At 56.6% G+C, this 112,525-nt stretch carries 108 protein-coding genes (2 of these 108 running past the window's edge); 63 read left to right on the top strand and 45 right to left on the bottom strand.

Annotated features, from left to right (window positions below; genetic code table 11):
• The 3 genes from manD to AC236I_RS11815 all read right to left on the bottom strand — a co-directional run.
• On the bottom strand, nt 1–144 hold the 5' end (the start) of the coding sequence (gene manD, locus AC236I_RS11825; protein ID WP_004862427.1) for a D-mannonate dehydratase ManD. Its footprint begins 1,071 nt before the window's first position; the window shows 144 of its 1,215 coding nt (coding positions 1–144); it begins with the start codon at nt 142–144; the stop codon falls past the left edge of the window.
• A 142-nt stretch (nt 145–286) separates the two neighbouring features.
• On the bottom strand, nt 287–1,570 hold the full coding sequence (locus AC236I_RS11820) for an MFS transporter (protein ID WP_015584247.1): 1,284 nt from the start codon (nt 1,568–1,570) through the stop codon (nt 287–289).
• 111 nt (nt 1,571–1,681) lie between these two features.
• Nucleotides 1,682–2,008, bottom strand: coding sequence for a YnfA family protein (locus tag AC236I_RS11815; RefSeq protein ID WP_004862432.1), 327 nt, complete (start codon nt 2,006–2,008; stop codon nt 1,682–1,684).
• A gap of 154 nt (nt 2,009–2,162) precedes the next feature.
• On the opposite strand from AC236I_RS11815, the gene AC236I_RS11810 reads away from it, so the two are divergent.
• Together AC236I_RS11810 and speG are read left to right on the top strand one after the other, a co-directional pair.
• Complete coding sequence (locus AC236I_RS11810) at nt 2,163–2,504, top strand: DUF1283 family protein (protein ID WP_048023678.1); 342 nt, start codon at nt 2,163–2,165, stop codon at nt 2,502–2,504.
• Between the two features lie 61 nt (nt 2,505–2,565).
• On the top strand, nt 2,566–3,126 hold the full coding sequence (speG, locus tag AC236I_RS11805; protein WP_004862437.1) for a spermidine N1-acetyltransferase: 561 nt from the start codon (nt 2,566–2,568) through the stop codon (nt 3,124–3,126).
• Here speG and AC236I_RS11800 read toward each other — a convergent pair.
• Nucleotides 3,120–3,797: a YnfC family lipoprotein gene (locus AC236I_RS11800; RefSeq protein ID WP_054829311.1), complete on the bottom strand. Its 678-nt coding sequence runs from the start codon at nt 3,795–3,797 to the stop codon at nt 3,120–3,122. The two genes, speG and AC236I_RS11800, sit on opposite strands and share 7 nt — an antisense overlap.
• Before the next feature lie 135 nt (nt 3,798–3,932).
• Here AC236I_RS11800 and AC236I_RS11795 point away from each other — a divergent pair, with 135 nt between their 5' ends.
• The 5 genes from AC236I_RS11795 to clcB all read left to right on the top strand — a co-directional run bounded on the left by AC236I_RS11795 (nt 3,933) and on the right by clcB (nt 9,829).
• Nucleotides 3,933–4,196, top strand: a complete 264-nt coding sequence (locus AC236I_RS11795) for a DUF1161 domain-containing protein (RefSeq protein WP_004862440.1) — start codon at nt 3,933–3,935, stop codon at nt 4,194–4,196.
• 144 nt (nt 4,197–4,340) lie between these two features.
• Nucleotides 4,341–6,791 (top strand): selenate/tellurate reductase subunit YnfE, encoded by a 2,451-nt coding sequence (gene ynfE / locus AC236I_RS11790; protein ID WP_487608814.1) that lies wholly within the window; start codon nt 4,341–4,343, stop codon nt 6,789–6,791.
• A gap of 54 nt (nt 6,792–6,845) precedes the next feature.
• A complete protein-coding gene (locus AC236I_RS11785) occupies nt 6,846–7,703 on the top strand; it encodes a DmsC/YnfH family molybdoenzyme membrane anchor subunit (protein ID WP_192226139.1) in 858 nt (285 codons plus the stop codon).
• Between the two features lie 42 nt (nt 7,704–7,745).
• Nucleotides 7,746–8,354, top strand: a complete 609-nt coding sequence (gene dmsD, locus AC236I_RS11780) for a Tat proofreading chaperone DmsD (protein WP_015584242.1) — start codon at nt 7,746–7,748, stop codon at nt 8,352–8,354.
• A 179-nt stretch (nt 8,355–8,533) separates the two neighbouring features.
• On the top strand, nt 8,534–9,829 hold the full coding sequence (clcB, locus tag AC236I_RS11775; protein ID WP_004862444.1) for a voltage-gated ClC-type chloride channel ClcB: 1,296 nt from the start codon (nt 8,534–8,536) through the stop codon (nt 9,827–9,829).
• On the opposite strand, the gene bioD is transcribed toward clcB, so the two are convergent.
• From bioD to AC236I_RS11760, 3 genes are all read right to left on the bottom strand, one after another.
• Complete coding sequence (gene bioD / locus AC236I_RS11770; RefSeq protein WP_015584240.1) at nt 9,782–10,477, bottom strand: dethiobiotin synthase; 696 nt, start codon at nt 10,475–10,477, stop codon at nt 9,782–9,784. The genes clcB and bioD overlap by 48 nt on opposite strands.
• Before the next feature lie 127 nt (nt 10,478–10,604).
• Nucleotides 10,605–11,825, bottom strand: coding sequence for a sugar metabolism global transcriptional regulator Mlc (mlc, locus tag AC236I_RS11765; protein ID WP_099144826.1), 1,221 nt, complete (start codon nt 11,823–11,825; stop codon nt 10,605–10,607).
• Nucleotides 11,826–11,949: 124 nt separating this feature from the next.
• The gene (locus AC236I_RS11760) at nt 11,950–12,852 is read right to left on the bottom strand and encodes a LysR family transcriptional regulator (protein WP_004862447.1); all 903 of its coding nucleotides are present in this window, start codon (nt 12,850–12,852) and stop codon (nt 11,950–11,952) included.
• Nucleotides 12,853–12,969: 117 nt separating this feature from the next.
• On the opposite strand from AC236I_RS11760, the gene AC236I_RS11755 reads away from it, so the two are divergent.
• Nucleotides 12,970–14,220 carry an MFS transporter gene (locus AC236I_RS11755; RefSeq protein ID WP_004862448.1) on the top strand — a complete coding sequence of 417 codons (1,251 nt, stop codon included), beginning with the start codon at nt 12,970–12,972 and terminating at the stop codon, nt 14,218–14,220.
• Between the two features lie 34 nt (nt 14,221–14,254).
• Here the strand turns inward: AC236I_RS11755 and AC236I_RS11750 are convergent, their stop codons facing one another.
• Nucleotides 14,255–14,347, bottom strand: coding sequence for a KPN_01571 family protein (locus tag AC236I_RS11750; protein ID WP_004862449.1), 93 nt, complete (start codon nt 14,345–14,347; stop codon nt 14,255–14,257).
• A gap of 266 nt (nt 14,348–14,613) precedes the next feature.
• Between AC236I_RS11750 and AC236I_RS11745 the strand changes: the two genes are divergently transcribed.
• The 3 genes from AC236I_RS11745 (at nt 14,614) to ydgU (ending at nt 16,914) form a co-directional block, all read left to right on the top strand.
• On the top strand, nt 14,614–16,101 hold the full coding sequence (locus AC236I_RS11745; protein WP_004862454.1) for a carboxypeptidase M32: 1,488 nt from the start codon (nt 14,614–14,616) through the stop codon (nt 16,099–16,101).
• A 183-nt stretch (nt 16,102–16,284) separates the two neighbouring features.
• Complete coding sequence (asr, locus tag AC236I_RS11740) at nt 16,285–16,761, top strand: acid resistance repetitive basic protein Asr (protein ID WP_015584237.1); 477 nt, start codon at nt 16,285–16,287, stop codon at nt 16,759–16,761.
• A gap of 69 nt (nt 16,762–16,830) precedes the next feature.
• A complete protein-coding gene (gene ydgU / locus AC236I_RS11735; RefSeq protein WP_099130682.1) occupies nt 16,831–16,914 on the top strand; it encodes a small membrane protein YdgU in 84 nt (27 codons plus the stop codon).
• A gap of 184 nt (nt 16,915–17,098) precedes the next feature.
• On the opposite strand, the gene AC236I_RS11730 is transcribed toward ydgU, so the two are convergent.
• On the bottom strand, nt 17,099–17,707 hold the full coding sequence (locus tag AC236I_RS11730) for a LysE family translocator (protein ID WP_015584236.1): 609 nt from the start codon (nt 17,705–17,707) through the stop codon (nt 17,099–17,101).
• A 118-nt stretch (nt 17,708–17,825) separates the two neighbouring features.
• Between AC236I_RS11730 and AC236I_RS11725 the strand changes: the two genes are divergently transcribed.
• Both AC236I_RS11725 and AC236I_RS11720 read left to right on the top strand, forming a co-directional pair.
• Nucleotides 17,826–18,743, top strand: coding sequence for a LysR substrate-binding domain-containing protein (locus AC236I_RS11725; RefSeq protein ID WP_032724363.1), 918 nt, complete (start codon nt 17,826–17,828; stop codon nt 18,741–18,743).
• A 661-nt stretch (nt 18,744–19,404) separates the two neighbouring features.
• A complete protein-coding gene (locus AC236I_RS11720) occupies nt 19,405–20,217 on the top strand; it encodes a trypsin-like serine peptidase (protein WP_004862464.1) in 813 nt (270 codons plus the stop codon).
• Between the two features lie 4 nt (nt 20,218–20,221).
• Here AC236I_RS11720 and AC236I_RS11715 read toward each other — a convergent pair whose 3' ends face one another.
• The 4 genes from AC236I_RS11715 to AC236I_RS11700 form a co-directional block, all read right to left on the bottom strand.
• The gene (locus AC236I_RS11715; RefSeq protein ID WP_004862467.1) at nt 20,222–22,378 is read right to left on the bottom strand and encodes a putative bifunctional diguanylate cyclase/phosphodiesterase; all 2,157 of its coding nucleotides are present in this window, start codon (nt 22,376–22,378) and stop codon (nt 20,222–20,224) included.
• A gap of 105 nt (nt 22,379–22,483) precedes the next feature.
• Entirely contained in the window at nt 22,484–22,813 is a 330-nt protein-coding gene (mdtI, locus tag AC236I_RS11710) for a multidrug/spermidine efflux SMR transporter subunit MdtI (RefSeq protein ID WP_004862469.1), read from the bottom strand.
• A complete protein-coding gene (gene mdtJ / locus AC236I_RS11705; protein ID WP_487608813.1) occupies nt 22,800–23,162 on the bottom strand; it encodes a multidrug/spermidine efflux SMR transporter subunit MdtJ in 363 nt (120 codons plus the stop codon). The genes mdtI and mdtJ overlap by 14 nt, the downstream gene beginning before the upstream one ends.
• Before the next feature lie 115 nt (nt 23,163–23,277).
• The gene (locus AC236I_RS11700; protein WP_463732742.1) at nt 23,278–23,358 is read right to left on the bottom strand and encodes a hypothetical protein; all 81 of its coding nucleotides are present in this window, start codon (nt 23,356–23,358) and stop codon (nt 23,278–23,280) included.
• 353 nt (nt 23,359–23,711) lie between these two features.
• On the opposite strand from AC236I_RS11700, the gene AC236I_RS11695 reads away from it, so the two are divergent.
• The 9 genes from AC236I_RS11695 to mdcH all read left to right on the top strand — a co-directional run bounded on the left by AC236I_RS11695 (nt 23,712) and on the right by mdcH (nt 32,456).
• On the top strand, nt 23,712–24,743 hold the full coding sequence (locus AC236I_RS11695) for an AI-2E family transporter (RefSeq protein ID WP_004862473.1): 1,032 nt from the start codon (nt 23,712–23,714) through the stop codon (nt 24,741–24,743).
• Between the two features lie 511 nt (nt 24,744–25,254).
• The gene (gene mdcA / locus AC236I_RS11690; RefSeq protein ID WP_487608812.1) at nt 25,255–26,910 is read left to right on the top strand and encodes a malonate decarboxylase subunit alpha; all 1,656 of its coding nucleotides are present in this window, start codon (nt 25,255–25,257) and stop codon (nt 26,908–26,910) included.
• Nucleotides 26,910–27,770 carry a triphosphoribosyl-dephospho-CoA synthase gene (locus AC236I_RS11685; RefSeq protein ID WP_134936442.1) on the top strand — a complete coding sequence of 287 codons (861 nt, stop codon included), beginning with the start codon at nt 26,910–26,912 and terminating at the stop codon, nt 27,768–27,770. The genes mdcA and AC236I_RS11685 overlap by 1 nt, the downstream gene beginning before the upstream one ends.
• A gap of 10 nt (nt 27,771–27,780) precedes the next feature.
• Nucleotides 27,781–28,080: a malonate decarboxylase acyl carrier protein gene (gene mdcC / locus AC236I_RS11680; protein WP_004862481.1), complete on the top strand. Its 300-nt coding sequence runs from the start codon at nt 27,781–27,783 to the stop codon at nt 28,078–28,080.
• On the top strand, nt 28,073–28,906 hold the full coding sequence (locus AC236I_RS11675) for a biotin-independent malonate decarboxylase subunit beta (protein WP_032717519.1): 834 nt from the start codon (nt 28,073–28,075) through the stop codon (nt 28,904–28,906). Before mdcC ends, AC236I_RS11675 begins: the two co-directional genes overlap by 8 nt.
• A complete protein-coding gene (gene mdcE / locus AC236I_RS11670) occupies nt 28,906–29,706 on the top strand; it encodes a biotin-independent malonate decarboxylase subunit gamma (protein ID WP_064359421.1) in 801 nt (266 codons plus the stop codon). The genes AC236I_RS11675 and mdcE overlap by 1 nt, the downstream gene beginning before the upstream one ends.
• A gap of 269 nt (nt 29,707–29,975) precedes the next feature.
• Complete coding sequence (locus tag AC236I_RS11665) at nt 29,976–30,935, top strand: AEC family transporter (RefSeq protein ID WP_004862487.1); 960 nt, start codon at nt 29,976–29,978, stop codon at nt 30,933–30,935.
• A 1-nt stretch (nt 30,936) separates the two neighbouring features.
• On the top strand, nt 30,937–31,557 hold the full coding sequence (locus AC236I_RS11660; RefSeq protein ID WP_004862489.1) for a malonate decarboxylase holo-ACP synthase: 621 nt from the start codon (nt 30,937–30,939) through the stop codon (nt 31,555–31,557).
• Nucleotides 31,554–32,456 carry a malonate decarboxylase subunit epsilon gene (mdcH, locus tag AC236I_RS11655; protein WP_099843702.1) on the top strand — a complete coding sequence of 301 codons (903 nt, stop codon included), beginning with the start codon at nt 31,554–31,556 and terminating at the stop codon, nt 32,454–32,456. Before AC236I_RS11660 ends, mdcH begins: the two co-directional genes overlap by 4 nt.
• Here the strand turns inward: mdcH and AC236I_RS11650 are convergent.
• The 4 genes from AC236I_RS11650 to AC236I_RS11635 form a co-directional block, all read right to left on the bottom strand.
• Nucleotides 32,446–33,372, bottom strand: a complete 927-nt coding sequence (locus AC236I_RS11650; RefSeq protein ID WP_004862492.1) for a LysR substrate-binding domain-containing protein — start codon at nt 33,370–33,372, stop codon at nt 32,446–32,448. The genes mdcH and AC236I_RS11650 overlap by 11 nt on opposite strands.
• Nucleotides 33,373–33,532: 160 nt before the next feature.
• Entirely contained in the window at nt 33,533–34,735 is a 1,203-nt protein-coding gene (locus tag AC236I_RS11645; RefSeq protein WP_487608811.1) for a multidrug effflux MFS transporter, read from the bottom strand.
• A gap of 212 nt (nt 34,736–34,947) precedes the next feature.
• Nucleotides 34,948–36,606, bottom strand: coding sequence for a malate dehydrogenase (quinone) (mqo, locus tag AC236I_RS11640; RefSeq protein WP_015584232.1), 1,659 nt, complete (start codon nt 36,604–36,606; stop codon nt 34,948–34,950).
• Between the two features lie 271 nt (nt 36,607–36,877).
• Nucleotides 36,878–37,798, bottom strand: coding sequence for an N-acetylmuramic acid 6-phosphate etherase (locus tag AC236I_RS11635; protein WP_004862501.1), 921 nt, complete (start codon nt 37,796–37,798; stop codon nt 36,878–36,880).
• A gap of 173 nt (nt 37,799–37,971) precedes the next feature.
• Here AC236I_RS11635 and AC236I_RS11630 point away from each other — a divergent pair, with 173 nt between their 5' ends.
• Nucleotides 37,972–39,591 carry a sensor histidine kinase gene (locus AC236I_RS11630; protein WP_004862503.1) on the top strand — a complete coding sequence of 540 codons (1,620 nt, stop codon included), beginning with the start codon at nt 37,972–37,974 and terminating at the stop codon, nt 39,589–39,591.
• On the top strand, nt 39,588–40,307 hold the full coding sequence (dcuR, locus tag AC236I_RS11625) for a two-component system response regulator DcuR (protein ID WP_004862505.1): 720 nt from the start codon (nt 39,588–39,590) through the stop codon (nt 40,305–40,307). Before AC236I_RS11630 ends, dcuR begins: the two co-directional genes overlap by 4 nt.
• Here the strand turns inward: dcuR and AC236I_RS11620 are convergent.
• Together AC236I_RS11620 and AC236I_RS11615 are read right to left on the bottom strand one after the other, a co-directional pair.
• A complete protein-coding gene (locus tag AC236I_RS11620) occupies nt 40,288–41,250 on the bottom strand; it encodes an FAD:protein FMN transferase (protein ID WP_032717606.1) in 963 nt (320 codons plus the stop codon). The two genes, dcuR and AC236I_RS11620, sit on opposite strands and share 20 nt — an antisense overlap.
• 82 nt (nt 41,251–41,332) lie before the next feature.
• Nucleotides 41,333–44,110, bottom strand: coding sequence for a flavocytochrome c (locus AC236I_RS11615; RefSeq protein ID WP_487608810.1), 2,778 nt, complete (start codon nt 44,108–44,110; stop codon nt 41,333–41,335).
• Between the two features lie 636 nt (nt 44,111–44,746).
• Between AC236I_RS11615 and AC236I_RS11610 the strand changes: the two genes are divergently transcribed.
• Entirely contained in the window at nt 44,747–46,258 is a 1,512-nt protein-coding gene (locus AC236I_RS11610) for an anion permease (protein ID WP_004862511.1), read from the top strand.
• A 54-nt stretch (nt 46,259–46,312) separates the two neighbouring features.
• Nucleotides 46,313–47,962: a class I fumarate hydratase FumA gene (gene fumA / locus AC236I_RS11605; RefSeq protein WP_064357002.1), complete on the top strand. Its 1,650-nt coding sequence runs from the start codon at nt 46,313–46,315 to the stop codon at nt 47,960–47,962.
• A gap of 442 nt (nt 47,963–48,404) precedes the next feature.
• On the opposite strand, the gene AC236I_RS11600 is transcribed toward fumA (AC236I_RS11605), so the two are convergent.
• Genes AC236I_RS11600 through AC236I_RS11590 form a run of 3 tightly spaced genes read right to left on the bottom strand, consistent with a single transcriptional unit; the run spans nt 48,405 to nt 51,609 of the window.
• Nucleotides 48,405–49,940 carry a DHA2 family efflux MFS transporter permease subunit gene (locus tag AC236I_RS11600; RefSeq protein WP_004862517.1) on the bottom strand — a complete coding sequence of 512 codons (1,536 nt, stop codon included), beginning with the start codon at nt 49,938–49,940 and terminating at the stop codon, nt 48,405–48,407.
• A 10-nt stretch (nt 49,941–49,950) separates the two neighbouring features.
• Nucleotides 49,951–51,129, bottom strand: coding sequence for an HlyD/EmrA/EmrK family protein (locus AC236I_RS11595; RefSeq protein ID WP_069475907.1), 1,179 nt, complete (start codon nt 51,127–51,129; stop codon nt 49,951–49,953).
• A 24-nt stretch (nt 51,130–51,153) separates the two neighbouring features.
• Nucleotides 51,154–51,609 carry a MarR family transcriptional regulator gene (locus AC236I_RS11590; protein ID WP_015584227.1) on the bottom strand — a complete coding sequence of 152 codons (456 nt, stop codon included), beginning with the start codon at nt 51,607–51,609 and terminating at the stop codon, nt 51,154–51,156.
• On the opposite strand from AC236I_RS11590, the gene AC236I_RS11585 reads away from it, so the two are divergent.
• Both AC236I_RS11585 and AC236I_RS11580 read left to right on the top strand, forming a co-directional pair.
• Entirely contained in the window at nt 51,608–51,856 is a 249-nt protein-coding gene (locus tag AC236I_RS11585) for a hypothetical protein (RefSeq protein ID WP_325941093.1), read from the top strand. The two genes, AC236I_RS11590 and AC236I_RS11585, sit on opposite strands and share 2 nt — an antisense overlap.
• A 36-nt stretch (nt 51,857–51,892) precedes the next feature.
• On the top strand, nt 51,893–53,512 hold the full coding sequence (locus AC236I_RS11580) for a mechanosensitive ion channel family protein (RefSeq protein WP_487608809.1): 1,620 nt from the start codon (nt 51,893–51,895) through the stop codon (nt 53,510–53,512).
• Nucleotides 53,513–53,553: 41 nt separating this feature from the next.
• Here AC236I_RS11580 and pcaC read toward each other — a convergent pair whose 3' ends face one another.
• Genes pcaC through AC236I_RS11550 form a run of 6 tightly spaced genes read right to left on the bottom strand, consistent with a single transcriptional unit; the run spans nt 53,554 to nt 58,618 of the window.
• Nucleotides 53,554–53,943, bottom strand: coding sequence for a 4-carboxymuconolactone decarboxylase (gene pcaC, locus AC236I_RS11575; RefSeq protein WP_004862525.1), 390 nt, complete (start codon nt 53,941–53,943; stop codon nt 53,554–53,556).
• Complete coding sequence (gene pcaD, locus AC236I_RS11570) at nt 53,933–54,700, bottom strand: 3-oxoadipate enol-lactonase (protein WP_281011391.1); 768 nt, start codon at nt 54,698–54,700, stop codon at nt 53,933–53,935. Before pcaD ends, pcaC begins: the two co-directional genes overlap by 11 nt.
• Nucleotides 54,690–56,042 carry a 3-carboxy-cis,cis-muconate cycloisomerase gene (locus AC236I_RS11565; RefSeq protein WP_487608808.1) on the bottom strand — a complete coding sequence of 451 codons (1,353 nt, stop codon included), beginning with the start codon at nt 56,040–56,042 and terminating at the stop codon, nt 54,690–54,692. Before AC236I_RS11565 ends, pcaD begins: the two co-directional genes overlap by 11 nt.
• Nucleotides 56,043–56,051: 9 nt before the next feature.
• Entirely contained in the window at nt 56,052–57,254 is a 1,203-nt protein-coding gene (gene pcaF / locus AC236I_RS11560) for a 3-oxoadipyl-CoA thiolase (protein ID WP_015584222.1), read from the bottom strand.
• Between the two features lie 10 nt (nt 57,255–57,264).
• On the bottom strand, nt 57,265–57,921 hold the full coding sequence (locus AC236I_RS11555; protein ID WP_004862533.1) for a 3-oxoacid CoA-transferase subunit B: 657 nt from the start codon (nt 57,919–57,921) through the stop codon (nt 57,265–57,267).
• 10 nt (nt 57,922–57,931) lie between these two features.
• Nucleotides 57,932–58,618: a 3-oxoacid CoA-transferase subunit A gene (locus AC236I_RS11550; protein ID WP_100685065.1), complete on the bottom strand. Its 687-nt coding sequence runs from the start codon at nt 58,616–58,618 to the stop codon at nt 57,932–57,934.
• Nucleotides 58,619–58,785: 167 nt separating this feature from the next.
• On the opposite strand from AC236I_RS11550, the gene AC236I_RS11545 reads away from it, so the two are divergent.
• Nucleotides 58,786–59,592, top strand: coding sequence for an IclR family transcriptional regulator domain-containing protein (locus AC236I_RS11545; protein WP_004862537.1), 807 nt, complete (start codon nt 58,786–58,788; stop codon nt 59,590–59,592).
• Here the strand turns inward: AC236I_RS11545 and smrA are convergent.
• Together smrA and AC236I_RS11535 are read right to left on the bottom strand one after the other, a co-directional pair.
• Complete coding sequence (gene smrA, locus AC236I_RS11540; protein ID WP_004862539.1) at nt 59,589–60,152, bottom strand: DNA endonuclease SmrA; 564 nt, start codon at nt 60,150–60,152, stop codon at nt 59,589–59,591. The genes AC236I_RS11545 and smrA overlap by 4 nt on opposite strands.
• Before the next feature lie 97 nt (nt 60,153–60,249).
• A complete protein-coding gene (locus AC236I_RS11535; RefSeq protein WP_015584221.1) occupies nt 60,250–61,161 on the bottom strand; it encodes a LysR family transcriptional regulator in 912 nt (303 codons plus the stop codon).
• A 165-nt stretch (nt 61,162–61,326) separates the two neighbouring features.
• Between AC236I_RS11535 and AC236I_RS11530 the strand changes: the two genes are divergently transcribed.
• The 3 genes from AC236I_RS11530 to abgT are packed head-to-tail and all read left to right on the top strand — an operon-like array spanning nt 61,327 to nt 65,667.
• Nucleotides 61,327–62,637, top strand: a complete 1,311-nt coding sequence (locus AC236I_RS11530; RefSeq protein ID WP_044351834.1) for a M20 family metallo-hydrolase — start codon at nt 61,327–61,329, stop codon at nt 62,635–62,637.
• Complete coding sequence (locus AC236I_RS11525; RefSeq protein WP_316935353.1) at nt 62,637–64,082, top strand: M20 family metallopeptidase; 1,446 nt, start codon at nt 62,637–62,639, stop codon at nt 64,080–64,082. The genes AC236I_RS11530 and AC236I_RS11525 overlap by 1 nt, the downstream gene beginning before the upstream one ends.
• A 58-nt stretch (nt 64,083–64,140) precedes the next feature.
• Nucleotides 64,141–65,667, top strand: coding sequence for a p-aminobenzoyl-glutamate transporter (abgT, locus tag AC236I_RS11520; protein WP_266280404.1), 1,527 nt, complete (start codon nt 64,141–64,143; stop codon nt 65,665–65,667).
• 353 nt (nt 65,668–66,020) lie between these two features.
• Here abgT and AC236I_RS11515 read toward each other — a convergent pair whose 3' ends face one another.
• Complete coding sequence (locus AC236I_RS11515; protein WP_004862550.1) at nt 66,021–66,287, bottom strand: hypothetical protein; 267 nt, start codon at nt 66,285–66,287, stop codon at nt 66,021–66,023.
• A 137-nt stretch (nt 66,288–66,424) separates the two neighbouring features.
• Here AC236I_RS11515 and ogt point away from each other — a divergent pair, with 137 nt between their 5' ends.
• From ogt to uspE, 3 genes are all read left to right on the top strand, one after another.
• A complete protein-coding gene (gene ogt, locus AC236I_RS11510; RefSeq protein WP_004862553.1) occupies nt 66,425–66,940 on the top strand; it encodes a methylated-DNA--[protein]-cysteine S-methyltransferase in 516 nt (171 codons plus the stop codon).
• 195 nt (nt 66,941–67,135) lie between these two features.
• Complete coding sequence (gene fnr, locus AC236I_RS11505; protein ID WP_004862555.1) at nt 67,136–67,888, top strand: fumarate/nitrate reduction transcriptional regulator Fnr; 753 nt, start codon at nt 67,136–67,138, stop codon at nt 67,886–67,888.
• 138 nt (nt 67,889–68,026) lie between these two features.
• On the top strand, nt 68,027–68,977 hold the full coding sequence (uspE, locus tag AC236I_RS11500; RefSeq protein WP_004862557.1) for a universal stress protein UspE: 951 nt from the start codon (nt 68,027–68,029) through the stop codon (nt 68,975–68,977).
• A gap of 138 nt (nt 68,978–69,115) precedes the next feature.
• Here the strand turns inward: uspE and AC236I_RS11495 are convergent, their stop codons facing one another.
• The 3 genes from AC236I_RS11495 to pntA all read right to left on the bottom strand — a co-directional run bounded on the left by AC236I_RS11495 (nt 69,116) and on the right by pntA (nt 72,381).
• On the bottom strand, nt 69,116–69,304 hold the full coding sequence (locus AC236I_RS11495) for a YdiH family protein (RefSeq protein ID WP_004862559.1): 189 nt from the start codon (nt 69,302–69,304) through the stop codon (nt 69,116–69,118).
• Between the two features lie 148 nt (nt 69,305–69,452).
• Nucleotides 69,453–70,841 carry a Re/Si-specific NAD(P)(+) transhydrogenase subunit beta gene (gene pntB, locus AC236I_RS11490; RefSeq protein WP_004862561.1) on the bottom strand — a complete coding sequence of 463 codons (1,389 nt, stop codon included), beginning with the start codon at nt 70,839–70,841 and terminating at the stop codon, nt 69,453–69,455.
• Nucleotides 70,842–70,851: 10 nt separating this feature from the next.
• Nucleotides 70,852–72,381: a Re/Si-specific NAD(P)(+) transhydrogenase subunit alpha gene (gene pntA / locus AC236I_RS11485; RefSeq protein ID WP_004862565.1), complete on the bottom strand. Its 1,530-nt coding sequence runs from the start codon at nt 72,379–72,381 to the stop codon at nt 70,852–70,854.
• A 522-nt stretch (nt 72,382–72,903) separates the two neighbouring features.
• Here pntA and ydgH point away from each other — a divergent pair.
• From ydgH to folM, 3 genes are all read left to right on the top strand, one after another.
• A complete protein-coding gene (gene ydgH, locus AC236I_RS11480) occupies nt 72,904–73,854 on the top strand; it encodes a DUF1471 family protein YdgH (protein ID WP_004862568.1) in 951 nt (316 codons plus the stop codon).
• Nucleotides 73,855–74,032: 178 nt separating this feature from the next.
• Complete coding sequence (locus tag AC236I_RS11475; RefSeq protein WP_044348984.1) at nt 74,033–75,415, top strand: amino acid permease; 1,383 nt, start codon at nt 74,033–74,035, stop codon at nt 75,413–75,415.
• A 36-nt stretch (nt 75,416–75,451) separates the two neighbouring features.
• Complete coding sequence (folM, locus tag AC236I_RS11470; protein ID WP_487608807.1) at nt 75,452–76,177, top strand: dihydromonapterin reductase; 726 nt, start codon at nt 75,452–75,454, stop codon at nt 76,175–76,177.
• Here the strand turns inward: folM and AC236I_RS11465 are convergent.
• Nucleotides 76,174–76,509, bottom strand: a complete 336-nt coding sequence (locus AC236I_RS11465; RefSeq protein WP_004862575.1) for a GlpM family protein — start codon at nt 76,507–76,509, stop codon at nt 76,174–76,176. The genes folM and AC236I_RS11465 overlap by 4 nt on opposite strands.
• A 248-nt stretch (nt 76,510–76,757) precedes the next feature.
• Here AC236I_RS11465 and rstA point away from each other — a divergent pair, with 248 nt between their 5' ends.
• A complete protein-coding gene (gene rstA / locus AC236I_RS11460; protein ID WP_004862578.1) occupies nt 76,758–77,474 on the top strand; it encodes a two-component system response regulator RstA in 717 nt (238 codons plus the stop codon).
• A gap of 55 nt (nt 77,475–77,529) precedes the next feature.
• Here rstA and AC236I_RS11455 read toward each other — a convergent pair whose 3' ends face one another.
• The 3 genes from AC236I_RS11455 to AC236I_RS11445 are packed head-to-tail and all read right to left on the bottom strand — an operon-like array spanning nt 77,530 to nt 79,316.
• Nucleotides 77,530–78,432, bottom strand: a complete 903-nt coding sequence (locus AC236I_RS11455) for an MBL fold metallo-hydrolase (protein WP_071359503.1) — start codon at nt 78,430–78,432, stop codon at nt 77,530–77,532.
• A gap of 12 nt (nt 78,433–78,444) precedes the next feature.
• On the bottom strand, nt 78,445–78,771 hold the full coding sequence (locus tag AC236I_RS11450; RefSeq protein WP_004862582.1) for a hypothetical protein: 327 nt from the start codon (nt 78,769–78,771) through the stop codon (nt 78,445–78,447).
• Between the two features lie 20 nt (nt 78,772–78,791).
• Nucleotides 78,792–79,316 carry a DUF4286 family protein gene (locus AC236I_RS11445; RefSeq protein ID WP_071359504.1) on the bottom strand — a complete coding sequence of 175 codons (525 nt, stop codon included), beginning with the start codon at nt 79,314–79,316 and terminating at the stop codon, nt 78,792–78,794.
• Nucleotides 79,317–79,479: 163 nt separating this feature from the next.
• On the opposite strand from AC236I_RS11445, the gene AC236I_RS11440 reads away from it, so the two are divergent.
• The 4 genes from AC236I_RS11440 to tus all read left to right on the top strand — a co-directional run bounded on the left by AC236I_RS11440 (nt 79,480) and on the right by tus (nt 84,277).
• Nucleotides 79,480–80,370 carry a LysR substrate-binding domain-containing protein gene (locus AC236I_RS11440; protein ID WP_004862586.1) on the top strand — a complete coding sequence of 297 codons (891 nt, stop codon included), beginning with the start codon at nt 79,480–79,482 and terminating at the stop codon, nt 80,368–80,370.
• A gap of 94 nt (nt 80,371–80,464) precedes the next feature.
• Nucleotides 80,465–81,478, top strand: coding sequence for an alpha/beta hydrolase family protein (locus tag AC236I_RS11435; protein ID WP_487608806.1), 1,014 nt, complete (start codon nt 80,465–80,467; stop codon nt 81,476–81,478).
• A 481-nt stretch (nt 81,479–81,959) separates the two neighbouring features.
• Complete coding sequence (gene rstB / locus AC236I_RS11430) at nt 81,960–83,261, top strand: two-component system sensor histidine kinase RstB (RefSeq protein WP_487608805.1); 1,302 nt, start codon at nt 81,960–81,962, stop codon at nt 83,259–83,261.
• An 83-nt stretch (nt 83,262–83,344) separates the two neighbouring features.
• The gene (gene tus / locus AC236I_RS11425) at nt 83,345–84,277 is read left to right on the top strand and encodes a DNA replication terminus site-binding protein (RefSeq protein WP_004862589.1); all 933 of its coding nucleotides are present in this window, start codon (nt 83,345–83,347) and stop codon (nt 84,275–84,277) included.
• Here the strand turns inward: tus and fumC are convergent.
• Nucleotides 84,267–85,667, bottom strand: a complete 1,401-nt coding sequence (gene fumC / locus AC236I_RS11420; protein ID WP_015584215.1) for a class II fumarate hydratase — start codon at nt 85,665–85,667, stop codon at nt 84,267–84,269. The genes tus and fumC overlap by 11 nt on opposite strands.
• A 144-nt stretch (nt 85,668–85,811) precedes the next feature.
• Nucleotides 85,812–87,458: a class I fumarate hydratase FumA gene (fumA, locus tag AC236I_RS11415; RefSeq protein ID WP_004862594.1), complete on the bottom strand. Its 1,647-nt coding sequence runs from the start codon at nt 87,456–87,458 to the stop codon at nt 85,812–85,814.
• A gap of 196 nt (nt 87,459–87,654) precedes the next feature.
• On the opposite strand from fumA (AC236I_RS11415), the gene manA reads away from it, so the two are divergent.
• A complete protein-coding gene (gene manA / locus AC236I_RS11410) occupies nt 87,655–88,833 on the top strand; it encodes a mannose-6-phosphate isomerase (RefSeq protein ID WP_104897259.1) in 1,179 nt (392 codons plus the stop codon).
• A gap of 98 nt (nt 88,834–88,931) precedes the next feature.
• A complete protein-coding gene (locus AC236I_RS11405; RefSeq protein ID WP_004862598.1) occupies nt 88,932–90,476 on the top strand; it encodes a YdgA family protein in 1,545 nt (514 codons plus the stop codon).
• A gap of 178 nt (nt 90,477–90,654) precedes the next feature.
• Here the strand turns inward: AC236I_RS11405 and AC236I_RS11400 are convergent, their stop codons facing one another.
• Nucleotides 90,655–91,683, bottom strand: a complete 1,029-nt coding sequence (locus AC236I_RS11400) for a Mal regulon transcriptional regulator MalI (RefSeq protein ID WP_004862601.1) — start codon at nt 91,681–91,683, stop codon at nt 90,655–90,657.
• A 174-nt stretch (nt 91,684–91,857) separates the two neighbouring features.
• Here AC236I_RS11400 and malX point away from each other — a divergent pair, with 174 nt between their 5' ends.
• Together malX and AC236I_RS11390 are read left to right on the top strand one after the other, a co-directional pair.
• The gene (gene malX, locus AC236I_RS11395) at nt 91,858–93,450 is read left to right on the top strand and encodes a maltose/glucose-specific PTS transporter subunit IIBC (RefSeq protein ID WP_004862603.1); all 1,593 of its coding nucleotides are present in this window, start codon (nt 91,858–91,860) and stop codon (nt 93,448–93,450) included.
• Nucleotides 93,451–93,499: 49 nt separating this feature from the next.
• Entirely contained in the window at nt 93,500–94,672 is a 1,173-nt protein-coding gene (locus AC236I_RS11390) for a MalY/PatB family protein (RefSeq protein WP_044351032.1), read from the top strand.
• A gap of 70 nt (nt 94,673–94,742) precedes the next feature.
• Here AC236I_RS11390 and AC236I_RS11385 read toward each other — a convergent pair whose 3' ends face one another.
• Nucleotides 94,743–95,771 carry a CorA family divalent cation transporter gene (locus tag AC236I_RS11385; RefSeq protein ID WP_004862606.1) on the bottom strand — a complete coding sequence of 343 codons (1,029 nt, stop codon included), beginning with the start codon at nt 95,769–95,771 and terminating at the stop codon, nt 94,743–94,745.
• Nucleotides 95,772–95,958: 187 nt separating this feature from the next.
• Here AC236I_RS11385 and AC236I_RS11380 point away from each other — a divergent pair, with 187 nt between their 5' ends.
• From AC236I_RS11380 to yedF, 4 genes are all read left to right on the top strand, one after another.
• Complete coding sequence (locus tag AC236I_RS11380) at nt 95,959–97,581, top strand: inorganic phosphate transporter (protein ID WP_015584211.1); 1,623 nt, start codon at nt 95,959–95,961, stop codon at nt 97,579–97,581.
• Between the two features lie 164 nt (nt 97,582–97,745).
• Nucleotides 97,746–97,949: a putative selenium delivery protein YdfZ gene (gene ydfZ / locus AC236I_RS11375; protein WP_004862611.1), complete on the top strand. Its 204-nt coding sequence runs from the start codon at nt 97,746–97,748 to the stop codon at nt 97,947–97,949.
• Nucleotides 97,950–98,137: 188 nt separating this feature from the next.
• Nucleotides 98,138–99,349 (top strand): selenium metabolism membrane protein YedE/FdhT, encoded by a 1,212-nt coding sequence (yedE, locus tag AC236I_RS11370; protein ID WP_004862613.1) that lies wholly within the window; start codon nt 98,138–98,140, stop codon nt 99,347–99,349.
• The gene (gene yedF / locus AC236I_RS11365; RefSeq protein ID WP_004862615.1) at nt 99,346–99,579 is read left to right on the top strand and encodes a sulfurtransferase-like selenium metabolism protein YedF; all 234 of its coding nucleotides are present in this window, start codon (nt 99,346–99,348) and stop codon (nt 99,577–99,579) included. Before yedE ends, yedF begins: the two co-directional genes overlap by 4 nt.
• Nucleotides 99,580–99,634: 55 nt before the next feature.
• Here yedF and metQ read toward each other — a convergent pair whose 3' ends face one another.
• A complete protein-coding gene (gene metQ, locus AC236I_RS11360; protein WP_004862619.1) occupies nt 99,635–100,450 on the bottom strand; it encodes a methionine ABC transporter substrate-binding lipoprotein MetQ in 816 nt (271 codons plus the stop codon).
• A 254-nt stretch (nt 100,451–100,704) separates the two neighbouring features.
• Between metQ and AC236I_RS11355 the strand changes: the two genes are divergently transcribed.
• On the top strand, nt 100,705–100,875 hold the full coding sequence (locus tag AC236I_RS11355; protein ID WP_004862622.1) for a hypothetical protein: 171 nt from the start codon (nt 100,705–100,707) through the stop codon (nt 100,873–100,875).
• A gap of 93 nt (nt 100,876–100,968) precedes the next feature.
• Complete coding sequence (dgcJ, locus tag AC236I_RS11350) at nt 100,969–102,501, top strand: diguanylate cyclase DgcJ (protein WP_004862624.1); 1,533 nt, start codon at nt 100,969–100,971, stop codon at nt 102,499–102,501.
• Between the two features lie 13 nt (nt 102,502–102,514).
• On the opposite strand, the gene AC236I_RS11345 is transcribed toward dgcJ, so the two are convergent.
• The gene (locus AC236I_RS11345; protein ID WP_044351515.1) at nt 102,515–103,228 is read right to left on the bottom strand and encodes a hypothetical protein; all 714 of its coding nucleotides are present in this window, start codon (nt 103,226–103,228) and stop codon (nt 102,515–102,517) included.
• Between the two features lie 31 nt (nt 103,229–103,259).
• Here AC236I_RS11345 and AC236I_RS11340 point away from each other — a divergent pair, with 31 nt between their 5' ends.
• The gene (locus AC236I_RS11340; RefSeq protein ID WP_126509599.1) at nt 103,260–103,691 is read left to right on the top strand and encodes a hypothetical protein; all 432 of its coding nucleotides are present in this window, start codon (nt 103,260–103,262) and stop codon (nt 103,689–103,691) included.
• A gap of 49 nt (nt 103,692–103,740) precedes the next feature.
• Nucleotides 103,741–104,742 (top strand): adenosine deaminase, encoded by a 1,002-nt coding sequence (gene add / locus AC236I_RS11335; protein WP_487608804.1) that lies wholly within the window; start codon nt 103,741–103,743, stop codon nt 104,740–104,742.
• 36 nt (nt 104,743–104,778) lie between these two features.
• Here the strand turns inward: add and AC236I_RS11330 are convergent, their stop codons facing one another.
• Nucleotides 104,779–105,819 (bottom strand): oxidoreductase, encoded by a 1,041-nt coding sequence (locus AC236I_RS11330; protein WP_004862635.1) that lies wholly within the window; start codon nt 105,817–105,819, stop codon nt 104,779–104,781.
• 189 nt (nt 105,820–106,008) lie between these two features.
• Here AC236I_RS11330 and blr point away from each other — a divergent pair, with 189 nt between their 5' ends.
• The 8 genes from blr to rsxD form a co-directional block, all read left to right on the top strand.
• On the top strand, nt 106,009–106,158 hold the full coding sequence (gene blr / locus AC236I_RS11325; RefSeq protein WP_071824612.1) for a division septum protein Blr: 150 nt from the start codon (nt 106,009–106,011) through the stop codon (nt 106,156–106,158).
• A 126-nt stretch (nt 106,159–106,284) separates the two neighbouring features.
• Nucleotides 106,285–107,655, top strand: a complete 1,371-nt coding sequence (locus AC236I_RS11320; protein WP_004862640.1) for a GH1 family beta-glucosidase — start codon at nt 106,285–106,287, stop codon at nt 107,653–107,655.
• A 217-nt stretch (nt 107,656–107,872) separates the two neighbouring features.
• Nucleotides 107,873–108,088: a transcription modulator YdgT gene (gene ydgT, locus AC236I_RS11315; RefSeq protein WP_004862642.1), complete on the top strand. Its 216-nt coding sequence runs from the start codon at nt 107,873–107,875 to the stop codon at nt 108,086–108,088.
• A gap of 68 nt (nt 108,089–108,156) precedes the next feature.
• Nucleotides 108,157–108,597: a DUF2569 domain-containing protein gene (locus tag AC236I_RS11310; RefSeq protein ID WP_004862645.1), complete on the top strand. Its 441-nt coding sequence runs from the start codon at nt 108,157–108,159 to the stop codon at nt 108,595–108,597.
• Between the two features lie 79 nt (nt 108,598–108,676).
• Nucleotides 108,677–109,258, top strand: coding sequence for an electron transport complex subunit RsxA (gene rsxA / locus AC236I_RS11305; protein WP_004862649.1), 582 nt, complete (start codon nt 108,677–108,679; stop codon nt 109,256–109,258).
• A gap of 1 nt (nt 109,259) precedes the next feature.
• Complete coding sequence (rsxB, locus tag AC236I_RS11300) at nt 109,260–109,838, top strand: electron transport complex subunit RsxB (RefSeq protein ID WP_015584207.1); 579 nt, start codon at nt 109,260–109,262, stop codon at nt 109,836–109,838.
• Nucleotides 109,831–112,128 carry an electron transport complex subunit RsxC gene (gene rsxC / locus AC236I_RS11295; RefSeq protein ID WP_487608803.1) on the top strand — a complete coding sequence of 766 codons (2,298 nt, stop codon included), beginning with the start codon at nt 109,831–109,833 and terminating at the stop codon, nt 112,126–112,128. The genes rsxB and rsxC overlap by 8 nt, the downstream gene beginning before the upstream one ends.
• Nucleotides 112,129–112,525, top strand: the 5' end (the start) of a protein-coding gene (gene rsxD / locus AC236I_RS11290; RefSeq protein WP_004862657.1) for an electron transport complex subunit RsxD. It continues 656 nt past the right edge of the window; 397 of the gene's 1,053 nt are visible here — the first part of the coding sequence; the start codon lies at nt 112,129–112,131; its stop codon lies off the right edge, out of view.

Below are 112,525 nucleotides of genomic sequence, written 5' to 3'. Positions count from 1 at the left end.
CTGCAGATACGATGCCACGGAGAGCTCACGTCCGTTCAGCGTCGCATCCCCCAGCCCGACAACCCCGTCATCGGTGGTGATTTTAAGGGTGACAAAGTTACGTCCGGGGCAAGTGACGAAAACTTCAGCGGCAACGATCTTCATCTCTGTTTCCTTCCATCCTGACGACAAGTGATCAAAATTAAAGCATCAGACCTACTACCATACAAGTATGAAATTAGAAAAAGACGCGTTCGGTCACATTCTTCAGACGAGGTGAAGCGGCGCTGAGCGCCGCTTCTGTAGGCTAATGAATAGGGTCTTTTACAATGAAGAAGTAGCAAAGTGCGCCGGTAAAAGTCACACAGGCGGCAATGACCAGCGCAAGATTGAATGAGTGGGTGGTGTCGACGACCCAACCGGTAACGACCGGGGCAAAAGAGGCAAAAACGAAACTGCCGAAATTCTGAATCGCCGCCACCGAGGCAACTTTCTGCTCGCTGACCAGCACCTGTACCAGCCCCCACGCCGAGGTTCCGGCAAAATGAACGCAGAACAGCGCCATCGAGATAAAAGCCACGGCCTGAGCCGGCGATGAGGACTGCACCACCAGCAGCGTGCCCAGCGCGGAAAGCAGCAGACCAACAACAATCGCGGTTTTGCGTGTCTTCGCCAGATCATATCCCCGGCGCGCCAGGGCATCGACGACAATACCATTAACCCACATGCCAACGGCAGCGGCCAGGAAAGGAATGGCCGCCACCCACCCCGTTTTTGCAAGACTGAGTCCCTGCTGCGCCTGAAGGTATCCCGGCAGCCAGGCAATATACAGCCAGCCGGTATAGTTCACGCCCGAAAAACCCAGAATCATGCCCCAGGTCGTCCGGCGTTTAAACAGCCCCAGCCACTCGCTAAAATTCAGCGTCGGACGCGCCTGCACCGGCGCCGCAAGGTAGAGCCGCTCATCCTGCTGCAGATCAAACTGCGCCCGGTTGCGATACCAGGCATACCAGCACAGACCCACCACAATACCCGCCAGACCAATAACCACGAACATCGTCCGCCAGCCCCAGGCAATCTGCATCAGCACCAGCGCTGGCGGCGCAATCGCCTGCCCTAATACCGTCGATGAGTTAAAGATCCCCACGGCCGTTCCGCGCTCTTTCTGAACATACCAGTCGTTGATCGATTTAACGCCCGCGGGCATAAACGGGGCTTCGCCAATGCCAAGACCAATACGCAGGAGAATAAAATGGCTGAATGAGTTCACCATCCCGGTCAGTGCCTGCATTAATGACCAAAAGATGAGTCCGGCCCCGAGCACAATGCGCGGGCCAAAGCGGTCCAACAGCATGCCTGAAGGTAGTTGAGCGAAACCATAGGATAGTGAAAACGCCGACAGCAGCACACCGAACTCGGTCGCACTCAGCCCCAAATCACCGCGAATAGCCTCTCCCGCGACGCTTAACGACGAACGATCGAGGAAGTTGACGATGCCAGCGATAAACAGAAGCACCAGCGTCACATTCTGTACCCGGCGAATGCGAGCCGGTTTGGCGCCAGTCTGGCTGGCGAGAGTCTGGATAGCCATAGTTGTTCCTTACTGTAATTGACGATATGCATTTAACAGTAAGACAACAAGCCGACTACCATACAAGAATAAAGGTTAAAATTAGCGTGAACGATCACAGAAGAACGCGCGTTAAGCGCGTCCCCAGCCAGCGACAATAATCAACATGCCGCACAGCGCAATCAGCGCCCCTGCCCAGTCATAATGGCTAAGCTTAACGCCATCGACAAAACGCAGCCACAGCAGCGCGGTGCAGACATACACGCCGCCATAAGCGGCATAAACCCGCCCGCTTGCTGCTGGATGCAGCGTCAGCAACCAGACAAACATCATCAGCGCCAGACCTGCCGGAATTAACAGCAGCGGCGTTGCGCCGCGTTTTAACCATAGCCAGGGTAAATAACATCCGAGAATTTCACAGAGCGCGGTGGCGAAGAAAAGCAGCGTTGTTTTGAACATTAAAGACACGTAAAGAGAGCAGGTTGTTGGCCCATTTTACGCAATAATCTGCTTCTTCCACACTCTTTTGTCGGGTATGCCGGCGAAAAGAGATGTAGTAAACTGCCTGCAGATTGCAGGGGCTTCCCCTTTTTATCACTCAAAGGAAATCGTGATGAAAATGACACAGAACACACGTTACTGCCTGACGGCTATGCTGGCGCTGAGCGCCGTACTCTTTACCGCATCGTCTTTCGCGCAAACCAGCAAGCTGGTGATTGAATCCGGCGATAGCGCACAAAGCCGCCAGCAGGCCACCATGGAAAAAGAGCAGTGGAACGACACCCGCTCTTTGCGTCACAAGGTCAACACCCGCACCGAAAAAGAGTGGGACAAGGCTGACGTCGCTTTTGATGCGCAGGACAACTGCCAGAAAAGCACGAACGTCAACGCGTACTGGGAACCGAACACCCTGCGCTGCCTCGACCGCCGCACCGGTCGCGCTATTGCACCTTAATCCGTCACGCATCCATGGCGCCCACGGGCGCGATATTTAGCTTTTATCGACAGGAACAGCCATGACCGACGCATACTCAATCAAACTTCGTCCGCTCGAGCGTGAAGACTTACGTTTTGTCCACCAGCTCGATAACAATGCCAGCGTGATGCGCTACTGGTTCGAAGAGCCCTACGAAGCTTTTGTTGAGCTCTCCGACCTTTACGATAAACACATTCACGATCAGAGCGAACGCCGGTTTGTTATCGAATGTAATGGTGAAAAAGCCGGGCTGGTGGAACTGGTTGAGATCAACCACGTCCATCGCCGCGCCGAATTTCAAATCATTATTTCACCGGATTATCAGGGAAAAGGTCTGGCGACACGCGCCGCGAAGCTGGCGATGGACTACGGTTTTACCGTTCTCAATCTGTATAAACTGTATCTCATCGTCGACAGCGAAAATGAAAAAGCCATCCACATCTACCGCAAGCTTGGGTTTATGGTAGAGGGGGAGCTGATTCATGAATTTTTCATCAACGGCGAATACCGCAACACCATTCGTATGTGCCTGTTCCAGCACCAGTATATTAGCGAACATCGCACTCAGGGACAGTCGCTGCTGAAGCCCACGGCTCAGTAATATTCGATACTGTTTTTGATGGTATAACGACGGGTCAGCGGCGGCTGGACGCTTTCATCGACCACCTGCAGCTGGCAATCAACCGGATTATCGTGGCTATCGTAGTCACAGGTTTGACGCACGTTCCCCAACTGACGATCGTTGAAGGTGCTGGTCGCCGTGTAGTCCAGCTTTTTACGTGGATCCTTCGCCGGCGTGGAGATCACCGTAAAACGCTCATTTTTCGCCACGGTGGTTTTACCGGTCGGATAACCCTCGCTGTCATACTGATAGGTGGCAGTCGTCTCTTTGCCACGCGCGGCCACCACAAAGCCGTTATCATCCGTCTCCCAGATAATGCCGGCCGACGGCAGTTCCGCGAGCTGGCATTTTCCCTGCAGGCGCAGGCGTTTCTCACGGGTGCGGGCGTCAAGATAGAAGTTGGCATCCAGCATCAGCGTCGCGCCGGTATTATTTTCCCGGTCCTCCAGGTCCAGCAGATCAAAACAGCCCTCCCTCGAGAGGCTCGCGCTCACCCGTTTTACCACCTCATCGTGTTCGTCGAGCAGCGTCTGGCTAAAATCTTTCACCGGACCACGCAGCGGATCGAACTCGAACTCATTGGAAAAACTCGCCATTTCCGGCGTAAATGCTTCTGGCTTCTTCTGCGCATCGCAGGCGCTGAGCACCATCACCGCCGATATCAGCAATAACCGTTTTTTCACGCCGAATCCCTTTTGTATACATTGCAATCATATTAGCAAATACAATTGTTTACACCAGTTCTGCTATGCTTAAATCTGGATAACATTAATAAGGAGTCTATGATGAAACGCTCTTTCTGGCTATGCGCCGCGCTGCTGCTGGGTTCAACCTCAGCGCTCGCCGCGCCCGATTCCTGCGAACGCGTGAAGAACGATATTCAACAAAAGATCGTCAATAACGGCGTGCCGGCCTCAGGCTTTACTTTAGCGATCGTGCCCAACGATCAACCCGATCAGCCCGGTGCCCAGGTTGTCGGCCACTGTGCTAACGACACCTTCAAAATTACCTATACCCGCAGCGCCGATTCAGACAGCGACGCCCGTTAACCTCTTATTTTCATTCGAAGGATATTATCCCTGAGTTGACCAGGGATAATATCCTTCTACCCCACTTTGGGTATGATTGCTCCCCCATACACCGGAAAATGATACCGGCGATCTTTCTGCGGCAACACAACGATGGGGTGAGCCATGTCCAGTCAGGAACATTCTGGCGGCGTCAGCCGACGCACGTTAATCAAATCGTCTGCGATAGGCTCACTGGCGCTTGCCGCCGGTGGACTCTCGCTTCCTTTTAGTCTGCGCTCCGCTGCGGCGGCCGTTCAGCAGGCGACACAGAGTGAAGAACGTATCGTCTGGGGCGCCTGTTCGGTAAACTGCGGCAGTCGCTGCGCGCTGCGTCTGCACGTGCGCGATAATGAAGTCACCTGGGTAGAAACGGATAATACCGGGATGGACAATTATGGCGACCATCAGGTACGCGCCTGTCTACGCGGCCGCTCCATTCGCCGGCGAATCAACCACCCGGATCGCCTGAATTACCCGATGAAACGCATCGGCAAACGCGGCGAAGGCAAGTTTGCGCGCATCAGCTGGGAAGAGGCGCTGGAGACTATTGCCGGCAATCTGCAAAGAGTCGTCAAAGACTACGGCAACGAGGCGGTTTACATTAACTATTCGTCGGGAATTGTCGGCGGCAATATGACCCGTTCCTCGCCTTCGGCCTCGCCGGTCACCCGTCTGATGAACTGCTATGGCGGGTCGCTGAATCAGTACGGCACCTACAGTACCGCCCAGATTGCCTGCGCCATGCCCTACACCTACGGCAGCAACGAGGGTAACAGCACCTCGGATATCGAAAATAGCAAACTGGTGGTGATGTTCGGCAACAACCCGGCGGAAACCCGCATGAGCGGCGGCGGCATCACCTGGTATCTGGAGCAGGCCAGAGAACGCTCCAACGCGCGGATGATTGTCATTGACCCCCGCTATACCGATACTGCCGCCGGGCGGGAAGATGAATGGATCCCCATCCGTCCGGGCACCGATGCCGCGCTGGTGGCCGGTATCGCCTGGGTACTGATTAGTGAGAATCTGGTCGATCGGCCGTTCCTCGATAAATACTGCGTCGGCTATGACGAAAAAACCCTTCCCGCCAGCGCCCCGCCAGACAGCCACTACAAAGCCTACATTCTCGGTCACGGCGAGGACGGGACCGCCAAAACGCCGCAGTGGGCGTCGCGTATCACCGGGATCCCCGTCGACCGAATCATTAAGCTGGCCCGGGAAATTGGAACCACCCGACCCGCCTGTATTTGCCAGGGCTGGGGACCGCAGCGCCAGGCTAACGGGGAACTGGCTTCCCGGGCGATCGCCATGCTGCCGATTCTGACCGGCAATGTCGGCATTAACGGCGGCAACAGCGGCGCGCGCGAATCGACCTATACCCTGACCATTGAGCGCCTGCCGGTGCTGGTCAATCCGGTCAAAACCGCCATCTCCTGCTTTAGCTGGACCGACGCCATCGCGCGCGGCCCGGAGATGACCGCGCTGCGTGACGGCGTCAGAGGCAAAGATAAGCTGGATGTCCCGATTAAGTTTATCTGGAACTATGCCGGGAATACCCTCGTCAACCAGCATTCTGATATCAACAAAACCCACGAAATTCTCAAGGACGAGAAAAAATGCGAAATGATCGTGGTGATCGAGAACTTTATGACCTCTTCGGCGAAGTATGCCGACATTCTGCTGCCGGACCTGATGACCGTCGAACAGGAAGACATCATCCCTAACGACTACGCCGGGAACATGGGCTACCTGATTTTTATTCAGCCCGCAACCGCGCCGAAATTCGAACGCAAACCGATCTACTGGATTCTCAGCGAAGTGGCAAAACGCCTCGGCGACGATATTCATCAACGATTTACCGAAGGTCGCACCCAGGAGCAGTGGCTCCAGTATCTGTACGCCAAAATGCTGGCCAGAGATCCCGCGCTACCCACCTATGAAGCCCTGAAAGCAATGGGGATTTATAAGCGTAAAGATCCGGACGGCCATTTTGTCGCCTATCGCGATTTTCGCGCGGACCCGATCGCGCACCCCTTAAAAACGCCCTCCGGCAAAATTGAGATTTACTCCAGTCAACTGGCGGATATTGCTGCCCGTTGGCAGTTGCAGAAGGATGAAACAATCAGCCCGCTGCCGATCTACGCCTCCACTTTCGAAGGCTGGGATGACCCGCTGCGCGACCAGTTCCCGCTGCAGCTTTTCGGTTTTCACTACAAAGCCCGAACCCACTCCAGCTACGGCAACGTCGATGTGCTACAGGCTGCCTGCCGCCAGGAGGTGTGGATCAATCCGCTTGATGCCGGGAAGCGTGGAATTAAAAACGGCGATTTGGTGCGCGTCTTCAACCCGCGCGGCGAACTGCGTATTGCGGCGAAAGTCACGCCGCGTATCATGCCCGGCGTTGCTGCCATGGGCCAGGGAGCATGGCATGACGCCGACATGGACGGTGATCGCATCGATCGCGGCGCCTGCATTAATACCCTGACCACCCAGCGGCCCTCTCCGCTGGCAAAAGGAAATCCACAGCATACGAACCTCGTTGACATCGCCAGGGTCGAGGACACGGCGTCATGATCTCCTGGCTGCCAGGAGGCACAGACGAGCCAACAGCCAGCAAGGAGATCGCCCATGGGTAGTGGATGGCATGAATGGCCGCTGGTGCTGTTTACGGTACTCGGTCAATGCGTGGCGGGAGCGACTATCGTCAGCGGTCTGGGATGGATGTCGCTGACAGATAACTCCGAGGCCCGGCAGCGTCTGGTCAAACGCATGGTCTTTCTCTGGCTCATGATGGGGGTCGGTTTTCTGGCATCGGTTCTGCATCTGGGATCGCCGCTCCGGGCATTCAACTCTCTTCATCGCATTGGCACCTCGGCGCTGAGTAATGAAATCGCCAGCGGCGCCCTGTTCTTCGCCGTCGGCGGCCTCTGGTGGTGGCTGGCGAGGCTCGGCAAACTGCCTGCGGCCCTCGGCCGCCCCTGGCTGCTGCTGAGCATGCTGCTGGGCCTCATTTTTGTGCTGGCGATGACCCGGGTTTACCAGATTGAAACCGTCCCGACATGGTATAGTGGCGGCACGACAACATCCTTCTTTCTGACAATGGCGCTGACCGGGCCGCTGTTCGCCGCGCTGTTATTGCGGGCTGCGAATGTTGAGTTCAACGGGCGTTTTTTCGCCTCCTTGAGCGTGCTGGCGCTGTTTGCCAGCATTGCTCTGGTGATTATGCAGGGCGTTGAACTCAGCGACATTCAGAGCTCAGTGCAGCGCGCCGGCGCGCTGGTGCCGAATTATGCCGCGTTACAGATCTGGCGCATCGCGCTGCTGGCGCTTGGCCTCGGCTGCTGGATCTGCCCGCTTTGCCGGAACAAAACCCCGCGTCCGGCCAGTTTGTTCCTCGGACTGCTGCTGGTTCTGGCCGCAGAACTTATTGGCCGCGGTCTGTTTTATGCTCTGCATATGACCGTCGGCGTGGCGATTGCTGGTTAATATTCAGGCGTGGCACCGTCCCGCCGCAGTAAGGAAGAGTACATGATACAAGCTCACTACCGCGACGCCGTCGCGTTGAGCGCCCGCACCCTGGGCGCCCTGTTTTCATTTTCTCCGGAAAGCGCGCAGGCCGCGCCGCTGGTAGCGGCTCTGCAAGACGGCAGCTGGCAGGCTCAATGGCCTTATCCGCTAGCCGATTCGCTGGTGACCGGGTTCGCCGCCGCCAGCGATGAACCGCTCCCCCAGGCCTGGCAACGCCTGTTTATTGGTCCCTGGGCGCTGCCCGCCCCGCCGTGGGGTTCGGTCTGGCTGGATAAAGAGAATGTGCTGTTCGGCGACTCTACTCTGGCATTGCGGGAGTGGATGCGCGCGAACGGAATTGGTCACGCAACGCAAGGCCAGGAGCCGGAAGATCATTTTGGTACGCTCCTGCTGCTGGCCGCCTGGCTGTGCGAATCCGCGCAGGAGGAGGCGTTTTCGCAGCTTCTCGCCTGGCATCTGCTGCCCTGGTCCGGCCGGTTCCTCGAGGTGTTTATCGCCGGAGCCGAACACCCCTTTTACCATTCCCTCGGACAACTGGCGCAGGCGACGCTCGCCGAATGGCAACGCCAGCTCCCCATTGCCGTCGCCGACAAACCGCTTTATCGCTAAACGCACCGCCATGCCGGGAGGACTGGCATGGCGGTTTTTCAGTGACAACGTCACGCAGACAGATTTTTTAAGCCCCCTCATCCGCCCGCTGTTTCAGCGCAAGCGGCATTTATAGCTTTTGCGTCTAAGCTTATTTCCTATCACAATAAGTCTATGTTTCCCGCTCACCGTAACCTCTGATGCACCGTCTGCACAATTATCCTGATGTTCAGGTCATGTTTCGTCGCCTGCTGATTGCGACGCTAGTCGGTATACTGGCGGCGCTGGCCGTTGCGTTATTTCATTCGGCGATGGCGATCCTGGAAGGGCTTTTTCTCAACGATCATAGCGGGAGTCTGGTCAATGCCGCCGAAGGACTACCCGGCTGGCGACGTCTGCTCACGCCGGCGGCTGGCGGACTGGCTGCCGGCGCACTGCTCTGGTTCTGGCAATGTCGGACCCGCCAGCGCCCGCATGCGCCCACCGACTATATGGAGGCGCTCGATAGCGGAGACGGTCAGTTTGATACCCCCGCCAGCCTGGTTAAATCCCTGGCTTCCTTGTTGGTGGTGACTACCGGCAGCGCGATTGGTCGCGAAGGCGCGATGATTCTGCTGGCCGCACTGGCCGCGTCGCTGTTCGCCCGCCGCTTCACGCCAAAAGCAGAATGGAAGCTGTGGGTCGCCTGTGGGGCCGCCGCCGGGATGGCCAGCGCCTATCACGCGCCGCTGGCCGGAAGTCTGTTTATTGCCGAAATTTTATTTGGCACGCTGATGCTTGCGTCACTGGGTCCGGTGGTGATTTCCGCGGTTATCGCCCTGCTGCTCACGCAGTTGATCAACGGCGGCGCATCGCCGCTGTATCAGGTGGAGTTTCATGAGACGCTGACCGCTCTCCACTATGCGCTGATGCTGGCTACTGGACTGTTAGCCGGGCTTTGCGGACCGCTGTTTATCGCGATGATGAGCTACAGCCACCGCTGTTTTTTACGCATCAGGCTCTCGCCGCCGTGGCAGCTGGCGCTCGGCGGAATGATTGTCGGCCTGCTGTCGCTGATCACGCCTGCGGTGTGGGGCAATGGTTACAGCACGGTACAGCATTATCTGCAGTCGCCGCCGCTGTTTAGCGCCATCGCGGTGGTCTTTGTGTGCAAACTGATAGCGGTGCTGGCCAGCAGCGGATCCGGCGCGCCGGGCGGCGTGTTTACCCCTACGCTGTTCGTCGGGCTGGCGATGGGCATGCTGTTTGCCAGCTTCAGCGGGCTGTGGCTGCACCACGATCAAGGACTGGCAATTATGATTGGTCTGACCGGAATGGCGGCCTTTCTGGCGGCCACAACGCATGCGCCGATTATGTCGACATTGATGATCTGTGAAATGACCGGGCAATACCTGCTACTGCCCGGTTTATTGATTGCCTGCGTACTGGCATCGGTGCTCTCCCGGACGTTACGCCAGGACTCTATCTACCGCCATCATGTCGCCGAGCATGGTTAAGTCAATATACTGGCTCAGCTCACGCTGTTCGGCGCGCGGCAGGTAAGGAAGTTCGCCGATCAGCGGCCCAGGCAGCTTTTTACTCAGCACCTCGATGATTTCAGCGTAATGCGCTAAGCCCGGGTTAATGCGGTTTGCCACCCAGCCAATCATCGGCAGACCGTCGTTAGCAATGGCCTGGGCAGTCAGCAGAGCGTGGTTGATGCAGCCTTCCTGGATGCCAACGACCATCACCACCGGAAGCTGCTCCTGGACCACCCATTCTGAAAGCGGACGCAGGTCGTTCATCAGACTCCGCCAGCCGCCGGTCCCCTCAACCACAACGTGATCGACCTGCCCGCTGAGGCGCTGAAGACCATCCGACAGCAGCCCGTAGTTAATCGGGCAGCTGTGCGCCACGCTGCTCTCATCTTCGCTTAATGCTATGGGATTGACAGCATCATACGGTAACGCCAGCGACGACACGCTTTGTAAAATCAGCGCATCTTTGTTACGCAATCCGTCCGGCGTCTCTTTGCTGCCCTTCGCCACAGGCTTGTATCCCGCGACGCTTTTGCCGCTGGCAGCAAGTGCCTGCAACAGCGCACGAGAAACCACTGTCTTCCCGACAGAGGTGTCAGTACCTGTTATAAAGAAACGCTTAAACATCATTAACCCCACAGTTATGTTGATGATTTATACAGAAGAGAAGGAATAAACTGTGGGAAAAGTCTACGCGAAGCCGCCGGATACCAGCTTGAGATAGCGCAATTTTTGGTGTGACTATGAAAAAATGTTAACCCTGTAACAGTCGAATCAGCAGAGATCCGTTATAGAGGGCATCCTTCACCAGCGCTGCGCCGGCCATCGTTCCACGGTTAGAAAACTGCGTGCTTTCAACGCTAATATGCCGGCTGTAGGCGGGCAGAGATTGTTGCCGAATACAATCTGAAATGGCGGGAAATAAGATATCGGCCGCCAGACTAAACGGGGAGCCGATGAGGATTTTTTGCGGGTTGAACAGATTGACCATGATCGCCAGAATCCGCCCGACGTGCTGGCCCACGCCGCTAATAATATCCCGCGCCAGCAAATCGCCCTGCAGCGCCGCCTGGCACAGCCACTCCACGCTCAGCGGTTGCTGATGCAGCATCGAACTCATTGATTTAGTCATTCGTATCTGGGCCAGTTCCAGCACGCTTTCGACGCTGGCGATAGTCTCCAGACAACCGTGGTTACCGCAGTAGCATCGCTTGCCGTAGGGATCGACCTGAGTATGACCGATCTCGACCAGACTGCTGCTGCCCGCATGCAGCAGGCGACCATCGGTAATCACCCCGGCGCCGACGTTATGATCAATCACCACCTGAATGACGTCCCGCGCCCCGCGGGACGCGCCAAACAGCGATTCCGCCATCGTCCATGCGCTGATATCGTGCTGAATATAGACCGAGACGCCGGTGTGGTTCGCCAGAACCTCGCCAAGAGGCAGATCTTTGACCTCTTCATAAAATGGCATCCGATGAATCACGCCGTTTTCGGTATCAATGATGCCCGGCATGGTGACGGCGATGGCGGTCAGACGTTCCAGCTTCTTTTGATGGCGGATAAAGAACTGGTCGATATGCTCAACAACGCGCGTCAGGAACGGCTGTTCGTGCTGGAGCGCCAGCTCGAGCTGCTCCTCAACCACCAGTTTGCTGCTGAGATCGCGCAGCGCAAGGTGAATTTCACCGCGGCTGATTCGCACGGAGAGATAGTGCCAGGCCTCGGTCTCGACCATCAGCCCGACGGCGGGACGCCCGCGGCTCCCCGGCTCCTGGATTTCCGTCTCCTGAACCAGATGCGCTTCGAGCATTTCACGCACGATTTTAGTAATGCTGGCCGGCGCCAGTTGCGCAAAACGCGAGAGGTCGATGCGCGACACCGGGCCAAGCTGATCAATCAGGCGATATACTGCTCCTGCATTGGTCTGCTTTATTTGATCGATATGGCCTGGCTGACTGTCCGCTACCACCATTGACTCCCTTTATTTTCGCGCTTCGAAATAAACTTTTAGCTATGGTGAAGCACTTCGGTAGCACTCGTCAAATTTTTACTTAGCCTTGTGATTTACCGCACGTTTTTGACTGTTTTTAGTCTTAATTATTCACCGCAGCGGCGGCAAGAAGGTATTCACGAAAGCGTTGCGCCGCCTGACTCTGTTCATGATGCTTCGACCACACCAGCCACATTTCCGAAACCGCATCCTGTTCTTTAATGGGTAGCCAGCGCATCTCGTTGAGCTGCACCCGCTTAAACGACGCCGGTAATATCGATACCCCCAGCCCGGAAGCCACCAGGCCGATAATCGTCATCGCCTCGCCCACCTCCTGAGCGATCATCGGCGTCTGACCATAGCGTCGCATCAGCCCCAGAATGTCGTCATACAGTCCGGTTCCGACGTGCGGGTCAAAAAAGACGAACGGTTCGCGGGCCAGTTCGATCAGGCTTACCGCCTCCTGACGCGCGAGGGGATGGTCGCTCGGCACCATCGCCAGCAGCGGTTCGCGCAGTACCCGTTCCCAGACCAGGGTCTCCGGCAGCTGCGTATTGCGCATCAGCCCCAGATCGAGGGCGCCTTCGTTCAGCGGCACAATCTGCTCGCGGGTATTGGTTTCCCGGGTCTGGATATGCACGTCCGGGTAGCGCCGGCGAAAGGTGGACAGCGTATCGGAAACCGCCTTGATGAACGGTGCGGAGGAGGTAAAGCCGATGTGTAGCTCCCCGGTTTCACCGTGATGCAGACGGCTTGCGCGCGCCGCCGCATCGTCGACCAGACTGAGAATGTGCCGACTGTCGGCAAGAAACTGGCGACCCGCCGCCGTCAGACTCACGCTGCGGTTGGTTCTGGCGAAGAGGCGTGCGCCAATCTGTTGTTCAAGTATCTGAATCTGCTGGCTTAACGGCGGCTGTGAAATGTTCAGCCGTGCCGCTGCCCGGCCAAAATGGAGCTCTTCGGCGACGGCAATGAAGTAGCGGAGATGACGCAGCTCGATATTCATATCTAAAACGTCTTATTTGAGATTATTAATATATTAGACAGAATATTTACATTTTCATACCCTTAAAATGTGATCTGTGATGTTTCCTAACTCTGTGTTCTCAGCAAGGATTTTTCCGTGAGTCGTACAACTACCGTTGATACCGTGCCGGCAAGCGAGGTCAGCGACAATGTTATATCCCAGCCAAATCAGTTTATTAAGCGCGGTACCCCCCAGTTTATTCGGGTCACTCTCGCCCTCTTCTCCGCCGGTCTGGCCACTTTCGCCCTGCTTTACTGCGTTCAACCGATTCTGCCGGTGCTCTCGACCGAATTTGGCGTGACACCCGCCAGCAGCAGCGTTTCGCTGTCGATTTCCACCGCGATGCTCGCCGTTGGCCTGCTGTTTACCGGCCCGCTTTCGGATGCTATCGGCCGTAAACAGGTGATGGTCACCGCGCTGGTGCTGGCCTCATGCTGTTCTTTACTGTCTACGATGATGTCGAGCTGGCACGGCATTTTGATTATGCGGGCGCTGATTGGCCTGTCGCTAAGCGGCGTGGCGGCAGTCGGGATGACCTATCTGAGTGAGGAGATCCACCCCAGCGTCGTCGCCTTTTCCATGGGACTGTACATCAGCGGCAACTCGATTGGCGGAATGAGCGGCCGTCTGCTGACCGGGGTTTTCACCGACTTTTTCGGCTGGCGCGTGGCGCTGGCGGTGATCAGCTGCTTCGCGTTAGCCTCGGCCATTATGTTCTGGCGAATCCTGCCGGAATCGCGACACTTCCGCCCGAGTTCGCTGCGCCCCAAAACCCTGCTGATTAACCTGCACCTGCACTGGCGCGATCGCGGGCTGCCGCTGCTGTTCCTCGAAGGATTCCTGCTGATGGGGTCTTTTGTCACCCTCTTCAACTACATTGGCTATCGCCTGATGATGTCGCCCTGGTCGCTGAGTCAGGCGGTGGTTGGCCTGCTCTCCGTCGCATATCTGACCGGGACCTGGAGTTCCCCGAAGGCCGGGGCAATGACCGCACGCTACGGCCGCGGCCCGGTGATGCTTGCCTTTACCGCCGTTATGCTGGCCGGGCTGACGCTGACCCTGTTCTCCTCTCTGTGGCTGATATTTGCGGGCATGCTGCTGTTCTCCGCCGGCTTCTTTGCCGCCCACTCGGTCGCCAGCAGCTGGATTGGTCCTCGTGCGCGCCGCGCCCGCGGCCAGGCATCGTCGCTGTACCTGTTCAGCTACTATCTCGGCTCCAGTATTGCGGGGACATTAGGCGGGGTATTCTGGCATAACTATGGCTGGAACGGCGTGGGTGGCTTTATCGCGCTGATGCTAATGGCCGCACTGCTTACCGGCGTTTGCCTGCACAAACGTCTGCAATAATCTCTCTTCACGTGGCCTTTATCGGCCACGTCTTTCACCACATGCCCAGTACCGACGACGCCCCCAATAGCTCTCTGACGGCATCGATAGACAGCAGTGCAATAAATAGCATAGTGAACGGATTCATAATGACTCCCGAACGACGGCCTGTGCCCAAAATAAGTTTAGCCGCTGCTCAAAAAGAATCCGCTATTCTGACCACATCAATGTGACAATATTTCGATCCTGCTCCCGGCCAGGCGAAAAAACTGGCGCGATAGTCCGTCCCCACCGATCGCTCTGCCGGACGGCCCGGCGAGCCTTGCGTCTCGTGTGGAAGATTGGCGCGGATCAGGATAGTGTAGAGGTCAACGGGCAACGCCTTTCGTTCACTCGCAACAGGCCAAACTAAACATGACTGACAACAAAAACTATCAGCAGCTTACCCGCACTTTCCAGCGTCTTTCCCGCTTCTCGCATCTCGGCGCTATCGCCGGCTGGGATATGTTCGCCATGATGCCGCCGGGCGGCAGCGCCGCGCGAGGCGAGGCTCTGGCGGAACTGGGCGTGCTGCAGCATCAAATCCTGACGGATAAGAGCGTGGCTGAAGCGCTGCGCAACGCACGCCAGGAAAATCTGAACGACGTTGAACAAGCGAATCTGCGCGAAATGACTCGCCAGTACGAACAGGCGGCGCTGCTGCCGGAAAGTCTGGTTGAGGCCAAATCGCTGGCAGGCAGCCGCTGCGAACATGCCTGGCGCAGCCAGCGCCCGGCGAACGACTGGGAAGGTTTCGCCGAAAACCTGCGCGAGGTGGTGAAGCTGAGCCGTGAAGAAGCGGCGATTCGCGCCGGGGCGAAAGGGTGCTCTCGCTATGATGCCCTGCTGGATATTTTCGAACCGGATATGACCAGCGCGCGGCTTGACGTGTTGTTTGCCGATCTCAAATCCTGGCTGCCGGCTCTGCTCGCCAGCGTCGTCGAAAAGCAGTCCCTGACCCCGCCGGTTGCGCCGCAGGGGCCGTTCCCGATCGCTGAACAGCGTGAGCTGGGACTGGAAGCCATGCGGATTCTGGGTTTTGATTTTGATGGCGGGCGTCTGGATATCAGCGCCCATCCGTTCTGCGGCGGCGTGCCGCAGGATGTGCGCATCACCACGCGCTATAACGAAGAAGATCTGCTCAGCGCCCTGTTCGGTGTGATTCATGAAACCGGTCATGCGCGCTATGAACAAAACCTGCCGCGTAAATGGCTCGATCAACCGGTGGCGCTGGCCCGCTCAACGGCGATCCACGAATCGCAAAGCCTGTTCTTCGAAATGCAGCTCGGACGCAGCGATGCCTTCCTGAAACGCTTGCTGCCGGCCGTGCGTCAGCGTTTTGGCGAACAGCCGGCCTTCAGCACTGAGAATTTCATTGCCTGGAACCAGCGCGTCAAGCCGGGTTATATCCGCGTGGATGCTGACGAGGTCAGCTATCCGGCCCATGTTATCCTGCGCTATGAGATCGAGCGGGCGCTGATCGATGGTGACATCGAGGTAGACGATATTCCCGCGCTGTGGGATGAGAAAATGCAAAGCTGGCTGGGACTCTCTACCACCGGCAATTATCGTAATGGCTGTATGCAGGATATTCACTGGACCGATGGCGGGTTTGGTTACTTCCCTTCCTACACCCTCGGCGCCATGTACGCCGCGCAGCTGATGGCTGCCGCGAAGCGCGCGTTGCCGCAGCTGGAGGCCAACATTGCCAACGGTGATTTCACGACGCTGTTTGCCTGGCTACAGCAGAATATCTGGCAGCACGGCAGCCGGTTCAGCACCTCACAGCTGATCATTAACGCCACCGGGGAAGATCTGAACAGCGACTATTTCCGCCAGCATCTCAGCGCACGCTACCTGTAAATGCCTCCGTCGCGCCGGGGCACTCCCCGGCGCTCACCGAAATATCCTCGTCTCAGTTTCGGTTGTACATATCGTTACACGCCGATACCAAACACTCACGGAAAGCCAGAAAAGAGAGGCATATAGTTCTTTCAACGGCCCCGCAGTGGGGTTCACTGAAAAAACAATTTCGAGGATATCAGAATGAAAAAAGTATTAGCTCTGGTCGTTGCCGCTGCTATGGGTCTGTCTTCTGCTGCTTTCGCTGCTGACGCAGTAAGCACCACTCAGGCTCCGGCTGCTGCAACTCACAGCACCACTGCCAAAACCACTCATCATAAAAAACATCACAAAGCCGCTGCCAAACCGGCCGCTGAGCAGAAAGCTCAGGCCGCGAAAAAACACCACAAAGCCGCCGCCAAACCGGCCGCCGAACAGAAAGCTCAGGCCGCGAAAAAACATCACAAAGCCGCCGCCAAACCGGCCGCTGAACAGAAAGCCCAGGCCGCGAAAAAACACCACAAAGCAGCAACCAAACCAGTAGCCCAGAAAGCCCAGGCCGCTAAAAAACACCACAAAGCGGCAACCAAACCAGTAGCCCAGAAAGCTCAGGCTGCTAAAAAACACCACAAAACTACTAAACATCAGGCCGCTAAACCTGCTGCACAACCGGCTGCTTAATTCTTCCGGTAAGTCAGGTTAATCATAAACCGGCGCTGTTTCAGCGCCGTTTTTTTCTGGAGGGCACTTATGCTGCGGCGCTATCGTTTTGAGCTCATCCTGATCCTGTTAATTCTCTGCGCGCTGATTGCGACCCGCTTTTTCCTCTACTGAATAAGACGGCGCTTCATCACTCTGCGCAGCGACTCTCCGGCCCGACATCTCACCATGCTGTCACCGTCTACGTTGCTCCTCCTTGCCGCCCCGTCGGATTGCGCGGTGAATACCGCATCAATGCGCTGATTTTCATCACAAGGTCACGCCAGCAGACCGCTGCTCCTCCCGTAGCGAGAAAGCGCTAATAACCTGCCAGCAGCCAGAAATGATACCCCACGCCATACACCCCAAGGATCAGCAAAAAGCAGGCGGCAATTGTCGTTAAGCGATGGGCATGCGCCGGGGCCAGCCAGCGCCGAATGGCGAGGATATAGAACGACAGCACCCCAAGATCGATAGCCACCCAGATGATGCTCAACAGACCAAGGCTCAGGCCAACATCACTGGTAATCTGGATAAACTGCGGGAAAAACGCGGCAAAGAACAGAATGTCCTTAGGATTACTCAGCGCGGTCACGAACCCCGACCACACGCCGCCTCGCGCGGTCGCCGCGCCAGGTGTCACAGGCGACGGACGCAGCATACTCAGAGCAAGCCACGTAATATAGATGGACCCCAGCGCCGCCAACAGCAGCAGAATGTCGGGATGGATCGCCACGGCGCCGGTCAACATTGCCGCCGCAACGGCCATCAGCACCAGCGACGCGAGATTGCTACCTATCATCGTACGCACTGCCGATGAAGCCCCGTCTCTGGCGGCGCAGCCGGTCACCAGTAGCACCACCGGCCCCGGCGTAGCAATCAGCGCCAGCACCGTCATGCTGTATCCCGCCATCAATGCATAGTTCATGATACTGACTCACTCTTTTTTTTCAGGTCAGCGCATTTTCTATTTAGATTTCAGGATTGAAAAACGACAAATGGTGAGTTTGAATGTGAGTTTAACTCAATATAGAAAGCTGACCGATATGTCGATGCCGCCGCTGTATGCCCTCCGCGCTTTTGAAACCGCCGCCCGCCTTGGCTCCTTTAGCAAAGCCGCTGCGGCGCTGCACGTTACCCCCGGGGCGGTCAGCCGCCATATCAGCACGCTTGAGGCCTGGTTTGACTGCCAGCTGTTTACCCGTCAGGGGCCAAAAGTGATGCTCACCGATGCGGGAAGGCAGCTCGCCAGCGCGCTGGCGGAAAACTTTGCCGCCATTGACAGCGCCTGCCAGACCTTGCGCCATCAGGCGGGCAAGCTGCGGCTGAAATCGCCGTCGACACTCACCATGCGCTGGCTGCTGGATGTGTTGCAGCGCTTTCGCCAGCAGCATCCGCGACCGGTCATAGAGATGAGCAGCGTGTGGATGGACAGAGACAGCGTAGACTTCAGCCGCGAGCCTTACGATTGCGCGATTCTGCTCGGCGATGGTCATTTCGGCGAAGAGACCTGCCACAGGCTGTTGTTTGCCGAATGGCTGGTTCCGATCTGCGCCCCGTCCATGGTCGAGGCCGCTCGCCAGAGATTATCCGCCTGCCCGCTGATTCATCCGACGACCGATCGCCGGGACTGGCGACGTTGGCTACAGCATGCCGGAGCGTTATCGCAGACCGGGATAAACCAGGGAATCGTCTTTGATAGTCTGGAACAAGGCACGATGGCGGCCATGAGCGGGCACGGGGTCTCGGTGGGCGATCTCTTTTTGAGTCTGCAAGCGATTCGCAGCGGCCTGCTGGCGCTTCCGTTCCCGCAGGCCGTTGCCACCGGCGAGGGCTATTACCTGGTGTGGCCCAAAAAGAGGCTTAATCCACAGCCTGTCGCCCTGCTGTATCACTTTTTACTCGCACATATCCCGGCGCCGTTCCCGGATGGATTAACCCGCCTGGGTCAGCCGCCAAAGTGACTGCGGTCCTGGCGGTTTACATAACATGTACCGCCTGCACAACCAGATATCCCGCCGCGCCCCAGATAAAAACCGACGCGAGAGAAACATAAACTAACGCACGAATACCTTTTTTAGACATACATCCTCCCGAAACCGGAGATAAGAATTAGCGGATATCATCGCCGGGGTAACATCTCTGTTTGTTCAACGGCAGAGAGGAATAACAATATTTGCGGTGAGAAAATGTTTCACATTGAAAGCAACTGAGAATGCTGTAAAGAAGTGCATTTTCCGCTGAAGAAATGTCTGTTTTTACTGCTCGCCGTCGCGTTCTGCGCATGACACTCCCGATCCCTCCGCGCGGCCCGCTTGCCTGTTTTTCGTCTGATTTGGTACTTTCCGTAACCCGATTTATGTTGCTTCCGCTAGCGCTTTCTGCGGAAATAACGCGATGGAAAGATGCGTGCTAACCGGTTGAGTTATCTTCATTCTTCCGCCAAAAAGAGCCGTTTTGAGGTAATTTTGTCCGCCGTGGGCTTTGATTAAAATTACTCTTAACTTTCATAAACTTAAATCTCCTGCTACTGTCAATATAGACAAAATCATCCCGGCGGCTTCATTCGCATGAAGTACGCAAAAGGATGCAATGTAGAAACATAATTTCTCCCCAGAGAGTGATATGCGTAGAGACGTACTGTTATTGCTGTGTTCATTTTGTTTGTTGTCCCCGTTTGCTCACGCTGATGATGACAGCATGAGTGCGAAAGATATCAAGACGCTTTTTTTCGGTCATGACGATCGCAAACCGGTCAACAATCCTGCCGAGGAACCCTGGGATGCCATTGGTCAATTAGAAACGGCCAGCGGCAATCTGTGTACCGCCACGCTCATTTCGCCGCATCTGGCGCTGACCGCCGGTCACTGTCTGCTGACGCCGCCAAAAGGCAAGCCGGATAAACCCGTTGCGCTACGCTTTATTTCCCGCAAAGGCGGCTGGGTGTATGAGATTCACGGCATTGAAGGTCGCGTCGACCCGTCGCTGGGTAAGCGGCTCAAAGCCGATGGCGACGGCTGGATTGTCCCGTCGGCGGCTGCGCCCTGGGACTTTGGCTTAATCGTTTTACGCTACGCGCCGGGCGGCATCACGCCGATCCCGCTGTTTAGCGGCGATAAAGCCGATCTCACCGCCGCGCTGAAGGTGTCTGAGAGAAAAGTCACCCAGTCCGGCTACCCGGAAGACCATCTGGATAATTTATACAGCCATCAGGACTGCATTGTGACCGGCTGGGCGCAGACCACGGTGCTGTCTCATCAGTGCGATACGCTACCCGGCGACAGCGGTTCGCCGCTGCTGTTGAAAACCGATACCGGCTGGCAGGTCATTGCCGTACAGAGTTCAGCGCCCGGTCCGAAAGATCGCTGGCGGGCGGATAACCGGGCGATTTCGGTGACCGGTTTTCGTGACAAGCTGGAAGCGCTGGCCGGTGAGTAAACGATCAGCCCTGCTGCTGGCGCAGCTGTAGCAATGATGTGATCGGCATCGGTTCGCTGAAGTAAAAACCCTGCAACCGATCGCATCCCGCCCGCCGCAGCAGCGCCAGCTGCTGCTGATTCTCAACCCCTTCGGCCACCACCGTCATTCCCAGCGCTCCGGCGATACGCACGGTCCCGCGAACCAGTTCCGCGGCCTGGGCATCTACATCCACCAGCCCGGCCAACGATTTATCAATTTTAAGCGTGTCGAAGCGAAAACTGCGCAGATAGCCGATGCTGGAATAGCCAATGCCAAAATCATCCAGCGCAACCGCGGCCCCCAGCGCTTTCAAATTTTCAATCGCCGCAAGGGCGCGGGCGGGATTTTCCATCACATAGCTCTCGGTCACCTCGATTTGCAAACGGCGGGCCGGAAAATGGCAGCGGGCGAGCACCTGGACGACGCGCGTTTCAAACTCCGGGTCGCGAAACTGTGCGGGCGAGATATTCACCGACAGCATCAATTCCCCGATGGACTGAAGATCGCAGCAGGCCCGGTAGAGCGCAAACTGCCCCAGCGCATAAATCAGACCGCTGCTTTCCGCGATGCCGATAAAGACATCCGGCGGCAGCGGCCCTTCCGGCCGACGCGGCCAGCGCAACAGCGCTTCGACCCCCTCCATCACCAGGGTATCGGCGTTAACAATCGGCTGGTACCAGACATCAAATTCATCGTTTTCCAGCCCCTGGCGAATGCCGTTTTCGATATTCAGCTGATATTGCCGGGTATCGTTGAGGGTCTCGTCATACCAGGAGGTACGCCCTTTCCCCGATTTTTTCGAGTGATACATCGCAATATCGGCCCGGCGAAACAGCTCGGTACTCGGACAGGATGCGGGCGTGCCGCTGGCAATACCGATGCTGGCGCTGATGTAAATTTTCCGCTCATTAAGCTTCACCGGCGACTTCAGCATCTCCAGCACCGCCCACGCAAAAGCCGATGCATGATCCACCGCCTGCTCCCCGCTGATGGTCATGGCAAACTCATCGCCGCCCATACGGGCCAGCAGACCGTCGCCCGGCACCCGCTCCTGCAGCTCCCGCGCAATATGGGCAATCAGCGCGTCGCCGACCTCATGCCCATAGTTGTCGTTGACATCCTTAAACCCGTCGAGATCAATAAACACCACGCACTGGGTCTCATGCTGCGACTTATCGCACTCCTGATTCAATCGCCCGATCAGCGCCCGGCGGTTGGGCAACTGGCTGAGCCAGTCGGTCAACGCGATTTTACGCGCCAGCTTCTCTCCACAGGAGAGTTTGTACAGCCCGAGGCAGCTGAAGAGAATAAACAGCAGGATCAGGCTGGCGGCCACCAGGGCGATAAGCCGGATACTGTTCGACGCCGCATGCGCCGCCTCCGCGCCGGGTAGACGCGGCTGCCAGCTGAGATAGCCAATGATCTCCCCGCCATGGGTACGCAGCGGAATGCTATATTCACCGCTGCCCTCCGTCTCATGCAGGCCGTTAATCTGAAAAGTATTCCCCAGTTTTTGCAGCATCTCGGCATTGATATGCCGGGTGACCACCAGGTAGCGACGCGTATCATCATGCACCTGTAAGCGCCCCAGCGTCGGGCGAATCAGTCCGATACCAATAAAGGCGATGCCTTCACGGGTGCGGGTAATACCGGCGTAGGCGCCTTTGCCGCTGCGCAATGCTTCAGCATGCCGGGCGATGAGCGATTGCAAACCGCTGCCAAAAAAGCGTATGTCGGTTTCGTTAAAGGCCTGGCTGCGAAACGATCCCCACAGCACGCGATAGTGCTGATCGAGCACAAAGGTACCGTCGTAAAGATTGTTGATTTTGAAGCCCGAGCCCCAGGAGTCATACAGCCAGCCGGTATTCAATACCGGGGCGTAGGTTTGTTTAACCGCGTCGTCCCAAATCGAGTTATCCAGTACCAGCGAGAGAACGCGGTTCACCGATGTCTGCACCGCGCCATCCACCGAAAGAACGGAGCGATGTCTGTCGATTTCATTTGTTTTAATACTAATCAGATGCTGGGAAAGATAGATTAAAGAAATAACAGAAACAATGAGGCCGATACCGGCGAGGAAGATCATGACCGAAAGCGTTTTGGCCGAGGGAAGATTGCGCCAGCCAGGCAAATTAACCATTCTTTGTCCTCATCACGGCTAAAGGTAAACGCGCCGCCAGTACTCTTTTTTAAAGAATAATACAGAGAACAAATTTTGCCGCCCGCGGGAGCAGGCGGCATCACATTACGCCAGTTTAATCAGCACCATCCCGGTCACCAGCAATATCACGCCAATCCAGCCTTTATGATTTAAGCGTTGGCCGAACAGAATCCATCCTGCGGCAATCGTGGCGGCAATACCGAAACCGCCCCACAGCGCATAGGCCACCGACAGGTCAATGCCCTTCACCGCCTGCGAGAGCGCGCTGAAGGCACCCAGCACCGCCAGCAGCGACAGTATGCCGTATACTTTACGACGAAAACCGTCTGAAAATTTCAAAAAGACGTTAGCGACAATTTCCAGCACGATGGCCAGCGCCAGCCAGGCGCCGTGAATCCACTCAAACTGTTGCATGGGCCGCCTCCGTTGGCTGCTTCGCCGCTTTTTGGGTACCGGATTTAATTAACACGATCCCGACCACCAGCGTCGCCAGCCCCGCCATTTTGATCGGCGAAAGCGCTTCATCAAACAGCAGGACGCTGAATAAAGTGATCAGCAAAATACCGATACCCTCCCACAGGGCATAGGCCACACCGAGGGCGATTTTTTTAACGGCAAAAGCCAGAAATATATAGGAAAGTGCAATCATCACCAGCATTAAAATAAAGCCGATGTGTCCACCGCTGACGCTGGCCCATTTCATAGAAAGTGTGCCGGTAATTTCAGCAACGATTGCTAACGCTAATAAGATCCAATAAAACATAATCCTTCTCCTGCTAGAGAATATAATCCACCGCGGCTTACAGCGAAGGTAAACCGGAAAAATTCTGAGATTGTTTAGCCGTGCGCAGGGCGCCAGCTCAGGCAGAGAGAAAGGACTAAAGCGCGGAGCGCCAGTGTTGCTCGCCGGCAAAGCGGCAGCCAGGGAAGGAAACGGCAGGGTGAGTCGAAATATACATCCTGAACTGATTGTCCATAAAATTACAATTATCCGCGGTATTGCTTCTCGTCATTGCGGATGAGTATTGTCCTCGGTAGTTACACACAGTAAATTTGTACCATAATGCTACATTATACTCAAAGTCTTTGCACTTCTTTACGTCTGACATTTGATTTTGATTAGCTTTTACTGATGGCAATCGCCATTATGATGGCGCTTCACTTTTTTATTTTCGCCACCGAATTGTTTTCACCACCGTAGACGTTTTAGCCGGCGCAGTCATTCTGCCTGAGCGAGGCAGTTTTTGCTGATTTTACCCCGGCATTCGGGTCTACACTGTGAGGAAAACCGGTCATTTTTTCAGGGACACACATGGCTAAACCCATCATTACGCTTAATGGATTAAAGATTGTCATCATGCTGGGCATGCTGGTCATCATCCTCACCGGTATTCGCTTCGCCGCGGATATCATCGTCCCGTTCATCCTTGCGCTGTTCCTCGCCGTGGTCATTAACCCGGTGGTCCGGCTGATGATGCGCTGTCGGGTACCGCGCGTGCTGGCCATTTCGTTATTAATCAGCGCGATTGTCATGCTGGCGGTGGTTTTGCTGGCCTCATTAGGTACCTCGCTGAATGAACTGGCGCGCACGCTGCCGCAATACCGCACCTCCCTCAGCGAGCCGGTGCAAACCGTGACGCCCTGGCTACAGCGATTTGGGTTTACCGTTTCCGTTGTCGAGTTGAATAAATACATCGACCCCAACGCGGTCATGACGATGGTAACCAGCCTGCTTACCCAGCTGTCGAACGCAATGTCCTCAATCTTCCTCTTGCTGCTGACGGTGGTCTTTATGCTGCTGGAAGTGCCCCAGCTGCCGGCCAAGCTGCAACAATTGATGTCCAGACCGGTGGAAGGTATGGGCGCCATACAGCGCGCGATCGACAGCGTCTCTCACTACCTGGTGCTAAAAACCGCCATCAGTCTGGTCACCGGGATGGTGGTCTGGGGCATGCTGGTACTGCTGGACGTTCGCTTCGCCTTTATGTGGGGGCTGCTGGCCTTTGCCCTCAACTATATTCCGAATATTGGCTCGGTGCTGGCCGCCATTCCGCCTATTTTGCAGGTGCTGGTGTTCGGCGGACTGTACGACGCGCTGGTGGTGCTCACAGGCTACCTGGTGATTAACCTGGTGTTCGGGAATATTCTTGAGCCGCGGATCATGGGGCGCGGTCTGGGGCTATCGACGCTGGTGGTATTTCTGTCGTTGATTTTCTGGGGATGGTTGCTCGGACCGGTAGGCATGCTGCTTTCCGTCCCATTGACAATCATTGTCAAAATCGCGCTTGAGCAGAGCCCCGGCGGGCGGAGTATCGCCGTGCTGCTGAGTGATTTAAGTAAATAGATTTTGTTCGCGCTGGCGGTACAAGGCCGCCAGCGGCAGATTTCCCTTCGTCGATGCGTAAACACGCTGCTGTTGGCGAATTTCTCATGCCAGACGATCCCGACCTCAGGGTGCTTCTGACATCCGCCCCCCGCCTCTTCTTAGCGCTGTCTGGCAAAACGAGCGGAGCATCGTCGGCCGACGGAAAGCGTTGCCGACACCCGGCATTTGCGCATTGTCAAAGATGTTCACGCTCATGTAATCAGCTCGATTCCGCCCGGCAACGCATGATATCTCCTGCTGGCACGCCCTCGCATGTCTGCATTTTGCCCTTTAATTCCTCTCCTTCTGGTCCTCCTCTAGCCGACACCTTGAACCTCTGCTTCGATCGCCGTCACATAATTTCCCTTAGAATTATTACTCTCAGGCTAACAATCCTTTAGCGGGCTTAATTGATGCGCTGCCCGGCGCGTCGCACACTAACTTCCACACCAGGACAATCAAAACGATCTGTCGAATCAGGAGGTTAATAATGAATGCCGAACAATCGCCGGGGCGCGTCTGGAACCGTCGTCGTACGGAAAAGCAGCGGCGACTGGCCGCCGCGAACGTCTCCGGTAAGGTTATCCCCACCGACCAGCTGGTCGAGGCGCTGGAACATCTGCTGGCACCGGGCGACCGCGTCGTACTGGAGGGCAATAACCAGAAACAGGCCGATTTTCTCTCCCGCATGCTTGCGGAAGTGAACCCGCAAACTATCCACGACCTGCATATGATCATGCCCAGCGTCGGACGCAGCGAGCATCTGGATCTCTTTGAAAAAGGGATTGCCCGTAAGCTCGATTTCTCGTTCTCCGGTACCCAAAGCCTGCGGATTTCGCAGCTGCTGGAAGATGGTCTGCTGGAAATCGGCGCGATTCACACCTACATCGAACTTTACTCTCGCCTGTATGTCGACCTGTCACCCAACGTCGCGCTAATCGCCGGGTATAAAGCCGACCGCAAAGGCAACCTTTACACCGGACCCAGCACCGAAGATACCCCGGCGCTGGTCGAAGCCGCCGCCTTCCACGACGGGATCGTTATCGCCCAGGTGAACGAACTGGTCGACGACGAGTGCGATCTTCCGCGCGTCGATATCCCCGGCTCGTGGATAGACTACGTGGTGGTGGCCGATAAGCCGTTCTTTATTGAACCTCTCTTTACCCGCGACCCGCGCCTGATTAAACAAGAACATATTCTGATGGCGATGATGGCGATTAAAGGCATCTACGCGGAACATCAGGTGCAGTCTCTCAACCACGGGATCGGCTTTAACACCGCCGCCATTGAGCTGCTGCTCCCGACCTATGGTGAACAGCTGGGGCTGAAAGGCAAAATCTGTAAGCACTGGACGCTTAACCCGCATCCGACGCTGATCCCGGCCATCGAAAGCGGCTGGGTGGAAAGCGTCCACTGCTTCGGCGGCGAACTGGGGATGGAAGAGTACATCCGCGCCCGCCCGGATGTGTTCTTTACCGGCGCCGATGGCTCTATGCGTTCTAACCGCGCCTTCTGCCAGCTGGCGGGTCAGTACGCGGTCGATATGTTTATCGGCTCCACCCTACAGGTTGATGGCCTCGCAAACTCCTCAACCGTCACCCGCGGACGGCTTTCCGGATTCGGCGGTGCGCCGAACATGGGTCATGACCCGCACGGTCGCCGCCACGCGACCCCGGCCTGGCTGAACATGATCACCGAACCTGACCCGATGCAGCGCGGCAAAAAGCTGGTGGTGCAGATGGTCGAAACCTTCCAGGCCGGCGTGAAGCCGACCTTTGTGGAAAAACTTGATGCGGTAGAGGTGGCGAAAACCTCCGGCATGCCTTTAGCCCCGGTAATGATCTACGGCGATGACGTCACCCACGTGCTGACCGAAGAGGGTATCGCCTATCTCTATCGCGCGGAAAGCCTCGAAGAGCGGCGGGCAATGGTCGCCGCCGTGGCCGGCATCACCGACATCGGTCTGGGCGTCGATGCCAGACTCGTCGCCGAACTACGTCGCAGCGGCAAAGTGGTCTATCCGGAAGATATCGGTATTCGCCGCAGCGATGCGACCCGTTCCCTGCTCGCCGCCGGCAGCGTTGCCGATCTGGTCGAATGGTCCGACGGTCTTTACAACCCACCTGCCAAATTCCGGAGCTGGTAATGAAACTCCTGTCACAGACTCATGCCGGGCTGCAGGCCGAGACGCTGGCGTGGATCGCCCGCGACTGCCTGATCGACGAAGCGCGATTAAGCCCGAAGCCGGGTCTGGTGGACAGCCGGGGAAACGGCGCCCATCACGACCTGTCGTTAGATCTGATGGAGCGCTCGGCGCACAGCCTGACCCCGACGTTTCTGCAGCTGGCCCAGCAGAGCTGGCAGCGCCCGGCCGACATCGCCCTGCGCGAAACCATTGGCCGTTTAGGACGCGAAGGCGAACGGCAGATGATGGCGGCCACCGACGGCGTGAATACCCATCGCGGCGCAATTTGGGCTCTGGGATTACTGGTGAGCGCGAACGCGATGTTAAGCGCCAACGCCAGCGCGCAGCAGATTGCGGACACTGCCGGCCTGCTCGCCCGTCTGCCGGACAGCGCCGCGCCGAAGGTCTTCAGCAAAGGGCTGAAGGCGACGCACCGTTACCGGGTACCGGGCGCGCGTGAAGAGGCGCAGCAGGCCTTCCCGCACGTGATGAAACTGGCACTGCCCCAGCTGTTGCGCAGCCGCGCACAGGGCGCGGATGAAAACGCCGCTCGTCTTGACGCGCTGATAGCAATCATGACCTCGCTCAGCGATACCTGCGTGCTTTCACGCGCCGGAATGGCCGGTCTCAACGCGATGCAGGCCGGCGCGCGCGCCGTGTTGCGTGCCGGCGGCAGCGCCACGGTTCAGGGCAGCAAAGCGCTCGCCGAACTCGACGCGCAGATGCTCGCCCTCAACGCTTCGCCCGGCGGCGCCGCCGATTTGCTCGCCGCCACGCTGTTTCTCGACAGGGTCAGCCAGCCCGCGTCTTGCTCAATTTAAAGAGGATGTTATGGAACACATTACATTGTCATTCCCTGCCAGCCGTACCCTCAGCGGTAAAGCTCTGGCAGGCGTCGTAGGCTCCGGTGATATGGAAGTGCTGTTCACCGCGGCCATCGGCGACACGCTCAACATCGATATCACCACCTCCGTAGACAACAGCACTCACCGCTGGAACGCGCTGTTTGACCGTCTGAATCTGATCAACGGCCTGCCTGCGGGCACGCTGATTATTCACGACTTCGGCGCGACGCCGGGCGTGGCGCGCATTCGCATCGAACAGGTTTTTGAGGAGGTTTCCCATGCGTAACGACCGCAGCTTTATTGAATTACGCGCCCGTGAACGTGCCCGGACGCTGCTTGATCAAGGCAGCTACCGCGAACTGCTCGATCCGTTCGCCGGCATGATGTCGCCGTGGCTCGCGCCGCAGGGCGTGGTACCGCAGTCCGACGACGGCATGGTGGTCGCTCGCGGCACCATCAACGGCCAGTCTGCGGTGGTCATTGCCATCGAAGGTACCTTCCAGGGCGGTAGCATGGGTGAAGTCTCCGGCGCGAAAATGGCGGCGGCACTGGAACTGGCGGCCGAAGACAACCGCAACGGCATCCCGACGCTGGCGGTTCTGTGCCTCGAAACCGGCGGCGTGCGCCTGCAGGAGGCCAACCTCGGCCTCGCGGCGATTGCCGACATTCATGCGGCGATTGTGGACCTGCGGCGCTACACCCCGGTGGTCGGCATTATCGCGGGCACCGTCGGCTGTTTCGGCGGGATGTCTATCGCCGCCGCCCTGTGCAGCTATCTGATTGTCACCCGCGAGGCGCGTCTGGGTCTCAACGGCCCGCAGGTTATCGAGCAGGAAGCCGGAATCGAAGAGTACGATTCCCGCGATCGCCCGTTTATCTGGAGCATGACCGGCGGCGAAATCCGTTATGCAAGCGGGCTGGTCGATGCGCTGGTCGGTGACGGCATCGATGCGGTGAAATCGGCAATGAATGAGGCCATTGCCAAAGGCGTCCCGGCACAACACCGCAGCGATAAATATGCGGATTACCTGGCCCGCCTGACCCACTTCGATACCCGCCAGCAGGCGGATACCGCGCAGATCAAACAGCTTTTTGCCCGGGAGGTGAAATGATGACTCAGTCCAATAGCCGTGGGGCCGTATGGCTGGAAAAACTGGCGCCGAACGCGCCGCGCATGAACGGCCTGTGCCCTTCAGTACAGGTCGCTGACGGTGAACTGAACGGCGCAAGCGTGCGCTTCATCGCCGTGGTGCCGGATGCCAACAACCACTACCCGCGCGCCGCCAAAGGCGAAGTGGGTCTGCTGGAAGGCTGGACGCTGGCGAAAGTGGTCAATGAAACCATCGATGCCGACGCCAACAGCGACGTAAAACGCCCGATAGTGGCGGTCATCGACGTCCCAAGCCAGGCCTATGGCCGCCGCGAAGAGGCGTTCGGTATCCACCAGGCGCTGGCCGGTGCCGCAGGCGCGTATGCAAAAGCGCGCCTGGCGGGTCATCCGGTGATCGGCCTGATCGTTGGTAAGGCAATGTCAGGCGCGTTTCTGGCGCACGGCTACCAGGCCAACCGTCTGATTGCCATCAACGACAAAGGCGTGCTGGTGCATGCGATGGGCAAAGCGTCCGCCGCGCGGATCACGCTACGCACCGTCGAGGCGCTGGAAAAACTGGCGGCGACCATTCCCCCCATGGCCTACGACGTCAGCAATTACGCCACGCTCGGTCTGCTCTCCGACCTGCTCAATCTCAGCAATCCGGATGCCCCGTCTGATGCTGACCTGGCACTGGTGGAGATCAGCGTGCAAAAGGCCATTTCCGATGCGCGCAAAGACCCAACGCTGAAAAACCGTCTCGGCGCGGAAAATCGCCGTAGCTCTGCCCTGGTCCGCGAGCGGATGCGCGCCAGCTGGTAACGGGCAACATCAGAAGTACGTAAAAAAAGACCTGCCGAAAGCGGCTACCGTCGGGCGCAGCATAGCGCCCACGGCTCGCGGCTTTTAGAAAACTAAAAACATCGCAATTAGCCCAATACGCTGAATCATTCACGCTGGCCCAAGGCGGCAGCTGAGTCAATCCCCATGAGCTGAGTTGAGTCAGTGACCGGGAGCCGGGAAGGCAGCCAACGCACAGGCAGCGTGAAGGACGACGCGTATCTCTTTTTTTATCTACAGGTGAGTACTCTATGACTTATGTAATTGTTCATGCCCTGGCGCCGATTTTTCTCATCATGCTGCTGGGCTTCTGGGCCGGCAAAGCCAAAATGGTCGACAATAAAAACGTGTCGCTGCTGAATATCTTCGTGATGGACTTTGCCCTGCCGGCCGCGCTGTTCAGCGCCACCGTACAGACGCCGTGGGCGGGAATCGTCGCGCAATCCCCGCTGATTGTGGTGCTGACCGGCGCCATGTGGGTGACCTATGCGGCGATCTACTTCCTGGCCACCGGCGTGTTTAAAAAGTCGCCGCAGGACGCGGCGGTGCTGACCCTCACCGTGGCGCTGCCGAACTATGCCGCACTCGGCCTGCCAATACTCGGTAGCGTGCTGGGCGAAAGCTCCGCCACCTCGCTGTCCGTGGCGGTATCCATTGCCTGCGGCTCGGTACTGATGACCCCGTTTTGCCTGCTGATCCTCGAACGTGAAAAAGCGCGCGCCGCCGGGGAAAACAGCGGTTCTACCCTGGCGATGCTACCGGTGCTGATGTGGCGCTCGCTGAAAAAACCTATCGTCATGGGCCCGCTGCTCGGCGTGATCCTTTCGGCGATAGGCATCACCATGCCAGACCTGCTGCTGGCGGCGATCAAACCGCTGGGCCTCTCAGCAACGGCTGCCGCGCTGTTCCTGACCGGGGTCATTCTGTCTGCCCGTAAGCTGAAGCTGAACGCGATGGTCGGCATCGCAACCATCGCCAAGCTGCTGATCCAGCCGTTTATCGCCTGGGGTATCGTTCTGGCATTCGGGCTGCACGGTTCGGTGGCGATCACCGCTATCCTGATGATTGCGCTGTCTGCCGGTTTCTTCGGCGTGGTGTTCGGCAACCGCTTTGGCGTCCAGTCACCGGATGCCGAAGCCGTGCTGCTGTTGAGCTCCGTTCTGTGTATCCTGTCGTTACCGCTGTTTATTACTCTGACTTCCGGACTCTGATATGACCTTTACCCCGCGCCCGCACGATTTACTGTGGCTGAACAACGCCAACGCCTTACTGACCGTTGAGGAGGCGTGGGTGGCCACCCAGTGGCACCCCGGTTTGCCGGTGGTGGTGCGGCGCGATGTAAATGAAAACCATGATATTCCGGTGGGCGTGCGCGGCATGAAGCGCGAACAGCGCGCCGCCGGATGGGTGAAGGCAGAGGCGGTTTCCCGGGTGGTGACGCCGGAAGCGCTCACCGACCGCGAACGCCTGCTGCACTCACCGTTTGTTTCCCAGCCGCCGGTTCAGGCGGCTATTTTACTGACGACCTTCGCGTGGCCGTGGCTGTGGGGCATTACCGGCAGCACCGGCTATGCGCTTGCCAGCGAAATTCCCGTTCTGCACGCCGACAGCGATCTCGATTTGCTGATCCGCGCCCCTATGCCGCTGACCGGGGATGAGCTACGGCAGTGGCAGACGCAGGTTGCGAAACTGCCGTGTCGGGCCGACACCCAGATTGAAACGCCGTTCGGCGCCTTTGCGTTGAATGAATGGCTGCGCGATGGCCGCGTATTGCTGAAAACGTCCCGGGGCGCGCGCCTGACCACTACGCCCTGGCACAGGGAGGAAGCATGAAAATTCTCTTTACCTTTCCCGGTCAGGGAAACCAGCGCCCGGGTATGCTCGGCGTCATCCCTCACCGTGAGGCGATCCTCGCCGAGGCCCGCAGCGTACTCGGGGAAGAGATCGTCACCTTAGATAGCGTCGAGGCGCTCAGGCACACCCGGGCCGTGCAGCTGTGCCTGCTTATCACCGGCGTCGCCTGGGCGCGGGAACTACAGCGCCAGGGGGTCCAGCCGGATATCGTCAGCGGGTTGTCGATCGGCGCCTTTCCTGCCGCAGTCATCGCCGGGGCGCTGGATTTCGCCAGCGCACTGCGCCTGGTGGCGCGACGCGGCGATTTAATGGAACAGGCCTATCCGCACGGTTACGGCCTGACCGCGATTATGGGGCTGACGCGGGATCGGGTGGAGGCGCTGCTGATCGCGGGAGAGACCTACATCGCTAACCTCAATGCCGACACGCAGATTGTGATTGCCGGCACCGATGAGGCGATGGCGCGCGTAGCGCAGAAAGCGCTGGCCATCGGCGCCACTAAAGCACAGCGGCTGGCGGTCAGCGTTCCCTCGCACTGCGCGCTGCTGGACGCCCCGGCAGCCGCGCTGGCGCAAGCCTTCACACAGGTCTCGTTGCAGCGCCCGCGCTGCGCTTACCTGAGCGGTTCCACCGCGCGGGTACTGTGGGATCCGCAGCGGATCGCCGACGATCTGGCGATGAATATGGCGCGGACGGTACGCTGGCAGGAGACCGTCGTCGCAGCCCAGGAGCGCGACGCCCGACTGGCAATAGAGATGCCGCCCGGCGGTGTACTCACCTGCCTCACCCGCCAGGCGGGCTGGCAGGGAGAGAGTCTGGCGCTTGAGAGTAGCGGCGTGGCGGTCGTGCGTCATCTGGCGCAGCGGCTTAACGGTTAAGACTGCGGGCGTACATTCGCCCTTCTGCCGCCAGCGCCAGCAGATCGGCGTCACGTTCACGATGGTGGGCATAGACGATAGAGATCAGCTGGCGCATCTGGTAGGGTTCCGCCAGCTTTAACAGCTGCACATCGTTTTCATACACTTTCTTCATGCGTCCTGGCAGCAGCGCAAAACCGACGCCGGCCTGCACCAGGCTAATCATTGAGAAGATATCGTTCACCCGGGTCACAATTTCGGGTTCGAATCCCGCCACCTGAAAGGCTTCCTGGAACCCGGCATAGGTGGCAAATCCTTCGGCCAGCGAGACAAATTTGCGGTCTGCATAGTCGCGCAGGTCGGCAGGCAGCACGCTGTCGAGTTTTTCCGCCGCCGGTGCGGCGAGGAAAATATCGTCTTCAAACAGCGGGACCACATCAAAGGCAGTATTACTGAACTCCCCTTCATTGGTCGCGATCAGAATGGCGTCGAGAGCATCGTCTTCCAGCATATCCAGCAGCATCTGGTTGGATCCCATGGTCAGATCGAGCTCCAGTTCGGGCCGTCGTAGCTTCATACCCATAATAATTCGCGGCACCGTCTCAAGAGTTAGCGAGTAGAGTGTGCCAATGCGCAGACGCCCCTGGCCGACGCCGGCCACCTTGCGCGTCGCTTCCAGCCCGCGGGTCATTAAACTGGTGACATCCTGGCAATACTCCAGCAGTGTCCAGGCCGCCGGCAGCGGCAGTAAATTTCGCCCCTTATGTACAAACAGCGAACAGCCAACCCCCTCTTCAAGGGTATGCAGCGCCCGATGAACGCTCACCCCGCTGAGCTCCATGGCTTCGGCGGTTCTGGCAATATTCCCCTTAACCATAAACATCATAAATATCGACAGTTTGCGGAAGGTTATCTCCTGATTAATGTCGTCTTTCATTATTTTCGCCCCGTATTTCCGCTTTTTTCTTGTCAATTCAAGCCAGTATAACCACAATCCGCGGCGAAAGTTTTAACGGGGCGCAAGTTCAGGGCCTGTCGCATCTCCTCGCGGCGAGAACCGCTGCCGCCGTCAGTGATAAACCTGAACCGGCCTGAAATCAGGCGTTTAATTCATCAGGCAACGGTGCCGACGGCGTCCAGGCCAGCAGCAGGCTGGCAAGCGTAAAGGCCCCCATAATCCACGTCATCGTCCAGGGTGTACCATCATGTAATCCGGCCAGCAGCAGTGAAGAGACGATTCCGCTGCCATATTGCAGCGAGCCGATGAAGGCCGATGCCGAACCGGCAAACGCCCCCGCCTCATCCAGCGCTGCCGCCGTTGAGGTGGCGGCAATCACGCCGTTCATGGAGAAAAAGAGAAACACGCACAGGGCGATCCCAACGAGACCGCCGTGATGCAATTTGACGCTGAACGCCATCGCCGCCATCGCCAGAGAGGCCACAACCAGCGCCGCTTTGAGCAGATCCCCCAATGCATAACGCTGAACCAGACGGCGGTTAACCAGGCTCATGGTCATCACGCCGAGAATATTGACCGCAAATAACCAGCCATAGTGCTGCGGTTCAACGCCGAAATAGCGAATATAGACATCCGGCGAACCGGTAATAAAAGCGTAAGCGGCGACGTAATAACAGGTCAGACTCAGGGTATAGCGCATGAAAATGCGATTGCGCAGCAGCTGCCCGTAGTGATGAAACGCCTTCAGCGGCGATCCCTGCTGGCGTCGCTCCGGCGGCAGCGTCTCCGGCAGCCAGCGTAGCGCCATCAGCATCACCAGACCAATGCCCGCCAGTAGCCAGAAAATGGCATGCCAGCTGGTGACTCTTATCATCTGCCCGCCCATCAGCGGCCCGATAATCGGTGCAATGGCCATCACAATGGTCAGCGTCGAGAGCATCTGCGCGGCGCGGGTCCGGGCAAAGAGATCGCGTACCATCGCCCGCGCCAGCATGGGCCCGGTACAGGCCCCCAGAGCCTGAAAAACGCGCCAGAAAATAATCCGATCGATGCTGTCTGAGAGCGCGCAACCCGCGGAGCCGATGATAAACAGCACCATACCGATAAACAGCGGCGTGCGACGACCAAGACGGTCGCTCACCGGCCCCCAGATGAGCTGCGCCAGGGCAAAACCGATTAAAAAACCGGTAATCGTCAGTTCGGCGTCACCCTGCAATTCCGCCGCCATAACCGGCATGGCGGGCAGATAAATATCGGTGGATAACGAAGCGAACGCCATCAGCCCGCTTAAAATCAAAATAAACAGCGGTCCGCTGGCGGCATTTTTTTGCGGCACAGTCATGTGAGATATCCGTCAGGAGAGAGTGATACAGAGCGAGGTATGTTAACGAGAAAGGAGCGGCGGATAATCCCCTGCCACCGTATCGAGGTTATGAGCCGCATTCATGAATAGGCGCGCAGAGGGTACGCCGCGTGGATGGCAGGCGTATCCGCAAAAAAAAGCCAGCTGGCGACAGACCAACTGGCATGCTTTGTGACGGACGTTATGTCAGATTACAGCGCCATATCGTGCTGTGCTGACTCCGCAGGTTTTGCTTCGGCCGGCTTCGCGGTGGTCACCGCTGGCTGAGTCTTGCTCATGTCGATGACCGGCGGTTTCACCAGCTGCAGCGTCGCGGCGGTATCATCCCACACCTGCTGCGTCAGCGCCGGGTTATCGTTCAGCTTCTGCCCGTAGCTCGGTACGATAGCATGAATGCGGTTCTGCCACTGCGCAGAAGCAAACTGCTCCGGGAACATCTGCTTAAGGACGTTAAGGGTGATCGGTGCCGCGGTGGATGCCCCCGGTGATGCCCCCAGCAGCGCCGAGATGGTTTTCTGTTGATCGACCACCACTTCGGTACCCAGCTTCAGGACTCCGCCCTTGTCGGCATCTTTCTTGATAATCTGCACGCGCTGGCCGGCCTGGATCAGTTTCCAGTCTTCTTTACGCGCGTCCGGATAGTACTCTTTCAGCGCCGCAAAGCGGTCATCATCGTTCAACATCACCTGGCTAATCAGGTATTTCACCAGATCGAAGTTGTCGAGCCCCACGTGGGTCATCGGCAGTACGTTATCGGTAGTGGTGGTGCTCAGCAGGTCCATAAAGGAACCATTTTTGAGGAATTTGGTCGAGAAAGTCGCAAACGGCCCGAACAGCACCACGCGCTTACCATCGATGAAACGGGCATCGAGGTGCGGAACCGACATCGGCGGTGCGCCAACGGAGGCCTGACCGTACACTTTTTCCAGATGTTGCTTCGTCACGTCCGGATTTTCCGTCATCAGGAAGGAGCCGCCGACCGGGAAGCCCGCGTAATTATCCGCTTCCGGAATGCCGGTTTTTTGCAGTAATTTCAGCGCGCCGCCGCCGGCACCGATAAAGACATATTTCGCATCGATCGCCTGTTCCTGACCGCTATTGACGTTTTTGATCGTCACGTGCCATGAATTATCGCCATTGCGTTTAAACCCGGTGACTTCAGAAGAGGTCTGCAGCGAGAAATTATTATTTTTCTTCAGGCTGCCGATCAGCTGACGGGTAATTTCGCCGTAGTTGACGTCGGTGCCAACCGGAGTCCAGGTCGCCGCCACTTTTTGTTGCGGATCGCGCCCTTCCATCACCAGCGGCGCCCACTGTTTAATTTGCGCGTGATCGGTGGAGAATTTCATACCCTGGAATAACGTCGTCTGCTGCAATGCGGTATACCGCTTTTGCAGATACTCCACATTATCACCCCAGACGAAACTCATATGCGGCGTGGAATTAATAAAGGCGTGCGGATCGTGCAAAATGCCGCGTTTGACCTGCGCCGTCCAGAACTGGCGGGAGATCATAAACTGCTCGTTAATATCCAGCGCTTTGCTGACATCAATGGAACCGTCCGCACGCTCCGGCGTATAGTTCAGCTCCATATTCGCTGAGTGGCCGGTCCCGGCGTTGTTCCAGCCGTTAGAGGATTCCAGCGCAACGCCATCCAGCTTCTCGACCATCACCTGTTTCCAGTCCGGCTGTAATTCCTGCAGCCAGGTGCCGAGGGAGGCGCTCATAATTCCGCCGCCGATCAGCAGGAAATCGGTTTTTTGAGCGGTATCAGTATTCGCATACGACGCGGTGCTGACAAACATCGCCAGGGCGGTCACAGATAAGATAGATTTTTTTATTGCAGGCATAATAGAATTATCGCATAGCACAATGAAATAAGTGCAAACATGTTAACGCATTTCTATTATATTTTAAAATATCATTTACATTTTCCGCACAGTTAATCAATTTCTGACAAATACTTTTTTAACTTAAAAAAGTAAAATATCGCGCGAAAAAATAAAAATCAGAAAATAACGGCGGCAATTAAGGGGTTAAATAATTCCCGCCGGTTTATTTAGTTATTTATCATCCCGTCGCCCTCGCGGCATTACGGCGCGCGATTGCGCGCCGCATCATTCAATTTACGCTGCTCAGCGTCGAACGCTTTGTCTCCTGCAGCGCGAGGCGCAAACGATCGTTATTTTCCGCCAGCAGATCCCGCGCCTGCCAGGCGTCGAGCCCGGTCATCAGCATCAGGATTGCCGTGCGCACATGCTGATTACAGCTGGCCAGCGCGGCTTTGGCCTCGCTGCGCGAGCAGTCGGTGGCCGTCATGACGATGGCAATCTGGCGCTCAGTCCAGCGCGGGCTAATGGCCTGCAGATCGACCCGCAGGTTGCTGTAAACCCTGCCGCTGCGAATCGCCAGCCCGGTAGTCAGCATCGTGAGGATCTGCCGCTGCGCCAGCTGCGCTTTCGGGTTACCGAACCCCGCCACCGCTTCTGGCCCGGTTTGCGGCGCGATAATGATATCCGCCAGTTGGGCGGCTTCACTCTCCGCTTGCTGCGTCAGTACCGCAATTGGCGCACCGAGCGACCAGGCGTGACGCATCGCGCCCCACACCCACGGCGTTTGTCCGCTAACCGTCAGCGCCAGCAGCATATCGTTGCTGGTGAAACGGATAGCCTGCAGCTCAAGCGCCCCGAGATCGTAATCGTTAGCGGCCGTCTCCATCTCCTGCAGCGCGGCTGCGGGGCCGCCGGCAATGAGGCCAACCAGCGAATGTTTCTCTTCCGGCGTATACTCGCTGACCGTCTGTAGCGCCGCGCGGCCGGATGCTCCGGCGCCGACAATCACCAGCCGCCCTCCCCGGCTCAGGGCTGCGGCGGCATTATCGACGAGACGGGCAACCTCCGGTAAACAGGCCCCGACGGCGTCGGCAATTTGCCGATTGTCTTTATGCAGCAGGGTCAGCATATCGAGGGTGGCGAGAGTGTCGATGTGGTGAGTTTCAGGGTGGCGTCGTTCCATCATTGATGCGGTTGGCTTACTGCTCATAAAAACCTCCTTTTAAATAACTCCATATTCACTATAAGGATATTTATTGCGAGGTCCTGCGAGTGAGGTCACGCTTCCCGGTTCTTTCAGCGTCTTTTTGCTTTTTTACATAGCTTTAAGAAATGGTTACCTTCAGCGATAATAGCCCTTCGCCGAACAGTTCAGGGGATGGTATGAAGGATATCGCGGAGTCAATTCCGCCCGCGCGCAAACGACTGATGAGTATGAAGCTGAGTACCGCCGTGACGCTCATGATTAGCAGCGTGATTGGTTCGGTACTGCTGCTGGTCTACGCGCTGTGGTTTATACAGATCAGCGATACCACCCGCGACGGCGTAAAAGATACGGCGCTGGCGGTTGCTCGCACGTTCTCCGATATGCCGGAAGTGAAGCAGGCCCTGACGCTGCCGCCGCAGAGCGGACTCATCCAGCCGCTGGCGCTGGCCATTACCCGGCGGAACGATCTGCTGTATGCGGTGGTGACCGATATGCATGGCGTGCGCTATTCGCATCCCAACGCCCGGCTTATTGGTAAACAGTTTATCGGCGAGGATATTCAACCCGCCTTTAACGGCAAAGAGAATGTCGCCGTCAATCACGGGGTGCTGGCTCCGGCGCTGCGCGTCTTTACGCCGGTATTCAACGACCAGCAGCAGCAAATTGGCGTGGTGGTGGTCGGGATTTCGCTGAGTAAAGTGGATGAGCAAATTGCCAAAGGACGCTGGGATGTGCTGTTAACCGTGCTGTTCAGCGCCCTGGTCTGCGGAATCGGTACCTGGAGCCTGGTGCGCGGACTCAAGCGCGTGCTGCTGGGACTGGAACCGCAGGAGATCTCTACGCAGTTTCAGCAGCGGCAGGCGATGCTCCATTCGTTAAAAGAAGGGGTTGTCGCGGTGGATGTCGAGGGTCGCGTCACGCTGATCAACCCGGCCGCTAGCGAGATCCTGCTTAGCGGCCCCGGCAAAGAGATTGCCCACACCCCGCTTCTGGCGGATCTGCAGGAGGTTTTGCAGACCGGCGAGCCGATTTACGACCGCGAACTCGGCTGCAACGGCTTCCTGCTGATCAGCAACACCGTGCCGGTACGCAGCCAGAACGCTATCGTCGGCGCCATCAGTACCTTCCGTGATAAAACGGAAGTCAGCCAGCTGTTGCAGCGGCTGGACGGTATGGTTAACTATGTCGATGCGCTGCGCACGACCTCGCATGAATTTATGAATAAGCTGCATGTGATCCTCGGCCTGTTAAACATGAAAAGTTATGACAAGCTGGAGGAGTATGTGCTGCAAACCGCCCATACTTATCAGGCGGACATTGGCGAAATTCAGCACCGTATCAAATCACCGGTGGTCGCGGGTTTCCTGATTGGTAAAATCCAGCGCGCCAAAGAGCGCGGCTTCACCCTTAACTTAGCCGAAGAGAGCCTGGTGCCCGATTGCCCAAATGAAAAGCAGGTTACCGTGCTGGTCACCGTGCTGGGTAATTTGATTGAGAATGCGCTGGATGCCATGAGCGGCCAAAGCGAGGGGGAAGTCGGCCTGCTGCTGCACTATCAGAACGGCTGGCTGAGCGGCGAAGTCAGCGATGACGGACCGGGCATCCCGCCGGCGAATATTGATGCCATCTTTAATAAAGGCTTCTCTACCAAGGGTGAGAATCGCGGCGTTGGCCTGTTTCTCGCCAGCCAGCAGCTCCGTGAACTGGGCGGCACGCTGGCCGTCGAGTCTGAGCCTGGCGTCTTTACCCAATTTTTTGTTCATCTTCCCTGGGATAGTAAAAGGAAACGTGCGTGATAAATGTATTAATTGTTGACGATGATGCCATGGTCGCCGAACTGAATCGCCTGTATGTGGCGAGAATTCCCGGCTTCCGCTGCTGTGGCACCGCGTCTACGCTGAGCAAGGCCCAGGAGATGGTTAACGATAGCGCACAGGAGATCGATCTGGTGCTGCTGGATGTCTACATGCAGCATGACAGCGGCCTGGATCTGCTGCCGACCATCCGCGCCTCTGGTCGCCCTATCGACGTGATTATGATTACCTCCGCCGCCGATGCCGCCACCGTGCAAACCTCGATGCACTACGGCGTCGTCGATTATCTGATCAAACCGTTCCAGTTTCCGCGCTTCGAAGAGGCGCTGACCGCCTGGCGCGAAAAACGCAAACTGATGACCGGACAGCCCTATTATGAACAGGCCGATGTTGACCGCCTGCTCCACGGCAACGCGCCGGAAGCCAGCGACGCGCGCAAGCTGCCGAAAGGCTTAACCGCCCAGACGCTGCGCACGCTGTGCCAGTGGATTGATGCCCATCCGGGCACCGAGTTTTCCACCGATGAACTGGCGGTGGCCGTCAATATTTCCCGCGTCTCCTGCCGGAAATACCTGATCTGGCTGGCACAGATTAATATTCTCTACACCAGCATTCACTACGGCGCGACCGGGCGGCCGGTCTATCGCTACCGGCTGGTCGCCGAGCAGTACAGCCTGCTTAAGCAGTACAGTCAGTAAGCCGGTAGCTGTCGTCGAGTAAGTGAAAACGAAAGCGGCGCTGTGATGAGAGGATAATGTCGCGATTTTTGGTGACGAAAATCGCCTCAATGTCTTCGCGATGGCGCAGCGCCGCACAGCCTTTTTCCACCCCAAGACCGAAGATCAACGTGGTCCAGATATCGCCGTCGAGCGAATCATCGGCAATAATGGTGACGCTCTCCAGCTCGTTATCAAGCGGATAGCCGGTGCGCGGGTCGAGAATATGGTGCCAGCGTCGACCATCCTGCTCAAAATAGCGCTCGTAAATGCCGGACGTCACCACCGACTGGCCGACGACGTCAATACTTCCCACCAGCGCATTATCGGCCGCGAACGGTTTTTTCAGCCCAATCGACCACGCCCCCAGGGTATGCACGTTGCCGCCGAGGTTAATCAGCGCCGCGTCGACGCCCTGGCGCTGCAGGTCATCGCGCACCCGGTCGGCAATGTAGCCTTTGGCAATCGCCCCAAGATCGATCTCCATTCCCGGCTGGGCGAGAAAAACGCTGCCGGCGGCGTCATCGAGGATCACATCCTGCGGGCGGGTCAGCGCTAAGCGCGCGGCGATATCCGCCGCCGCCGGAACGCTGTGGCCGTTAAAACCGATGCGCCATAGCTTCACCAGCGGGCCAATCGCCAGATTAAAGGCGCTCTCCTGCACCATGCTGGCCGCTTTCGCGCATTTGATCAGCTGATAAACCGGACGGCTGACGCTGACCGGATGGCGGCCGGCGGCATGATTAATCCCCATCACCTCCGAGTGTGCGCGGTTGACGGTGAACAGGTCTTCGTAGCGTTTAATCAGTTGAAACGTGCGGGAAGCCAGGGCTTCATCGTGGGAGAACAGTTTGAGCAGGATGGGAGACCCCATCAAAACAGCGGAGTAGCTATAGAGGCGTTGATCGCCAGAGATACCAGACATCATTGAAGCTCCTCTGTGTCACCCGGGCAGGCAGACGCCGCCGGGAATCGGCCGGGCGAACCCGGCCTGTTATCACTGAGCGTTAGCCTCTGGCGCGTTTTGCCGCCTGGTGGCCCGCCAGGGTGCCAAAGATAATAATATCCGCCACGGCATTGCCGCCGATACGGTTGCCGCCGTGGATACCCCCGACCACTTCGCCCGCGGCATAAGCGCCGACAATCGGCTGATGATGAGTATCCAGGACCGCGGTGTCAGTATTAATGGTCACACCGCCCATAGTGTGGTGAACCCCCGGCGCGATGCGAATCGCATGGAACGGCCCCTGGTTAACCGGCGCGCGCAGCGCGGTGGTACGACCGAACTCTTCATCACGCTGATTTTCAACAAACCCGTTGTAGCGTTCCAGCGTGGCGAGGAAGGCATGGTAATCCATCCCCAGTTTCTCCGCCAGTTCGCGCGGCGAGCTGGCGCTGGTCACCAGACCTTTGGCGATATATTCGTCGGCCGCTTTGTTTTTTGCCCGGACATGTTCATCAAAGACGATGTAAGCATAATGCTCCGGTAGCGCGATGATCGCCGCAGACACTTTATCGCGGGTCTCCATTTCGTTGAAGAAGCGGTTACCCCGTTGATTGACCAGAATGGCGCCGCCGCCGCGAATCGATTCAGAAATCAGATACGACGTGTTCTGCTCAACGGTCGGGTGGATTTGAATTTCGCCCATATCAACGGTACCGGCGCCAATCCGTTCCAGCAGCGCAATGCCGCCGCCGGTCGCCCCTTTATGGTTGGTGGTGACAAAACCCGCCAGATCCGGGCGATATTTCACCACCATCGCGCTATTGGCGCTGAAGCCACCGGTCGCCATGACGATACTTTTGGTCTGCACCTCGATGCTTTCCTGCTCATCATTCAGCAGACGTACGCCGCTCACTTCGCCTTGAGCCATCAGGATCTCTTCCACCGACGTATCCAGCATCACATCGATGCCGCGTCGGGTGATATTGCGCACCAGACCGCTGATCAGATAGCCACCAACCGCAGATCCGTCACGCGGACGGTGAGTACGGTCGATACTCATCCCGCCGGTGGTGGTGATGTCATTCAGCATGATCCCACGACGCGCCAGCCATTCGATGGCCTCCGGGGCGTTTTCCACGAACCGACGCAGCAATTGCGGATTGTTTTTATTCTGCCCGCCTTTTAAGGTTTCCTGATAGAACAGCTCTTTGCTGTCCTCAATACCTTTTACCCGCTGGAAGCGCGTTTCCGCGGCGTTCATTCCGGCAGAGGCTTTAATGGTATTACCGCCGATGGTGGGCATTTTCTCTACGATCAGGACGCTTGCGCCTTCATCGTGCGCCTGAATGGCTGCCGCCAGGCCGGCGCCGCCGCTCCCGACCACCACCACGTCATAGCTTTTCGGCGTCAGGTCTGCGCCGCCCTCTTCCAGCGCCAGCGCTTTACTTGATTTCAGCATCGCTTTCGACACCGCTTTTTTCACCGCTTCACTTTGGCTGGTCGCGCCAGAAATCGCGTCCACGTGCGGCGTATTGGCGGTCAAAATGCGCTCGCGGATCTCTTCGAAACTGGTGGTGAACTCCACGTTCTGGACCGGGCCGGCAGCCAGTTCAATATCGGCGATGCGGTCATTTTCCAGACTGACGTTGATGACCAGTTCGTTGGCATCGTCCTGAACGGTTTCCACAAAAAGGCCGGGTTTAAACTTCGCATCGCCCATGCTCATGTCGCGGATCATGGCTTCTACCAGCGAGAAGCGCCACAGCGGCTCCGGGATATTCAGCGCTTCGCGCTGGGTGCTATCGATAAACAGCTCGAGATTTTCTCCCGCAGCAATCCGCGCCGCCCAGTCCGGATAGGCAATGCAGGCGCGGCCCACGGCAATCAGATCGTAACCATGATCCAGCCCCAGCTCCGCATCCGCGGCGTTCACCACGCCGCCAACGCCCATCACCGGGATTTGAGCCAGGGTGTCAGAGCGCAGCGCACAATATTTTTCAATCAACGGCGTCGGATCGCGGGTATCAACAATCGACGGACGCAGTGACGCGCCGACGGAGAAGTGCAGATAGTCGAGACCGCGCGCCGCCAGTTTTTCCAGCAGGTACATGGTGTCGTCAAAACGGATACCCGGCTCTTCCAGCTCTTCCGGGGAGAAGCGATAGCCGATAATAAAGGCATCGTCGGCGTACTGGCTCGCCATTTTGTGGGTAATGTCCAGCACCGCCAGCGGGAAACGCGCGCGGTTGTCGCGGCTGCCGCCCCACTGGTCATCGCGTTGGTTGGAGTTCGGGGAATAGAACTGCTGGATAAGATAGGTGTTAGCGCCGTGAATCTCCACGCCATCAAAACCGGCCAGAATGGCACGACGTACGCCGTCGCCAAATTTGGCGATCATGCCCTCAACTTCTTCACCGCTCAGCTCACGCGGCATCGCGGCACCTTCACGCGGTGCCGCCAGCGCGCTCGGCGCCACCGGTTGACGGCCGCCGATCAGCTGCGGATCGACCATACGCCCGCCGTGATAGATCTGCAGAATCGCTTTTGACCCTTCGGCTTTGATGGCGTCGGCGATTTTAGCCAGACCGGCAATTTTCTCGTCATTGTCGATGCCGATGGCGCCGGGGAAAGCCAGACCGTAATTATCAATAAAGCAGCACTCAACGATAATGGTGCCAATGCTGCCGGCACGAGCGCGATAGTATTCCACCAGTTCGCTGGTGACGCTGCCGTCAAAATAGCCGGTGCAGGTGGTCATCGGTGCCATTAACAAACGGTTTTTTAACTCAGTACCATTCGGTAAGGTAAAAGGACGCAATATACGTGGGTTACTGGTCATATTAACACTCCAGATTTTAAATATTGAAAATTCAGAATTGGGTGACGGAATTGTTTTTGGTTGTGTTTCTTAATTCCTGTTGTCATGCCCATAATATAGCGCTATTTTTAGTTACCAAACTAATTACGTTAGTTAAAAAACTATTTAATACCACCAATAACATCAGTACCTCCATTGTATTATTAATTAAAAATACAATTTTCACACAAAGCAAAACACCGATAACATACTCGCCACTTTTGTTAAATAACAAAACATACCAGACACAAAATAAAACTTATAAATATCATATAGATAGGATAGATTTTGTTTTAACGAACGTTTGTAAATCAATTATCCATTAACATTTATCTATATTTTAAACAAATAAACACCTCATCCGTCAGGGTTATTTTGAAAATAAAAAAACACCTTCACACACCGTGTTTATTGATCTTGATCAATTGCAATAAAGCAACAAAGCGCAATATATAAATAACCAACAAATTAAATTTAACGCACGGAAAAAGGCGTTAAACAACCGTCACGAAAATCATCAAAACCAAAGATTAATAAGTAAAGAAAGTTTTGAAATTAAAAAAATCACCGGTTATGACGTGACGCAACCGTATTTTCAACTACTCGCAGATACTCATTATGAAAGAGAAACAGACAACCATACCGCCTGCCGGTGCCGCCAGTCCCAAGGCTGCAAATAAAAACCGCCTGCTGATGATGGCGCTGCCCATTATTGTTGCAGTTCTTTTACTCTTCGTGCCGGTGCCTGACGGGTTACCGCCTTATGCCTGGCACTACTTTGCTATCTTCGTTGGCGTCATTGTCGGGCTGATTTTTGAACCCCTGCCGGGCGCCGTGATCGGTATCACCGGGGTGGTGGTCATCGCCCTGTGCAGCCAGTGGCTGCTCTTCAACCCGGCGCAACTGGCCGACCCTAAATTCAAACTGGCCGGCGCCTCGTTTAAATGGGCGGTCAGCGGTTTTGGTAACTCCACCGTCTGGCTGATTTTCGGCGCCTTCATGTTCGCCGCTGGCTACGATAAAACCCAGTTTGGTCGCCGTCTGGCGCTGATCCTGGTGAAGTATCTGGGCCGCCGCAGCCTGACGCTGGGTTATGCCATTACCTTTGCTGACCTGCTGCTGGCACCGTTTACCCCGTCCAATACCGCGCGCAGCGGCGGGACAATCTACCCGATTATCGCCAACCTGCCGCCGCTGTACGGTTCTAAACCAAACGATCCCAGCGCGCGTCGAATCGGCTCCTACCTGATGTGGGTGGCCATTACCGCCGCCTGTATCACCAGTTCGATGTTCCTCTCCGCGCTGGCGCCAAACCTGCTGGCCCTCGCGCTGGTCAAAAGCATCGTTGGCATCAATATCTCGTGGGGCACCTGGTTTATCGCCTTCCTGCCGCTGGGTATCCTGCTGATTCTGGCTATGCCGCTGCTGGCTTACTGGTTCTATCCGCCGGAAGTGAAAGTCAACAACGAAGTGCCGCTGTGGGCCGCTCGTGAGCTGGAAAAACTGGGCAAGCTGTCGCGCAATGAGATCCTGCTGCTGGTGTTCGTCTGCTTCGCCCTGACCATGTGGATTTTCGCCGCCGAGTGGATTGAACCGGCGCTGGCCGCCCTGCTGGTGATTGTGCTGATGCTGTGGACCGGCGTACTTTCGTGGAGCGATATCACCAACAATAAAGCGGCATGGAACACCTTTGTCTGGTTCGCAACGCTGGTGGCGCTGGCCGACGGCCTCTCCTCGACCGGTTTTATCGCCTGGCTGGGTAAAGAAGGTGGCGCGTTGATGAGCGGCATCTCCCCGGGGGTCGCCACTATCGTGCTGCTGCTGGCGTTCTACCTGCTGCACTACCTGTTCGCCAGCACCACCGCGCACACCACCGCGCTGCTGCCGGCGATGCTGACTATCGCCTCCACCATTCCGGGTATGAATATGCAGGTCTTCGTCCTGCTGATGGTCACCTCGCTCGGCGTGATGGGCATCATCACCCCGTACGGTACCGGTCCAAGCCCGATTTACTACGGCAGCGGCTACCTGCCAACCAAAGACTACTGGCGCCTCGGCACCATCTTCGGCGCCATCTTCCTGGCCGCCCTGCTGCTGATTGGCTATCCGTGGATGTCTATGATGTTCTGATTCATAACCGCCGGAGGTTCTCCTCCGGCGGTTTTACTCTTAGGGAGCAAAGCTATGTCGACTAAACCGTTTGTATACCAGGAAGCCTTTCCGCTGGCAAAAGATGAGACCGAATACTATCTGCTGAGCAAAGAACATGTTTCCGTGGCCGAATTTGAAGGCCAGGAGATCCTGAAGGTTGAACCTGAAGCCCTGACCCTGCTGGCCCAGCAGGCCTTCCACGATGCGGCCTTTATGCTGCGCGTTTCCCATCAAAAGCAGGTTGCGTCAATCCTGCTCGACCCGGAAGCCAGCGAAAACGACAAATACGTCGCCCTGCAGTTCCTGCGCAATTCGGAAATTGCGGCGAAAGGCGTGCTGCCGACCTGCCAGGATACCGGTACCGCGATCATCATGGGTAAAAAAGGTCAGCGCGTCTGGACCGGCGGCGGCGATGAAGCGGCGCTGGCCCGCGGCGTTTACAACACCTATACCGAAGATAACCTGCGCTACTCGCAAAATGCTCCGCTGGATATGTACAAAGAGGTCAACACCGGGACTAACCTGCCGGCGCAGATCGATCTCTATAGCGTTGACGGCGACGAGTACAAATTTCTGTGCATGGCGAAAGGCGGCGGCTCAGCCAACAAAACCTATCTGTATCAGGAAACCAAAGCGCTGATTACCCCGGCGAAACTAAAAAACTACCTGGTTGAGAAGATGCGCACCCTCGGCACCGCGGCCTGTCCGCCGTACCATATCGCCTTTGTGATCGGCGGCACCTCGGCGGAATCGACGCTGAAAACCGTGAAGCTGGCCTCCACGCGCTACTACGATGGTTTACCCACCGAAGGTAACGAGCACGGCCAGGCGTTCCGCGATGTTCAGCTGGAGCAAGAGCTGCTGCTGGCAGCGCAGAATCTCGGCCTCGGCGCGCAGTTCGGCGGCAAATACTTCGCCCACGATATCCGCGTGATTCGCCTGCCGCGTCACGGGGCCTCCTGCCCGGTCGGCATGGGCGTCTCCTGCTCCGCTGACCGCAATATCAAAGCCAAAATCAACCGCCACGGTATCTGGATTGAAAAGCTGGAGAGCAACCCGGGCCAGTACATCCCGGAAGCGCTGCGTGAGCAAGGTGAAGGCCAGGTGGTCAGCATTAATCTGAATCAGCCGATGAGCGAGATCCTGGCGCAGCTGTCCGCCCATCCGGTCTCCACCCGTCTGACGCTGAACGGCACCATCATCGTGGCGCGCGATATCGCCCACGCGAAGCTGAAAGAGCTGCTGGATAACGGTGAAGCGCTGCCGCAGTACGTGAAAGATCACCCGATCTACTACGCCGGTCCGGCGAAAACTCCGGAAGGTTACGCCTCAGGTTCACTCGGCCCAACCACCGCAGGGCGCATGGACTCCTATGTTGATCTGCTGCAGTCCCACGGCGCCAGCATGGTGATGCTGGCAAAAGGCAACCGCAGCCAGCAGGTGACCGACGCCTGTCACAAACACGGCGGATTCTATCTCGGCAGCATTGGCGGCCCGGCGGCGGTACTCGCCCAGCAGAGTATTAAGAGCCTGGAGTGCGTGGCGTATCCGGAACTGGGGATGGAAGCTATCTGGAAAATCGAAGTGGAAGATTTCCCGGCCTTCATCCTGGTGGATGACAAAGGCAATGATTTCTTCCAGCAGATTCAGAACAAGCAGTGTAACGGCTGTGCCCAGCGGTAGTGTTGCCGGCTAAAGCCGGGCGCTGAGCTAAGAGGTATTCCGTTCACCCTACGTCAGGCAGAACATGCGGCCTCAGTGCGAGGTGACCGGGTTAAGGGGAAGATAACCGTCTTCCCCTTAACAATCCCCGCGGTCCCGCACGGAAATCGGTGCTGCGCACTGCGCTCACCTCCCGGCCTGCAGCCTGCGGTCGGCTCAACTCGACCTGCTCGCCCGTTCCGGGGCTCGCTCCTGTCTCGATTCGCCTCTTGCCGCCATCCCTGGCGGCCAGCCCTTGTCTTCCGGCCTTTGGTTCGCCGATTTCAGCGGGGTCCAGGGCCCCGCTGCACGCCTTTTCATCCCAAAATGTCCATCACTGCGGAGAGCAACAACGGTCGAGGAAAAAGCAGGCAACGATCGAATTAACAGACGCAGCTCGGGCTCGTTTTTTATCACCCCGCGGCTAGTGACCGGCCGAGGGGGCGCCCGGCGCTCCGGCACGACTGAACGGCGGCCGGGCAAACCAGATAACCACGATCAGCGCCATAAAGCCCCAGCCCAGCACCCAAAAATAGTCGATGGTCGACATCATGTAGGCCTGCTGCTCAATGCTCTTATCAATCAGCGCCATATGCTGCTGCGTGGCTCCGCCCATCTTGTCGATGTAGTCCACCGCAGCGGGATTGTAGGCGGAGACGCTTTCCGTCAGGTTGGCATGGTGGAAAACTTCCCGCCGCGACCAGATCCAGGTGGTGAGCGACGACGCGAACGAGCCGCCCAGCACGCGGAAGAAGGTCGCCAGACCGGAGCCTTCCGCCACTTCTGCGCCGTTCAGGTTTGACAGCACAATCGTCGTGATAGGCATGAAGAAAAACGCCACGCCGATTCCCATGAACAGCTGCACTTCGGCGATAGTGCGGAAATCGACATCGGTATTGAACTGCGCGCGAATAAGGCAGGAGGCCCCCATCGTCAGGAACGACAGCGAAGCCAGAATACGCAGGTCGAAATTATTGGCGTAGCGGCCAATAATCGGCGTCATTATCAGCGGCAGGATCCCCATCGGCGCGGCGGCCAGTCCGGCCCAGATCGCGGTGTAGCCCATCTGCGTTTGCAGCCACTGCGGCAGAATAATATTGATAGCAAAAAAAGCCGCGTAGCCCAGAGTCAGCGAGAGCGTACCAATCGCAAAATTGCGATCTTTGAACAAGCGCAGATTAACAATCGGATGACGCTCGCCCAGCTCCCAGATAACGAAAGACACCAGCGAGATGGCTGAAATCGTCGACATCACAACGATCTGCGAAGAGGCAAACCAGTCAAGATCGTTACCTTTATCAAGCACCACCTGCAGCAGCCCAACCCCAAGCACCAGCAGCGCAATCCCGATGTAATCAATGGGGGCGTGGGTGGTGGTCTCTTCCCGTTCACGCATCTGCGTCCAGACGACGATAGTGGCGAAGATGCCGATCGGTACGTTGATGTAGAAGATCCACGGCCAGGAGTAGTTGTCCGTTATCCAGCCGCCGGTAATCGGCCCGACAATCGGCGCCACCACGGTCACCATCGACAGGAGCGCCAGGGCCATACTGCGTTTACTGGCGGGGAAGATAACCAGCAGCAGCGTCTGACACATCGGGAACATAGGGCCGGCGAAAAAGCCCTGTAGCGCGCGGAAGATAATCAGCTCGGTCATACTGTGGGCAAATCCGCACAGGAATGAGGTCAGCGTAAACATCATCACCGAGCCAATAAACAGCTTTAACTGCCCGAAGCGGCGCGTAAACCAACCGGTCAGCGGCAGCGCGATAGCGTTACATACCGCAAATGAGGTGATCACCCATGTCCCCTGATCCGCGCTGACCCCGAGGTTGCCGGCAATCGTCGGCAACGCCACGTTGGCGATAGTGGAATCCAGCACCTGCATAAACGTGGCCAGAGACAGCGCGAGCACCGCCAGCCACATATTGGGCGGTGTAAAGGCAGCCTTATCGTGCATAACGTCTCTCTTAACGGGCGCCGGCGGCTACCGTTTTGCTGTTGTCATGAAGGATTTTAGCCACCAGTTTGTCCGCTTCTGCCAGCGGGTTTTGATACACATCGGTGGTGAAACGCGGGCTGCTAACGGTTTGCTGCGGCAGCAGGTGCCCGTCAGCGTCACGAATATCGACGCTAACGTTCATCGACAGGCCGACGCGCAGCGGGTTTTTCTGCATATCATGGGGATCGAGCACGATACGGACCGGCAGACGCTGGACAATTTTGATCCAGTTACCGCTGGCGTTCTGTGCCGGCAGCAGCGAGAAAGCGCTGCCGGTGCCAATACCCAGGCTCTCGATGGTGCCGTGATACTCAACATCATCGCCGTACAGATCCGCGCTGAGCGTGACTTTTTGTCCGAGGCGCATCCCCTTCATCTGGCTCTCTTTGAAGTTGGCATCCACCCAGACTTCGTTCAGCGGCACGATAGCCATCAGCGTCGTGCCGGAATCAACGCGCATGCCAAGCTGCACCGCCCGCTTCGCCACATAGCCGCTGACCGGAGCCACGATGGTGCTGCGGGAGTTGTCGAGATAGCGCTGACGGAAAGTGGCGACGGCACTTTTAATTTCCGGGTGGCTGTCGATTACGGTGTCATCCACCATGGCCATATTGGTGCGCAGCGCTTCCTGAGCGGCCAGAAGATCGCTTTGCGCGCTGGTGACCGCATCGCGGTAATGCGCCAGGTCTTCCGCGGCGATCGCCCCGCTCTGGAAGATTTTCTGCCGCCGCGCATAGTCGTTTTGCGCCGTTTGCAACGCCACTTTTTTTGCGGCGACCTGGGCGCGGTAGTTATCCGCGGTGCTGTACAGGCCGCGAACCTGGCGAACGGTATTCGCCAGACTGGCCTCCGCCTGCTGCAGCGCAATTTCGGTATCGCTGGGGTCGAGCAGCACCAGCGGCTGCCCCTTCTGCACGAAGTCGCCTTCATCCACCGTCACCTGAGTGACCGTACCGCCAATCTGCGGGGTGAGCGTCACCTGGTTACCATTGACATAGGCATCGTCGGTCGTTTCATAGTAGCGGGCGTACAGCAAATACCACGCCACCCCGCCTCCGGCGGCGAGAAGCAGAATAATCAATAAAATAATAAAGTTTCGTTTGCGCTTGCTGCCGCGCTCAGCCTGTTGTACCGCAGTGGTTTCCATCTTGTCAGGACCTTTTTGAATGCATTAGCGATGAGGGGCGACGATCTCGTCTGGCAACATTTTGGTCATCAGATCGACCAGCTGTCGGGATTCATCGGGAGTCAGTCGGGCGGTGAGTTCGCTGATGATCGACACCAGCGCTTCATTGACAAAGCGCTCGCAAATCAGCAGCCCTTTGTCGGTCAATGCCAGAATCACCTGGCGTTTATCCTGTGGATTTGGGGAGCGGCTGATCAGCTCACGCTTGACCATTCGATCCACCATTCGGCTCATGGCGCCGGCGTCCATGACCAGGTTTTTACTGATTTCGACCGGGCTGTTAAAGCCTTTATAAATACTGATCAGCACCTTGAACTGCGCGGCGGTAATGTCCATGCCGGAGAAGTGCTGGCTAATCAGCTGGTCCTTGAACTGGTTAGCCAGATGGATCAACAAACCTAAGTGAAATCTATTGTTAATAATACCCGGATGGTTATTCATGATATTTGCCTGGTCAGTAATTACAATTGAAACTACTGACCAGGCATCTATTTGTCAACGTAGTGTCAAGAAGATCGCACATTTTGTCAGCGCCAAGGCCACCGATCAGCACATTGTGACGCGGCCCCCGACGCCGTTTGCCGGCCTCGTCCTCGATATTCGCGACCTGTCCGCCGCGCTTGTATTCGCTTATCGCTGGTCTATGCTCAAAGCAGGGCCTGGTCAGGGAGTGCCGTTGACCACCTGAAAAATAACGATAATTCTCTTTTTTTGGGTGCTGCATATGAACAAGATACAGGCGTTTTTTTTAGCCGCCCTCGCGCTATGCCTGGCGTTCCCCCTTTCGGCGGCAGAACCGCGCCAACAGCCCACAGAACGTGAACAGGCCCGTACGGTAAAAATTTTCCACCAGCCGATTGTGATGTTACAGGCGACCTTCGGCCAGACGACGCCCGAAGAGCGGGTGCTGCGGATTCGGAATACGCTACGTGCTTTTACCGAGGCGGATATCAGCCAGCCGCTGCAGGTTGTTCCGGTCACGCGCTACAACCTGCCGGGTCGTTTGTTCCTTATGAACGGTAAACCCATTATGTTGCTGAGCCAGGCCGACCTCGACGAAGGTGACGACCTGACCCTCGACCAGGCCAGCCAACGGGTTCTCGCCCGTATGGAGGCACAGCGCAGTGCGCTTCGGGAACAGTACAACACCTCCTACCTGGCGCTGGCGGTGGTTAAAGTGGTGGTCGGGGCGCTGCTGTTGGCCGCCTTTTATTACTTCGCCTGGCGCTCCTGGCGTCGGGTTCGCCGCTATTTTCTGCTGCAGATTCTGCAAAAGCGCGGCTGGATCCCCCAGAGCTGGCGGCGGTTTCTCGGCAATATCGAAACCAGACTCTATGCCCTGCTGATGGTCTTGCCTGGTACGGTGGCGCTCTATGCCTGGCTAAGCTGGGCCTTCGGCCTGTTCCCCTGGACGCGCGTGTGGAGCGAATCGCTGGGAGAGTGGTCGGTGCGCGTCCTGCAGGAGATTGCGCTGTCGATAGTCTCGGCGCTACCCGGCCTGCTGATTGTTCTGATTATCCTGCTGATCACCTGGTTTATTATCCGTCTGGTAAAACTGCTGCTCAGTCAGGTGGAAGCCGGTCGTCTGCAAATTCCGGGTCTGCATCCGGAAACGGTAGGCGCGACGCGTAAACTTATCTCGGTGGTCATCTGGCTGTTCGCCCTCTCCGCCGCTTACCCCTTTTTGCCTGGCGCCAACTCGCTGGCTTTTAAAGGCATTAGCGTCTTTTTCGGTCTGATGTTAACCCTGGGATCGGCGGGAGTCATGAACCATGCCATGAGCGGTCTGGTGCTGATTTACTCGCGCGCGCTGCGCAAAGGCGATGTGATTCGGATTGCCGATAATGAGGGTAAGGTCAGTGAAATTGGGATGCTGGCCACCAAAATCGTCACCCGGGAAAACTATATCGTGACGGTGCCAAACGCCGTGGTAGTCAGCGGGAAAATCACCAACCTCAGCGCCCAAAACAGCGAAGCCGGCCTTAACCTGACCACCGGCGTCACCATCGGCTACGACACGCCGTGGCGACAGGTTCAGGCGATGCTGGAACTGGCGGCCCGCCGCGCGCCGGGTATCGACCACCGTCAGCCGCCGCTGGTGCGTCAGCTTGGCCTGATGGACTGGTACGTCTCCTATGAGCTGCAGGTCCTGCTACTGGCGGATACCTCGCTGGCCGACGGGCGTACCGCACTGCACAGCAATATTCAGGATGTATTTAATGAATTTGGCGTGCAGATCATGTCGCCGAACTTTGTCATGCAGCCGAAGGGAACCGTGATGGTGGCGAAAGAGGACTGGTACGCCGCGCCGGCGGCGCAAGACCCGCAGACAACAGAGGGATAAATCACGATGCTGGCCGGTAAAGACCGGCCAGCAGAGCCGCATCAGGCCGGTTTCCCGTCCAGCTCATCAAACACCTGCTGCGCAAGATGCATCGTGGCATTGGCAGCAGGCAGCCCGCAGTACAGCGCCGAGTGCATAATCAACTCTTTTAGCTCATCGCGGGTCACGCCATTATTAAACGCCGCGCGCAAATGCATTTTCAGCTCCGCTTCACGGTTCAGCGCAATCAGCATGGCGATAGTTATCATGCTGCGGGTATGGTGATCCAGCCCCGGTCGGGTCCAGGTTTCTCCCCACGCATAGCGGGTAATGAAATCCTGAAACTCGTCATTGAGCGGCGTCAGATTGTGCAGCGTGCGCTCGACATGGGCATCGCCCAGCACTTTGCGCCGAACGTTCATGCCCTGCTGGTAACGGGTTTTATCGTCCACGATCGCCCTCCTGCAAAAAAGCCAACAGCGCCGCGCTAAAGGCCCCCGGCGACTCGATGCTGGACAGATGTGAGGCGGAAACCACCACCACCTGCGACGCGGGGATCTGCTGATGTAAAAAATGCGCATCGGCAACGGTAGTGACAGGGTCACTTTCACCGGCAATAATCAGCGTCGGCACGCTAATTTGTCCGACTTCGCTGCGCAAATCGGCTGCCGCCAGCGCTTCGCAGCACTCGGCATACCCTTCGGCATTGCTATGGATCAGCTGATGGCACAGCGCCTCAACCACCTCCGGCGCCTTCTGACGGAAGGCGTGCGTGAACCAGCGGTCCGCCGCACCGGCGGCCACCACGTCCATTCCCTCCTGGCGCACGGCACGCGAACGGGAAAGCCAGCTGGCCTGATCGCCAATCCGCGCCGCCGTGTTGGCCACCGCGATACCGTAGAAACGATCCGCGGCAAAACGCCCCAGCCATAGCCCGGTCAGGCCGCCCATCGAGATGCCGCAAAACCAGGCTTTGGCGATATTGAGATGATCGAGCAGCGCAATCACATCTTCCCCAAGCTGCGCCAGCGTGACCTTGCCCGACTTTTGGGTTTTACCATGGCCGTGGGTGTCATAGCGCAGCACGCGGAACCGTTGGGTTAAGGCCGCCATCTGCGGCTGCCACATTGCGCGGGTGGTCCCGAGCGAGTTAGAAAGCACAATGACCGGCGCGCCTTCCGGCCCGTCCAGCTGATAATCAAGGTTCATTACGTTGCTCCTTGTAACGCGCCACGACCTGGCGCACAAAACGTTCGGCGCTGCCGGTGGCCGTGGCCGGATCCAGCAGCTGCGTTAAACGGGGGGGCGAAAGATGCTGGCTGACCAGCGGGTCGTTCTCCAGCAACGCCTGCAGCGGGCGGGATTCGTCGATCGCCTGGCGGCACAGCGCCTCAATACGGTGATGGGCATCGGCTTTGCCAATAAACGCCGCCAGCGCCAGCGTCACCGCCTCGGCCATAATCAGTCCGTGGGATATCTCCAGGTCGGCCCGCATTTTCTGCGGGAAGACCTGCATATCGCGAACCAGCGCATCGCTTTGCGCCAGTGCCCCACCCACCAGCATAATCAGCTCCGGGAGGGTCTCCCATTCCGCCTGCCAGCCGCCAAGGGCGCGTTCATGCTGCTGAATCTGGCCGGCGTAAAGCGTCGCCACCAGTCCAGGCGTGCGCTGGGCCGCGGTTAAAATCGCGCTACAGGCGATTGGGTTGCGTTTGTGCGGCATGGTCGACGATCCGCCGCGCCCTTCCGCAACCGGTTCGTTGACTTCCGCCACTTCGGTTTGCATCAGCAGGGAAAAATCGTTCGCAAATTTGCCCAGCGTGCCGCACAGTCCCGCAAACCAGGCCCCCACTTCCAGCAACCGGTCACGCTGACTGTGCCACGGCGTATCCGGCAGAGTCAGCCCGAGCAGGCTGGCAAGCGCCGCCGCAACCGGCGATGCGTCGGCCTTTAGCGAATCCAGGGTACCCGCCGCGCCGCCAAACTGCAGCACCAGCACCCGCGGACGCATCTCCCGCAAACGCTGCTGCCAGCGTAGCAGCGCATCAAGCGTACCCGCCAGCTTCAGGCCAAAGGTGACCGGCAGCGCGTGCTGCATCCAGGTACGACCGGGCATTACCGTGTTCTGATAGCGTTCAGCCTGGGTGGCGAAGCCGTCAATCAGCTGTTGCAACAGGCGTTCCGTTTCGTCCAGCGCGCCGCGCAGCTGCAAGACCAGCCCGCTGTCGATGGCATCCTGGCTGGTCGCCCCCCAGTGAACGTAGCGTGCCGCACCGGCATCCTGCGTCTTCACCCGCGCGGTGAGCTGCTTCACCAGCGGAATCGCCAGGTTGCCCGCGCTGGCGGCAGCCAGCCCCAGGGCCGGAAAATCGATGGCCGAATGCTGGCAGGCGCTGACGATGGGGGCGACAGCATCCTGCGGCACGGTGCCGCAGGATGCCTGTGCGCGGACCAGCGCCGCTTCAAAATCCAGCATCCCCTGCACCCGCTGCGCATCGCTAAACCAGGCGGTCAGCGGACTGCTGCGCAGCATGGGGGTCAACAAACTCATGTTGGCTCCTTAAACACGTTCAATAATCAGCGCAATACCCTGACCGACACCAATACACATGGTACACAGCGCATAGCGCCCACCGCTACGACGTAGCTGATACGCGGCGGTCATCGCCAGACGACCACCCGACGCCCCCAGAGGGTGGCCCAGCGCAATGGCGCCGCCGTTGGGATTGACGTGGGGCGCATCGTCGGCCAGCCCTAAATCGCGGGTCACCGCCAGCGCCTGCGCGGCGAACGCTTCATTCAATTCAATGACATCCATTTGCTCCAGCGTCAGCCCCGTCTGCGCCAGCACTTTACGTACCGCCGGAGCCGGACCGAAGCCCATAATACGTGGCGCCACGCCCGCCGTCGCCACGCCGACGACCCGGGCCAGTGGGTGCAGATCGTTGGCCGACAGCGCCGATTCGCTGGCCAACAGCAAGGCACAGGCGCCATCGTTCACCCCGGAGGCGTTCCCCGCGGTCACCGATCCGTCCGGACGCACCACCCCTTTGAGTTTCGCCAGCGCTTCCGCAGTCGTGCTACGCGGGTGTTCATCGCGAGTAAACAGCAGCGGGTCGCCTTTACGCTGTGCGATAGAAACCGCGATCAGCTCATCAGCAAACCGTCCGGCCTCCTGCGCCGCGGCGGTGCGCATCTGGCTGCGCAGCGCAAAGGCGTCCTGATCGGCACGCGAAACGGCAAAATCAGCGGCGACGTTCTCGGCGGTCTCCGGCATCGAGTCGACGCCGTACAGTTCTTTCATCCGGGCGTTGATAAAGCGCCAGCCGATCGTCGTATCTTCAATCTTCATGTTGCGGCTAAAGGCATTCTCCGCCTTACCCATCACAAACGGCGCGCGCGACATGCTCTCCACGCCGCCGGCGATCATCAGCTGAGTTTCGCCGCTTTTGATGGCCCGCGCTGCGACGCCGATCGCATCAAGACTGGAGCCGCACAGCCGGTTAATGGTGCTACCCGGCACCGTTTGCGGGAGCCCGGCCAGCAGCAGCGCCATACGGGCAACGTTGCGGTTATCTTCCCCGGCCTGGTTTGCGCAGCCGTAAATCACATCATCAATGCGCGCGGGATCGAGGCCCGGGTTGCGCTCCAGCAGCGCTTTCAGCGGCAGAGCGGCCAAATCATCGGCGCGCATTGTCGCCAGCGTACCAGCAAAACGTCCGAACGGTGTACGCACCGCATCACAGATAAATGCCTGATTCATCATAGGTTCCTTATGCGCTTTCCGCCAGATGTTCAAAGGTCAACGCCACCGGAGTGATGCGCTGCAGCTCCTCAAAAGAGAGGCCGTTGAAAATTTCTCGGACCACCGGACCGGCCGGGGTGATGTCAATGACCGCCAGGTCGGTGTAGATCCGGCTGACGCAGCCCACTCCGGTGAGCGGGTAGCTGCACTGTTCAACCAGCTTACACTCGCCGTCGCGGGTCAGGTGATCCATCATCACAAACACCTGACGTGCGCCGATGGCCAGATCCATCGCCCCTCCCACCGCCGGGATCGCGTCCGGTGCGCCGGTGCTCCAGTTGGCGAGATCGCCGCTGGCGGAGACCTGATACGCCCCGAGTACGCAAATGTCGAGGTGGCCGCCGCGCATCATGGCGAATGAGTCGCCGTGATGGAAAAAGCAGCCGCCTTTGAGCAGGGTCACGTACTCTTTCCCGGCATTAATCAGCTCCGGATCTTCTTCACCCGGCTGCGGCTTACCCCCCATCCCCAGCAGGCCATTTTCACTGTGCAGAAAGACCTCTTTATCGCTCGGCAGATAGTTGGCGATGCGGGTAGGTAAACCGATGCCCAGGTTGACATAGGCCCCTTCCGGGATATCGCGCGCCACTCGCTGGGCCATTTCATCGCGGGTTAGTTTTTGCATAGCTGGCTCCTCAGGCGCGTTGTGCGGTGGTCAGATGTTCCAGCGAGAACACACGCTGGACGAAAATCCCCGGGGTGATCACATTTTCCGGGTCAAGGTCGCCAAGACTCACCAGACGGGAGACTTCAACGATGGTGGTTTTTGCGGCGGTGGCCATAATGGGGCCGAAGTTGCGCGCCGCTTTGCGATACACCAGATTGCCCCAGCGGTCGGCCTGGTGCGCTTTGATCAGGGCAAAATCGGCCTTGATCGGGTATTCGAGGACGTAATGACGACCGTCGATTTCGCGGGTCTCTTTGCCTTCAGCCAGCGGCGTGCCGTAACCGGTCGGCGTAAATATCGCGCCCAGGCCGGCGCCGGCGGCCTGGATTCGCGCCGCGAGATTACCCTGCGGGACCAGTTCCAGCTCCACTTTGCCGCGGCGATAAAGATCGTCAAAAATCTGTGAGTCAACCTGGCGCGGGAAAGAACAGACCATCTTTCTCACGCGTCCGGCCTTCAGCAGTGCCGCCAGGCCAACTTCACCGTTGCCCGCATTGTTGTTGATAATGGTGAGCTCGCGGGCACCCTGTTCAATCAGGGCGTCAATCAGGTACGTTGGCTGACCGGCGGGACCAAAACCGCCGATCATGATGGTCGCCCCGTCGTGAATCCCGGCGATGGCATCACTTAGCGTCGACACGCTTTTATCAATCATCAGGTCGCTCCTTTACGTGCGGTAATCGCACTTTTATGCGTTGTTCGCACAAAATGTGACCCGCTTAACGATGTTGGTCAAGGGCGATAATCGAAATATGGTGCGATAATCGAACATCGTATATCTTTAGCGAAAGAATGTGATCGACGGCAAATATGGAGAAAAAAATGGAGAAGCATCCAGACGATTTACTGACGGGCGACAGCGATCCGTTTAAAGGCGATCCGAACTTTATGGCCTCGCTGGCCCGCGGGCTGGAAGTGATTCAGGCCTTCACCCCGCAGCGCCCGGTCCTGTCTATCTCGCAAATCAGCCAGAAGACCGGTATTCCGCGCGCGGCGGTGCGCCGCTGCCTGTACACGCTGGGGAAACTGGGATTCGTCTATGCGGAAGATGGCAAAAACTTCCAGCTGCGCCCGCGTATTCTGGCCCTCGGCCACGCGTGGCTAGCCTCCACGCCGCTGGCGCGTTCGGCGCAGCCTGTTCTTAAACACCTGAGTGAAATGCTGAACGAATCCTGCTCGATAGCCACCCTCGATGGCGACGATATTCTCTACATTGCCCGCGCCTCCAGTTCGCGGATTATGACCATCGATCTGGATATCGGCAGCCGCCTCCCGGCCTGGGCGACCTCGATGGGGCGCGTGCTGTTAAGCCATCTGCCGGAAGAGAAGCTGAACGATATGCTGGCGCGGGTGACGATGATTCGCTACACCCCGCAAACGGTGGATTCGGTGAACAAGCTGCGCGCGGAGCTGAAGCGCGTCCAGCAGCAGGGCTACGCGCTCAACGATCAGGAGCTGGAAATGGGACTGCGCTCGCTGGCGGTGCCTTTGTTCAACCCGCAGGGCCAGATACAGGCCGCGCTGAACGTCGGCGTGCATGCCGGGCAGGTCTCCACTCGCGACATGCTGGAACGGGTTCTACCCGAGCTGCAAAAAGCGGCTCGCGAGCTGACACTGCTGCTGCGCTAGCGGCTGCGTTTGGCGTGGCGCTCCCAGTTCTCCTGTTTCGCCTCGGCGGATTTGCGCAACGCGACGTAACACGCTCCGCTGCCGCCATGCTGTGCCGAGGCCGCGCAGAACGCCTGTACCTCGGGCAGTTCGACCAGCCAGCGCGCCAGATAGCTACGCACGATATTAGCGTGCGCGTTATCTTCCCGCCCTTTTCCGTGGACGATCAGCAGATTGCGCAACCCCTCCTTTTGCGCCTGCACGACAAAGGCAAACAGCATTTGCCGGCACTGTTCGACCGGACGGCGCAACAGATTCAGGCTGGCCTGCTGGTCATATTTCCCCAGACGCAGCTTATCCAGCACACCGTTTTGCAGCCCTTCGCGTTTAAATTCCAGCGGCGTGGTCAGCGGCAGAATATCGAGATAGCCGGTGGTGAGAAAATTATCGAGCTGCAGGACATCAAGACGCTGCGTCGGGCGCGGGTTGCGTTCCGGATGCCAATGAACGTCATTGCCGCGCTTCAGAGGCTGAACGTCCTCCATGGCGCCAAGAAATAGCGATTTGTCGTCAAGATTCATGTGCACTCCTCCGGCTGCTACCGGAGGCTACTATAGCCGCCGCGCCCCGCCGCCTCAATGCGTTTATCGACAACCGGCGACAATTTGCCCTGCCGGCTCAGGCGGGAAACTGGTGGCGACTTTGTCGGCGAAACTGGGTAATCAGCGAGGCCGTTAACGGCGTCTGCCGCGAGTCGCGGCGCTGGATCAGATAATAGGTCGCTTTCGGTAACGTTTCGCTCACCTTGATCATCACCAGCTTGTCGGCAATCATCGGGTCGCTGCCCAGCTCAACCGGTAAGATACTCAGAAAATCACTCTGTACCACCAGACTGATGCAGGAAGAGAAGGTTTCGCACACGATGCCGACATGCGGGATCTGCGAACGGTGGCTAAACAGATCCTGCAGCTGCTTAAAGTAGCTGCCGCGCGGGGTTGGCATGGTCCAGCTGTAATGCAGCAGTTGTTCAATCGAGGTCGCCTGGGTTGCGGGATGCCCGGCGCGGGCGAAGACCGCAAACGGCTTTTCGAACAGTTTCTCAAAGCTGAATTCATGATCGTAAGGGCCGGGATAATAGGTATTGATGGTGAAATCGAGCTCCCCCTGCCGCAGTTCGTTGATCATCGACAGCAGCTGACCTTCCATGATACGCACCTTCACCAGCGGGTGCTGCTGATGAAAACGACAAATCACCGAGGGCATCAGCGAGCGCGCCACGCTGGCTCCAAGACCAATATTGATCTGCCCGGTCAACGCCCCCTGGCGCTGCAACAGATCTTCCTGCGCCGCCCGCAGCTCCTCAAGAATCAAACTGGCGTGCTGATAAAAACTTTCGCCATTCTCGGTTAACGATACCCCCTGGCTGCGGCGCACGAACAGCTGGGCGGACAGCCCCTCTTCCAGCTCTTTAATGGCCTTGGTCAAAGCCGGTTGCGATAACGCCAGCGTCCGGCTGGCACCGCGAATACTGCCCTGACGCGCCACTTCAACGAAGGCACGAATTTGGTGAAATTTAATCTGAAAAGACATCGCCGTAGTGATAACCATTGTTTATCAAACAGAAGAAAATGGCATCTACTGTAATGCAAAGCGTTGTGGCAACGTAAGAATGCGCTGCTGAAAAACCCATCAGCGATAAGTAAAAGCTATCACACCGTGAACCTCATCACATTTTTAAATATGACAGGACAGGTTATGCCGTTACTCAATGAATACATCCGTCAACTGCTGCCAGAGATGACGCAATGGCGTCGCGATTTACACCATTATGCCGAGTCCGGCTGGGTCGAGTTCCGCACCGCCAGTAAAGTTGCAGAGCAGTTGCATCAGCTGGGCTACGACCTGACCCTGGGCCGCGACGCGGTCGATGCCGATAGCCGGATGGGATTACCGGATGAGATCATCCTGGCCAACGCCTTTCAGCGCGCCCGTGAGCAAGGTGCGCCAGAACCGTGGTTGAGCGCATTCGAAGGCGGCTTCACCGGTATCGTCGCCACGCTGGATACCGGGCGTCCCGGCCCCACTCTGGCCTTTCGGGTCGATATGGATGCCCTCGATCTGAATGAAGATACCGACGGCCACCACCGCCCGTTCCGCGAGGATTTTGCCTCCTGTAACCCTGGGATGATGCACGCCTGCGGACATGATGGTCATACGGCCATCGGCCTTGGCCTGGCCCACGTTCTGAAACAGTATGCCGATCGGCTGCACGGCGTGATCAAGCTGATTTTCCAGCCTGCGGAGGAAGGTACCCGCGGCGCGCGGGCAATGGTCGCCGCTGGCGTGGTGGATGATGTCGATTACTTTACCGCTATTCATATCGGTACCGGTGTCCCGGCCGGTACCGTGGTGTGCGGCAGCGATAACTTTATGGCGACCACTAAATTCGACGCGCTATTCACCGGCGTTGCGGCCCACGCCGGAGGTAAACCGGAAGACGGGCGTAATGCGCTGCTCGCCGCGGCGCAGGCGGCGATTGCTCTGCACGCCATCGCGCCGCATAGCGCCGGCGCATCGCGGGTCAATGTCGGCGTGATGCAGGCGGGCACCGGGCGGAACGTTGTCCCATCCGGCGCGCTCCTGAAGGTGGAAACCCGCGGCGAAACGGAAGACATTAACCGGTATGTGTTTGAACGCGCGCGGGAGGTTATCCACGGCGCTGCCGCGATGTACGGAGCCAGCGTCGAGCTGCGCCTGATGGGCGCGGCGACCTCCAGCGCACCGTCCCCGGCGTGGGTACACTATCTGCGCGAGCAGGCGGCACGGGTGCCCGGCGTGGAGCAGGCTATCGACCGTATTGCCGCCCCTGCCGGCTCAGAAGATGCCACCCTGATGATGGCCCGGGTTCAACAGCATAATGGTCTGGCCTCGTATATGGTTTTTGGCACGGAACTCAGCGCCGGTCACCACAACGAACAATTCGACTTTGATGAGAACGTGATGGCCATCGCCGTGGAAACTCTGGCCCTCACCGCGCTCAATTTCCCCTGGCAGCGAGGTGTGTAATGGAGGCCCTCTACCGCTACGTTGATGAGGTGATTACCGCCCGCGCCGGCGAGTTGACCGCTATCGCCGACGCCATCTGGGATCACCCAGAAACGCGCTTTGAGGAGTTCTGGTCAGCCGAAAGGCTGGCGCTCGCCCTTGAAGCAGAAGGTTTTGAGGTCTGCCGTGAGGCCGGCGGGATCCCCAACGCCTTTGTCGCCAGCTACGGCAGCGGAAAGCCGGTGATTGCCCTGCTGGGTGAATATGATGCGCTGGCCGGGCTTAGTCAGCAGGCGCAGTGCGCGTATCCTGCTGCCGCGACGCCTGGGGCGAACGGCCACGGCTGTGGTCACAACCTGCTGGGCACCGCCGCACTGGCCGCCGCCATTGCCTGCCGGAGCTGGCTGGTGCAGCACGGCGGTTGCGGGACGATTCGTTTCTACGGCTGTCCGGGGGAAGAAGGCGGTTCCGGCAAAACGTTTATGGTGCGCGAAGGCATGTTTGACGATGTGGACGCCGCGCTGACCTGGCACCCGGAAGCCTACGCCGGCATGTTCAGCACCAGCACGCTGGCCAACATTCAGGCCGCGTGGCGTTTCAGCGGCACCGCGGCTCACGCCGCCAACTCGCCGCATCTGGGGCGCAGCGCGCTGGACGCCGTCACGCTGATGACCACCGGCACCAACTTCCTCAATGAGCACATTATTGAGAAAGCCCGCGTCCATTATGCCATAACCGACAGCGGCGGCATTTCCCCCAACGTGGTACAGGCTCAGGCGGAGGTGCTCTATTTAATCCGCGCGCCGGAGATGGCGGATGCGCAGCAAATCTATGCCCGCATCGAGAAAATCGCCCAGGGCGCGGCGCTGATGACTGAAACGTCGGTCACCTGTCGTTTCGAGAAGGCCTGCTCCAGTTATTTACCTAATCGCACGCTGGAGGCGGCGATGTATCAGGCCGTGTGCCACTACGGTACACCGTCATGGAGCGAGGCGGATCGCGCGTTTGCCGACGACATTCGTGCCACGTTAAGCGAGAACGACCTCAACAACAGCCTGAGAAATATCGCCGGCACCGGCGGCGAAGAGGGCAAACGCTACGCCCGTCGCCACCGGGAAACGGTGCTAATCGATGAAGTCGCCCCCTGGGCTGCGACGGATACTATCCTGGCGGGATCCACCGATGTGGGCGACGTCAGCTGGAAAACCCCGGTCGCCCAATGTTTCAGCCCCTGTTTTGCCGTCGGAACACCGCTGCATACCTGGCAACTGGTGAGCCAGGGCCGCACGGCCATCGCCCATAAGGGGATGCTGGTGGCCGGAAAAGTGCTCGGCGCCACGGCGATCCGCCTGCTCACCGATGGTGCGCTGCTGCAAGCCAGTCAACAAGAACTGGCGCAACAGCTGGCTGAAAAGCCATATCACTGCCCGATCCCGCAAGGCGTGACACCGTCACCTTTAAAATAAAAACAATCATTCACGCACTAAACACAACAACTAACACAACAACGACTGAGGAATGCCCATGAGTATGTCATCCATACCGTCGCCTTCCCCCAACGGGAAGCTGTACAGCTGGGTTGAAAAGATCGGTAACAAGGTTCCACACCCTTTTTTGCTGTTTATTTATCTTATCGTGGTGCTGGCGGTAACCACCGCCGCGCTGTCGGCCTTTGGCGTGGCGGTGATCAACCCGACGGACGGCTCCACCGTGGTGGTCAAAAACCTGCTCAGCGTCGAAGGGTTACACTGGTTTTTGCCAAACGTCATCAAGAACTTCAGCGGGTTTGCACCGCTGGGGGCGATTCTGGCGCTGGTGCTCGGCGCTGGACTTGCGGAGCGGGTGGGACTGCTGCCGGCGCTGATGGCCAAAATGGCCTCGCACGTCAGCGCACGCTACGCCAGCTATATGGTGCTGTTTATCGCCTTTTTTAGCCACATCTCATCCGACGCCGCTCTGGTGATTATGCCGCCGCTAGGCGCCCTGATGTTTCTCGCCGTTGGCCGCCACCCGGTCGCGGGCTTACTGGCGGCGATTGCCGGCGTCGGCTGTGGGTTCACCGCTAATTTGCTGATTGTCACGACCGATGTGCTGCTCTCGGGCATCAGTACCGAGGCGGCAAAAACACTGGATGGCTCGCTGCATGTCAGCGTTATCGACAACTGGTATTTCATGGCCAGTTCGGTCATCGTTCTGACCCTGGTTGGGGGGCTTATCACCGATAAGTTGATTGAACCGCGGCTGGGAAGCTGGGAAGGCCGCAGCGAGGACAGACTTGAGGCGCTGACGGCGGAGCAACGCTTCGGGCTGCGGGTTGCCGGTATCGCGTCATTGGTTTTTATCGCTCTGGTCGCCATCATGGTCGTGCCGCAGAACGGTATTCTGCGCGATCCGGTCAGCCATACGGTGATGCCCTCTCCCTTTATTAAAGGCATTGTGCCGCTGATTATTTTTTTCTTCTGCTTCGTCTCGCTGGCCTACGGTATTGCCACCGGGAAAATTCGTCGTCAGGCGGATTTGCCGCCGTTAATGATCGAACCGATGAAAGAGATGGCCGGGTTTATCGTCATGGTGTTCCCGCTGGCCCAGTTTGTTGCCATTTTTAACTGGAGCAATATGGGTAAATTTATGGCCGTGGGGCTGACTGATTTGCTGGAGCAGGCGGGAATGAGCGGAGTACCGGCTTTTGTTGGCCTGGCGCTACTGTCGGCATTTCTCTGTATGTTTATCGCCAGCGGCTCGGCAATCTGGTCCATTCTGGCGCCGATCTTTGTGCCGATGTTTATGCTGCTCGGGTTTCATCCGGCCTTTGCCCAGATACTGTTCCGCATCGCGGATTCGTCGGTCCTGCCGCTGGCGCCGGTATCGCCGTTTGTCCCGCTGTTTCTTGGCTTCCTGCAACGCTATCGCTCAGATGCGAAACTCGGTACTTATTATTCACTCGTCCTGCCCTATCCTCTGATATTCCTCGTCGTGTGGCTTCTGATGCTGGTGATATGGTACTGGCTGGGTTTACCCATCGGCCCGGGAATTTACCCGCGCCTGTCCTGATAAAACCGGGTGGCCAGAGCCTGGTCACCCTCCGCTGCGCGCGTGACGACACGCATCATCGCGTGATCGCGTGGAGAGAAGCGTTCATCTCCAGACTTTTTATAATATCAGCCTTGTCGTCTGCGCCGCATTTTTCGTCACCCGAGGTTGTCCTGCGACATTCTTAAAGATGCCGTTTTTTTAAATGCATCTCTTTCAGCATCTTATATACCGACTCAATCGCAAGAGAGACAGCGTTTAACAATAAACCACTGATAATCAAGATTAAAAGTCCTGTCAGCATATATTGCATATCGATACCTCTAATGGTTATAAAAAAAAGCCAACACCGGGGTGCTGGCAAAATAATTGACTCAAGGAATGCCTGTATATTTATTCGCGGCGCCGGGTGCCTCCCGATGAATTAGCCAGTTCTTACTAATCCGCGTGCGTATGACAAACTGCAGAGAAAAATGAACTGAACGCTCCTCCGCACAGGGGAATTCGCCGCCGAATAAAAGTAACAAAAACCCGTCACACCCGCGCGGCGTAATTAATACAAAAATAAACATCACCGCAGACGGTATCTCCGCGGTTTTATCCGTCTCAGCAGCCGTATGCAGATTGAAATCGCGCGTCATTTCTTCCCCCGGTTCCCGGCCTTTATCCGCACAGCGGTGGATTATCTTTCAGGAGTATAGTTGGCGGAACGGCGTGCGTGATATCTTGTCAATATCACGCAATAGTTATCTTGCTAATCAGGTAACAAGGAGAAATGATGCTGGTACTGCTTCAGGACAAAATCGACACCCCGCTGGGGCCGTTATGGATTCTTTGCGACGAGCAGTTTCGCCTGCGCGCCGTGGAGTGGGACGAGCATAGCGACCGTATGACGCAACTGCTTGATCTGCATTATCGTCATGAAGGTTATCAACGCATCGATGCCCGCGATCCCGGCGGACTGAGTCGCCAACTTGACGCCTACTTCGCCGGCGATCTCAGCGTCATTGAGACGCTGCCGACGGCAACGGCAGGCACCCCCTTTCAGCGTGAAGTCTGGCAAGCCCTGCGCACTATTCCCTGCGGTCAGGTGATGCATTACGGCCAGCTGGCGGAAACGCTGGGGCGTCCTGGCGCGGCGCGTGCGGTCGGCGCGGCCAACGGTTCAAACCCGGTCAGCATTGTCGTGCCCTGCCACCGCGTGATTGGGCGAAATGGCACCATGACCGGCTATGCCGGCGGCGTGCAGCGGAAAGAGTGGTTATTGCGCCATGAGGGGTATCTGCTGCTTTAACGCTACGTGCCTTTTATCGGAAGCATCAGGTAACTTTACAATATGCTTCCGACCAACATTGCATTGGTTATCAATGAGATAAAAGTGATAAAAGCTTTACCCTTTTAATATTACGTGTTTCACGGGTTCGAGGCTTACCTGCTCACCAAAAAGATGTTAAAATTGACCAATATCAATTAAGGCTTGAGCAGACTTATGATCCCGGAAAAGAGAATTATACGACGCATTCAGTCTGGCGGTTGCGCAATCCATTGTCAGGATTGCAGCATTAGTCAGCTTTGCATCCCTTTTACTCTGAACGAGCACGAGCTTGATCAGCTGGATAATATCATCGAGCGTAAAAAGCCAATCCAGAAAGGGCAAACCTTATTCAAAGCTGGCGATGAGCTGAAATCTCTGTATGCGATTCGTTCGGGCACCATCAAAAGCTATACCATTACCGAACAAGGTGACGAGCAGATTACCGGCTTCCACCTGGCGGGTGATTTGGTTGGCTTTGATGCCATCGGTACCGCGCTGCATCCGAGCTTTGCACAAGCGCTGGAAACCTCAATGGTCTGCGAAATCCCTTTCGAAACGCTGGACGATCTTTCCGGTAAAATGCCCAATCTACGCCAGCAAATGATGCGGCTGATGAGTGGCGAGATCAAAGGCGACCAGGACATGATCCTGCTGCTGTCTAAAAAGAATGCGGAAGAGCGTCTGGCGGCCTTTATTTATAATTTGTCCCGTCGTTTCGCGCAGCGCGGTTTCTCGCCTCGCGAATTCCGCCTGACGATGACCCGCGGTGATATCGGCAACTATCTTGGTCTGACCGTCGAAACCATCAGCCGTCTGCTGGGGCGTTTCCAGAAAAGCGGCATGCTGGCGGTAAAAGGCAAATACATCACCATCGAAAATAGCGACCTGCTTGCTCAGCTCGCTGGTCAGGCCCGCAACGTCGCCTGATCCTCTTTGTCCCTCCGCCAGATCGCTCATTTTTTTTCTGATTTGTTGATCTGGCCAGGGTCATCCCCTGTTTCATTTCATCCATATAGGTTATCTTTTTAAAGACAGACTGTGGTTACAGTTGTAAGGAGACCCTGTATGGCCAAGTATCAGAACATGCTGGTAGTAATCGACCCCAATCAGGACGACCAGCCTGCATTGCGGCGTGCGGTGTATCTACACCAACGGATTGGTGGACGCATCAAAGCCTTTTTGCCGATCTACGATTTTTCCTATGAGATGACAACCCTGCTGTCGCCCGACGAGCGGACGGCGATGCGCCAGGGCGTTATCAGCCAACGTAGCGCCTGGATCAAAGAACAGGCCCGGTTTTATATTGAATCCGGTGTTCCCATTGAGATTAAGGTGGTGTGGCACAATCGCCCCTTCGAAGCCATTATTCAGGAAATCCTCAGCGACAAACACGATTTGCTGCTGAAAATGGCGCACCAGCATGACAAGCTGGAGGCCGTTATTTTCACCCCAACCGACTGGCATCTGCTGCGTAAATGTCCATGTCCGGTCTGGATGGTAAAAGATCAGCCGTGGCCGGAAGGCGGCAAAGCGCTGGTGGCCGTCAATCTGGCCAGCGAAGAAAATTACCACGACGCGTTAAACGAAAAACTGGTTAAAGAAACCCTCGAACTGGCGGACCAGGTCAACCATACCGAAGTCCATCTGGTGGGCGCCTACCCGGTAACGCCGATTAATATCGCTATCGAACTACCTGATTTTGACCCCAGTATCTACAACGATGCCATTCGCGGTCAGCATTTGCTGGCCATGAAGGCCCTGCGGCAAAAATTCGGCATTGATGAAAACCGCACCCACGTTGAAAAAGGCCTGCCGGAAGAGGTCATTCCTGACCTCTCTGAACACCTGCAGGCGGGGATTGTGGTTCTGGGCACCGTCGGGCGCACCGGACTGTCGGCGGCCTTTCTCGGCAATACCGCCGAGCAGGTTATCGACCATCTGCGCTGCGACCTGCTAGTTCTCAAGCCTGAGCAGTACAAAACGCCGGTTGAAATGGATGACGAGGACGACGATTAATCGATCGCGGATTGATGCTGCGTAAAATACGTTCCCCTGCTTCGGCGGGGGATTTTTTTAGGTATCCACTCCGGCAACGGAAAAAACAAAGGGCCTTTCGGCCCCGTCATCGACAACACATAGACAGCAACAATGCTTTTAATGGATACCTAAGCGCCAGGCATGATCGATCTCTTCTTTCAGCTCGCTGGAAGAGAGCGACATCAAATCCGCAAATTCCAGCTCAAGAAGTTTGAATTTTTTCAGGTACTGCGCGGGGGTTAATGCTGTTGGGTCGCGACGCAGAAACTCGATTGCCATTTGCGCCGGGGTTAATTCGGTATCCATAATATCCTCAGAGTGATGAAAAAACAGGCTTAGTATAGCACTCCGGGCTGACGACTTTATGAGCAATTCATGGCCTTGCTGTATATATAAAAAAGCCGTCTCAGCAGAGACGGCTTCAGAATCAAACATTATTTAGGATGGCAAACCATTACAACGCTTTGAGAATTGCGTCGACGCTGGCTTTCGCATCGCCAAACAGCATGTGGGTGTTCTCTTTGAAGAACAGCGGGTTCTGAACGCCGGCATAACCTGTGTTCATTGAACGCTTAAAGACCACCACATTTTGCGCTTTCCACACTTCCAGCACCGGCATGCCGGCGATCGGACTCTTCGGATCGTCCTGCGCCGCCGGGTTAACGGTGTCGTTGGCGCCGATAACCAGCACGGTATCGGTATCGGTGAAATCGTCGTTGATCTCATCCATTTCCAGCACCACGTCATACGGCACTTTCGCTTCCGCCAGCAGTACGTTCATGTGCCCAGGCAAACGTCCGGCAACCGGATGAATACCAAAGCGCACTTTGATGCCGCGAGCACGTAATCTTTCGGTGATTTCCGCCACCGGATACTGTGCCTGCGCGACCGCCATGCCGTAGCCCGGGGTGATGATCACCGAGTGCGAGTTTTTCAGCATTTCCGCGGTATCTTCGGCGCTGATTTCACGGTGTTCGCCTACTTCTTCATCGCTGCCGGTAGAGGAACCATCGGTACCAAAACCGCCGGCAATCACGCTGAAGAATGAGCGGTTCATCGCCTTACACATGATGTAAGACAGAATCGCACCCGACGAGCCCACCAGCGCCCCGGTCACAATCAGCAGGTCGTTGCTGAGCATAAAGCCCGCCGCTGCCGCTGCCCAGCCCGAGTAGGAGTTCAGCATTGAGACCACGACCGGCATATCTGCCCCGCCGATCGAAGCCACCAGATGCCAGCCAAAGGCCAGGGCAATGACCGTCATCACCAGCAGCGCCAGAACCTGAGTTCCTGTGCTGTCGGTGCGAACAAAGGCCACCAGCAGCAGGAAGGAAACCACCAGCGCCGCCAGATTCAGCTTATGGCGATGCGGCAGCATCAGCGGTTTAGACGAAATCTTGCCGCGCAGTTTGCCAAAGGCCACAATCGAGCCGGTGAAGGTCACCGCACCGATAAAGATGCCGAGGAACACTTCCGTCAGGTGAATATTCACCAGGATCTGTTCCATACCCGCTTCGTGATACAGGTAGCTGTTAAAGCCTACCAGCACCGCGGCCAGGCCCACAAAGCTGTGCAGCACGGCAACCAGCTCCGGCATTTCGGTCATTTCGACTTTCTTCGCCAGGCGAATACCAATCGCGCCGCCGATAACCATCGCCAGGATGATCCACGCCACGTTGCCGGTATCCGGCCCGAGAATGGTCGCCAGCAGCGCGATAGCCATCCCGGCCATCCCGAACAGGTTACCCTGCTTCGAGGTTTCGTGCTTTGACAGCCCCGCAAGGCTAAAAATAAACAGAATAGCGGCAACAATGTATGCAGCTGTAACTAATCCTCCAGACATGTGCTACCCCTTAGTTCTTGCGGAACATTTTCAGCATGCGCTGAGTAACGGTGAAACCACCAAAAATATTAATGCTGGCGATCAGCACCGCGATAAAACTCAGGAAGCTGACCCAGCCACCGTGGCCGATCTGCAATAACGCTCCGACAACGATAATCCCTGAAATAGCGTTGGTCACCGACATCAGCGGCGTGTGGAGCGCATGAGAAACGTTCCATACCACGTAATAGCCCACCACGCAGGAGAGCGCGAAGACGGTAAAGTGACCGAGGAACTCTTTCGGCGCCACGTTGGCAAGCCAGCCAAACAGAATAATCGCCAGCGCCATCAGCGCGTATTTACGCCACGGTGAGGTCGGTTTTTCTGCTTCTTTCGGCGCATCAACAGGCTTCGCCGCAGCCTGCGGCTGGGCAGAAACCTGAATCGGCGGCGCCGGCCAGGTCACTTCGCCCTCACGAACCACCGTCACGCCGCGAACCACGACGTCGTCAAAATCGATGGTGATATTGCCGTCTTTCTCTTTGCACAGCAGCTTCAGCAGGTTGACCAGGTTAGTCCCGTACAGCTGCGAGGACTGCGTCGGCAGACGGCCCGGCAGGTCGGTATAGCCGATGATCTTCACGCCGTTGGCGGTAGTCACCACTTCGCCAGGAACGGTGTATTCACAGTTGCCGCCGTTCTGCGATGCCAGGTCGACCACCACGCTGCCCGCGGTCATGGAGTCAACCATTTCACGGGTAATCAGCTTCGGCGCCGGTTTACCCGGGATCAGGGCCGTGGTGACGATGATGTCCACCTCTTTGGCCTGCGCGGCAAACAGCGCCATTTCGGCTTTAATAAAGGCTTCCGACATCACTTTGGCGTAGCCATCGCCGCTGCCCGCCTCTTCTTTAAAGTCCAGCTCCAGGAACTCGGCGCCCATACTCTGCACCTGTTCTTTCACCTCTGGACGCGTATCGAACGCACGGACAATGGCGCCGAGGCTGTTCGCCGCGCCGATGGCCGCCAGTCCGGCGACGCCGGCGCCAATGACCATGACCTTCGCCGGCGGAACTTTGCCGGCAGCGGTGATCTGACCGGTAAAGAAGCGACCAAATTCGTGGGCCGCTTCAACAATCGCCCGGTAGCCGGCAATGTTGGCCATCGAGCTGAGCGCATCCAGCGACTGGGCGCGAGAAATACGCGGCACTGAATCCATCGCCATCACGTTGATATCGCGAGCCGCTAATTTCTGCATCAGCTCAGGATTTTGCGCAGGCCAGATAAAGCTCACCAGCGTGGTGCCCGGATTGAGTAATGCAATTTCATGTTCTTCTGGTGCGTTCACCTTCAGAATAATGGATGACTGCCAGACTTCAGCGGTGTCTACAACTTCTGCACCCGCCTGAGCAAAGGCTTCGTCATCGAAACTTGCCAGATGACCCGCGCCGCTTTCAACGGCAACGGTAAACCCGAGTTTTAGCAGCTGTTCCACCGTTTTCGGCGTGGCAGCGACGCGGGTTTCATTGGCAAACCGTTCTTTTGGTACCCCGATACGCATAGTTTTCCCTTCCATCGGTTTTTGATGATGGTTTTTCTTTTCTTACAGACGACGGTTAAGCGGCAAAACATGCCGTTTCTTTTCCATTGACTGAAAAAATGAAACAGTAACAAACTTTTTATAACCTACTGAAAATAGCGATTGTGATCTACTGCGATAAAACAGAAATTTTGATTTTATTGGTAAAACGCATCGCGAACCGTGTCAGGCAGCAATATTTACCTTAAATTTATGGTCAGGCCTGATAAATCGCTTAACTGATGCAGTAATACGCCATTAATCGCCAGCAAGAACATAACTTTAACATTACGTTAACTTATAAAAGTGGTATTGATTATCAATTTTGCTGGTCAAGCGGCTGTTTTTTCAACATATCAGAAATTGTTATATTATTGTGACGCACGTTTCGGGCGGTAAGCAAAAAATGACGCAGACAGTGACTCCTTTTAAATGCAATAATCGAGCGTTATCAGTCAACAACAATACCAGTACATGGTTTGCGCAAGGCAAAGGATTATTTTTATGAAGCTTAAGAACTCACTCCTGGCGTCTGCTCTCCTGGCTACGACAGCGTTGTCAGCCCATGCAGCGACCGAGCTGACTCCGGAGCAGGCGGCGGCGCTAAAACCCTACGATCGCGTAGTGATCACGGGCCGTTTTAATGCCATCGGCGATGCGGTAAAAGCCATGTCCCGTAAAGCGGACAAAGATGGCGCGGCCTCATTTTATGTTGTCGACACTTCTGATTATGGCAACAGCGGCAACTGGCGCGTAACGGCAGACTTGTATAAAGACAATGCCCCGCAGGCGGATGCCCCGAAAAATCGCGTCATCAATGGCGTCATGGAGTTACCAAAGGATCAGGCCGTCGAACTTGAGCCTTTTGATACCGTGACCGTGCAGGGCTTTTATCGCAGTCAGCCGGAAGTGAATGATGCGATCACCAAAGCGGCGAAAGCCAAAGGTGCCGCCTCCTTCTTTATCGTCCGTCAGGTTGATGCCAACCAGGGCGGTAACCAGCGTATTACTGCCTATATCTATAAAGCCGATGCCAGAAAACGCGTTCTGCAGAGCCCGGATGCGATCCCGGCCGACTCTGAAGCCGGTCGCGCGGCGCTGGCTGAAGGCGGCACCGCTGCGAAAAATGTTGAAATCCCAGGCGTTGCCACCACGGCAGCCGTCGGTTCCGGTACCGGCGTAGGTCGTTTCTTCGAAACCCAGTCATCAAAAGGTGGACGTTACACCGTCACGCTGCCGGATGGCACCAAAGTCGAAGAAGTGAACAAGATTACCGCGGCCCAGATGGCGCCGTTTGACAGCATCAAGTTCACCGGCAATTACGGCAACATGACCGAGATTTCTTACCAGACCGCCAAGCGCGCGGCGAAGAAAGGGGCGAAGTACTACCACATTACCCGCCAGTGGCAGGAACGTGGCGGTAACATCACCATCAGCGCAGACCTGTATAAATAATCGTATCGGCACTGTGTAAAAAGGCGGCAATATGCCGCCTTTTTGTTTTTTTTCATCCGCCACCATTGCATGCGCACAAGACACTCCGTAAAATCCCGCGCCTTAGCGTAATCCTCCATTTTTATGCGATTTCGCCAAATAAATATTCTTGATTAACTGCCGTCACCTCGGGAATACAATGGAAAAGAAACTGGGCCTCAGCGCCTTGACCGCACTGGTACTGAGCTCAATGCTGGGCGCAGGTGTGTTCAGCTTGCCGCAAAACATGGCGGCCGTCGCCAGCCCGTCGGCGCTGCTGATTGGCTGGGCAATCACCGGCGTGGGGATTTTATTCCTCGCCTTCGCCATGCTGCTGTTGACCCGCATTCGCGCCGATCTTGACGGCGGTATCTTCACCTATGCCCGCGAAGGTTTCGGTGAACTCGTCGGTTTTTGCTCCGCCTGGGGCTACTGGCTGTGCGCGGTGATCGCCAACGTCTCGTATCTGGTGATTGTTTTTGCCGCGCTCAGCTTCTTTACCGATACTCCGGACGCCATTATTTTCGGCAACGGGAATACCTGGCAGGCGATCGTGGGCGCGTCGGTCCTGCTGTGGGTGGTGCACTTTCTGGTCCTGCGCGGCGTCCAGACCGCCGCAGGCATTAACCTGATCGCCACCCTGGCCAAGCTGATCCCACTCGGTGCATTTATCATCCTCGCCGTCATCGCCTTTCGTCTGGAGACGTTCCGCCTTGATTTTAGCGGTCTGGCGCTCGACGTACCGGTCTGGGAGCAGGTGAAGAACACCATGCTGATCACCCTATGGGTGTTTATCGGCGTGGAAGGTGCGGTCGTGGTTTCCGCGCGGGCGCGTAATAAACAGGATGTCGGCCGCGCTACGCTGCTGGCGGTCCTTTCCGCACTGGTGGTTTATCTGCTGGTGACCCTGCTCTCTTTAGGCGTGGTCGCCCGTCCGGAACTGGCCGAAATGCGTAATCCGTCGATGGCCGGCCTGATGGTGAAAATGATGGGCTCATGGGGCGAAGTAGTGATCGCTGCCGGGCTGATTATTTCCGTGTGCGGCGCCTATCTGAGCTGGACCATTATGGCGGCAGAAGTTCCCTGGCTGGCCGCGACGCATAAAGCATTTCCGCGCCGCTTCGCCCGGCAGAATAAAAACAACGCCCCGTCGGCCTCGCTGTGGCTAACCAACATCAGTGTTCAGCTGTCGCTGGTGCTCATCTGGCTGACAAAGTCTGATTACAATACGTTATTGACCATCGCGTCCGAGATGATTCTGGTGCCCTATTTCCTCGTGGGCGCCTTCCTGCTGAAGATTGCTGTACGCCCGCTGCATAAGGCGGTGGGTGTCGGTGCATGTATTTATGGCTTATGGTTATTATATGCATCCGGCCCTGTGCATTTATTGTTGTCAGTGGTACTTTACGCTCCGGGTCTTCTGGTTTTCCTGTACGCTCGCCGTACGCACCAGCACGATCGCATGCTCAAACGCCGTGAATTAGCCTTAATTGGTTTTTTGCTGGTTGCCGCTGTACCGGCAACGTGGATGCTGGTGGGGTAAGCGGTCGCCCTGCTGCTGAACTCAAAGGAGATACCCATGACTGTCCGACAGCCTCGCCCGATTCTCATCACCGGTGGAGGCCGCCGCATCGGCCTTGCGCTGGCGCACCATTTTCTGGATCAGCAGCAGCCGGTTATCGTCAGCTATCGCACGCACTACCCGGCCATTGACGCACTGCGCGACGCCGGAGCTATCTGTCTTACCGCCGATTTTAGTACCGATGAGCAGATACTGGCCTTCGCCGAAGCGGTAAAACACCACGCCGCCGCCGGCCTGCGCGCCATCGTCCATAACGCCAGCGACTGGATGGCTGAAAAGCCGGGCATTCCACTCACCACGGTGCTGGCCAGCATGATGCAGATCCACGTTCATGCCCCCTATTTGCTCAACCATGCGCTGGAAACGCTCCTGCGCGGGCACGGACACGCCGCCAGCGACATTATTCATATCACTGACTATGTCGTTGAACGCGGCAGCGATAAACATATTGCCTACGCGGCCAGTAAAGCGGCACTGGATAATATGACCCGCTCGTTTTCCCGTAAGCTGGCGCCGGAGATTAAGGTCAACGCCGTTGCCCCTTCGCTGATCATGTTTAATGAGGGCGACGACGCCGAATATCGCCAGCAGGCGCTGGATAAATCGCTCATGAAAAGCGTGGCGGGCGAAAAAGAGATCATCGACCTGCTCGATTATCTGTTCGCCAGCCGGTTCGTTACGGGCCGCTCTTTTGCCGTGGATGGCGGCAGACACCTGCGTTAGTGGAAGCGGCTCCAGCCGAGGATCAGCAGCCAGGCACACAGCCCCCAGCACCCGACTGCGCCCGCCAACGCCAACGGCAGGCGCATCATCCCGGTGAAGTACCAGAGCGACAGCAGATAGACGAAATAGGGAATGATTGACCACATCCCAAAGACGATCGTGGTCCGCAGCGCCTCAAGCCCGCGTTCGCTGGCCACAATATAATGCGCAATCAGGGCAAAGGTCGGAAATAACGGAATTAAACCAGCAATATAATAATTTTTGCTTTTCGACAATACGCCAATCAATATCACCACCAGCGCACCGATCAGCCCTTTAATCAACAGCCCCATTCCTTTAGCCTTAACATTTAAACAACAGTTGATGTAGCATAACGGAAGTATCTCTCTTCACAATATTATTCGAATCGCCCCACCGCGGCGCAAGAGCGAATGCCCCGAAGCATAGATAACCGGCTGACCGCTCCGCGCGCGAAGCAAACGTCGGGGTCGCTTGAAGGATGAGGTCTTTTTTATAAAAGAGTAATGGCAGGTAGTCTGGTGGCGGTGTATGTTAATTCTTTTTCCAGTACAAGTAAGATATGAATAAGATCGTTTTTGTTGAGGATGATCCGGAAGTGGGCGCTCTGATTGCCGCTTATCTCGGAAAGCACGATATGGACGTAGTGGTTGAACCACGAGGTGACCGGGCAGAAGAGGTTATCGCGCGGGAAAAACCCGATCTGGTGTTGTTGGATATCATGCTGCCAGGCAAAGACGGCATGACTCTGTGCCGCGATCTGCGCGGCCAGTGGCAAGGTCCGATTGTGTTGCTCACCTCGCTCGACAGCGATATGAACCATATTTTGTCCCTGGAAATGGGCGCCAGCGATTACATTCTGAAAACCACGCCGCCTGCCGTATTGCTGGCACGTCTGCGCCTGCATTTACGCCAGCACGTCGCCTCCCCCGTGACCAATGCTCCGGCATCGCTCACCCCGCATAAATCGATTGCATTCGGTTCACTGCTCATCGACCCGGTTAATCGTCAGGTATTGCTCGGTGGCGAAAGCGTGGCCCTCTCAACGGCGGATTTTGAGCTGTTATGGGAACTGGCCACCCACGCCGGACAGATTATGGATCGTGATGCGTTGCTGAAAAATCTGCGCGGCGTCAGTTACGATGGGATGGATCGCAGCGTGGATGTGGCAATTTCGCGCCTGCGGAAAAAACTGCTCGACAGCGCGACCGAGCCCTATCGCATCAAGACGGTGCGCAATAAAGGGTATCTGTTCGCTCCTCACGCCTGGGACAATTAATCTTCCCCCGCCGTAGAGCGCGACAAAAAACCGCCGGCGGGTTAATGCGGGTCACTTAAAGGTGACCCGCATTTTTGGCCTGGCGGCCAGTCCTGGATGCACACCTGCATTCTCGCCCGTTTTCCCGGTAGGCAATACGGTAACCCTGGCCCGCCTTGAGCACGTTGGCAAAACCCGAACGGTCTAAATGCATTCCTGCAACCAACAGTTTTTCACTTGCCGCCTGCGCGAGGATTTTTTTACGTGTCTCTTCAGCCTGAAGGGGGTCACAGTCAAACACAATGGAAACGTCCGGGCGTGCTGACTGGATATGCGGAAAATGGACGATGTCTCCCCAGATCAATAAGCATTGTTCCCCGGAAGTGATACGGAATCCGGTATGCCCTGGCGTATGTCCTGGCAGCCATACCGGGAGAATGCCCTCAGTTATCGCCCCCTCGTCAAGCAGACGCAGCTGCCGGGCGTACGCGTCTAACGTCCTGCGGGCGAGGTTAAAATTTCGCTTCCCGCGCTCATTCGCTACTTTAAATCGTTCATTATCCTGCCAGTATTGCGCCTCAAGCGGGTGAAGATGAAGTTCGGCCTGTTTAAAAACAGGTAGCCCTTCGGCATCTAAAAGCCCCCCAATATGGTCAGGATGGCCGTGCGTCAGCAACACGGTATCGACATCATCGGGGCTGATACCTGCAGCGCCAAGATTATCTATGAGTTGCCCGCCTACGTTATTCAGCCCCCCGGCACCGGCATCGACCAGGAGGGTTCGCCCGCGCCCCTGGATAAGATAGCCGTTGATATGGATATTGCCGGGTTCAGCGATCCGGGCGCGGTGTTGAATCACCGTTGCTTCTGCTGTTTCAATGCCTGACAGCCAATCCAGACTGGCGGACATCGTGCCATCGCTCAGCGCGGTCACCACAAAATCCCCAATCCGACGGGTTGAAAAAGAGTGATGGTTCATCGTTACCTCTGGTTAATTGCGCGCAAACAGGTGTGATGCAGCGGAGCCAAAACAGCGAATACGCGCTGTAAGGCCCGAAGCTTGTCGAATGGCTCGTTCTAACTCGCGCATGAACTCCTCCATGACTTCTGACGTACGCACGTTTGTCAGACGATAAAAAAGCTCGGCATATACCGGATGTCCGCATCCGGGTTTTACATCGACATAGATGATATGCACATTTTCCGACTCCGCAGCGAGAATGCCTGTGCAGAGCGCACTGCAGGTACGCGTTAAATCGCGGAGGTCACTAAACCTGGCAGCATGTTCCTGAGAAAGATAAAACGTCAGATTCGGCATGTTGATAAACTCGCCTCCCTTCAGGCTTGAGCAGGATTCGTCAACTGCGCTGTCAGCGGCGCATAGAAGTTTACGCCGGGCATGTCAGCTAACTGCGCGGCAGTTTCCCGCGTCACCACCCAGGCAATGCGTCGGGCGGGCATTTTATCTAATCCTGACGCCTGCATTTGCAGTGCCGGGTACCCCAGCCCCTCAATAAAGCTCAATGGCTGGGTGCTGAGCAGCAGGATTTCATCACTGGCTACCGCAGGTGCCGTGCCGTCACACTCATACAAATTACGCTGCCAGTCGGTGATGTGATTTTGCCAGCGTGAAAAATGACCGCCCCCTTTCAGCTTGTACTCCTCGCTGGTAAGCACCTCTGCATACTTCACCGTATGAATGGCGAGATACCGGGAGCCGCCTGGTTTCAGGGCCTTAAAACGCTGGGAAGAGCTAAACCCGGCGACCGAAATCAGCGCGGGCAGCTTTTGCTGGCTGTAAAACGCATTCCACTCCTGCTCACTTTCAGGGTCGGTATAGTTACACTCCACGGTATAGAGCATCGATTCACCTCTGCATGAATAAAACGCAGGGCCCGAATGGCCTTGCTTAATGACTTTTGATCATGCTATATGCTGTTAACTCGGCGATGAATCGATATTAATTCAAGTATTAGTGACATTATGTCACTAACAATTCACACTTCCGTCGAATAAGGCAATTCTAATGCGCAGAAAAATTCCCAGCAGCGCTTCACTTCAGGCGTTTGAGGCCGCTGCCCGGCACGGTAATTTTGCCCGTGCCGCCGCGGAGCTATCGCTGACCGAAGGCGCCATCAGTAGACAGATTGCCCGCCTGGAGGCTCTGCTCGAGTGCAGACTATTTGACCGTACGGGAACCCGAGTAAAGCTTAATCCAGTGGGTTCACACTATGCCCATCACGTACGGGAAATACTCGAACGGTTAGAACGGGATACTCAGTATGTGATGGGCATGCCCGAAGGCAGCAGAAGCCTGGAAATTGCTGTTCTGCCGACGTTTTGCAGCCGCTGGCTGATTCCCCGGCTCAGCGGCTTTCAGTCTTTATATCCGGACATCACGTTGAATATCGCGGCGAGAACCGACCCTTTCATTATCACCGGGAGCGGATTTGACGCGGCGATTCATTTCGAGCATCCCGCATGGGCGGGTATGCGCACGCAGGTTCTGTTTGAAGAGAAGCTGGTGCCGGTTTGTCGTCCCGACCTGTTAAGCGATAAGGATATCGTTGAACAGTTGAATACACTGCCCCGCATTCACCGGCGGCAGAACCCAGAAGCCTGGCTGCATTATGCCGGGCAAAGTGGGATAGTCCTTGATAACCCGGCACAGGGAGTCCGCTATGACCTTCATGAAATGGCGATAGCAGCCGTACTGGCGGGACAAGGTGTGGCCATGGTGCCACGCATATACGTCGAAAAAGAGCTAAACCAGGGATTGCTGGTTGCGCCCTGGCCGGACTCAGAGCAACTGAGCAAGACATTTTGTTTGGTAAAACCGGTGGAAACAGGAATTAATGAACCCGCCCTGCAAGATTTTGAGCGCTGGTTACGGGCAGAACCGATGCTCGTGACATGACATAGCGGTTGTCTGCTTTCTGTCAAAAGCGGAAAATAAAACATGATAAGAATCAGCTGCAGTTTAATATTTATAATCCATAAAAGAGCTGTATATGATTAAATATATTGTTTCATTTTCAGTTATGATTATCCTGATCATTATTTTTTTGTTCAGTCGGTTATCTGATTTCGAGCTTGCCGGATACGGGCAGCTGCGCACCCTCTCTTTTACGCATCATCAGGATCTCCTCACGGGTACATTAATTCTGCCGCCAGATAAGGTATATCCTCCGTTCGTGCTTTTAATTCATGGCGACGGGCCTCAGGATCGCTGGTCAGACGGCGGATATATTCCTCTGGTTAACTTCCTTGTGTCACAGGGAATGGCTGTTTTTTCATGGGATAAACCGGGCGTCGGTGAAAGCACCGGAAACTGGTTGGCGCAGACGATGTCAGATCGCGCCAAGGAGGCCGTTCTGGAGTTACAAAAATTAAGAGAGCAACCAGAACTGAAAGAAAGTCGCGGAGGTTATCTTGGTTTCTCACAAGCTGGTTGGGCCGTACCCCAGGCAAGCCAATTAACAACAACTGACTTTATTGTGCTAATAGGTCCAGCGATAAACTGGCGGAATCAGAGCATTTACTATACCGAGCAACGGCTTAAAGCCGAGGGTCGCTCCATGTCTGCTATTCTGGATGCTAAACAACATGAAGCCGCGGATTTTGACAGGCAGTTTACAGAAGAAGCGGCTAATCGCCCCTGCAACACCCAATGTACGCGACAGGACTTCGAGCGCAGGAATTCCCGGGCTGATGCGACGAAAGTGATTTCAGGTATAGATACTCCGGTATTGATTCTCATGGGAAAAGATGACCGGAATGTAGACCCTGATGAAACAGTCGCAGTCTGGCGTAAAACACTACCGGTGGGTACAGCGCGTTGTATCAGGCAGTTGCCGGGGGCAACTCACGGGCTTTTACGCAGCGAATGGTTTGATTACCAACTAGCCTCTCAGTGGCCTTTGTGGAAACAGGGATTGTTTCTGCTGTCCGGGCAACACGCCTATTCGCCCGGGGCACTTAATACTGTCTCATCATGGATCCTTAAGCAGCAATGTGGAAACTGAACTGCATTCTTATTACCTGCCGAAAGCCAAGCAGGGAGTCACAAAAAAAAGCCCCCTGTTGCATAAAAACCGGTGCGTTCATCAAGTCGTGGTGTACCGTTAGAGTTAACCTGACCAGCCATTGTGGATAGCTGTTTTTGTTCAGGAGACACGTCTTTCGCTCCTGGCCGTTATCAGTACTAAAATCGCGACAGGAAGCCACTGTACGTAGGGCGAGTATTCGTCGCCGTGCCAATTAACTGCGTCATACTTACGCATGCCAGGTGTTGTCAGCCGGTGCGAACCCTGCTTTTATAGCGAATCAAGTCGGGCATTTATCCACGCAGAAATGCTTTTCACGTATATTCTGCCGGGATAAGTGCCCTTGCTAACGATCGGGTTCGTTGAGGAATCAGCGCTCTGGTGGTTATACCAATGCTCCATCGTGCCCATGAAGGTAAAAGACAGGTAGTTAACTTTTTTGATTTTTAGGTGAGATTTAATGAAAAAGCTGTTTGTGCAGTTTTACCTTCTGCTGTTCGTCTGCTTCCTGGTGATGACCATGCTGGTGGGGCTGGTGTATAAATTCACCGCCGAACGTGCGGGCCGGCAGTCGCTGGACGATCTGATGAAAAGCTCGTTGTATCTGATGCGCAGCGAGCTGCGGGAAATCCCACCGCGCGACTGGAGCAAAACGCTAAAGGAGCTGGATCTTAATCTGTCGTTCGATCTGCATATTGAGCCGCTGAGCAAATTTAAGCTGTCGGAAAACTCCATGCAGCATCTGCGCGCCGGGGATATTGTCGCCCTCGATGATGAATACACCTTTATTCAACGCATTCCGCGAAGCCACTATGTTCTGTCGGTGGGCCCCGTCCCCTATCTCTACTTCCTCCACGAGATGCGTTTGCTGGATGTTGCCTTAATGGCTTTCATCGCCATTTCGCTGGCCTTTCCGGTGTTCATCTGGATGCGCCCCCACTGGCAGGATATGTTGCGTCTTGAGACCGCAGCACAACGCTTTGGCGAGGGGCATTTCACCGAACGCATTCATTTCGACAGTATGTCCAGCTTCGAGCGTCTGGGCGTGGCCTTTAACCAGATGGCCGACAATATCAACGCGCTAATCGCCAGCAAGAAGCTGCTGATCGACGGCATTGCCCACGAACTGCGTACTCCGCTGGTGCGTCTGCGCTATCGCCTTGAGATGAGTGAAAACCTGACCGAAGCGGAATCCCAGGCGCTGAACCGCGATATTGGGCAGCTGGAAGCCTTAATCGAGGAGCTGTTGACCTACGCCCGTCTGGACCGACCGCAGAACGAACTACACCTGACGACGCCTGAGTTTCCCGCCTGGATAGCGGCGCACGTTGAAGAGATTCAGATGGTGAATCCCCAACGCGATGTGACGTTACATAAGGTGGTCGCCGGGGATTACGGCGCGCTTGATATGCGTCTGATGGAACGGGTGCTGGACAATCTCGTCAACAACGCTTTGCGCTACAGCAATCAGCGAATTCAGGTCAGCCTCACGCTACAGGGTTCGCGCGCAACTTTACAGGTTGAAGATGACGGTCCGGGCATCGACCCGGAGGAGCGCGAGCGGGTGTTTGAGCCCTTTGTCCGTCTCGATCCTAGCCGTGACAGGGCCACCGGCGGCTGCGGGCTTGGGCTGGCGATCGTCCACAGTATCGCCCAGGCCATGTCCGGCGAGGTGAGCTGCGGCGCCAGCTCTCTGGGCGGCGCTCGCTTTTGTTTTAGCTGGCCAATCTATCACCAGCTGCCCAATTTGAGCGCTCTTTGAGTACTGCCTGACCCTCTTGCGCAGGTGCTTCGGCCTGCGTATAGTTAAAAACTAAACAGTATGTTGTAACTAAGGTGGGCGCTATGGCCAGCTACGATCTCGTTGAACGTCTGAATGACACCTTTCGCCAGCTGGAACGCGAGCTACAGATGCTCCAGCAACGCCTGCGCGCCTGTCGACTACTGGCCGCCCGGGTGTTTGAACTGCCGGCCGTCAGTAAAGAGACGGAACACGATCCGCTGGAGACTATTCAGGTGGTTCAGCACACCGGTCAACCGGCGCTGGAGATGGCGCTGAAACACTACAGCCATCTGTTCATTCAACAGCAATCAGAAAGCCGTAGCAGTAAGGCTGCGGTCCGCCTCCCCGGCGCCATCTGCCTGCAAACCGATGGCGAAGAACAGGCGGCGTTACTGCAGAGCATTTCTCGCATTAACGCGCTGAAAGCCGCTTTCGAAAAGATTGTCACCGTTGATTCCGGCCTGCCCGCCGCGGCACGTTTTGAATGGGTGCACCGTCATCTGCCGGGGCTTATCACCCTCAGCGCCTACCGTACCTTGACGGTGCTATGCGACCCAAGCACCCTTCGCTTCGGTTGGGCTAATAAGCACGTGATTAAAAATCTCACCCGTGATGAGGTGCTGCAGCAGCTGGAAAAAAGTCTGCAATCGCCGCGCGCGGTGCCGCCCTGGACGCGTGAACAGTGGCAAAGCAAACTGGAGCGAGAATATCAGGATGTCGCCGCTCTGCCGCAGCGGGCAAAACTTAAGATCAAGCGGCCGGTGAAGGTCCAGCCTATTGCACGCGTCTGGTACGCCGGTGAACAGAAACAGGTGCAGTACGCCTGCCCGGGCCCGCTTATCACGCTGATATCCGGCACTCAGGGGGTGAGCGTGCCGGATATCGGCGAGTTACTGAACTACGATGCGGATAATGTGCAGTATCGCTATAAGCCGCAGGCGCAGTCGCTCAGGTTACTTATCCCGCGACTGCATCTGTGGCTGGCTAACGAGTAGCCATGCTGCCCACCATCTCTTCCGGGCGCACCCAGCTGTCAAATTCGGCCTCCGTCAGATAGCCCAGCGCTAACGCGGAGGCTTTGAGCGTCAGCCCCTCTTTATGCGCCTTTTTGGCAATCTCCGCCGCTTTGTCATAGCCAATATGGGTATTCAGCGCCGTGACCAGCATCAGTGACTCATTGAGCAACTGAGCGATCCGTTCACGGTTCGGTTCGATGCCGGTCGCACAGTGTTCATTAAAACTCTCCATCCCATCCGCCAGCAGACGCACCGATTGCAGGAAGTTATGAATTACCATCGGACGATATACGTTCAGTTCGAAGTTACCGGACGCCCCGCCGATATTGACCGCCACATCATTCCCCATAACCTGACAGCACAGCATCGTCAGCGCTTCGCACTGCGTCGGGTTAACCTTGCCGGGCATGATGGATGAGCCGGGTTCATTTTCCGGAATCGCGATTTCGCCAATCCCGCAACGCGGGCCGGAAGCCAGCCAGCGTACATCGTTGGCAATCTTCATCAACGAAGCCGCCAGCCCCTTCAGCGCCCCGTGGGCATGAACCAGCGCATCGCAGGTCGCGAGGGCTTCAAATTTATTCGGCGCAGTGACGAACGGCTGGCCGCTGAGGGTCGCCAGTTCTTCCGCTACGCGAACGGCATATTGCGGATGGGTATTCAGACCGGTACCAACGGCGGTACCGCCCAACGCCAGCTCGCTCAGGTGCGGCAGGCTCAGCTCCAGATGGCGGAGATTGTGTTCCAGCATCGCCACCCAACCTGAGAACTCCTGCCCCAGCGTTAACGGCGTCGCATCCTGCAGGTGCGTGCGGCCAATCTTAACGATGTCGTTGAAGGCCGCAGCTTTATCACTCAGCGTCTGTTTCAGCACCGTGAGCCGGGGGATGAGCGCTTCGCGCAGCGCGATAATCGCCGCGACATGCATCGCGGTTGGAAAGACATCGTTGGAACTCTGGCTCTTATTAACGTCATCGTTAGGATGAACTTTGCGCTCCATGCCACGCACGCCGCCCAGCAGCTCACTGGCGCGGTTGGCCAACACTTCGTTCATGTTCATGTTGCTTTGCGTGCCGGAACCGGTCTGCCAGATGGCCAGCGGAAATTCATCGGGATGATTGCCGGCCAGAACTTCATCTGCGGCTTGAATAATCGCTCCGGCCTTCTCTGCGGTCAGTAATCCCAAATCCTGGTTAACTTTCGCCGCCGCCCGTTTGGTCAGCGCCAGCGCATAAATCAGTTCGCCCGGCATTTTTTCCGTCGAGATGCGGAAATGTTCCAGCGAACGCTGGGTCTGCGCGCCCCATAGCTTATCGGCAGGCACCTCGATAGCGCCCATTGAGTCTCTTTCACTGCGATGCGTTGTCATTACTTTCTCCTTGAATACAAAGTACGTAATTACGACAAAGCTCACCTGCTATAAAGGGTTAAGTATTGGTCAAATTTTTAAGATTATGTTGCTCGTTCGTGCCGCTAAACGACATAAAAAAACCGCCCCGGAGGGCGGCTTAGATTATTTCACACAGCGTGTGCACTGCGAGGTCTGAATCTGCTGGAAGAAATCGTTGCCTTTGTCATCCACCAGGATGAAGGCCGGGAAATCTTCCACTTCGATTTTCCAGATAGCTTCCATCCCCAGTTCCGGATACGCCACGCACTCCAGGCTGCGGATACTCTGCTGCGCCAGCACCGCCGCCGGGCCGCCAATGCTGCCGAGATAGAATCCGCCGTGTTTGTGACAGGCGTCGGTCACCTGCTGGCTGCGGTTGCCTTTTGCCAGCATCACCATGCTGGCGCCGTGGGACTGCAGCAGATCAACATAGGAGTCCATGCGCCCCGCGGTGGTTGGACCGAGCGAACCTGAGGCATAGCCATCGGGCGTTTTCGCCGGACCGGCGTAGTAGATCGGATGATCTTTCACGTACTGCGGCAGCGCTTCGCCGTTATCCAGCAGCTCTTTCAGCTTCGCGTGGGCGATATCGCGCGCCACGATGATGGTACCGCTGAGCGACAGCCGGGTCGATACCGGGTACTGCGACAGCAGTGCCAGAATCTCGCTCATCGGCTGATTGAGATTAACCTTCACCGCTTCACCTTCACCGGCCTGACGCAGCGGCTCCGGAATGTATTTACCCGGATTGCTTTCCAGCTTCTCAATCCAGATACCGTGGCGGTTGATTTTGGCCTTGATATTGCGGTCAGCGGAACAGGAGACGCCCATGCCGACCGGACAGGAGGCTCCGTGGCGCGGCAGACGCACTACGCGGATATCGTGGGCGAAGTATTTGCCGCCGAACTGGGCGCCGAGGCCGAGATTCTGCGCTTCCAGCAGCAGCTCTTGCTCCAGCTGAATATCGCGGAACGCCTGGCCGTGTTCGTTACCTTCAGTCGGCAGGCCATCATAATATTTGGTCGATGCCAGCTTCACGGTTTTCAGCGTCGATTCCGCCGAGGTGCCGCCAATCACGAAGGCGATATGGTACGGCGGACAGGCCGCGGTGCCGAGGGTGCGCATCTTCTCAACCAGGTAGCTTTTCAGCTTCGCCGGGGTAATCAGCGCTTTGGTTTCCTGATACAGATAGGTCTTGTTGGCCGAACCGCCGCCCTTGGCGATACAGAGGAATTTGTATTCGTCGCCGTCGGTGGCATACAGATCGATCTGCGCCGGCAGGTTAGTCCCGGTGTTGACCTCTTTATACATATCCAGGGCCGCGTTCTGCGAGTAGCGCAGGTTATCCTGGATATAGGTGTTATACACCCCCTGCGCCAGCGCCGCTTCATCGCCGCCGCCGGTCCAGACGCGCTGGCCCTTTTTACCGGTGATGATTGCGGTACCGGTATCCTGGCAGGTCGGCAAAATGCCTTTGGCCGCGATATCGGAGTTGCGCAGGAACTGCAGGGCGACGTATTTGTCGTTTTCGCTGGCTTCCGGGTCGTTAAGGATATCGGCGACCTGCTGCTGGTGCGCCGGGCGCAACATGAAGGAAGCATCGTGGAAAGCGTGTTGTGCCAGAAGGGTCAGCGCCTGAGGTTCAACCTTCAGGACTTCCTGGCCGGCGAATTCGGCGACAGAGACGTAGTCACGACTGAGGAGATAATACTCGGTGTCATCCTTTTTAAGGGGAAAAGGATCCTGATAAACAAACGGTTTATTCGACATTGTGCTCTCACTTACTGCTGGGCTGATTATATTTCAGGCAGACACTCCATTTGCCTGTAGAAAAGCGAGTCGATCAATTTTACACAAAATTTTAACAAAAACTGAGACAGGGACGACTTTTTCTTTCAGCAGTTGCTTCTCGGCGGTTTGCTGGTTTAATAGAGCGATTATTATCATGTGGAAACAGGGATTGAGAATGCAAAAGCTCATTAACTCAGTGCAGAACTATGCCTGGGGAAGTCACACCGCATTAACGGAACTTTATGGTATCGCCAACCCGGACAACCTGCCAATGGCAGAGCTGTGGATGGGCGCGCATCCGAAGAGCAGTTCGCAGGTTCTCGACGCTGACGGTCGCCCGCACGCGCTGCGCCAGATCATTGACGGCGACAAGTCCGCCCTGCTCGGCGACAAGGTTGCACAGCGTTTCGGCGAACTGCCGTTCCTGTTTAAAGTGCTCTGCGCCGCCCAGCCGCTCTCCATTCAGGTTCATCCGAACAAGCAGGCTTCAGAAATTGGCTTTGCCAAAGAGAACGCCGCCGGCATTCCGCTGGATGCCGCTGAACGTAATTATAAAGATCCTAACCACAAGCCGGAGCTGGTCTTTGCGCTGACGCCATTCCTGGCGATGAACGCGTTCCGCGAATTTAACGAGATTGCCGCCCTGCTGCAGCCGGTTGCCAGCGCGCACCCGGCCATCGGCGAATTCCTCAGTCACCCGGATGCTGAACATTTAAGCCAGCTGTTCGCCGGCCTGCTCAATATGCAAGGCGAAGAAAAAGAGCAGGCTCTGCGCGTGCTGCAAGCGGCGCTGGATAACCAACAGGGCGAACCGTGGCAGACCATCCGCCTGATCGCCGAATTCTATCCCGACGACAGCGGCCTGTTCTCTCCGCTGCTGCTTAACGTGGTGAAGCTGAATCCAGGCGAAGCGATGTTCCTGTTCGCCGAAACGCCGCACGCCTACCTGCAGGGCGTGGCGCTGGAGGTGATGGCCAACTCGGATAACGTGCTGCGTGCCGGCCTGACGCCGAAGTACATTGATATTCCTGAGCTGGTTGCCAACGTGAAGTTCGTTGCCAAGCCGGCAGGCGAGCTGCTGACTCAGCCGGTGAAACAGGCCGCGGAGCTGGATTTCCCGATTCCGGTCGATGATTTCGCCTTCTCCCTGCACGATCTCTCGGCACAGGAATCCACCCTCGACCAGCAGAGCGCGGCTATCATCTTCTGCGTAGAAGGCGAAGCGGTTCTGCGTAAAGGTGAACAGCGTCTGACCCTGAAAGCCGGTGAGTCGGCCTTTATTGGCTGTAACGAGTCGCCGGTCGCGGTCAGCGGCAGCGGTCGTCTGGCGCGCGTCTTTAATAAGCTCAAGTAAGTTACTGAACTTTTTAGTCGCGCTTGCTAGACTTTCCCTCATCATGACAACATGACCAGGCGGCTCGATCCGCCTGGTTTTATTTATGGACAAATGCTATGAAGAAATCGCTGGTCGCAGCAGGAATTATCGTGGCGCTGGGCGTCATCTGGACAGGTGGCGCCTGGTACACAGGGAAACAGCTGGAAAGCCACCTCGCCGAGGTAGTGCAACAGGCTAATGCGCAGCTACAGAGCAGCGCGCCGGAAGCGGGCGTCGAGCTGTCATGGCAAAACTATCAGCGCGGCGTATTCAGTAGCCACCTGCAGCTGGTAGTGAAGCCGGTTGCCGGTAAAGAGAACAGCTGGCTGGCGGCCGGGCAGTCGCTGGTGTTTGATGAAGTGGTCGATCACGGCCCCTTCCCGGCGGCAGCGCTGAAATCCGGCCAGCTTGCCCCGGCGATGGCGTCCGTCAGAACCACGCTGGTCAATAACGATGCCAGCAAAGGGCTGTTTGATATCGCCAAAGGCGAGTCACCGTTTACCATCAATACCCGGATTGCCTACAGCGGCGACAGCCGGTCGGCTATCGACCTGAGACCACTGGACTACGCGAAAGGCGATGAGAAAGTCACCTTCAGCGGCGGTCAGTTCCAGCTCGATGCGGATGCGGAAGGCAAATCGGTGAGTCTGAGCGGCGAAGCGAGCAGCGGTCAGATCAACGCGCTGAATGAATACAACCAGAAAGTTCAGTTGAACTTCAATAACCTGAAAACCGACGGCGCCACCGAGATGACCAGCTTCAATGAGCGCATCGGTAAGCAGAAAATCTCCCTGGAGAAGCTGTCGATTGGCGTTGAAGGGAAAGAGCTGGCCCTGCTGGAAGGCATGAACATCGATGGCCAGTCTTCGCTGACTGAAGACGGTAAAGGGATTAACAGCCAGCTGGATTACACCGTCAACAGCCTGAAGCTGCAAAACCAGGATATCGGCAGCGGTAAACTGACCGTCAAGCTGGCGAATCTTGACGGCCAGGCCTGGCATCAGTTCAGCCAGCAGTACAATGCCGAAGCGCAGGCGCTGATGGCGAACCCGCAGCTGGCGCAGAATCCTGAGCTGTACCAGCAGGCGCTGACGGAAACCTTCTTTAAAGCGCTACCGATTTTACTGAAGGGTAACCCGTCGCTGACTATCGCCCCGCTGAGCTGGCGCAACGCCAAAGGGGAAAGCACCTTTAATATGTCTGTTCTGCTGAAAGACCCGGCGCTGACCACCGCTGAACCGCAAACGCTGGCGGATGAAGTGGATCGCAGCGTCAAGTCGCTCGACAGCAAGCTGGTCATTCCGGTCGATATGGCCACCGCATTTATGACTCAGGTTGCCGGCCTCGAAGGCTACCAGCCGGAAGATGCGGCTAAACTGGCAGACCAGCAGGTGAAAGGTCTTGCCGCCATGGGCCAGATGTTCCGCATTACCGCGATGGAAGACAACGCGATCACCTCCAGTCTGCAATACGCCGAAGGTCAGGTCACCCTGAACGGGCAGAAAATGCCGCTGGATGAGTTCGCCGGAATGTTTGGCTTTACTCTGCCGGCAGCCCCTGGCGCCGAACCGCAGGAAACCCTGCCAGAAGAAGTGGCGCCGCCGGTCGCGCCGCAGCAGTAATCTCGCGATTAGCCCCTTTCGAGGGGCTCAGTTTACCGGTCAGTGCCCGGCGACGCTTCGCTTGCGCGGGCCTACCGGAGACGTGGCAACCGCTACAATCACGCAGGCCCGGTAAGGCGTAACTGCCACCGGGCCAGAATGCGGGAACCATAGTTTACATCTGAGCCCTTTCGAGGGGCTATTTTCGGGTCACCAGCCGCGGGGGCATAATTTGATTTCTCGCGCTCATCTGCCCCTTCTCCAGACGCCGTAGAATACATTCCGCCAGGCTTTGGCCCATCTCGCGCGCAGGCGTGGTGACCCAGGTCAACGGCACATCATCCAGCGCGCTTTCCGGGACTTCGGCAAAAGCCGCCAGCGCCACGCGCTGTTCAAAATAGCTCTCCACGCTGTCTTCACCGCTCTGGCGTCCCGCTCGCATCAGGCCAAACCAGGCGCCGGTGGCAATCACGTTGTTGTAACACAGCACGGCTGTTATGGTCGGATTCTGCCGCAGCAGCGAGGCCATTGCTTCGGCCGCCAGCTTTTGGCTGGATTCGCACTCCACGACCCATTCGCTATGAAACGGCAGACCGTACTTCAGCAGCGTCGCGCAGTATCCGCCCACCCGCTCCGCCCGCGTCAACGACGCGCTTTGTCCGCCGAGCCAGGCAATGCGCTGGTGTCCGCGGCGGATCAGATGCTCGGTGACAATCTGCGCGGCCTGCATATTATCCGGGCGGATAAGGTCGATATCATCGAGGTAGCTGGCGCGGGAGGCAAACACCAGCGGCATACCAACCTCCGCGGCGCGATCGCGCAGTTCGCTACCTTTGTCGATAGCACCGGCAATAATCACCCCGTCTACACCCTGCGAAATCAGGGTTTCAAAACGTTGACGCATTTTTTCCCCACCGTAGCCGCCCTGGGTAAGAAAGACCATTTTCCCCTCGGCCTCAAGCGCATCGGTCAGCCCGGCGGTAAGCTCCGCATAAAACGGCTTGGAGAGGTCGCTCACGATAAGACCAATCACGCCGCTCTGCCCGCCGCGCAGTGCAGCCGCCTGGCGGTTACGCACAAAACCCAGCTGTTCAATCGCCTGATTGACGCGCTCGCCGGTGGCCGACGATATCCGGCCTTTGCCGCTCAGCACCAGTGAGACCGTACTCACCGACACTCCGGCCACCTGCGCAACGTCGTTAATGGTGATCTTTTTTGCGATAGCCATAACTGCAACCGTCTCCCTGTGGCGGTCGATAAAACGTTTTATCAATGGGTTACCTTTATAAACGTTATCTTCGCCTGATTATGTGATTTTTATCGCACTAAAAAGTGATAAAACGTTTTATCTTGCCGTAGCGTTACACCCTACCCATAACTTAAAAAATCAGGATTCGTGTTAATGACGGCAAAAACGACACCAAAAATTACCTTGTGGGAGTTTTTCCAGCAGTTAGGAAAAACGTTTATGTTGCCCGTGGCATTGCTTTCTTTTTGCGGGATCATGCTGGGGATCGGCAGCTCTTTAAGCAGCCACGATGTGCTCACCCTGCTGCCATGGCTCGATATTCCGCTGCTGCAGGCTGTGTTTGTCTGGATGAGCAAAGTCGGCTCCTTCGCCTTTAGCTTCCTGCCGGTGATGTTCTGTATCGCGATTCCGCTGGGGCTGGCGCGTGAAAATAAAGGCGTGGCGGCTTTCGCCGGCTTCGTCGGCTATGCGGTCATGAACCTGGCGGTGAACTTCTGGCTCACCGCGAAAGGGATTCTCCCCACGACCGATGCCGCGGTGCTGAAAGCCAACAATATCCAGAACATCATCGGTATTCAGTCGATCGATACCGGGATCCTGGGGGCGGTGATCGCCGGGATCATTGTCTGGATGCTGCACGAGCGTTTTCACAATATCCGCCTGCCTGACGCATTAGCCTTCTTCGGCGGCACGCGTTTTGTACCGATTATCACCACCGTGGTGCTCGGGCTGGTTGGTCTGGTTATCCCCCTCGTCTGGCCGGTCTTTGCCATGGGAATTAATGCGCTCGGTCACGTGATTAACAGCGCGGGCGACTTCGGACCGATGATCTTCGGCACCGGCGAACGTTTGCTGCTGCCGTTCGGTCTGCACCACATTCTGGTGGCGCTGATTCGCTTTACCGAAGCGGGCGGGACCATGGATGTGTGCGGTCATACCGTCAGCGGCGCGCTGACTATCTTCCAGGCGCAGCTAAGCTGCCCGGAAACTCACGGCTTCTCAGAAAGCGCCACCCGCTTCCTGTCGCAGGGTAAAATGCCGGCATTCCTCGGCGGCCTGCCGGGAGCGGCACTGGCGATGTACCACTGCGCACGTCCGGAAAACCGTCATAAAATTAAAGGCCTGCTGATCTCCGGGGTGATTGCCTGTGTCGTCGGCGGCACCACTGAACCGCTGGAGTTCCTGTTCCTGTTCGTCGCCCCGGTACTGTATGTTATTCACGCCCTGCTGACCGGCCTTGGTTTCACCATTATGGCGGTGCTGGGCGTCACTATCGGCAACACCGACGGGAACGTCATTGACTTCGTGGTCTTCGGCATCCTGCACGGTCTGGCAACCAAGTGGTATCTGGTGCCGGTGGTTGCCGCCATCTGGTTTGCGGTGTATTACGGCATCTTCCGTTTCGCCATTACCCGCTTTAACCTGAAAACGCCGGGCCGCGATATCGAAACCCAAACGGCCTTTGACAAAGCCGTGAGCGGCGTCACCGGTAAATCCGGTTACAACGTGCCGGCAATTCTGGCCGCGCTGGGCGGAGCCGAGAATATCGTCTCCCTGGATAACTGCATTACCCGCCTGCGGCTGTCGGTGCACGACATGAGTAAAGTGGATAGCGCCGCGCTGAAAGCCAACCGCGCCATCGGCGTCGTACAGCTGAATCAGCATAACCTGCAGGTTGTTATCGGCCCTCAGGTACAGTCGGTGAAAGATGAAATGACCGTCCTGATGAATACCGTCCAGGCATAAACGCCCGCCCCCTCCTGACCCGGAGGGGGCTTTGATAAAGGAAGTGTCAATGTTTGATTTTGCAACGCCTGTCGATCGCCACGGCACCTGGTGTACGCAATGGGACTACGTAGCCGACCGCTTCGGCGCCGCCGACCTGCTCCCCTTTACTATCTCCGATATGGATTTCGCCACCGCCCCCTGCATTCTTGATGCCCTCAGTCAGCGCCTGGCGCACGGCGTGTTCGGCTACAGCCGCTGGAAAAACGATGAGTTTCTGGGCGCGGTCGCCCACTGGTACGCCAGCCGTTTTCACTGCCCCGTTAACCGCGATGCGATCGTCTATGGCCCGTCGGTCATTTACATGGTAGCGGAGATGATTCGCCAGTGGTCTGACGAAGGCGACGGTGTGGTCGTCCATACCCCGGCCTATGACGCTTTTTATAAAACCATTGAAGGAAACCGGCGTCGCGTTGCATCGGTGCCGCTGACGCAGCGGGATAATCAGTGGCATTGCGATATGGCGCAGCTTGAACGCACGCTGGCGGAGCCGCGCAACACGCTGCTGCTGCTGTGCAGCCCGCATAACCCGACCGGGAAAGTGTGGCGCCGCGAGGAGCTTGAGGCCATGGCCCTGCTGTGTGAAAAACACGGCGTGAAGGTCATCAGCGATGAGATTCATATGGATATGTGTTGGGGTGAGCATCGTCATACGCCGTGGTGCGACGTCGCTCGCGGGCCGTGGGCGCTGTTCACCTCCGGCTCAAAAAGCTTCAATATTCCCGCGTTTACCGGGGCTTACGGCCTGATTGATGATGCCGCATCCCGCGAAGCTTATCTCACGGCTCTGAAGAGTCGCGATGGCCTCTCTTCGCCTTCCGTACCGGCGCTGGTCGCCCATATTGCCGCCTACCGTGAAGGCGCCCCGTGGCTCGATGCGCTGCGGGCCTATTTGCAGGACAACATGCGCTATATTGCTCAGGCGCTCAATCAGGCCTTCCCGCAGCTGAACTGGCAGCCGCCGCAGGCCACCTATCTCGCCTGGATCGATCTGCGCCCGCTCGGCGTAGACGACCGCGCGCTGCAAAAAGCGCTCATCGAGGTACAGAAGGTCGCCATTATGCCCGGGTATACCTACGGCGAAGAAGGCGTTGGTTTTGTGCGCCTCAATGCCGGCTGTCCCCGGGAGAAACTGGAAAAAGGCGTCAACGGATTGATTGCCGCGCTGCGCGCTTTAGCATAGCGATACCGCGGCGTACCGCACGGCGTCGGCCGTGTTAAACGCCGCGGACAAGTCTGCCCGGATCCCCGGCTCACAAGTCGTCCCGTCGCCGAAAGGCCAGATATCCGGCCCCAAGGGTAAATCCACCGACGAGCAGCACCAGCAGGATAAACCCGTGATGATTGGTGGACAGCGGGATCCCCCCGACGTTCATGCCGAAGAACCCCGCCACAATATTGATCGGTAACGCCAGCACGGTAATGACCGTCAAGGTATATAGCGTGCGGTTGCTTCTTTCCATTTGCCGGGCGCTGATCTCCTCCTGCAGCAGGCTGATACGCTCGGTCAGCCCGGAGAGATCGTTGAGCACCACGGTAAACTCCTCGGTGAACTGACGAAACTCCTGAACCACGGAGCGATCGATCCACGCCGGAGGCCGGTTGAGGAGTCGAAACATGGCTGCCGGTTCGGGGGCCAACAGCCGCTGAAAGCGCAGGAGCATCCGCCGCAGGCGCGCCAGGTCGGCGCGGTTACGCTGGACGTGGTTACTGAGCAGCCGCTCTTCGATGGCATCGACATGGCGGCTGGCCTGGCGCACCACCTGTTCCAGCACCTCCTCCTGCTCCTCCAGTAAAAAGGCCAGCAGCGCGGTAGAGGATGTCACGTGCAATGTCGCCAGCCGCGGCAACATCCATTCAATAAAGCGCAGCGGCTTATAGCGGGCCGTCACCACCAGCTTCTGACTGCAGTACAGCCACAGCGTCGATGTTTCTGCGGTGGTCTCTTTGGGATGAAAAATGACGTCGTTAAGCACGGCAAACAAATTGTCGCCCTGGCGCTCAATGCGGGTGGTGTGAGAGCCGTCGCGGATCTCCTCAAAGAAAAAATCGGCAACGGGGAAATGATTCATCAACCACTTCTCGGCGGTTGCGTGGTTGAGATTGAGATGCAGCCAGACGAAATCATTTTCGCCGTCCAGCTCGTGAAAGCGGGCGCATACTTGCTGGGAGGTGATTTGCAGCGGCTGATGCCCTTCCCGAAAAAGAAAACCGTACACCAACCCGGAGACTTCCATATCAAAATCGGGCTTTAACATCTTTCCTGCGACATCTTGACTCATATATCCCTCAGGATTGTATTGCATGCTGTTCGGACCCGAATAAAGTCATCTTTCGCTATTTTTCTTAGCCTGGCAAGGTTAATGATTTGTTCATCAAACGGAAACCTGGCTGACATCTGCGTTTTATAAGTTCAGCGCTGTCACCCGTAACAATTTATCCTGTCTGACGTTTAAAGGAAGGTTCCTGATGAGCGATAACAGCAGCTCGCAACGCGTTGCGCCGGGCCTTAGCCCGCAAATCATCCAGTCAAAGATTTACCAAAAGAACAGTAAAAAAACTGTTCTTTTTTTTGTCTTTTTATTAGCTATCGGCATCGCATTTTCCGCCGTGAGCTTATTTAACGACGTAGCCCGTTCAGGAACGGTATATACCAGCTACCTGCCTTTTCTTTTATTAGGGCTGGCTTTATTGATTGCTCTCGGCTTTGAGTTTGTTAACGGCTTTCATGATACCGCCAACGCCGTGGCCACCGTCATCTATACCCACTCCCTGCCGCCGACGGTCGCGGTCATGTGGTCCGGCTTTTTTAATTTCCTCGGCGTGTTGCTCTCCAGCGGCGTGGTGGCCTTCGGTATCATTTCATTACTCCCGGTCGAACTCATTCTGCAGGCCGGTACCGGCAACGGGTTTGCCATGGTGTATGCCCTGCTGTTTTCAGCCATTATCTGGAACCTGGGCACCTGGTGGTTCGGCCTGCCGTCCTCTTCGTCACACACGCTGATCGGCTCGATCATTGGCGTCGGCGTTTCAAACGCGCTGATCCACGGGCGCAACGGTACCAGCGGCGTCGACTGGGGCCAGGCGGTCAATGTCGGCTATTCTTTGCTGCTCTCGCCGGTGGTCGGTTTTGTCTGCGCCGCCGTCCTGCTGCTGCTGTTAAAGCGTTTCGTCAAAAACAAGCAGCTCTACGCCGCACCGGAAAATGACGCGCCGCCGCCGCTGTGGATCCGTAGTCTGCTGATCCTCACCTGTACCGGCGTCTCGTTTGCCCACGGCTCCAACGACGGGCAAAAGGGAATGGGGCTAATTATGCTGATTCTGGTGGGGACCATGCCCATTGCCTATGCGCTTAACCGCACTCTGCCGCCGGAACAGGCACCGCGGGTCGCGGCGCTGGCCGAAGTCACCGAAAACAGGCTGCTCAAACAATTCCCGGGCAACCTCCCCACCGATCCTCGTGAAGTGTTGACCCAGTATGTGCGCGACAGCCAGCTGACGCCGGACGTATTACCGGCGCTGGCGCGCCTTTCCGGCATTATTGGCGACCAGATTCGCCAGTACGGTTCGGTAGATAAAATCCCGGCCCAGGCGGTATCCAACACCCGTAACGATATGTATCTGGCTTCGGAAACTATCAAGCATTTGAAGAATAACCCCGATCTCCAACTGCCGCTGGAGACATCGCAGAATCTCGATGCGCTGAAAAAAGAGCTCGATAACGCCACGCGTTTCATTCCGTTCTGGGTCAAAGTGGCCGTTGCTCTGGCGCTCGGACTGGGCACCATGGTCGGCTGGCGGCGTATTGTCGTCACCATTGGCGAGAAGATCGGCAAAACGCACCTGACCTACGCGCAGGGTGCCAGCGCAGAACTGGTGGCGATGAGCACCATCGGCGCCGCCGATGCTTTTGGCCTTCCCGTTTCCACGACTCACGTCCTCTCTTCCGGTATCGCCGGAACCATGGCGGCAAATCGCTCAGGACTGCAGTTTTCTACCGTGCGTAATCTGCTGATGGCCTGGGTACTGACGCTGCCCGCCTCGGTGATCCTCTCCGCGGTGCTGTACTGGATGTTCGCAAAAGTGTCCTAGCCACCGGCGCAGATTTGCCCGCTTCCCGCCCGTCGCCCTGACGGGCGGACTCATGGGTAAAAACAGCCATGATTTTGATAAAGCTCAAAAAAATTCACTGGCAAAAGGTGTATTAAAAAGCCGCTAACCATCCCGTTCAGCTATTTTGATAAGAGGAGGAAACCATGAAAACTTACGATCGTAACCGTAACGCTATCTCAACAGGCAGCATGGTTATGGTGGCAGGAAATGGCGTGACGGGCGTCATTAAGGCCATCCACGGCGAAGGTAAAACGGCGGAACAATTACGCCGCGCTGACTGCGTGGAAATAGAAGGCTGCGAAGGGTTATATTGCCCAATGAGCCTTATTCGGCTGGGCTTTCATTAATTACCTCCCGGCGATGGCTCGTCGCCCTGCCGAAAGAGAATAAAGGCCGCCGCGGTGGCCTTTATTTTTGTTGCCGGATCGATTCATTTTGATCCCATCGAGCGTTTTCTCGCTATAAGCGGCGTATTATCCCGCCTTCTTTCACCCCGCCCGGGGTAATTTACCTTCTGAGTTCAGAGGCATCTTTCATGACATGGCAACAGTTCAAACAGGCCTACCTGATTAAATTCTGGGCACCGGCCCCCGCGGTTATCGCCGCCGGTATTCTCTCCACCTATTATTTCGGTATTACCGGCACGTTCTGGGCCGTGACCGGGGAATTTACCCGCTGGGGCGGGCAGCTATTGCAACTTGCCGGCGTTCATACCGAGCAGTGGGGTTATTTCAAACTGATTCATCTCGAAGGGACGCCGTTAACCCGCATTGACGGCATGATGATTATCGGCATGTTTGGTGGCTGTTTCGCCGCCGCGCTGTGGGCAAACAATATCAAATTACGCCTGCCGCGCAGCCGGATCCGTATTATTCAGGCCGTAGCGGGCGGGATCATTGCCGGTTTTGGCGCACGCCTGGCGATGGGCTGCAACCTGGCAGCCTTTTTTACCGGTATTCCTCAGTTTTCCCTCCACGCCTGGTTCTTTGCCATCGCGACAGCTATCGGGACCTGGTTTGGCGCACGCTTTACGCTACTGCCCCTGTTTCGAATTCCGGTCAGGATACAAAAAGTTTCTGCGGCCTCGCCGCTCACACAAAAGCCGGCGCAGGCGCGGCGTCGTTTTCGCGCAGGAATGCTGGTGTTCTTCGCCATGATCGCCTGGGGATTACTGACTGCACTCAATCAGCCTAAACTCGGCCTGGCGATGCTGTTTGGGGTCGGTTTTGGTCTGCTGATTGAACGTGCGCAGATCTGCTTTACTTCGGCATTCCGCGATATGTGGATCACCGGACGCACCTATATGGCCAAAGCGATTATCTTCGGGATGGCGGCGAGCGCGATTGGCATTTTCAGCTATGTGCAGCTGGGCATGGAGCCCAAAATCATGTGGGCAGGCCCGAATGCGGTGATCGGCGGCCTGCTGTTTGGTTTCGGTATTGTGCTGGCCGGCGGCTGTGAAACCGGCTGGATGTACCGCGCCGTTGAAGGTCAGGTTCACTACTGGTGGGTAGGACTGGGCAACGTCATTGGTTCGACGATTCTGGCCTATTTCTGGGATGATTTATCCCCAGCGCTGGCCACCAGCTGGGATAAAGTCAATCTGCTGGCCACCTTCGGGCCTTTTGGCGGCCTGCTGGTGACCTATCTGCTACTATTTATCGCGCTGATGCTGGTCATTGCCTGGGAGAAACGCTTTTTCCGCCAGAAGTCCGCCGCCATGGCCAATGTTAAGGAAACCGCATGAAAGCTATCGTTCCCGATTATCGTCTCGACATGGTAGGCGAACCCTGCCCCTATCCGGCCGTTGCCACTCTGGAAGCGATGCCTTCGCTTAAAAAAGGGGAGATTCTGGAAGTGGTCAGCGATTGCCCGCAGTCGATTAATAACATTCCGCAGGATGCCCGCAACTACGGTTATACGGTGCTGGACATTCAACAAGACGGGCCAACCATCCGCTATTTAATCCAGAAGTAATCCCTCCCGTCCAGGCCGGTGACGCGCTCCCGCCGCCGGCCTGATGCCATACAGATTACCAGCCTTTTACCGCGTCGCCTTTGTACAGCTCCGCTGCCGCAGCGGCGACTTCATCACTTTGATACGCTTTCACCAGGTTTTTCACCTTTGCACTGTCTTTGTTATCAATCCGGCTAGCGAAAATATTGACGTAGGGTGAATTTTTATCTTCGATGAAAAGCCCGTTGCGGGTTGGCGAGAGCCCAACCTGACTGGAAAATGTCGTATTAATCACGGCAAGCGCAATTTGCCGATCGTCAAGCGCGCGAGTTAGCTGCGGCGCCTCAATCTCGACGATTTTCAGTTTCTTCGGGTTGTGCACAATATCTAACGACGTTGGCAGCAGACCCACCCCATCTTTAAGGGTAATCAGGCCCTGCTTCTGCAGCAAAAGCAGCGAACGTCCGAGGTTGGTCGGATCGTTTGGCACGGCTACCTGAGCACCTTCAGGTAGCTCATCAATGGCGTGTATTTTCTTCGAGTAGGCGGCGATCGGATAGACGAATGTTGTGCCCACCTCAACCAGCTTGTAGCCGCGCTCCTGGATCTGTTTATCCAGGTACGGTTTGTGCTGGAAAGCGTTGATATCCAGATCGCCGTTATTCAGCGCTTCATTGGGCAAAACGAAATCGTTAAAGGTGACGACTTCGACATCAAGGTTATATTTCTCTTTCGCCACCTTCTGCGCCACCGCCCATACCTGCTGATCGATCCCCGCGCTGATACCCACTTTGATATGATTCGGGTCCTGTCCGGCGGGGCCACAGGCGGCAAGCAGCGTGGTGCTGGCGACAAGCAGCGAAACAGCAAACTTCTTCAGCGTAAAAACCATAATCCCAGAGTCCTTTTTAAAATAGCCTGCCGCTTATAGCAGGAAAAGTAGCGCCTGAGACTATAGGAAATATCATTGGCGATATTAAAGACTGATTCACTATGATTTATAGCGATTGGCTATGAGCCTGTCTCATGGCTGAGTTTTCCTCGCGGAGCTGTCACGGAGGCGACGAAATTATAGTTTAACTCACTGGAAAAATTGGCTAATGAAGATTAAAATTTCAATCAGCTAACGGATGAAAGGGATTTTTCATGGCTGATGAGGTCAGTGAACCATGGCTGAACGCAAGCGTATTCGATGAGTCCGCCTGTTCCAGCATATTACTTGATGATTTTATTGCCAGCCGGAGGGCACGCATGAAAAATAAACACCGCTGGCAGAAATATACCCATCCCTTTGTCGTTGCTGTTCTCATTTATTGATGAAAACGTTGACGTTCGGGGACGTTACATTACCAGTGCTCCAGCGCCATCGGACCTGGGTTATCACCGCTTCAGGCACACAGGTCATTGAGTATGGACACCAAAATCTTTTCCGTTAATTTCCGGTATATCAATACGCTGATCGTGATTCTGACCACCTCAATTTTCATCGGTCTCATCACGCGTGAATACCGCGATCTGGAAAGATATATGGGCTACGTGGCGGAAAATGGACGATCCGCGCTCTCCCATGCGGAATATATCAACCAGAATATGGCGTTCCAGCTTTCCCGGGCTTTTTCAGTTTTGCCTGCCTCGCCAGGTGTGCAAAAGAATAAGCGTGACAAGGTGTGCGAACATCTTGAATCGGCCAACGGTGTTCAGGGGTTAAACCTTAGCAACCAGACATATCGTGGTTTAAACGGGACATTGCAAACCCGGAATGCGGACTGCCAGGTCTGGGCCGAGGATGTTCCTGCGCTTTCTGTTATTCAAAATGATCATCGGATATCGGTGTCAAAATATACCTTCTCCAGCTATCGCGGCTACATTTTCAATAATATCCGCTATTATATCGATCTGATCAATAATTATATTTATATTAATAAAATCATTGACGTTAATAAATACCAGTTTGATAACTGGTTAGTCCGTGATGATAACGTGATCGATATCACTCGCAGCGCCCATACTATCAGCATCGATCGTCGCGCATTGAACGATTTACTCCATGGTGAGAGCATCACTTCCCATATTTACCGGGACGGCTACACCAAGAAAAATATAATTAGTATGCTCACGCCAGTTTTTCAGAACGGTTTAATCAAAGGCATCATTGTCACCGATGTTAATATTGATGATTTGACCACTGCGTTTTACACTGCGGACCGCCCGGTACTCTGGCGCTTCCTGTCACTGTATGTCACGGATGAGTCAACCGCTGGTGATATTTATTTCCATCGTTCGATACTCAAATCTATTAACATCATTAAATACCAGGCGAACTTAACACCGTTATATAAGCTGAATGTTAAACTTGACCTTATCTATTTTATTATCAATAACTTATGGCTGGTATTCATCTATGCCCTCAGCACCTGGCTGCTTTGTCGCTACACGAAAAAGCAAATGGCACGTCATGCTGAACTGTCCAAAGATAATATTACGGATACCATGACCGGCCTTTATAACCGAAAAGTGTTGAACGACGCGCTAAGTCATAAAATAGACGCGGCATTGGCAAAGCATATTCCTGTTACGCTGGTGTCTATCGACAGCGATGGTCTGAAGAAAATCAATGACACCCTCGGACACCATATGGGCGATAAAGTCATTCAGTCATTAGGCCGCGCTATCGAGCAGTCGATTCGTAAAAGTGACTATGGCATCCGTGCTGGCGGCGATGAATTTCTATTAATTCTCTTCGATACCGACTACGCGAAAAGCTTAGACGTCATCGCCCGCATCAAAGAAAACCTGCGCCATACCGATAAAGACAAGCGGGTCTCCTTTTCGCATGGCAACTATCCATTAGAAGCTGGCGATTCTCTTGAAAGCGCGATCAACAAATCCGATCAGCTGTTGTACGTTCACAAAAGAAATAAACATGCCGTACCCGGTAAATAACCTGTGCCGTCTCTCAGGGATGTCGGTAACCGATGTCCGGGTTCTGGAGATGAACAAAATCACAGCGCGCCCAGTTGTAGTTCACTTTGACGAGCTTGAGTTCTCCTGAAACCGTACCAAAGCGCCGCGCCTGATTCTGCTGGAAGTATCGTCGCAAGTGTGCGGGCAGAAAACGGGCTTGGTAGCGCAATAGCGTACTGTGCCAGAAAGGGGCCGGAAGCGGCGTAGCAGCATGCCGGGCAAGCAGTTCTTGTTTCCAGGGTGATGCCAGAACTTTCTGACAAAATGCGTGGCGCATCGCAACCGCCGCCTCATCCGGAATCCCGGCAAGCAATAGCTGGCCAGGCAGGGCAACCAAACGCAATTCTCTGACCGTAATACGTCGGGCCTGATAGTCAGCCCACATTTCACCTAATTGCGAAATCTTTTCGGGAAGGACCTCGTTTTCAGCGTATAGCGGGAGAGTCAACGGTAAAAAGGTAAAATGAAAACACGCTTCCGGCAACCTGTCCGCCAGTACGTCGTCGCGCACCAGATCGTTTAGTTTATTGAAAAGCTGCTGTATTTGAGCAGGCATTGTGGGCCGTATGCCCGTTGCAAGCGCCAGCTTTGTTGGGTCATAGTCCGGCGTCTCGCGAATGCTACCGATACCCTCGTTTTCCAGCCAGGTCGCCTGGGTCTTCTCGTTCGTTGATTGATAAACGCTATCCAGGTGAATCACTTTCATCTTAAATTGTCATCATGCATAGGATGAAGCATTGGCGTACGCCGTTGCCGTGAATGAAAAAATCTGCTTTAACCGGGTTAACCCGGTTAACTTTATTTTATCTGAGTTGAAACAACGCCCCTCTGGCTCACAGTTTATCGATCTTCGCAACGGCTATCTGCCACGTTTGCCCACGCGATGCGAGAGTCTGCTGCTGGAATCGAATGGCTTTCTTTGCATCTCTATCGTGAACGCCCCGGATTCCTTAGACGCCCTCTCCCTCACGCAACGTCCCGCATCCTATGCCGGCCTGCTGGCTAAGTTTAGTCGACAGGATAATCGCCCGCCGCCCGGCCCACCGCCCGCAAGTTTGCCGGGGATCCTGTTCGGGCCAGGAGACTCTCGTGATGTAGGTTCAAAACCGATCGCGGCTCTTACAGATGATTGTATCCACTGGATTTTTTCAATGCTTTTAAAGAGTTAAAGAATTGCTGTATAATGACGTGCACTTTAACTAAAAAATGAGTGCGACCATGATTGATTTAACTTTGCCATTAACCGACATTCACCGCCACCTTGACGGCAATATTCGTGCCCAAACCATTCTCGATCTTGGCCGCCAGTTCAATATCACCCTTCCGGCAACCTCACTCGACACGCTGATCCCCCATGTACAGGTCACCAGTAATGAACCCGATCTGGTCAGCTTCCTCGCCAAACTGGACTGGGGGGTAAAAGTTCTGGCCTCGCTGGAAGCCTGTCGTCGCGTGGCTTATGAAAACGTCGAGGATGCGGCACGCAATGGTCTCCACTACGTTGAGCTGCGTTTTTCCCCGCGCTATATGGCCATGACCCACCAGCTGCCGGTCGACGGCGTGGTTGAAGCCGTGATTGCCGGCGTACGCGAAGGCAGCCGCGATTTTAATGTCGAAACCCGTCTGATTGGTATTCTGAGCCGGACATTCGGTGAAGCGGCCTGCCAGCAAGAGCTGGACGCGCTGCTTGCCCACCGCGACGCGATCACCGCCCTGGATCTGGCGGGGGATGAGCTCGGTTTCCCGGGCAATCTGTTTATGGAACACTTTACCCTCGCTCGCGATGCCGGCTGGTGTATTACCGTGCACGCCGGCGAAGCGGCCGGTCCGGAAAGCATCTGGCAGGCTATACGAGAACTAGGAGCAGAGCGTATCGGACATGGCGTAAAAGCGGTCCAGGATCCGGCTCTGATGGATTATCTTGCGCAGCAGCGTATCGGTATTGAGTCCTGCCTGACCTCCAATATCCAGACCAGCACCGTGGCATCTCTGGCAGAGCATCCGCTCAAAACGTTCCTTGAACACGGCGTTCTGGCATCCATTAATACCGACGACCCGGCGGTACAAGGTATCGACATCATTCACGAATACACCGTGGCCGCGCCGGCAGCAGGCCTGAGTCGCGAGCAGATTCGCCAGGCGCAAATTAATGGTCTGGAACTGGCGTTTCTCAGCAACCAGGAAAAAGCGGCGCTGATTCAGCGCGTTCAGCAGGCCTGACCCTCAGCCCGGCGGCCTCGCTGCCGGGCAAAGACTCTAGATCAGACTCAGGGTGGCGCGATGTTTCGCCGACTCCAGACCGAGCTCAATCAACTCCATAATCTGAATCGCCTGGCTGGCTGGCACCGGATTTTCGCCGCTGCCATTCAGGGTGTCGCGAATGGCGGCATAGTAAGCCGGGTAGTTGCCCGGCAGAGTGAGCCAGTTTTCCGTCGTGCGAGCGTCCCCTTCAACCCGCGTCAGCACCCCGTCGCGCATATCGTATCCCCAGTCTTCCTGCGGCAACCGCTCGCCATTTTTCAGCCGCTCCTCCTGCGGATCCAGCCCATATTTGACATAGCTTGCCCGGGATCCGTGAACGATATATCGCGCGGTTTCTGCTGCCGCCAGCAGCGTACCGTGCAACACGACCCGGCGCTGGGGATAAGCCAACACGGCGTGGAAATAGTCGGTAGCCTGGGCGCCCGGACGCAGCTGCGCCAAATCAACGGTCATACTGACCGGCAGGCCAAATAAATTGACGACCTGATCAAGAAGGTGCGGCCCCAGATCGTACCAGATTCCGCTTCCCGGGCCGCCCTGTTCGCGCCAGCGGTTACGCACCTCTGGACGATAGCGATCGAAGTGCGATTCGACGTAACCTACCTCGCCGAGCAGCCCTTCATGAATCAGCGATTTCAGCGTCAGAAAATCGCTATCCCAGCGGCGGTTATGAAAAACGGACAGCAGTCTGCCGCAGCGTCTGGCCACGGCCTCCAGCTCTCTCGCCTGTGACAGTGTCACGGTAAAAGGTTTATCCACGACCACATGCTTACCCGCTTCCAGCGCCGCTTTCGCCAGCGGGAAATGGGTATCGTTTGGCGTAGCGATGACGATCAAATCAATATCGGGGTTGCTCAGTAAGCCTGCGGGTTCAGCCACCACGTTCACCAGAGGCCAGTCGGCCTGGACTTTCTTTTCATCGCTACTGGACACCGCGGCCAGCGTCATTCCCGGCGTACCGCTGATTAACGGCGCATGGAAAGTTTTACTCGCATATCCGTAGCCAATCATCCCCACCCGGATAGTGTCACTCATCTTGCTGCCCTCTCATTCAAGGATTTTTGCCCTCTGATAACTATAAGCTTCAATTGATTTATTAGCTTTGCTTATGCTTCTCAAGCGTTCACCTTTACAGCAATGGTGATAATACTCTTCCGCCAGCCCTTGCGTTACTCTCCCCATTTAGTAACATTTACTCCTGTTTTAACTTTTAATTTCAGGATTATGGCAAACGTTTTTAACCGAATTGTAGAACTTATTGGTTGGGTTGTATTTGGCGTCTCAGCCCTGCTTTTGGTTATCGCTCACCACATTGATAACTACCAATCCCCGCCTCCAGCTAATGTTGTGCAAACGACCTCGCTGCCCCATTAGCCTGTCAGCCTCTGCTGACGCTAAACAGTGACCCACTTCGCAAGTGTGCAACCGGTTTCAGAAACCGGTTGCACAGCGATAAACGCATTCACTACACTCTCTTTATCATTCGATAAGGAGTTTTTCATGGCCGCATTTCCGCAACATTTTCTTTGGGGCGCCGCCACCGCAGCCTATCAGGTTGAAGGCGGTCACGATGCCGACGGTAAAGGCCCGTCAATCTGGGACATATACGCCCATCAGCCCGGCGCGACATTCGAGAACACCAATGGTGACGTCGCCGTCGATCACTATCATCGTTTTCGCGAAGACGTTGCCCTGATGGCCGAAATGGGCCTGCAAAGCTACCGTTTCTCTATCTCCTGGCCTCGCCTGCTGCCTCTCGGCCGTGGCGAAGTTAACGAAGCGGGCGTCCGGTTTTATAGCGATTTGATCGATGAGCTGCTGGCTCACAATATCGAGCCGATGATTACGCTCTATCATTGGGATCTGCCGCAGGCGCTGCAGGATGAAGGGGGCTGGGAAGCACGAAGCACCGCCGAAGCGTTCGCCGAGTATGCCCGCCTGTGTTACGCGCGCTACGGTTCCCGGGTGAAGCTGTGGGCAACCTTCAACGAAACCATTGTGTTCATCGGTCACGGCTATATTAACGGCTGTCATCCGCCGGCGGTACGCGATCCGGCGCGCGCTATCCAGGCCTGTCATCACGTTTTTATTGCCCACGCGCTGGCGGTTAAACAGTTTCGCCAAAGCGGTATCAAGGGTGAGATTGGGTTCGTTAATGTCCTGCAGCCGCATACGCCGCTCACCGACAGCGCAGAAGATCGCCAGGCCAGCGACATGGCGGACGCAATACATACGCACTGGCTATACGATCCGGTGTTAAAAGGCCATTACCCCGAGTCGCTTTTGCAGCAGACCCAGACCCTGTGGGGTGTTCCGCAGTTTGCTCCCGGCGATGACGCGCTGCTGCGTGACAACCGCTGCGATTTTATTGGACTCAACTATTATCGCCGTGAAACCGTCTCAGCCCGACCTCAGGAGGGTCCCAGCGGCGGTGAACCGGGCGTCGAAGGTCTGTTTTATTTCGTGCGTAACCCGCAGAGCACCTATACCGAATGGGGCTGGGAGATTTGGCCGCAGGGGTTAACCGACGGCATAATGATGATCAAAGCACGCTATGGCGATATTCCCATTTACATCACCGAAAATGGTTTAGGCGCGAAAGATCCGATTATTGATGGCGAAGTCGTTGACGATCCGCGCATCGACTATCTTAGCAGCCATATTAATGCGCTGGAAAAAGCCCTTGAGGCGGGGGCCGATGTCCGCGGTTATTATCCGTGGTCGTTTATTGATCTGCTGAGCTGGCTGAACGGTTACCAAAAACAATACGGTTTTGTGTATGTCGATCATCAGCAAGGGCTCGCCCGTAAACGGAAAAAGAGCTTTTTTTGGTATCAAAACGTTATTGCCAGCCGGGGCAAACAGCGTTAATCTTCTCTCCCAGGCGCCGCCCGGCGCCTGATTTAGCCCTAGAATATTCTTAAATTTCTTTTGACTACCCCAGGAATGAAATCATTTCTTGTCTTTAGTATTTACAACCTAAATAATTTCATCCGGCCCGTTAAGAAGGCACCGTTTGTTGAAAGTTGGTTTACCGACAGTTGTTAATATTCGACTTGTTTATTCCGATTATAAAATGGAACCGCAAATGACCGTTCAGGACTACTTATTAAAATTCCGTAAAATCAGTTCCCTTGAAAGCCTTGAAAAACTTTTTGACCATCTTAACTATTCCCTGACCGACACCACGGAAATCGTCAACATGTATCGCGCAGCCGATCACCGCCGGGCAGAGCTGGTTTCTGGCGGTAAATTGTTCGATGTCGGGCAGGTTCCGAAATCCGTCTGGCGTTATGTGCAATAAAAACTGTTCTCAGCCATGCCAGTTGCTTATACTCCCGCTCTTTATTTTGATTGAATCCGGGAGAAATCATGTCTTCTCACTCTGCAGAACGTATCGGCGGGTGGCTGCTGGCACCGCTCGCATGGCTACTGGTTGCTCTGCTTAGCACTTCGCTGTCGCTGTTGATCTTTGCTAATGCGTTGATGAGCTCCCGGACCTACGCCCTGCTGGCGGAAATGAGCGCCGGGCACCTCCTGCTTTGGGTGGGGTCGCTGCTGTTCGCCCTCGCCATGTGGTACTATACCCTGTGGCTGACCATTGCGTTTTTCAAACGGCGAAGCATCGTACCAAAGCACTATATTATCTGGCTGCTCATCTCTCTGCTGCTGGCGATAAAGGCCTTTGCTTTTTCACCCATTTCAGACGCGATGGCCTTGCGCCAGCTGCTGTTTCCGCTTCTTGCCGCGGCGCTGTTGGTCCCCTATTTCAAACGTTCCGCACGGGTTAAGCGAACCTTCGTGAATTCGTAATAACCCCACAGTTAACCTGTTGTCGCCGGTATCGATTTATTCGATAATAGGCGGCTTTTTCTGTTTTCAGGTCGAGTTGATGGCTGATTATTTACTGCTCTTTATTGGTACTGTCCTTGTGAACAACTTCGTGCTGGTGAAGTTTCTTGGACTGTGCCCGTTTATGGGGGTTTCCAAAAAACTGGAAACCGCAATGGGGATGGGGCTGGCCACCACCTTTGTGATGACGCTGGCCTCAATTTGCGCCTGGCTGATTGATACCTGGATTCTTATCCCGCTTAACCTGATCTACCTGCGGACCCTGGCTTTTATCCTGGTTATCGCGGTAGTGGTGCAGTTCACCGAGATGGTGGTGCGTAAAACCAGCCCTGCCCTGTATCGACTGCTGGGTATTTTCTTACCGCTGATCACTACCAACTGTGCGGTGCTCGGCGTCGCGCTGCTGAATATTAACCTCGGGCATAACTTCTTGCAGTCCGCGCTCTACGGTTTTGCCGCCGCGGTCGGTTTCTCGCTGGTGATGGTGCTGTTCGCCGCTATTCGCGAACGGCTGGTGGTTGCAGATGTGCCTGCGCCGTTTCGTGGTAATGCCATTGCCCTGGTTACTGCGGGTTTAATGTCGCTGGCATTTATGGGCTTTAGTGGTTTGGTGAAGTTGTAATATGAGTGCAGTCTGGATAGCCGTGATCGCCATTAGCCTGTTGGGGCTCATTTTTGGCGTGATTCTGGGATACGCCTCCCGTCGGTTTGAAGTAGAAGATGATCCCGTTGTTGAAAAAGTCGATGAGCTTCTTCCGCAGAGTCAGTGTGGACAATGCGGCTACCCCGGCTGTCGTCCTTATGCCGAGGCCGTCGGCACTCAGGGTGAGAAAATCAACCGCTGCGCCCCTGGCGGCGAAGCGGTGATGCTAAAAATTGCCGCCCTGCTGAACGTCGACCCGCAGCCCATCGATGGCGATGAACAACAACTCGAGCCTGCACGCATGCTCGCGGTCATTGACGAAAATAACTGTATCGGCTGCACAAAGTGTATCCAGGCCTGCCCGGTTGATGCGATTGTCGGCGCAACTCGCGCAATGCACACCGTGATGAGCGATCTTTGTACCGGCTGTAATCTTTGCGTCGCGCCCTGCCCGACGCAATGTATTGAAATGGTTCCTGTCGCGACGACCACTGAAAACTGGAAGTGGGACCTGCACACTATTCCAGTACGCAATATTCCTGTGGAACAACATGTTTAAGCTATTTTCCGCGTTCAGAAAAGATAAAGTCTGGGACTTCAACGGCGGTATTCACCCGCCTGAAATGAAAAGCCAGTCTAACGGCACGCCGCTGCGCCAGGTTTCCCTGCCGCAGCAGTTTGTGATCCCGTTAAAACAGCATATCGGCGCTGAAGGTGAGCTCTGCGTGCGGCCTGGCGATCGCGTACTGCGTGGTCAGCCGCTGACCCGCGGCTGGGGACGAATGTTGCCGGTTCATGCCCCGACCTCCGGTACCGTCAGCGCCATCGCGCCGCACTCGACCGCTCACCCTTCCGCCCTCGCCGAGATGAGCGTCATTATCGATGCCGACGGTGAAGACCGGTGGATTGAGCGCGACGGCTGGAGTGATTACGCAAACAAAACCCGTGAAGAGCTCATCGAGCGTATTCACCAGTTCGGCGTGGCCGGGCTGGGCGGCGCGGGATTCCCGACCGGCAGCAAATTACGCGGCGGCGGCGACAAAATTGAAACCCTGATTATTAACGCCGCTGAATGCGAACCCTATATTACCGCCGACGATCGCCTGATGCAGGATTGCGCAGCGCAAATTATCGCCGGCATCCGCATCCTGGCCCATATTTTACAGCCGCGCCAGGTGCTGATCGGTATTGAGGATAATAAACCGCAGGCCATCTCGATGATGCGGGCAGTCCTTGCCGATGCTCACGGTATCGAACTGCGGGTGATTCCCACCAAATACCCGTCCGGCGGCGCGAAGCAGCTGACGCAGATCCTCACCGGCAAACAGGTTCCCCACGGCGGGCGCTCGTCGGACATCGGCGTGCTGATGCAAAACGTCGGTACCGCCTATGCGGTTAAACGTGCGGTGATCGACGGTGAGCCGCTGACCGAGCGCGTTGTCACCCTCACCGGCGAGGCGGTTACCCGTCCTGGCAACGTGTGGGCGCGACTGGGAACGCCGGTTCGCCATCTGCTGGAAGATGCCGGCTTCTGCCCGAGCGCCGAACAGATGGTCATTATGGGCGGCCCGCTGATGGGGTTCACCCTGCCGTGGCTTGACGTTCCGGTGGTCAAAATCACCAACTGCCTGCTGGCGCCATCGGCAAGCGAAATGGGCGACCCCGAGGAAGAGAAAGGGTGTATTCGCTGCAGCGCCTGTGCGGACGCCTGTCCGGCCGATCTGCTGCCGCAGCAGCTGTACTGGTTCAGCAAAGGCCAGCAGCACGATAAAGCCACCGCCCATAACCTGGCCGACTGCATCGAATGCGGCGCCTGCGCCTGGGTCTGTCCGAGTAATATTCCGCTGGTACAATATTTCCGTCAGGAAAAGGCCGAGATTACGGCTATCCGTCAGGAAGAAAAGCGTGCAGCGGAGGCCAAAGCCCGCTTTGAGGCCCGCCAGGCTCGCCTGGAACGGGACAAAGCCGCACGCCTGGAGCGCCACAAACAGTCTGCTGTTCAACCGGCCGCGAAAGATCATGCGGCGATTAACGCGGCGCTGGCCCGGGTTCGCGAAAAACAACGCGATGCCGCCCAGCCGATCGTAGTCCAGGCCGGCGCGAAACCGGATAACAGTGAAGCGATCGCCGCCCGCGAAGCTCGTAAAGCCGAAGCCCGTGCCCGCAAACTGGCGCTGCAGGATCAGGATACGGGGCAACTTGCGACCGAGGCTCACGTTCAGCCCGCCGCCGAAGCCGTTGACCCGCGTAAAGCGGCCGTTGAAGCGGCTATCGCCCGCGCGAAGGCCCGCAAGGCTGAGCAGCAGGCCGCCGCACCGGCTGACCTTCAGCCCGCCGCCGAAGTCGTCGACCCGCGTAAAGCGGCCGTTGAAGCGGCTATCGCCCGCGCGAAGGCCCGCAAGGCTGAGCAGCAGGCCGCCGCACCGGCTGACCTTCAGCCCGCCGCCGAAGTCGTCGACCCGCGTAAAGCGGCCGTTGAAGCGGCTATCGCCCGCGCGAAGGCCCGCAAGGCTGAGCAGCAGGCCGCCGCACCGGCTGACGTTCAGCCTGCAACCGAAGCCGTCGACCCGCGCAAAGCCGCCGTTGAAGCGGCTATCGCCCGCGCGAAGGCCCGCAAGGCTGAGCAGCAGGCCGCCGCACCGGCTGACGTTCAGCCGGCAACCGAAGCCATCGACCCGCGCAAAGCGGCCGTTGAAGCGGCTATCGCCCGCGCGAAGGCCCGCAAGGCCGGGCAGCAAGAGATGACCCAGTCAGCCGCCAACGACGATCCGCGCAAAGCCGCGGTCGCCGAAGCAATCGCCCGCGTTCAGGCCAGGAAAGCATCCCGGCAGGCAGTTAACGAGGAATAAATGGTTTTCAGAATCGCAAGCTCTCCTTATACCCACAACCAGCGTCAGACCTCACGGATTATGCTGCTGGTTCTGCTCGCAGCCGTACCCGGCATCGCGGTTCAGACCTGGTTTTTTGGCTGGGGAACCGTGGTGCAGCTCGTCCTCGCCTCCCTCACGGCCTGGGCGACAGAAGCCGCCATCCTCAGGTTGCGGAAACAGAATATTGCCGCCACGCTTGCCGATAACTCCGCGCTGCTGACCGGTCTGCTGCTGGCCATTAGTATTCCGCCGCTGGCTCCCTGGTGGCTGGTCGTTTTGGGTACCGCCTTTGCCGTTATTATTGCCAAGCAGCTGTACGGGGGGCTGGGCCACAACCCGTTTAACCCGGCGATGATTGGCTATGTTGTGCTTCTGA

The sequence above is a fragment of the Klebsiella sp. Sb-30 genome (assembly GCF_057652795.1).
The sequence above is the reverse complement of the archived record's forward strand: the minus strand, read 5'-3'. Positions and strand labels throughout refer to the sequence as shown.

What these genes read in the sequence shown, in the direction of transcription:
- AC236I_RS11535 (WP_015584221.1), bottom strand. Translation starts at nt 61,161, where the DNA reads ATGTCTTTTCAGATTAAATTTCACCAAATTCGTGCCTTCGTTGAAGTG.
- AC236I_RS11525 (WP_316935353.1), top strand. Translation starts at nt 62,637, where the DNA reads ATGGAGGCCCTCTACCGCTACGTTGATGAGGTGATTACCGCCCGCGCC.
- AC236I_RS11550 (WP_100685065.1), bottom strand. Translation starts at nt 58,618, where the DNA reads ATGATTGATAAAAGCGTGTCGACGCTAAGTGATGCCATCGCCGGGATT.
- ydgH (WP_004862568.1), top strand. Translation starts at nt 72,904, where the DNA reads ATGAAGCTTAAGAACTCACTCCTGGCGTCTGCTCTCCTGGCTACGACA.
- dgcJ (WP_004862624.1), top strand. Translation starts at nt 100,969, where the DNA reads ATGGACACCAAAATCTTTTCCGTTAATTTCCGGTATATCAATACGCTG.
- AC236I_RS11650 (WP_004862492.1), bottom strand. Translation starts at nt 33,372, where the DNA reads ATGAAAGACGACATTAATCAGGAGATAACCTTCCGCAAACTGTCGATA.
- AC236I_RS11495 (WP_004862559.1), bottom strand. Translation starts at nt 69,304, where the DNA reads ATGGATACCGAATTAACCCCGGCGCAAATGGCAATCGAGTTTCTGCGT.
- abgT (WP_266280404.1), top strand. Translation starts at nt 64,141, where the DNA reads ATGAGTATGTCATCCATACCGTCGCCTTCCCCCAACGGGAAGCTGTAC.
- AC236I_RS11455 (WP_071359503.1), bottom strand. Translation starts at nt 78,432, where the DNA reads ATGAACCATCACTCTTTTTCAACCCGTCGGATTGGGGATTTTGTGGTG.
- AC236I_RS11555 (WP_004862533.1), bottom strand. Translation starts at nt 57,921, where the DNA reads ATGCAAAAACTAACCCGCGATGAAATGGCCCAGCGAGTGGCGCGCGAT.
- ydfZ (WP_004862611.1), top strand. Translation starts at nt 97,746, where the DNA reads ATGAAAACTTACGATCGTAACCGTAACGCTATCTCAACAGGCAGCATG.
- AC236I_RS11725 (WP_032724363.1), top strand. Translation starts at nt 17,826, where the DNA reads ATGTCGATGCCGCCGCTGTATGCCCTCCGCGCTTTTGAAACCGCCGCC.
- mdtJ (WP_487608813.1), bottom strand. Translation starts at nt 23,162, where the DNA reads ATGTTTTATTGGATCTTATTAGCGTTAGCAATCGTTGCTGAAATTACC.
- AC236I_RS11380 (WP_015584211.1), top strand. Translation starts at nt 95,959, where the DNA reads ATGAGCGATAACAGCAGCTCGCAACGCGTTGCGCCGGGCCTTAGCCCG.
- AC236I_RS11665 (WP_004862487.1), top strand. Translation starts at nt 29,976, where the DNA reads ATGACTTATGTAATTGTTCATGCCCTGGCGCCGATTTTTCTCATCATG.
- bioD (WP_015584240.1), bottom strand. Translation starts at nt 10,477, where the DNA reads ATGTTTAAGCGTTTCTTTATAACAGGTACTGACACCTCTGTCGGGAAG.
- asr (WP_015584237.1), top strand. Translation starts at nt 16,285, where the DNA reads ATGAAAAAAGTATTAGCTCTGGTCGTTGCCGCTGCTATGGGTCTGTCT.
- AC236I_RS11615 (WP_487608810.1), bottom strand. Translation starts at nt 44,110, where the DNA reads ATGACCAGTAACCCACGTATATTGCGTCCTTTTACCTTACCGAATGGT.
- metQ (WP_004862619.1), bottom strand. Translation starts at nt 100,450, where the DNA reads ATGGTTTTTACGCTGAAGAAGTTTGCTGTTTCGCTGCTTGTCGCCAGC.
- rstB (WP_487608805.1), top strand. Translation starts at nt 81,960, where the DNA reads ATGAAAAAGCTGTTTGTGCAGTTTTACCTTCTGCTGTTCGTCTGCTTC.
- AC236I_RS11475 (WP_044348984.1), top strand. Translation starts at nt 74,033, where the DNA reads ATGGAAAAGAAACTGGGCCTCAGCGCCTTGACCGCACTGGTACTGAGC.
- AC236I_RS11745 (WP_004862454.1), top strand. Translation starts at nt 14,614, where the DNA reads ATGACTGACAACAAAAACTATCAGCAGCTTACCCGCACTTTCCAGCGT.
- pntA (WP_004862565.1), bottom strand. Translation starts at nt 72,381, where the DNA reads ATGCGTATCGGGGTACCAAAAGAACGGTTTGCCAATGAAACCCGCGTC.
- ydgU (WP_099130682.1), top strand. Translation starts at nt 16,831, where the DNA reads ATGCTGCGGCGCTATCGTTTTGAGCTCATCCTGATCCTGTTAATTCTC.
- ogt (WP_004862553.1), top strand. Translation starts at nt 66,425, where the DNA reads ATGCTGGTACTGCTTCAGGACAAAATCGACACCCCGCTGGGGCCGTTA.
- ynfE (WP_487608814.1), top strand. Translation starts at nt 4,341, where the DNA reads ATGTCCAGTCAGGAACATTCTGGCGGCGTCAGCCGACGCACGTTAATC.
- AC236I_RS11785 (WP_192226139.1), top strand. Translation starts at nt 6,846, where the DNA reads ATGGGTAGTGGATGGCATGAATGGCCGCTGGTGCTGTTTACGGTACTC.
- manA (WP_104897259.1), top strand. Translation starts at nt 87,655, where the DNA reads ATGCAAAAGCTCATTAACTCAGTGCAGAACTATGCCTGGGGAAGTCAC.
- pcaD (WP_281011391.1), bottom strand. Translation starts at nt 54,700, where the DNA reads ATGAACCTTGATTATCAGCTGGACGGGCCGGAAGGCGCGCCGGTCATT.
- ydgT (WP_004862642.1), top strand. Translation starts at nt 107,873, where the DNA reads ATGACCGTTCAGGACTACTTATTAAAATTCCGTAAAATCAGTTCCCTT.
- AC236I_RS11440 (WP_004862586.1), top strand. Translation starts at nt 79,480, where the DNA reads ATGCGCAGAAAAATTCCCAGCAGCGCTTCACTTCAGGCGTTTGAGGCC.
- AC236I_RS11695 (WP_004862473.1), top strand. Translation starts at nt 23,712, where the DNA reads ATGGCTAAACCCATCATTACGCTTAATGGATTAAAGATTGTCATCATG.
- AC236I_RS11385 (WP_004862606.1), bottom strand. Translation starts at nt 95,771, where the DNA reads ATGAGTCAAGATGTCGCAGGAAAGATGTTAAAGCCCGATTTTGATATG.
- AC236I_RS11390 (WP_044351032.1), top strand. Translation starts at nt 93,500, where the DNA reads ATGTTTGATTTTGCAACGCCTGTCGATCGCCACGGCACCTGGTGTACG.
- AC236I_RS11595 (WP_069475907.1), bottom strand. Translation starts at nt 51,129, where the DNA reads ATGGAAACCACTGCGGTACAACAGGCTGAGCGCGGCAGCAAGCGCAAA.
- AC236I_RS11720 (WP_004862464.1), top strand. Translation starts at nt 19,405, where the DNA reads ATGCGTAGAGACGTACTGTTATTGCTGTGTTCATTTTGTTTGTTGTCC.
- AC236I_RS11685 (WP_134936442.1), top strand. Translation starts at nt 26,910, where the DNA reads ATGAAACTCCTGTCACAGACTCATGCCGGGCTGCAGGCCGAGACGCTG.
- AC236I_RS11530 (WP_044351834.1), top strand. Translation starts at nt 61,327, where the DNA reads ATGCCGTTACTCAATGAATACATCCGTCAACTGCTGCCAGAGATGACG.
- AC236I_RS11760 (WP_004862447.1), bottom strand. Translation starts at nt 12,852, where the DNA reads ATGAATATCGAGCTGCGTCATCTCCGCTACTTCATTGCCGTCGCCGAA.
- AC236I_RS11620 (WP_032717606.1), bottom strand. Translation starts at nt 41,250, where the DNA reads ATGTCTGGTATCTCTGGCGATCAACGCCTCTATAGCTACTCCGCTGTT.
- rsxB (WP_015584207.1), top strand. Translation starts at nt 109,260, where the DNA reads ATGAGTGCAGTCTGGATAGCCGTGATCGCCATTAGCCTGTTGGGGCTC.
- AC236I_RS11645 (WP_487608811.1), bottom strand. Translation starts at nt 34,735, where the DNA reads ATGACTGTGCCGCAAAAAAATGCCGCCAGCGGACCGCTGTTTATTTTG.
- AC236I_RS11600 (WP_004862517.1), bottom strand. Translation starts at nt 49,940, where the DNA reads ATGCACGATAAGGCTGCCTTTACACCGCCCAATATGTGGCTGGCGGTG.
- AC236I_RS11435 (WP_487608806.1), top strand. Translation starts at nt 80,465, where the DNA reads ATGATTAAATATATTGTTTCATTTTCAGTTATGATTATCCTGATCATT.
- AC236I_RS11320 (WP_004862640.1), top strand. Translation starts at nt 106,285, where the DNA reads ATGGCCGCATTTCCGCAACATTTTCTTTGGGGCGCCGCCACCGCAGCC.
- AC236I_RS11820 (WP_015584247.1), bottom strand. Translation starts at nt 1,570, where the DNA reads ATGGCTATCCAGACTCTCGCCAGCCAGACTGGCGCCAAACCGGCTCGC.
- AC236I_RS11330 (WP_004862635.1), bottom strand. Translation starts at nt 105,819, where the DNA reads ATGAGTGACACTATCCGGGTGGGGATGATTGGCTACGGATATGCGAGT.
- clcB (WP_004862444.1), top strand. Translation starts at nt 8,534, where the DNA reads ATGCACCGTCTGCACAATTATCCTGATGTTCAGGTCATGTTTCGTCGC.
- yedF (WP_004862615.1), top strand. Translation starts at nt 99,346, where the DNA reads ATGAAAGCTATCGTTCCCGATTATCGTCTCGACATGGTAGGCGAACCC.
- AC236I_RS11590 (WP_015584227.1), bottom strand. Translation starts at nt 51,609, where the DNA reads ATGAATAACCATCCGGGTATTATTAACAATAGATTTCACTTAGGTTTG.
- AC236I_RS11465 (WP_004862575.1), bottom strand. Translation starts at nt 76,509, where the DNA reads ATGGGGCTGTTGATTAAAGGGCTGATCGGTGCGCTGGTGGTGATATTG.
- AC236I_RS11715 (WP_004862467.1), bottom strand. Translation starts at nt 22,378, where the DNA reads ATGGTTAATTTGCCTGGCTGGCGCAATCTTCCCTCGGCCAAAACGCTT.
- mdcA (WP_487608812.1), top strand. Translation starts at nt 25,255, where the DNA reads ATGAATGCCGAACAATCGCCGGGGCGCGTCTGGAACCGTCGTCGTACG.
- rstA (WP_004862578.1), top strand. Translation starts at nt 76,758, where the DNA reads ATGAATAAGATCGTTTTTGTTGAGGATGATCCGGAAGTGGGCGCTCTG.
- rsxC (WP_487608803.1), top strand. Translation starts at nt 109,831, where the DNA reads ATGTTTAAGCTATTTTCCGCGTTCAGAAAAGATAAAGTCTGGGACTTC.
- AC236I_RS11445 (WP_071359504.1), bottom strand. Translation starts at nt 79,316, where the DNA reads ATGCTCTATACCGTGGAGTGTAACTATACCGACCCTGAAAGTGAGCAG.
- mdcC (WP_004862481.1), top strand. Translation starts at nt 27,781, where the DNA reads ATGGAACACATTACATTGTCATTCCCTGCCAGCCGTACCCTCAGCGGT.
- mqo (WP_015584232.1), bottom strand. Translation starts at nt 36,606, where the DNA reads ATGCCTGCAATAAAAAAATCTATCTTATCTGTGACCGCCCTGGCGATG.
- AC236I_RS11675 (WP_032717519.1), top strand. Translation starts at nt 28,073, where the DNA reads ATGCGTAACGACCGCAGCTTTATTGAATTACGCGCCCGTGAACGTGCC.
- speG (WP_004862437.1), top strand. Translation starts at nt 2,566, where the DNA reads ATGACCGACGCATACTCAATCAAACTTCGTCCGCTCGAGCGTGAAGAC.
- blr (WP_071824612.1), top strand. Translation starts at nt 106,009, where the DNA reads ATGGCAAACGTTTTTAACCGAATTGTAGAACTTATTGGTTGGGTTGTA.
- AC236I_RS11450 (WP_004862582.1), bottom strand. Translation starts at nt 78,771, where the DNA reads ATGCCGAATCTGACGTTTTATCTTTCTCAGGAACATGCTGCCAGGTTT.
- AC236I_RS11585 (WP_325941093.1), top strand. Translation starts at nt 51,608, where the DNA reads ATGATATTTGCCTGGTCAGTAATTACAATTGAAACTACTGACCAGGCA.
- fnr (WP_004862555.1), top strand. Translation starts at nt 67,136, where the DNA reads ATGATCCCGGAAAAGAGAATTATACGACGCATTCAGTCTGGCGGTTGC.
- AC236I_RS11800 (WP_054829311.1), bottom strand. Translation starts at nt 3,797, where the DNA reads ATGGTGCTCAGCGCCTGCGATGCGCAGAAGAAGCCAGAAGCATTTACG.
- rsxA (WP_004862649.1), top strand. Translation starts at nt 108,677, where the DNA reads ATGGCTGATTATTTACTGCTCTTTATTGGTACTGTCCTTGTGAACAAC.
- AC236I_RS11565 (WP_487608808.1), bottom strand. Translation starts at nt 56,042, where the DNA reads ATGAGTTTGTTGACCCCCATGCTGCGCAGCAGTCCGCTGACCGCCTGG.
- AC236I_RS11660 (WP_004862489.1), top strand. Translation starts at nt 30,937, where the DNA reads ATGACCTTTACCCCGCGCCCGCACGATTTACTGTGGCTGAACAACGCC.
- AC236I_RS11700 (WP_463732742.1), bottom strand. Translation starts at nt 23,358, where the DNA reads ATGTATATTTCGACTCACCCTGCCGTTTCCTTCCCTGGCTGCCGCTTT.
- AC236I_RS11310 (WP_004862645.1), top strand. Translation starts at nt 108,157, where the DNA reads ATGTCTTCTCACTCTGCAGAACGTATCGGCGGGTGGCTGCTGGCACCG.
- pntB (WP_004862561.1), bottom strand. Translation starts at nt 70,841, where the DNA reads ATGTCTGGAGGATTAGTTACAGCTGCATACATTGTTGCCGCTATTCTG.
- AC236I_RS11750 (WP_004862449.1), bottom strand. Translation starts at nt 14,347, where the DNA reads ATGAATCCGTTCACTATGCTATTTATTGCACTGCTGTCTATCGATGCC.
- AC236I_RS11810 (WP_048023678.1), top strand. Translation starts at nt 2,163, where the DNA reads ATGAAAATGACACAGAACACACGTTACTGCCTGACGGCTATGCTGGCG.
- AC236I_RS11795 (WP_004862440.1), top strand. Translation starts at nt 3,933, where the DNA reads ATGAAACGCTCTTTCTGGCTATGCGCCGCGCTGCTGCTGGGTTCAACC.
- AC236I_RS11515 (WP_004862550.1), bottom strand. Translation starts at nt 66,287, where the DNA reads ATGACGCGCGATTTCAATCTGCATACGGCTGCTGAGACGGATAAAACC.
- AC236I_RS11355 (WP_004862622.1), top strand. Translation starts at nt 100,705, where the DNA reads ATGGCTGATGAGGTCAGTGAACCATGGCTGAACGCAAGCGTATTCGAT.
- AC236I_RS11345 (WP_044351515.1), bottom strand. Translation starts at nt 103,228, where the DNA reads ATGAAAGTGATTCACCTGGATAGCGTTTATCAATCAACGAACGAGAAG.
- add (WP_487608804.1), top strand. Translation starts at nt 103,741, where the DNA reads ATGATTGATTTAACTTTGCCATTAACCGACATTCACCGCCACCTTGAC.
- tus (WP_004862589.1), top strand. Translation starts at nt 83,345, where the DNA reads ATGGCCAGCTACGATCTCGTTGAACGTCTGAATGACACCTTTCGCCAG.
- AC236I_RS11610 (WP_004862511.1), top strand. Translation starts at nt 44,747, where the DNA reads ATGAAAGAGAAACAGACAACCATACCGCCTGCCGGTGCCGCCAGTCCC.
- folM (WP_487608807.1), top strand. Translation starts at nt 75,452, where the DNA reads ATGACTGTCCGACAGCCTCGCCCGATTCTCATCACCGGTGGAGGCCGC.
- fumA (WP_004862594.1), bottom strand. Translation starts at nt 87,458, where the DNA reads ATGTCGAATAAACCGTTTGTTTATCAGGATCCTTTTCCCCTTAAAAAG.
- yedE (WP_004862613.1), top strand. Translation starts at nt 98,138, where the DNA reads ATGACATGGCAACAGTTCAAACAGGCCTACCTGATTAAATTCTGGGCA.
- mdcE (WP_064359421.1), top strand. Translation starts at nt 28,906, where the DNA reads ATGACTCAGTCCAATAGCCGTGGGGCCGTATGGCTGGAAAAACTGGCG.
- AC236I_RS11545 (WP_004862537.1), top strand. Translation starts at nt 58,786, where the DNA reads ATGGAGAAGCATCCAGACGATTTACTGACGGGCGACAGCGATCCGTTT.
- AC236I_RS11405 (WP_004862598.1), top strand. Translation starts at nt 88,932, where the DNA reads ATGAAGAAATCGCTGGTCGCAGCAGGAATTATCGTGGCGCTGGGCGTC.
- AC236I_RS11630 (WP_004862503.1), top strand. Translation starts at nt 37,972, where the DNA reads ATGAAGGATATCGCGGAGTCAATTCCGCCCGCGCGCAAACGACTGATG.
- AC236I_RS11815 (WP_004862432.1), bottom strand. Translation starts at nt 2,008, where the DNA reads ATGTTCAAAACAACGCTGCTTTTCTTCGCCACCGCGCTCTGTGAAATT.
- fumC (WP_015584215.1), bottom strand. Translation starts at nt 85,667, where the DNA reads ATGACAACGCATCGCAGTGAAAGAGACTCAATGGGCGCTATCGAGGTG.
- fumA (WP_064357002.1), top strand. Translation starts at nt 46,313, where the DNA reads ATGTCGACTAAACCGTTTGTATACCAGGAAGCCTTTCCGCTGGCAAAA.
- uspE (WP_004862557.1), top strand. Translation starts at nt 68,027, where the DNA reads ATGGCCAAGTATCAGAACATGCTGGTAGTAATCGACCCCAATCAGGAC.
- mdcH (WP_099843702.1), top strand. Translation starts at nt 31,554, where the DNA reads ATGAAAATTCTCTTTACCTTTCCCGGTCAGGGAAACCAGCGCCCGGGT.
- AC236I_RS11635 (WP_004862501.1), bottom strand. Translation starts at nt 37,798, where the DNA reads ATGAGCAGTAAGCCAACCGCATCAATGATGGAACGACGCCACCCTGAA.
- smrA (WP_004862539.1), bottom strand. Translation starts at nt 60,152, where the DNA reads ATGAATCTTGACGACAAATCGCTATTTCTTGGCGCCATGGAGGACGTT.
- pcaF (WP_015584222.1), bottom strand. Translation starts at nt 57,254, where the DNA reads ATGAATCAGGCATTTATCTGTGATGCGGTGCGTACACCGTTCGGACGT.
- malX (WP_004862603.1), top strand. Translation starts at nt 91,858, where the DNA reads ATGACGGCAAAAACGACACCAAAAATTACCTTGTGGGAGTTTTTCCAG.
- AC236I_RS11580 (WP_487608809.1), top strand. Translation starts at nt 51,893, where the DNA reads ATGAACAAGATACAGGCGTTTTTTTTAGCCGCCCTCGCGCTATGCCTG.
- AC236I_RS11400 (WP_004862601.1), bottom strand. Translation starts at nt 91,683, where the DNA reads ATGGCTATCGCAAAAAAGATCACCATTAACGACGTTGCGCAGGTGGCC.
- AC236I_RS11730 (WP_015584236.1), bottom strand. Translation starts at nt 17,707, where the DNA reads ATGAACTATGCATTGATGGCGGGATACAGCATGACGGTGCTGGCGCTG.
- mdtI (WP_004862469.1), bottom strand. Translation starts at nt 22,813, where the DNA reads ATGCAACAGTTTGAGTGGATTCACGGCGCCTGGCTGGCGCTGGCCATC.
- dmsD (WP_015584242.1), top strand. Translation starts at nt 7,746, where the DNA reads ATGATACAAGCTCACTACCGCGACGCCGTCGCGTTGAGCGCCCGCACC.